This is a genomic window from Bradyrhizobium sp. USDA 241 (assembly GCF_049739505.1).
Taxonomy (GTDB): domain Bacteria; phylum Pseudomonadota; class Alphaproteobacteria; order Rhizobiales; family Xanthobacteraceae; genus Bradyrhizobium; species Bradyrhizobium liaoningense.
Genome location: NZ_JBMGPZ010000002.1, coordinates 1,417,528 through 1,526,638, shown reverse-complemented (window position 1 = coordinate 1,526,638; position 109,111 = coordinate 1,417,528). Strand labels below are relative to the sequence as shown.

Below are 109,111 nucleotides of genomic sequence, written 5' to 3'. Positions count from 1 at the left end.
CCAGGATGCCGATATCGCTGCGGCTCCCGATGTCCTGGCGCTCGCGCCACCCATGAGCGTGCTCCTCGCCGACAAAGGGTATGATGGCGACAAGCTTCGCGGCGAAATCATTCGTCGTGGCGCCAAGCCCGTAATCCCCAATAAATCTAACCGTGTCGTCATCCATCGCTTCAACAAACGCGCCTACAAAGGACGAAATGTCATCGAACGCTGCTTTTGCAGGCTCAAGGACTTCCGGCGCATCGCCACGCGATATGACAAGCTCGCCCGTAATTTTTTGGCCGCTGTTCATCTCGCCGCTCTCGTCGCATATTGGCTCAATTGAGTCTGGACCCTAGTTTGGCCCGCCATGTCTGACCAGGTCGTCCACAGCGCGGTTCAACCGTTTTCGGCACGTGCAGCGCTCCCTTGGCTGGTGGGCCTCAGCGTCTATGCGGCGCTGCTCGTCGCCGGGCCACGGTTGCTCGGCGATCCCGACACCTATTCTCATGTCGAGCTCGGGCGCTGGATCATGGCGCATGGCGCCCTGCCGACGAGCGATCCCTTTTCGTTTTCCAAGCATGGCGCGCCCTGGATCACCTTCGAATGGCTCTCGGAGGTCATCTACGCGGCCGCGTACGCAATTTCCGGCTGGCCGGGCGTCGTCGTCGTCGCCGCGGCGGCGATAGCGCTCGCCTTTGGCTTGTTGACCTTTTTCCTGCTGCGCGAGCTTTCGCCGATCCAGACGCTGCTCATGGTGATCGCCGCCGTCATCCTGTTGGCGCCGCATATGCTGGCGCGGCCGCACGTCCTCGTCCTGCCGGTCATGGTGATTTGGGCGGCCGCCCTGGTGCGCTGCATGGATCGTGGAGGGCCTCCGCCATACTGGGCCCTGCCGCTGCTGGTGCTGTGGGCCAATCTTCACGGCAGTGGAGTGCTAGCTCTCGGGCTGATCGGCCCCGCAGGGCTCGAGGCGCTGCTGCGCGAGAAGCGAAGCGAATGGCCGCGCGTGCTGCTGCGGTGGCTGCCCTTCACGGCACTCGCAGTCGCAGCCTCCTGCCTGACGCCCCACGGGCCGGAACCGCTGCTCATGCCGTTGACGACACTCGGCCTCGGCCCCGCGCTCGCCTGGATCGCGGAATGGCGACCGCAGGATTTCGGCCATGTCGGCGGTTTCGAGTTGCTGCTGCTGGCTGGAATCTTTGCGCTCTCGCGTGGCGCGACGCTGCCGGTCGTGCGCGTCCTTGTGGTGCTAGGCCTGCTCCATTTCGCGCTGGCGCAGATGCGCAATGCCGATCTGTTGGCCATGCTGGCGCCGCTCTATCTGGCGGCCCCCCTGGGGCGGCGATTCGGCGGTGCGGCCGCGGACGATGTGGCCGTCGCGTCACGCGGCCTCACTCTGGCCGGGCTCGGCGTGTTGATCGCGGCGAGCGGAGTGGCCCTGGCGCATGACGTCAGGCCGGCTCCGACCATCACGCCTCAGGCAGCCATCGCTGCAGCCGATCTCGCCAAGGCTGGGCCCGTGCTCAACGACTATTCCTTCGGCGGCTATTTGATCTTTGCCGGCATACCGACCTTCATCGATGGTCGCGCCGAACTGTACGGTGGACCGTTCATCGACCGCTACAATCGTGCACTGGCGCTGATCGATCTCGGAGATTTTCTCAACTTGCTGGAGGAATACCGCATCGGTGCGACGTTGCTCGCACCGCACACACCGGCAGTTGCGATGCTTGACCGGCTGCCCGAGTGGCAGCGCGTCTACAGCGACGACGTGGCGGTCGTGCACAAGCGGCGGGAGACGCCGCAAAGATAGGTAAAGGGCGTGTCGAATCCGACATATCGTCCTCCGGACAACACGCCCGTCCGGCGACTGGTCGCGCGTCGTCAAGTCACTCGTTGATGGCGTGGATCGCGGGTGGGGCCGCCGCCTCGTTGCGGTCGAAGCCGGCCCGCGTCTGCACCACGTAGAGCGGGCGGCGCTTCACCTCGGCGTGGATGCGCCCGACATAGAGCCCCACGATGCCCGTCATCAGCATGTTGATTCCACACAGCAGCGACATGAGGACGATAGTCGAGGACCAGCCGGTCACGAGGTGGCTGTCGTTGCTGAGCCACATCAGCACCACCCAGCCGCCGTAGAGCATTGCGAGTCCGGAGACCGACAATCCGCACCAGATTGCCAGCCGCAAGGGCAGGTCGGAAAAGCCAAGTGCGGCATTCATCGCGAGCCGTACCATCTTGAACAGCGGGTATTTTGTTTCGCCCGCGGCGCGCTCGAGGCGGTGGAAGGCGACCTCGGCCTGCCGGAAGCCGAGCCAGGCGATCATGCCGCGCACGAAGCGGTCCTGCTCCGGCATTTGCCGAAGGGCGTCGAGCACCTTGCGATCGATCAGGCGGAAGTCGCCGACGTCGGCGGGAATGCCGACTGAGGACATCCTGCCGAGAAGCCGGTAGAACAGATGCGCGGTCGCACGCTTGAAGCGGCTTTCCCCCTCGCGCGACAGGCGGCGGGCGTGGACGACGTCGTTGCCTTCCTGCCATTTTGCGATCAGTTGCTCGATCACTTCGGGCGGATCCTGCAGGTCGGCATCCATCACGATGATCGCGTCACCTTGCGCGGCGTCCATACCGGCGGTGATGGCGACCTGGTGACCGAAATTTCGCGACAGGCCGATATAGCGAAAGCGCGGGTCGCGCGTGGCGAGCGCCTGCAGCACGATCGAGCTGGAATCGCGGCTACCGTCGTCGACGAAGATCGCTTCTGCCGGCCCGTCGAGCCGCGACAATACCAGGTCGAGACGGCGCAGCAGGACCGGCAGCACGGCTTCCTCGTTGAATACGGGGATGACGAGGCTGTAGCGGATCGATCTGGGCCTGGCCGCCATGCGAAAGATTCCAACTGTGTTTCAGGAGCGGGACTCTAACGCGCCGGTGGTTAAGGTCGCCTTGTCGCAACTATTAAGGATCTATTGCTCCGGGGCCCTTGTCGCGGGTTTAAACTACCCGGAGACGAAAGGGCGGAGCAGCTGGATGGTGCCTGATTGTCCACGTTGTGCCGAGCGCGCGAGACCGATCCATCCCGATCTCATCGCGCTTCAGGACCGGCGACGGATCCTGTAGAGAACAAATCGATCCGAACTGTCCAACAGCTGGAGCAGATCCGGCAGCGGATTCGCGCCAGGCGGCCCAACCAAATAGAGATAGTCGTAGTCCCGGTACCACGTGCGGACGAGGGGCGGGGCGTTCGCCGGCGGCTGGCCTGCCGCAATCGCAACAAGCAGCCCTGACGGCACTATTCCTCCGTCGGACAGCGCAAGACGGCGCACGGCCTCGCGTGTCCGTACGGGTTGCTTGCCGGCTTCCGTGAAGAGATTGATCACGAACGCGTCGGCATAGTGCACGGCCAGCGTCGGCGCATAGTACATCGGATACGAGGTGAGGTCGGCGAAGGGCGGATCTCCATTGTCGCCGGTGCTGCCAACCAGGACGCGCGAGCCGCGATCGAGCTTGTGGAACGACTCGATGATGGCCGCATAGTCGGCACGGTAAGGCAGCCACACCGCGAGGACGACGGCGAGATTGATCAATGTGATGCAGCTGATCGCAGCGAGCGCAGTCATGTTCCACGCTCGGCCGGGCAGCGACAGCGAGCAGAAGGCCGGCAGGATCAGGGCCGCGGCGGGAATGATGCGGAGGTCGGCGAACGAGGTTCCGAACAGTCTCGAAGGAATGACCAGGTACAGCAGCGCAAGGCCGATCGCGAGCCAGATCCCGGCTGGCTCGAGCTTGAGGATGCCGCGTCTTGTGGCGAAGTACAGCACGATCGCGAGCGTCAGCCCGGTCGCCGCCGCGGCCGTCAGATTGTAGCCGTTCATGATGCGGAGCGGCCAAATCGGCTTGAACCCGAGGAACCAGCTCGAACCCTCCCCTCCGATCGAGCCGGCAGTCAGATGCATGACCACGAACAGCGCCAGCGCCGGCAGGGCCAGAGCGACGAGCCGTGCAGCGGCGACCGGGTATGCAATTCGCTGATGGCGGAGGCGCCAGAGCTCGTAGAGGCCAAGCGTCGCGCCGTAGATGCCGAGTGAAAAGAAGTGCGCCACGAACAGCGCAGCGACGAAGACCAGGTTGGCGGCGAAACGCAGCGGCCATGGGCGTTCTGCCAGCATCAGATAAACGGCGATGCCCCAGAGCGCGAGGCCCAGTCCGAACTCGAAATTCACGAAACCCCAGCTGAACGGCAGGCAGTAGAGGAAAGCGAGCGCTGCGAAGCCGGCAAGATGAATCCGTCCCTTTCGGGTCCATTCGAGCAGCAGCGCGCCCCCGACGACCAGCAATTGGCTCAGCAGAAGAAACAGCCGTGTGGCGTTCTCGACGCTCATCAGCCGCGCCATCTGCGGGACCAGCAGATCCATCCCGAGATTGGGATAGAACGCCCACACCACCTCGTAGTGCGGATTGGCGTTGGAGGTACCGTTCTGGCTCAGAATGTACATGCGGGCGAGGTGATTGGGATAATCGACCATCGCGGGGATCGGGGTCAGCAGCACCGGAAGAAACGAGACGGCCGCCAGCATTGCAAGAACGCCAATCGCCACGGATCGGTCCGAGCGGAGACGATCCGGAATGGTCAAGGTCGGCCTGTTGGAAGACACCGATGTCGTGGGATCGTTTGGTCTGAACGCGGTGGGCGAGGTCTTGTCTGCGTCACGTCTGCAAGGACCGGCCGCCGCCCGGATCCGGACGCCTGCACGGAATCCCGGCCGCGGGCCTAATCGCAAGCGGTAGATCGAATTGAAGACGGCGGCGGAATTCCCGACTCGCGAGACTTCGCCTGGCTATGCACCCTTGCGAACACGAGGCCGATGAGAGCGATGGTGAGGAGCGGTGATAGACGTCCCGCAGGTACATAAACCGCAGGGCTGAGCAGCGGGACCATCCAGATGCCGAGCCCGATCAGCCAGTCGAGAAGGCGCGGCGCATCGATCGATGCGGCGAGCCACAGCACGATGGCGACCGCCAGCAGCGTCGCATCATAGGGGCCCGAATGCGGGGCCGCCAGCACGGTTGCCGCAAGCAACACGATCAACTTGCTGTCGCTATTCAGCGGGGAGCGAAACGCCACGAACGTCGCTGCCGCGCTCGATACGATCGCGCCCAATTGCAGGATCGAGGCGATCCGCTCCGGCACGCCCAGCAGTACCGCGCAGGCCCACACGCTGTGACCCCAGATGCGGCCATAGGCCAGCCATTTCTCGTCGGGGCTGACCAGATTGTTGAACGCCTGTGGTATCCATCGAATCCACAGCTCGATGCCAAAGATCATGACGCTTGCGAACGCCAGTGCGAATGCCGAGCATGCCGCCGCACGCAGGCCGCGATATTGGCGCAGACCCAGCAGCGCAAACGGAACGAGCAGAAAGAATTGCGGCTTGAAGCTCAGGAGTCCGAGGATGGCGCCGCCAAGGAGCGGCCGCGGTCCGAGTAGTCTGACGCCCGCCACCAGCAGTGCGGCGACGAGAAACGCGCATTGTCCATCGGCCAGATTGAGCGATGCGGATGGCGAGACCAGCACGACAGCGATGATGTAGGGCGTCAGTCGTGGCTGCTCGGCGCGGTTGCGAAGCGCCCAAGCCAAAAGGCCTGCGGTCGCAGCCTGGAATGCAACATAGGAGCCGGCAAAACCGAGCGGAGCGAACGGCAGCAGCAGAACGAGAAAGCTGGGCGGATAGAACCACGGGCGGAACTCCAGGGGCACCGTGAGCCATGATGCGAACGACTGGTTGAGATGCGCGGTGAATGCCTCGGCATCGAGGACCAGCGCGAGCTTGCCGGCAAGCATCGATCTGATGGCGCCGTAGAACACCATCCAGTCAGTGCCGGGCGCGATGTGGTTCAGTCCGATCCATCCGGGATGGACGAAGGTGGAGATCAGAATGCCCCAGCCGAACAGCGCAGCGATCGACAAGGCCGGCAGGAACATCAGGGGAATTTCGATCCGGCGACGCGCCGGAGCGGATATCGGCGGTTGAAGGGACATGCTCATTTGCGAGCATCCTTAGGGATCTCCGCTCCCGGCGCCAAGCCGGCCTGCCCGTCGTCCCGCACATGGATCACCGCAATGTCGTCCGCATAGATCCGCTTCCAGCCCTTGAGCTGGTCGAGGATCTGCGGGCCCGGCGCGTCGGCGACCAGGAGCGTCGCGTCGATCCTGTACTCATCCAACAAGCGCGGCAGCAATTCGGGCTTCTTGCCCTCCGTCGCCTTGAAGAAGTCCACGACGAATTTCTCGCCATAGAGCTCGGCGCGGCCGTCGACGAAAACAGGGATGTCGCGCGAGATCAGATAGCCGCCGAACTGGTAGGCGTTGAAGATGCGCCGTACCTTGCGTTGCTCGAGCAGATCGACCGCCGCCACCGGCGTCTGCGTCATCGTGAAGGTGAAGCGGTGGTGTCCCAGATAGAGCGACGTCGAGGTCCAGCTTGCCGCCACGATCATCAGCGCGCCGAGCGCAGTGACATGGCGGGCCGGCCAGCGGTCGGCATCTGCGGCGTCGGGCGCCGGGCGCGGGAACATCTGGCCGAGCGGCTTTGCCAGCACCAGCGGCACCAGGAACGCAAATGCCTCGACGCTTCTGACATGGGTCAGCGCGCTCCAGGTCAGGAACAGGATCAGGAAGATCCGGGGCGCCGACAGCACGAGGCCCCGATAATAGCCGAACGCGATCAGGCCGAGCAGGGCGCCTTCGAACGAGGTGAACGTGGCGAAGTTTGCCGGCATCCATTCGAAGATCAGCGACAGCAGCTCGCCGAGGCTGAGGATGTTGGTCGCGCCTTGCAGCGTCCGCCAGCCGTAGGGTGTGCAGCAACTCGCGATCAACGCACCGATTCCGAACAGCACCCAGCGCATGAACAGGGCAAGCCGCCGCCCCTTCTCGGCATGCTCGACCGCCTCGAGCGAGATCGGACCGATCAGCGCGAGGCCCAGCACGAAGCCGCCGTGCAGGTTCGCCCAGAGCGCCATCAGGGGGAGCCAGGTCCAGGACGGCGCGCTCTTGCGGTCGGCGGCGGCCATCAGCAAGCCGACCCACGCCACCATGACGGGCAGCGCCAGGATATGCGGACGGGCGAGCACGTGATGCATCGACAGCAGCAGCGCCAGCATCGCGAACAGCACCGCGCGCGGTGCCTCGATCTGCGCGTTGAGGAAATGGACGAAGATGGCGGCGGTGAGCGCGACACCGATCGCGGTGATGATGACGGGGCCCGCCCAGCCCCAGTGCGCGTAGGAGAATGCGAACAAGACCTGCGACAGCCACGCTGTCGAGATCCAGGCTTCGCCGGTGCGCGTGAAAGAGTAGAAGTCGGTGTACGGCACGGCGCCGTGATCGAGGATCCATCGCCCGATCTTGATCTGCCAGAACGAGTCGGAATCCTGAAGCAGCGTGTCGCCGAGATAGAGAAAGAACAGGTAGGCGCCGGCACCGACGCACAGGGGCACCAGAGCCCGCGCGCGGCTCTGAACCGCGATGCTGTTGGCAAGGGAAAGGGACATGCCGCCTCGTCGTCCTGTTGTTCTCGTCGGGTCGGGCATGATCCGGAAAAGTACGCAGCGGTATTCCGAGGAGATCACGCTCAAACGATCACCTGGAGCGCGATGAACGGGTCATCTCATCGCGCTTCAGTCCGAGCGGGCGGCATTGGACCATGGCGGTCATAACTTCGGGTAAATCGGCCGCGCTGGGCCGTGTCCCGACAATTTAACCGGTTGTTTTGGATTTCGATTTACCATCGGCGAATACTCGCAAACCACCCGATGTTTACGTAGTCGGATTAACTGCGGCGCAATTCTTTGCCCCTACGTTCGGTTCCATGGTCGGGCGGCGCTGGGAAGCCGAAAAGACCAGATCAGTTGTAAGCCTCGTGTACCCATTTGGAGCACTCTATGAAGAACCTCGTTGCGCGTTTCGTGAAGGATGAATCCGGCGCCACCGCCATTGAATACGGCCTGATCGCTGCCGGCATCGCGCTGGCGATCATCACCGTCGTCAACAATCTCGGCACCACGCTGAACACCAAGTTCTCCTCGATCTCGACCAGCCTCAAGTAAGGCCAGGACGAGCTGCGAATTTTTGAGAGCCCCGTCCCTGGTGGGGCTCTTTTTCGTACGAGGCGCCTGGACCACCGGCCGAGGTGCATGATTCAGGACGTTCGCTTTGGCAGGCGCCTTGCGATGAGCCTCAGACATCCCGCTGCAAAAGCGACCCTGGGGCCCGCTGCAGCCGAAGGATGACTCAAGGCGAGCTCTGCCTCGGCGAAGGCCCGCGAGAGCTGGCAGTCTTTTTTTGGCTCACCGTGATGCGGAAGGCGTCGGCGCGGCGTCGCGGACGTGAACCACGGCGATATCATCCGCATAGAGCCGCTTCCATCCCGGCAGATGGTCCATGATCCTGGCGGCGGGAACGGTGGCGTTCAGCAGCGTCGCGTCGATCCGGTAGGTCTCGAGCAGGCGCAGCAGGGTGTCCACGTTCTTGCCCTCGACGGCATCGAAATAGTCGAGCACGAACTGCTCGCCATACAGCTCGGCGCGGTCATCGATGAAGCTCTTGATGTTGCGGGAGATCAGATAGCCGCCGATCGGAGCGGTGCTGAAGATCCGCTGCGCGTGCCGCTTTTCGAGCAGGTCGACCGCGGCCGCTGGCGATTGATTGCCGATGAACGCATACCGGTTCGGCGTGGCATAGGGCCGCGTGATGCTCCAGCCGGCCGCGACGATGGCCAGCGCCGCGATTGCGGTCAGAGCAAAGGAGGGGCGCGCCTCGTTTCCCTTCAGCGCGAGCGCTCTCGTCACTCCGAAATGTTCGGCGAACGGTTTTGCCAGCACGAGGGGCGTCAACAGCGCGAAGGCCTCGATGTTTCTGACATGGTTGAGTGCCGCCCAGATCAGCCCGAGCAGCAGGAATATGCGGGTCCATGACAGCACCACCCCGCTGCAATAGCCGATGGCGATCAAGCCGAGCAGGCTGGCGCCAAACAGATCGAGCGAGCTGAAGTCGGCCGGCATCCACTCCCAGATCAGCGAGAGCAGCTTGCCGAGGCTGAGGATCTTGGTCGACGCCAGCAGCGTGTTCCAGCCATAGGGCGTGCAGCAGCTTGCGGCGAGCGCGGCAAGGCCGAACAGGGCCCAGCGCGCCGCCAGGGCAAACCGGTCCTTGCGATCGGAAGACGCGATCGCATCGAGGCCGATGGCTCCGATCAGGGCCAGGCCCATGACGAAGCCGCCGTGAAGATTGGCCCACAGCGCCATCAGGGGCAGCAACAGCCAGGACGGCGCGCTACGCCGATCGGCGGCCGCCAGCAGCCCGCCGACGAAGGCCACCATGACGGGCAGCGCCAGCATGTGCGGGCGCGCGAGAAAATGACCCATCGACATGAAGAGGAGCGGGGTGACGAGCACGAAAGCGCGTGCCGGCTCCAGATAGGGCTCGAGCAGGTAAACGAAGATCGCCGCCGTCGCGCCGATCGCGAGCGACGTCAGGATGACCACGCCCGACCAGTTCGATGGCTCGTAGACCAGTGCGAACAGGACTTGCGACAGCCAGGAGCTCGAGATCCACGCCTCGCCGGCGCGCGTGAACGAATAGATGTCGGTGTAGGGCATTTCGCGGTGTTCGAGGATCCACTGCCCGATCTTGATCTGCCACAGCGTGTCCGAATCCCGCAGCATGATGTCGCCGACGCCCAGAAAGAACAGGTAGACGCCGACGCCGATGCAGACCGGCAAAAGCCAGCGCGCAACGCCGCGGACGGGAACGCTGCTGATGACGGAAATCGACATTGGAGTCTCGGGGTTGGGCGACCGCGCGCAACGGCGCATCCGAACCTGAGCATGATCGCCTTTAAGTTGGGTAAACCGCACCGGTTTTCCATGTCAGGCGGTGCAAGGATGCGTTTACCATTTGCTTACGTGCAGCTCGGAGCTGTGTCGCGCTCGCATTCGCATTTGCATCTTACCGCTGTGGGTCTCTATAAAGTTCTATCATTGTTCGAGGCGGTACTTCCTCGCGCTGCATGACGGTGCGAGGTCGCGCCGCATCGCCCTCGATGCCTTCAATCGTGATGGTCTTGCGACTTCGGCTCCATACGATGCGGCGGGGGACATCGAAATTCATCGATAGCATGACCTCATCCTGGCCCGCATCGGTGACCTCACCGCGAAAACCCTCTTGCTTCCTCGCCGCGCTCGAAGAGTGCTTGTTTGGAAGCGGCATCCATCGTGAAATACATGTACCCCGCGTCTTCGCAGCGAACGGAGATCGGATGCTGAATTGGTTCGCGAACCCGGAAGCTCAAAATGCTTCTCGGCGGTGTGACGGTGCACTGATGAGTCAATGTCGGCCGAAAGGTGGGGTCGTCGAATCCCGGCCAAGTCATTGTCTTCCTATTGCGATCAAAGATCAGGTCGATCCGTCCTGGACGGACGTGCAGTATGAATTCAATCTTTCCATCATTTGTGGAAATGATCTCTCCCGAATGCACATTGATGCCGAAATTTGTTTCGACGTCTATCGGCGGCGTTTCAAAGACGACAGCTTTTGCGTCGATGTCGAACGTTGCGAAGTAGGGGCGAACCGGAGCGCCACCTTCACACCGCACCGAAAATAAGTCGCTGGCTGCCGCGCGGTCTGACGTCGGCATCAGAAAGCAAATGAGCGCGAGGCCCAAGAGCCGATTCATGTCGCACGCTCCGTTCTTCCGTGAGACCCCCAACACCGCAGATCGACAGCGCCGATCTCGCTCGAACTTTCGAGATTGCCCGGCAGTGAGGGGCGACGCCATCAGCACACTGCGCGTGACTGAGGTCAACGTCCGGCTGTGAAACAGGATAAATGAACCTATAAGTTTATGATCGCAGCGCAATCACAGGCGGAACAGCGACCACTGAACTCAAATTGTGAACTGGCGGTCCAAGCCCTCGAAGAATACTCGTTCGGCCGCGCGATGGGTTTGTTGCACGTCGAACGGACCGGCCAAGTGTGACGCCGGGCAAACTCCCAGCGTTTGGACGGCGGTCTCGACAAAATGCCGTCGATGCAGGCTTGACGCCTCCGTCCGCTCGCGATGGCGCTTCAAGCATTTCCCATCTTGTCATTCACCCTGAATAGTTGTTCAGTCCTTGCGGGGCGATTTGCATCTTTTGACGTGACGAAGCGTTGGGCCGCAGGGCGTGCGGTCGGCGTGTGGGACAGGAAGCGCGCCATGGTTTATCGGCGGACGCATCAAGTGGTGAAGCGCCTTGCGGCGCGGCGGAGCGCTATACTGGCGGCGGCGCGGGACGCGGCCGCGGAAGGCGGGATGGCGGCGGTGCAGATCGCGCCCGTCGCGGTCCGGGCCAATGTCGCGGCCGGCACGGTCTACCGCTACTTCCCCTCCAAGGCCGACCTGATCTCCGAGCTCATTGCCGAGGTCTCCCGCGACGAGCTCGCGGCGATCCGAAGGGCCGCCGACGCCGCGCCGGGGCCGTCCTCGGCGCTGGCGGCGGCCGTGACCACCGTGGCTGTCCATACCCTGTCGCAGCGCAGGCTGGCCTGGGGCATCCTGGCCGAGCCTGTCGATGTCGATGTCAGTGCGTCGCGCCTCGCCAGCCGGCGCGAGATCGCGGGCGAAATCGCCGCGCGAATCGATGCCGCCGTGCGAGCCGGCCACCTGCCGGCTCAGGATACAGCGCTCGCTGCCACCGCATTGCTCGGTGCGCTGCACGAGGCCCTGGTCGGGCCGCTCGCGCCCGACAATCTCGATGATCCCGTCAAGATGCGCGATGCGGTGCAGACCGTGACACTGCTGGCGCTGCGTGCGGTCGGCGTCATGGACGCCCGCGCCCGCGGCCTCGTGGTGCAGCAGACGCTGCTGCCGACGACGAAGGCGCTGGTCGGGGCGTAAAGTCGGCCACGCGACGAGGTGGCGACCTGATCGCGCTCAGGCCGTTGCTCGGGCTCGCCTTTTCGAAGAACCGCAGCGCGCGCGCCGAAGTCGCCTTCTACTGTGCATGGGGTTGTTTTCGCACTTTTTGTTGGAGCGGCCGGAAATCATATGTTGGCGTCGCCTTCGGGGCCGACCGAGGCGATGCGCACCATGTTGGTGGTGCCGGGAATGCCGAGCGGGACGCCGGCGACGATGATCACGCGCTGGCCGGCGCGGACAAAACCGTCCCGGAACGCGATCTGGCCGGCGCGGCTCACCATGTCGTCCTGGTCGCGCGCGTCTTCCGCCACCACGCAATGCACGCCCCAGACGACCGCGAGCCTGCGGCCGGCGGCGATGTTCGGCGTGATCGCCACGATCGGCGGTTTCGGCCGCTCCCGCGCCACGCGCACGGCGGTCGAGCCCGAGCTGGTCCAGCAGATCAGGGCAGGCAGGTCGAGCGTCTCGGCGATCTGCCGGGCGGCGTCCGCGATGGCGTCGCCCACGGTGGATTCAGGGGCGGGGCGCTGGGCCATGATCACCGACCGGTAGGTCGGGTCGCGCTCGACCTCCTCGCCGATGCGGTTCATGGTCGAGACCGCCTCGACCGGGAATTTGCCGGCCGCCGATTCCGCCGACAGCATGATGGCGTCGGCACCCTCGTAGACGGCCGTGGCGACGTCGGAGACCTCGGCGCGGGTCGGCACCGGCGACTGGATCATCGATTCCAGCATCTGGGTCGCGATCACCACCGGCTTGCCGGCGCGGCGCGCCATCCGCGTCATCTGCTTCTGCAGGCTCGGCACGCGCTCGAGCGGCAGTTCGACGCCGAGATCGCCGCGCGCCACCATCAGCGCGTCGGAGGCCTCGATGATGTCGGCGAGGCGGTCGATCGCCTGCGGCTTCTCGATCTTGGCCATCACGGCGGCGCGGCCGCGGATCATCTTCTTGGCCTCGATGACGTCGTCGGCGCGCTGCACGAACGATAGCGCGATCCAGTCGATGCCGGTGACCAGGGCCGCCTCGAGGTCGGCGCGGTCCTTCGGCGTCATCGCCGAGACCGGCAGGTCGGTGTCGGGCAGGCTGACGCCCTTGCGGTCGCTCATCTTGCCGCCGACGACGACACGCGTCACCGCGTGCTCTTTCGAGGTCTCCTCCGCGATCAGCCGCACCTTGCCGTCGTCGAGCAGCAGCGCATGGCCCGGACGCAGCGCAGCCAGGATCTCCGGATGCGGGAGGTGGACGCGCGTGGCATCGCCCGGCGACTTGTCGGAATCCAGCGTGAAGATCTGCCCGTTCTGGAGCTGGACCGCGCCTTCGGCGAAAGCGCCGAGTCTCAGCTTCGGACCCTGGAGGTCCACCAGGATGCCGATCGGCCGGCCATAGCTGCTCTCGACGTTGCGGATCGTCGCCACCAGCTCCCGCATCTTGTCATGCGGGGTGTGGCTCATGTTGATGCGGAACAGGTCGGCGCCGGCCTCGAACAGGCGGCGGATCATCGCGAGGTCTGAAGAAGCCGGTCCCAGGGTCGCGAGAATCTTGATACGGCGAAGACGCCTCATGGCTTATTTCCAGACGGGGGCGAGGGCGCTGGCGGGAGGCCAGGCGCGGCGGGGGGCGTACCACCGGGCGGACCATTGGGCAAACCGGGAACGCCGCCCGGGCCAACCGGGCCGGGCAGGCCAGGTACGCGTTGCTGTGCCGGCTGTTCGTTGGCATCGGTCAGCTGCACCGTCCAGGCCCGCTGCTCACCGGTGTCGACCTCGAAATAGCCGGTCCGGTCATAGCCGCGCGCGAGGCAATCCTCGGTGCCGCGGATGGTGAACTCCTTGTCGCGCGAGCACATGAAGGCCTGGCCCGACCATTCGCCGCCGCGGTCATAGTCGATGGCGTAGATGTAGTAGTAGCGGGCGACCAGCGTGCCCCGGAGCAGCGTCTCACAAGAGCGCGACGAGATGTTCCACCAGCCCTCGGTGGTCCAGCCCTCGGCATCCTTGTAGCCGAGCGCAATCCCGACCCGGCTCGAAGTGTTGTTGCAAAGGCGGAAATCGGCCGAGGCCGGGCTGGCGCAAAGGCACAGCAGGGCGACGACCAGCACCGGGACCAACCGGGCGAGCAGGCGAAGCGGGAAGCGGGGAGATTCGGCAATCATTGTCGCGGAAGCTATACCAGATCATTGACGATTTGGCGTTGGGCCGGGGCGCGCCCCGAAGCCGGGCTTTGGCCCGTTTGCGCCGCGATATGGCAAAATCTGTGACAGGACCCCACCTGATCCCGTAAGGGTGACCGCCACCGGGACGGGCCCTTAAGGAATACAGCCATGGCAATCGACGACAAAACCAGAACGGAGCTCGAGGCGGCGGCTTTCCGGCGCCTGGTCGACCATTTGAAGACGCGGACGGATGTCCAGAACATCGATCTGATGAATCTGGCGGGCTTCTGCCGCAACTGCCTGTCCAACTGGCTCAAGGACGCCGCGGACGCCCAGGGCGTGCCCTTGAGCAAGGACGAGAGCCGGGAGGCCGTCTACGGCATGCCCTACGAGACCTGGAAGGCGAAGTACCAGGGCACGGCCACGCCTGAGCAGCTCGAGACGATGCAGAAGGTCCATCCCCACGGGCATTGAACGGCCCGACCTCCATCGCCCGAGTCGCACCCAGACAACAGCTTTCTTCGCCTCGGCGCAGGAAGGTGTGGGCGCGCTGTGGACGAGCGCGATGCTTGCTTGAATGCAACTGGCCCCAACCCTAAGGGTCTACCCAGCACGCGCGGTGAGGGATGCCGGCGTCACCTCGTTTTGCCAGTTCCATTGGGAGTACAAGATGGCCACCTCCGCCGCCGTCCGCGACGACGAGCCCGCGACGAAATTTGCCAAGGACCAGCTCAAGTCCATCATCGAGCGCATCGAGCGGCTGGAGGAAGAGAAGAAGGCGATCTCCGACGACATCCGCGACGTCTATGCCGAGAGCAAGGGTAACGGCTACGACGTCAAGGCGCTGCGCACCATCGTGCGCCTGCGCAAGCAGGACCCCAACGAACGCGCCGAGGCCGAGACCATTCTCGAGACCTACATGCAGGCGCTGGGGATGATCTGAGACGCATCGCCGGTGTGTTGCCGCGCAACACGCTTGGGCGGAACCTCTGCGTCTGCTAGAGTGCTCGGTGAAGGGACCGAGCGATGGATGTGCCGGGACCAGAGCGCAGGCTCGCCGCGGTCCTCGCCGCCGACATGGTCGGTTTTAGCCGGCTCATGGAGGTCGACGAGGCCGGCACTCTCGCGCGCCTCAAGACCCATCGGGTCGAACTGATCGATCCAGCCATTGCCAAGAACCGCGGCCGTATCATCAAGACGACCGGCGACGGCATGCTGGCCGAATTCCACAGCGTCGTCGATGCCGTGCTCTGTGCCGTCGAGGTTCAGCGCCGGATGGCGCGGCGCAATGCCGACGTCCCGCCGCCACGGTGGATACAATTCCGCATCGGCATCAATCTGGGCGATGTCATCGTCGATCAGAACGACATTTTCGGCGATGGCGTCAACGTCGCGGCGCGGCTGGAGGCGCTGGCCGAGCCTGGAGGAATCTGCACTTCAGGCGCCGTGCGCGATCAGGTCGGCGACCGGCTGGACGGGGTTCAGTTCGATGATCTCGGTGAACAGAGCGTCAAGAACATCGCTCGCCCGATCCGCATCTTCCGCATTCGGCTGGCCGAAGGGCCTGCAAGCCAGCCCGGCGGGTCGAACACTGCACTGACGCCGCCGGGCGTCTCGAAGAAGCCGTCCATCGCCGTGCTGCCATTCGCCAATATGAGTGGCGATCCGGAGCAGGAGTTCTTCGCGGACGGCCTCACCGAGGACATCATCACCGAGCTTTCACGCTTTCACGACCTGCTTGTCATCTCCCGCAACTCAACGTTCGTCTACAAGGGCAAGGCCGTAAAGGTTCAGGACATCGGCCGCGAGTTCGGAGTCGACTACGTCATCGAAGGCAGCGTGCGGAAGGCCGGGGGGCGCGTCCGCGTCACCGTGCAGCTGATCGATGCAGAGACCGACCGCCATGTCTGGGCCGAACGCTACGACCGCGAGCTCCAGGACATCTTCGCCATCCAGGACGAGATGACCCGCGCGATCGTGGCGACTCTGCCCGGCCGGGTAGAAGCCGCAACGCACGACCGCACCAAGCGCAAGCAGACCGACAACATGCCCGCTTACGAATGCGTGCTGGCTGCAAAACTCCTGCATCACCGGTCGAACCGGGACGACAACGCCCAGGCGCAGACGCTGCTCAACCGCGCGCTGGCGATGGATCCGAACTATGCCCACGCTCATGCCTGGATGGCATGCGTGCTCGGCCAGTGCTGGATCTATGGCTGGTGCGCCGACCGCGAGGCGACCTTCGAGCAGGTGGCTTCGGAACTCGAGATCGCGCTGGCGCTCGATGACAATGACGCGGACGTGCACCGCATACTCGCAGCACTCAATCTGACGCGCCACAATTACGAGAAGGCCACCTATCATCAGGAGCGTGCGCTCGCCCTCAACCCGAATTACGACCTGGTGGTCGTGCAACAGGGGGAGCTCTTGAGAGCTATGGCGGAATCTGGGTGATGACGGTGTGAGGAAGGCGGCGTATCGAGGCGGGTGACGAGCCTGCCAGAACCTCTCGAGGAGAGCGATACGCCATGACCGAGACTACCAATGTTCTTGCTTTCCGTCAGCCGTCCGCGGTTGATGATCCACTGACCGATATCGTTCGTGCCGGCGCGCGGGACCTGCTTGCCAGGGCGATCGAGATCGAGGTTGGCGCGTTTCTGGCCAGCACGGCCAATCTGACGCTGCCCGACGGTCGAGCGCGCCTGGTCCGACATGGGCACGGTCCGGTGCGCGAGATTGCGACCGGCATCGGTCCGGTGGAGGTCGCTCGTCCCAAGGTCCGCGACCGCGGAGCGAGCGGGCCAGGCGACCGCCTCCGCTTCAGTTCGGCAATCCTGCCGCTATGGGCGCGGCGGACGAAGAGCCTGGATGCCTTGATCCCGGTCCTCTATTTGCGCGGCATCTCGACCGGCGACTTCCAGGAGGCGCTCTCGGCGCTGCTCGGCAAGGATGCGCCGAACCTGTCGCCTTCGGTGATCGCCGGCCTGAAGGCCGATTGGCAGGTCGAGTACGAACGCTGGCAGAGACGCGATCTGTCGGCACGTCGCTATGTCTACATCTGGGCCGATGGCGTGTACCTGCAGGCCCGCATGGAAGATCACAGCGAATGCATGCTGGTGCTGATTGGCACCACGCCGGAAGGCAAGAAGGAGCTGATCGGCTTCCAGGTCGGCGTGCGCGAGAGCGCGCAGAGCTGGCGCGAACTCCTGATCGACCTGCGGCAACGCGGGTTACGGATTGCCCCGCAACTCGCCATCGGCGACGGCGCCCTCGGCTTCTGGAAGGCACTGGACGAGGCCTTTCCCGGCACGCGGCACCAACGATGCTGGTGCCATAAAGTGAGCAACGTACTCGACAAGGTCGCCAAATCCGTGCAGGGCCCCATGAAGAACGACCTGCGGAACATCTATCTGGCCCCACACCGGGCCGAAGCTGAAACCGCGATCGACGTCTTCGTCGAGAAATACCACGTCAAATACGGACGTGCGGTGGAGTGCCTGATCAAGGATCGCCATGCGCTGCTCGCCTTCTTCGACTTCCCTGCTGAGCACTGGATCCACCTACGCAGCTCGAACCCGATCGAGAGCGTCTTCGCCACGGTGCGCCACCGAACGGTGCGGACCAAGGGATCGCTGTCGCAACAAACTGCGAAGCTGATGGTGTTCAAGCTCATCGACGCCGCATCGAAGACCTGGCGGCGATTGAAGAGCACGAACCAGTTGCCGAAAGTCATCGCCGGTGTAAAGTTCATCGACGGAATCGAAGTCATTCCGAACACTGAAAGCCACGCCGCCTGATCAGGCCGCGTCACCCAAAATCAGCCATAGCTCAGCTCTTGACCTGGCTGGGCTTGCCGGAGGAAGGCATCGACTGGATCAGGAAAGCGATGCGCCTCAACCCCTATCATCCCGAGCGCTTCTGGAGCCACCTGGGCCGCGCCTATTATTGTGCGGAGAAATACGCCGAGGCTGCGGAGGCGTTTTCAAGGATCACACGCCCCGACTACACCCATCACGCGTTCCTGGCCGCGACGTTCGCGCAGATGAAGAATGCGATCGCGGCTGGCGCTCACGCCGCGGAGGTGTTGAAGCGCGAACCAGGGTTCTCGGTGGCAGTTCATCTTGCGACGCTGCACTACAAGCGCGAACTCGACCGGAAGCGCCACGAGTTAGGCCTTATCGGGGCTGGCCTGCCGGCTTGATCGATCCGGGCGAGGGAGAGCAGAAAGAGCCTTCCTGGACCCGGGACTCAGCGCAGCGAGGCGGTGCGCACGACGAAAGAGGTGGTTTCGAGCTTTGCAGTCGCGCTGCCCGAGAAGCTGTCGCAGGACAGGCCCTGCATCGGATCGTCGACAAAACCCATCGCGACGACTGCGCGCGGCTTGACGAAATAGGCACGCAGCGCGACCGTGTCGAGCTCGCCCATCAGCGTCACCGACATCGCGCGGCTGGCGCTCGGCGACAGCATCACGATCTTGAGCCAGATGCTTTCGCCCTTGGCGGCGGAGAGGCGGGTGGCGGTTGCGACCCTGCCGTCGATGCTCTTGCCGACCACCATGTTGATCTCCGTCGCCTGAGCCACGCTGCGGGAGGCCGCAGTCGGGCGGGCGGTGCGCGGGATCGGCGCTGACGCTGCGACGACGTTGGCGCGGTCGACCGGGGAGGCCGCCGGTGCGTAGGCCAGGGCCTGGAAGGCCGCGTTGGTCACGCTCGCGGTTGGTTGCGGATCGGTGGCGGCGGCCAGCGCCTGACGCGCCTTCAACGCTGCGACCTGAGCCGGCGTCGCCTGCTGCGGCGCGGCCGGGACATCATCCCAGAAGCCGCGGGCGTTGATGATGTCGGCCGGTGTCTCCAGCTTGCCATCAACAGACTTGCCTTCAACAGACTTGCCGGCCGCCGGCTTCGGCTTGGGCGGCGCAACGATCTGGGCATCGGCCGAAGCGAGCTGGAGGGTTGCGGCGATCTGCGGCTTGGCGCGGGGCGTCGGCACCGGCTCGGCGGGCTTGGCGGCGGCTGCAACCACGGTCGGCGCGGACGGCTTCGCGGCCGTTGCGGGCGCGCCCTCGTCGTCCTCGTCGCTGCTCGCGGCGGGAGCCGGCTTGCTCCTGAACAGGGCGGCGAAGAAATTCGGCTTGCTGCCGGCGTCGTCGCCGCTGCCGCGCCGCTCGATCTCGGCCTTTGCCAGCTCATAGTTCTTCAGCGGAACGCCGTCGGTCGGCAGATGCACCGTCTTGCCGTCCGGGAAGACGCGGGCGAGCTGGTCATGCGTCATGCGCGGCCAGTGCCGGACGCTGCCGGTGTCCAGATGCACGAAGGGTGAGCCGGAGGTCGGATAGAAACCGACGCCGCCGCGCTGGAGGCGCAGGCCGGCGAAACGGATCTGCTCCAGCGGCACGCCCGGGATGTAGAAGTCCATCGCATGTCCCAGCATGTGCTGGCTGGAGCGCGCCACGCCGGAGGAGCGACGTCGGAGCATGGCGTTGGTGGCGGGGGAGCGGTAGGAGGAGATGATCTGGATCGGCTGTTTGCCGTCGACGTCGCGATAGACTTCCCAGAGGATGTCGAAGAGCCGACGGTCCATGACCGTTTCATCTTGGGTGCGCCAGTCGCGCAGGAAATGGTTGAGCTGCTTCAGCGCGGCCTCGTCATAGCGGCCGTCGCGTTTGAAGGTGACGGTGAGGTCTTCGCCGGAATGGGTGTGGTGGAAGGAGAGCGTCTTGGTCTCGTTCAGCGCCGCGGCGTCGTGGACCGAGCCTGCGGCGGCAAGCAGCAACACGGAGGCGAGGCCGATCCGGGATCCGGCCTTCACCCCCGCATGGGACAACGACAGCACAACGAATTTGCGTGCGAGACCAGTCAGCACGTATGAGCCCACCCAGTCGACGAGCGTTCAAAATGGACTCTCCCGCCAACCCCGTTAGCAGCGCGAAGAGGATGAACGCTTTCTTAAAGCAAGAAGGTTAATTCGAGGTTGACCTTCCCGCCCCCAAACCAAGTCAGAGTACAATCCTAAGCGGTTGACTGTGGCCAAAAGAAGCCGCTACCCGGGCCCAGGTTGACGATGGTTAACGTTAAGCGACCCCATCCCGGCGGACGGAGTCGCTGATATTATTGTGGAATTCTCGGAAATGAGGCGGCGAGCCGGGTTCAGCGGGTAAACACCCGCTGCTGCTGCGGACGGCGGCCGACCGGAGCCGGCGGCGCGGCCTGGGTGGGCGCCCCGAACAGCCGCTCGAAGAAGTTGGGCCCGGACGAACCGAAGCCACCGCCATTGTTGGCCACCGCCACGCCGGAGGGCAACGTCGTCGCCGGGCGCGAATAGCTCGGCTGGGAGTGGGCGACGACGCTCTCCAGGTCCTTGCCGCGGCTATTCTTCAGGATGTTGATCATGGCCGCATCGCGACCGTAGATGTCCTTGCGGAATTGCAGCTTGCCGGCGTCATCCACGAACGCAGTCTGATAGGTGATGTTGACCGGGATCGGGGTCGGGAATTTCAGATCGATCTCGCTCTTGCCGTACATGCTGCGCACGCGCTCCGGCGTGTACTTCTCGTTCGGCAGGGTGATGTTGAGCAGCACGGAGGCGTATTGATCCGGATTCTGCACGCGCATGCAACCATGGCTGAAGGCGCGCTCGTCCCTGGCGAACAAATTCTTGTCCGGCGTGTCGTGCTGATAGACCAGGAACTTGTTCGGGAAGTTGAAGCGAATGCGGCCGAGCGCGTTGGCTTCGCCGGGCGGCTGCGAGATGTGCACCGAGCCGTCGCGATTCTGCTCGAGCTTGAGGCCCATGCGCTGAAGCACGGTCGGGTCCTGCTGCAGCGCCGGCAGGTATTCGTTGTAGACGATCGACGGCGGCACGTTCCAGGTCGGATTGACGGTGATGTACTTCATCGTCTCGGTGAGCAGCGGGGTGGCGTGCTGGCCGGGCTTGCCGGTGACGACGCGGGTGGTCCAGACCTGTTGGCCGCGCTGCATCACCTTCAGCGTGAAGTCGGGAATGTTGAGGATGACATAGGCATCACCCAGCGAAGGCGCGCCGAGGTCGCGCGGCAGCCAGCGCCAGCGCTCCATGTTCACCACCACCACGTCGATCTGCTTGTCGCGCTTGGGGGTGTTGAGCGCCTTGACCGTCTTGTCGTCGAGGATGCCGGTCGGCTTCATCTCGGCGCCGCTCTGGAATTTGCGCACGGCCTCGGCGACCGCCGCGTCGTAGCGGGTGTCGCCGGCGTTCTCGGCGAGGCCGAGCTTGGCGCGGAGCTGTGGCACGCGCGGATCTTCGACGACGATTTCAGCGTGCTTCTTGCCCGCCGGGGTGTATTTCAGCGCCGGGCCGTCGGCGATCTCGATCACCGGGCCGTTGCCCTGGCCGCGCAACTCGGCGAGCTTGGCCTTCAGCTCCTTGTAGAGCTTGTGCGGCGGGTTGTAGCTGTCGAGCGCTGCGGACGCATCCGCCGCGGTCGTGACCTTGGCGAGCACCTCGTTGGGGTCGACCGGATGCTCGGGATAGAGAATGTCGCCGCTGACCTGCGACCAATGCATGCGGCCGCTCTGGGCATGGCGCGCGTAGTCGAACATGCTGGCGGTGAGCTTGAGCTCGGCATCCGCCAGCGCATCGGGCGTCGTGGCGGCGGCGAAATCCGGCAACGGATAATCCGCGGGATTGAGGCCGTCGGAGGCCGCGTCCTTCAGCCGCGCGATCACGCCCTTCGCCGCAGCGGTCGGGTTGCCGCCTTGCGTCCAGACCGGCGCGAAATCGCGTGCGCCGTAAAACTTCTCGATCGCCGCGCGCTCGTTCTTGCGGTCGAAATAGCGCGAGGTCTTGGCGCCGATGATGTCCTTGAGCTTGTCCGCGACCGGCTGGTCGGCGGCGGGCACGTTGCTCGCGGCCTTCACCGGCTCGGCGGCGGGAGCCGCTGCAGCGGGAGCCGCCGGCGTGGCGGTCGCGGTGTCAGCCTTTGCAGGCTCGGTGTTCGCAGGCTCGGTCTTCGCAGTCTCGCTCTTCGGCGCTTCGGGCGCCGGCGTGGTGGCGACGTCGGACGGCCTGGTCTCGACCTTGTCCGGCGCAGGCGCGGCGTCCGCCTTGACGGACTCCTTCGCGATTTCCTTGGTGGGATCCTGCACCGTGGCGGTGGTGTCGAGCTTGATGTCGGCTGCAGTGGGGGGCGGGACGTTCGCGGGCTCGGGACGCGGGATCGCAGCTTCGATCGCGAGCTCGGCGGCGCTGCTGCGCGCCTGGTCCTGCGCCAGGGCCGAGCTGGCGGACACCGCGAGGAAGGTCGCTGCGACCGTCATCAAGACACGGTCAAAGCCCGCACGGTGGTTCAAACAGTCACGCATTGTGTCGCACCCCTCGGGTGAGCTGTCCCCTCGTGGAACAGCTTCGTTATCGCCTATTGATGAGCTTCGGCTAAACCGCGCCGGCCTCTCGAAAGTTGCACGCCTGCACGCAACGATTCCTACGCAGACGATATACAGGCCCCGATTCTGCGGCCAGCGCTACCCGGGACAACTCACGACAAACTGACTTCAAGGGAGCCTCTTGGCAACGGATTGTGCGCTTCTGCCACGCGGTTTTCCGTCTGTCTGTCACTTCCAGGTCACGGTTCAAATCACAGTCGAATTCGGTCGTCATGCGAACGGCTTACAGCTGTCGCGCACCGTCGCGCGAACCTCCGTTCGCGCCCGGCTCAGTGCGTCTCCTCATCGCTTTTGCCGCCATGTCCGGGAACCCCGGCCTCGTCGAGTTTGCGGTAGAGCGTCGACCGGCCGATCTTGAGGCGGCGAGCCACTTCAGACATCTGGCCGCGATAATGCGAGATCGCGAAGCGGATGATCTCGTTCTCCATGTCCTCCAGCGCCCGGACATCACCGGTCGCGGTGAGCATGGCGAGAGTTCCCACGGCGGGGAGTGGCGCGATCGGTATTTCGTTACCTGATACCACCGAAGGCATCGCCGCCGGCTCGAGCATCAGCGGTGCGGTCGGAATATCCGTGACGGGATGCGGCTGCGAGGCGAGCAGGGGGAAATCGGCAATGTCGAGCTGGTCGCCGTCGCTCATCACCACGGCGCGGTAGACCGCGTTTTCGAGCTGGCGGATGTTGCCGGGCCAGTCGAGCTGGGCCAGGTGCGCGACCGCCTCGCCGCTGATGCCGGAGATCGGGCGATTCTCCTCGGCGGCAAAGCGCGCCAGGAAATGCCTGAGCAGATGCGGGATGTCCTCGCGCCGGGCACGCAGCGAGGGGATCGTCAGCGGCAGCACGTGCAGGCGATAGAACAGGTCTTCCCGGAAATGTCCCTGTTTCACCCGCTCCAGCAGCTTGCGATTGGTTGCCGAGATGATGCGGACGTCGACCTTGACCGGCTTGCGGCCGCCGACGGCCTCCACGGCACCTTCCTGGAGCGCGCGCAGCAGCTTCACCTGCGCGGTCAGCGGCAGCTCGCTGACCTCGTCCAGAAACAGCGTGCCGCCATGAGCCTCGACAAACTTGCCCATATGCCGTTCGGTGGCGCCGGTGAAGGCGCCCTTCTCGTGGCCGAACAGGATGGACTCGACGAGGTTGTCGGGAATCGCGCCGCAATTGACCGCGACGAACGGCTTGGCCTTGCGCTCGCCGCTGCCATGGATGGCGCGCGCGAACATTTCCTTGCCGACGCCGGATTCGCCCTCGATCAGCACGGGGATCGCGGAATTCGCCGCCTTCTGCGCGGCGCGCATCACCGGGGTCATTGCCTCAGCGCGCGTGATGATGTCGGAGAATGTCAGCCGGCCCTCACGGCTGTGACGGATGCGCTGCAATTCACCCTTGAGCGCGGACGTGTTGAGCGCGTTGCGCAAGGAGACCTGGAGCCGCTCCACGCCGACCGGCTTGACGACGAAATCGGCCGCGCCCGCGCGCATCGCCGAGATCACGTTGTCGATGCCGCCATGGGCGGTCTGCACGATGACGGGGATGCTCAGGCCCGCTTCGCGGATCTTCGCAAGTACGCCCATGCCGTCGAGGCCGGGCATCACGAGATCGAGGATGACGGCGTCGATGGCCGGCGCGTCGGGGGCGGTGAGGGTGGCAATTGCGGCGTCCCCGGAGTCCACGACGACCGTCTCATAGCCGCATTTCTGCACCATGTTCTCGATCAGCCGGCGGGCTACTGCGTCGTCGTCGGCGATCAAAATACTGGCAGCCATGGTGTTCCCCGCACGCTACTACTATCTGTCTCGAATCGGGGCACTCTGGCCGAAGCCGATTAACACATGCTTAAGCCTTGATGCCCCCGCCCGCCGTCGCGATTGTTGAACACAGGTTTTCCACACAATGACTTCGCGCTCCAAGACCGCACTCGCAAAATCTGCACTCCGCAAGCCAGCCACCAAGAAATCCGCCGCCAAGAAAAAATCCTCCCAGCCTTCGCCCGCCAAACCTTCACTCGCCAAACCTTCACTTGCAAAGTCTGCGAGCAAGACCGGCAAGCTTCCAGAGTGGAACCTCGCCGATCTCTATTCCGGGATCGACGCGCCGGAAGTGGCGCGCGATCTCGAAAAGCTGGATATCGACTGCGTCGCCTTCGAGACGGACTACAAGGGCAAGCTGGCAACAGGGACAGCAAACGAAGATGGCGGAAAATGGCTCGCTGTAGCCGTGCGACGCTATGAGGCGATCGACGATCTCGCCGGCCGTCTCGGCTCCTATGCCGGTCTCGTCCATGCCGGCGACAGCGTTGACCCTGCGATTTCAAAGTTTTACGGCGATGTGTCCGAGCGCCTGACGGCGGCGTCGACGCATCTTCTGTTCTTCGCGCTCGAGCTCAATCGGATCGATGACGATATTTTGAACCGCGCGATGCAGGCCGCCGAGCTTGCCTACTATCGTCCCTGGATCGAAGACTTGCGCAAGGAGAAGCCGTATCAGCTCGACGACAAGCTCGAGCAGCTCTTCCTGGAGAAGGCGCAGACCGGCTATTCCGCCTTCAACCGGCTGTTCGACCAGACCATCTCCGGCCTGCGCTTCAAGGTCGGATCCAAGGAGCTCGCGATCGAGCCGACGCTCAATCTGCTGCAGGACCGCGACGGCGCCAAGCGCAAGAGCGCAGCGGAAGCCCTGGCGAAGACCTTCAAGGCCAACGAGCGCACCTTCGCGCTGATCACCAACACGCTGGCCAAGGACAAGGACATCTCCGACCGCTGGCGCGGCTTCAAGGACGTCGCGGATTCCCGCCATCTCAACAACCGGGTCGAGCGCGAGGTGGTGGATGCGCTGGTCGCCTCGGTGCGCGCGGCCTATCCGAAGCTGTCGCATCGCTATTATGCGCTGAAGGCGAAGTGGTTCGGCAAGAAGCGGCTGGCCTATTGGGACCGCAACGCGCCGCTGCCGTTTGCGGCCACCGACGTCATTGCCTGGCCGGAGGCGCGAAGCATGGTGCTGACGGCCTATCGCGGCTTCTCGCCCAGGATGGCCGATATCGCCGAGCGCTTCTTCACCGATCGCTGGATCGACGCGCCGGTGCGACCGGGCAAGGTGCCGGGGGCGTTCTCGCATCCGACCACGCCGTCGGCGCACCCCTACGTGCTGATGAACTACCAGGGCAAGCCGCGCGACGTGATGACGCTCGCGCATGAGCTCGGTCACGGTGTGCACCAGGTGCTGGCGGCCAAGAACGGCGCGTTGATGGCGCCGACGCCGCTGACGCTGGCGGAGACCGCGAGCGTGTTCGGCGAGATGCTCACGTTCAAGCGTCTGCTTGCCCAGACCAGGAATGCAAGACAGCGCCAGGCGCTGCTCGCCGGCAAGGTCGAGGACATGATCAACACCGTGGTGCGGCAGATCGCGTTCTATTCCTTCGAGCGCGCGGTCCACACCGAGCGCAAGAACGGCGAGCTCACCGCGACGCGGCTCGGCGAGATCTGGCTGTCGGTGCAGGGCGAGAGCTTAGGACCCGCGATCGAGATCAAGGCGGGCTACGAGAACTACTGGATGTACATCCCGCACTTCATCCATTCGCCGTTCTACGTCTACGCCTATGCCTTCGGCGACTGCCTCGTGAACTCGCTCTACGCCGTCTACGAGAATGCGGCCGAAGGCTTTGCCGAGCGCTATCTCGACATGCTCGCCGCAGGTGGCACCAAGCACTATTCCGAGCTGCTGCGCCCATTCGGGCTCGACGCCAAGGATCCCAAATTCTGGGACGGCGGGCTCAGCGTTATCGCCGGGATGATCGACGAGCTGGAGGCGATGGGCTGAGGTAGGGCCGTAAAACTTTTGTTGAACGATCGCTCGGGGTCATGTTATACAAGTGTATAACGAGGTGTGGCCATGAACGAGAATGCGGACCCCAAGGATCTGAAGAACGAGTCCACCGTGCTCCAGGTGCGCAAGATAGGCAATTCGATCGGCGTCATCTTGCCGAAGGAGCTCGCGGCTCGTCTGAATCTCAAAGAGGGCGACAAGCTGTTTCCGGTCGAGCAATCGGACGGTGGTGTCTTGCTGACGCCGCGTGATCCCGACTTCGAAAAAGCGATGGAAGTCGCGCGGCGAGGTATGAAGCGTTATCACAACGCCCTCGCCGAGCTTGCCAAATGAGCGAGCCGTTCTGGCTGACGCGTCGGATCATCATTGCGATCCATGACGAACAGCTGGCGACCCATGGCGGTGCAAGCGGTCTTCGAGACGAAGGCATGCTCGAATCCGCGCTCGATCGGCCCAGAAACAAATGGTCTTACGAGAGCGCCGATCTTCCTGAATTGGCGGCGGCATACGCTTTCGGCATCGCGCGCAATCATCCGTTCGTCGACGGCAATAAACGCACGTCTCTGCTGGCGCTGTACACGTTTCTCGGCGTGAACGGCATCGACTTCGTTGTGCCCGAGGCAGAAGCGGCAGCCATGATCCTGTCGCTCGCTTCCGGCGAAGTCAGCGAGGAGAGCCTCGCGCGCTGGATCCGCGACAATTGGGATTCCAAATGACCCGATTTGCCGGAAAACTCCGCCCCGGTGCCGTTGCCCTGTTCAAATCTTTAAGGTATCCCAGCCCGAGAATTCGACTTTCGACTGGGGACATCCATGGCTGACCATAGTGAAGTGGCGTACACCACCGCCGACGGCAACGACTATGTTGCCCACGAGCAGACCTATGAGGGCTTCATCAAGCTGGTGAAGTACGGCACGGCCTCGGTCGCGCTCATCGTGATCCTGATGGCGATCTTCCTCACCTGATCCATAGCCTGCCGCACCGCCAGCGTCGTCGGTGCCCATAAAATTTGCATTCAAGCCGGTCCCAAAACCGGTATCCAACGTTGCGGGAGTAACGCTAAGTTCGCGTGCGCGCTTTTTCCCGCGTCGCCGGAGGCCTCATGAAGATTGCCGTTGCCAAGGAAATCGATCCGTCGGAGCCGCGCGTCGCCGCTTCGCCTGACACGGTGAAGAAGTTCAAAGCGCTGGGCGCCGAGGTTGCCGTCGAGCCGGGTGCCGGTATCAAGTCGGGCCTGCCGGATTCCGAATTCACCGCGGCCGGCGCCACCGTCAGTGCCGACGCGCTCAAGGACGCGGACATCATCATCAAGGTGAAGCGCCCCGAGGGGGCCGAGCTCGCGCAGTACAAGCGCGGCGCGCTCGTCATCGCGATCATGGATCCCTACGGTAACGACGCGGCGCTCAAAGCAATGGCCGATGCCGGCATCTCCTCATTCGCTATGGAGCTGATGCCGCGCATCACCCGCGCGCAGGTGATGGACGTGCTGTCCTCGCAGGCGAATCTCGCCGGCTACCGCGCCGTGATCGAGGGCGCCGAGGCCTTCGGCCGCGCCTTCCCGATGATGATGACGGCCGCCGGCACCGTGCCTGCGGCCAAGGTGTTCGTGATGGGCGTCGGCGTCGCCGGCCTCCAGGCGATCGCGACCGCGCGCCGCCTCGGCGCCGTCGTCACGGCCACGGACGTGCGTCCCGCCACCAAGGAGCAGGTCGAATCGCTCGGCGCGAAATTCCTCGCGGTCGAGGACGAGGAGTTCAAGAACGCACAGACCGCCGGCGGCTACGCCAAGGAGATGTCCAGGGAGTACCAGGCCAAGCAGGCCGCGCTCACCGCCGAGCACATCAAGAAGCAGGACATCGTGATCACGACCGCGCTGATTCCGGGCCGGCCGGCCCCGAAGCTCGTCAGCGCCGACATGGTCAGGTCGATGAAGCCGGGGTCGGTGCTGGTCGATCTCGCCGTCGAGCGCGGCGGCAATGTCGAGGGTGCGAAGCCGGGCGAGGTCGTCGATGTCGATGGCATCAAGATCGTCGGCTATACCAACGTCGCCGGCCGCGTCGCGGCTTCGGCTTCCAGCCTCTATGCCCGCAATCTGTTCTCCTTCATCGAGACCATGGTCGACAAGAAAGAGAAGAAGCTCGCCGTCAACTGGGACGACGAGCTGGTCAAGGCCACTGCGCTGACGAAAGACGGCGCCGTGATCCACCCGAACTTCCAGCCCAAATCATCTTAAATCGGGTTTAAGGAGAGCCGCCATGGAGCATGCAGCACAGCTCGTCGACCCCTTCATCTTCCAGCTGTCGATCTTCGTCCTCGCCGTCTTCGTCGGCTATTTCGTCGTCTGGTCGGTGACGCCGGCGCTGCATACGCCGCTGATGAGCGTCACCAACGCGATCTCCTCGGTGATCGTGGTCGGCGCACTGCTCGCGGTGGGGGTCGGCATGATTTCGAGCGGCTCGGGCTGGGCGCGCGGCTTCGGCTTCGTCGCGCTCGTCTTCGCCTGCGTGAACATTTTCGGCGGCTTCCTTGTCACCCAGCGCATGCTGGCGATGTACAAGAAGAAGTCGAAGTGAGCGGCCACCTCGGGCTGAAGGGATCAATGGGGACCTGAGATGAGCGCCAATCTCTCTGCATTCTTGTATCTCGTGGCGGGGGTGCTGTTCATCCTGTCGCTGCGCGGGCTGTCGAGCCCGGCATCGTCGCGCCAGGGCAATCTGTTCGGCATGATCGGTATGGCGATCGCGGTCGCCACCACGCTCGCAAGCCATCCGCCGGCCGATGGCGTGGCGTGGATCCTCGTCATCCTCGCGGTCGCGATCGGCGGCGGCGTCGGCGCGGTGATCGCCCGCCGCGTGCCGATGACCTCGATGCCGGAACTGGTCGCCGCCTTCCACTCGCTGGTCGGCATGGCCGCAGTGCTGGTCGCGGCCGGCGCGTTCTACGCGCCGGAGGCCTTCGGCATCGGGACCCCCGGCAACATCCATCCGCAGAGCCTGGTCGAGATGTCGCTTGGCGTCGCCATCGGCGCGCTGACCTTCACCGGCTCGGTGATCGCGTTCCTGAAGCTGTCGGCGCGCATGAGCGGTGCGCCGATCCTCCTGCCGTTCCGCCACATCATCAACATCGCGCTGGCCCTGGCGCTGGTGTTCTTCATCGTCGGCCTCGTGCTGTCGGGCAGCGCGTTCGACTTCTGGATGATCGTCATCCTCGCGCTGGCGCTCGGCGTGCTCATGATTATCCCGATCGGCGGCGCCGACATGCCGGTCGTGATCTCGATGCTGAACTCCTATTCCGGCTGGGCCGCGGCCGGCATCGGATTCACGCTCGGCAATTCCGCGCTGATCATCACCGGCGCGCTGGTCGGCTCCTCCGGCGCGATCCTGTCCTACATCATGTGCCACGCGATGAACCGGTCCTTCATTTCGGTCATCCTCGGCGGCTTCGGCGGCGAGACCGCCGCGGCCGGTGGGGCAACCGGCGAGCAGAAGCCGGCCAAGCTCGGCTCGGCGGACGATGCAGCCTTCATCATGAAGAACGCCTCCAAGGTCATCATCGTGCCCGGCTACGGCATGGCGGTGGCGCAGGCCCAGCACGCGCTGCGCGAGATGGCGGACATGCTGAAGAAGGAAGGCGTCGAGGTGAAATACGCCATTCACCCGGTCGCCGGCCGCATGCCCGGCCACATGAACGTGCTGCTGGCCGAAGCCAACGTGCCTTATGACGAGGTGTTCGAGCTCGAGGACATCAACTCCGAATTCGCGCAGGCCGACATCGCTTTCGTGATCGGCGCCAACGACGTCACCAACCCGGCGGCGGAAGAGGACAAGACCTCGCCGATCTACGGCATGCCCGTGCTCCAGGTCTGGAAGGCCGGCACCGTGATGTTCATCAAGCGCTCGCTGGCTTCCGGTTACGCGGGCATCGACAATCCGCTGTTCTATCGCGACAACACCATGATGCTGCTCGGCGACGCCAAGAAGGTCACCGAGAACATCGTCAAGGCGATGTAGGCGGAAGGGACCGTGTCCATCAACAAGGAATGGCACCGGTCCCATCCCATGCCGTCCAAAGCCACGCGCGAGCAGCGCGTCGAATGGCACGCTGCTCATAAGGCGGCATGTGGCTGCCGCGACGTTCCGGCCAGTCTGCGCCCTGACGTCATGAAAATTGCTGCGGAGCCGTCGCAAGCCCTAGGCTCACTCGAGGGGCGCGCCGCGCAATGATGACCGTCGTCAAGTGGATCGCCATCTTGCTCGTGACCGTCTACCTCGCCGGTCTCCTCGTGCTGTATGTCCGCCAGCGCGAGTTGCTGTTTCCGATCCCGCCCGTCGGCCGCACCGCACCCGATGCCGCAGGCCTGCCCGAGGCGGAAGAGCACATTCTGACCACGTCGGACGGCGAGAAGGTGATCGTCTGGCACGTGCCGGCGAAGCCTGGTCGTTCCGTGATTCTGTACTTCCACGGCAACGGCGATTTCCTCGCCGGGCGCGTCAGCAGCTTCAAGGCAATGACGGCCGACGGCACCGGCCTCGTCGCACTGTCCTATCGCGGCTATGCCGGCTCGAGCGGGACACCGAGCGAAGAGGGGCTGCTGCGCGATGCCGCAGCCGTGTACGCCTTCACGACCGCGCGATATGCCGCGGAACGAATCGTCGTCTGGGGCTTTTCGCTGGGGACGGGTGTCGCGGTTGCCATTGCTTCCGAACACCCCGTCGCCAAATTGATCCTGGCGGCGCCATACACCTCGACGGTGGACGTCGCTGCCTCGCAGTTCCGCTTCATTCCCGTGCGCCTGCTGATGCGCGATCAGTTTCGCTCCGACGAGCGGATCGCGCGCGTCACGGTGCCGCTGTTGGTGATGCACGGCACCAATGACCTTGCCATTTCGATCATGTTCGGAGAGCGTCTGTTCGCGCTCGCGCGCGAACCGAAGCAGTTCGTTCGCTTTGCGGGTGGCGGACACGACAATCTCGACGCCTTCGGTGCGGTCGAAAAGGCAAGGCAATTCATTGGACCCTAAACGGCTCGTCACGCGGCTCTGGAGCCAGGCCCTCGCCGCCATCCTGACATTTTTGCCGCATCAGGCGTGGGCCGCGACCGGGCTCGACGGCGCGGCGATGCGCTGGCCCTATGCGCTGCCCTTTGCCGGCCTGTTGCTGTCGATCGCTCTGGGGCCGCTGCTGTTCGCAAAATTCTGGCACCACCATTACGGCAAGATCGCCGCGGCCTGGTCGCTGCTGGCGCTCGCCTCGCTCGTCATCTTTGCCGGCGGCATGGCGACGCTGGCGGCGCTCGTTCACGCCGTGCTCGTCGAATATCTCGGCTTCATCGTGCTGTTGTTCTCGCTCTATGTCGTGGCCGGCGGCGTCCTCATCACCGGGGACATCAAGGCGACGCCGGCGACCAATGCCGGCATCCTCGCGCTTGGCACGTTGGGGGCGAGCGTCGTCGGCACCACGGGTGCCGCGATGATCCTGATCCGCCCCTTGATCCGCGCCAACCGCCCGCGGCGCCACAACACCCATGTCGTCATCTTCTTCATCATCCTGGTGGCCAATGTCGGCGGCGCGCTGAGCCCGCTCGGCGATCCCCCGCTCTTCGTCGGCTTCCTGCACGGCGTCGACTTCTTCTGGACCACGCGGGCCCTCTGGTTGCAGACCGCGATCGTGGCCGGACTGCTGCTCGCGATTTTCGTCGCCGTCGACGTCTGGCATTTCCGGAGCGAGCCGCTCGGTGACACCGGCCCGGCGCAGCCGGTCCGCATCCGCGGCCTCGTCAATCTGGTTCTGATCGCGGCCATCGTCGCGAGCCTGCTGGCCTCGGCGATGTGGAAGCCCGGCGTAGCCTTCGACATTCTCGGCACCAAGCTGGACCTCGAGGACGTCGTCCGCAATCTGGCTCTGCTGGCCATTGCGGCGCTGTCGGTGTGGCTGACGCCTGACGAGCACAGGCAGGCCAACGGCTTCACCTGGGAGCCGATCCGCGAGGTCGCAAAGCTGTTCGCCGGCATCTTCGTCGCCATCATCCCGGTCATTGCCATGCTCAATGCAGGCCATCACGGTGCGTTCGCATGGCTGCTCTCCGCCGTGACGGGGCCGGACGGCGCACCGCGCGAGGTCGCCTATTTCTGGTTCACCGGCCTGATGTCCGCGTTCCTCGACAATGCTCCGACCTATCTGTTGTTCTTCGAGCTCGCCGGCGGCGACCCGCAGGTGCTGATGCACGAGCTCTCGGGTACGCTTGGCTCGATCTCGATGGGGGCCGTCTACATGGGAGCGCTCACCTATATCGGCAACGCGCCGAACTTCATGGTGAGCAGCATTGCCAGCGAGAAAGGCATCAAAATGCCGAGCTTCTTCGGCTATTTCTTGCGCGCCGGCGCCGTGCTGATCCCGCTGTTCCTGCTGCTGACGCTGCTGCCGGTGGCGCCGATCCTGCACTGGAGAGCTGGCCCCGGTTGTTTGGACAGCGCCCCGCTGGATTTAAGTGGATTCCTGCCGGGTTATGCTGAACGCGGGGCTTTACGGTTTTGTCGTTGCGTCGGGAGGGCGTAGCCCGACCAGAGCGACGACAAAACCGTCGGCGACGGTCATGCGGCCATCACCATAGCTTGCGTGCCGAAGTAAGCCTCGTCGGGCGTGCGCCCGTCAAGGCTCGAGTGAGGGCGTCCCTGATTGTAGAAGGCCAGATACTTGGCAATTGACGCTCGCGCCTCGGACACGCTGTCGTAGGCGCGGAGATATACTTCTTCGTATTTGACCGTGCGCCAGAGCCGCTCGACAAACACGTTGTCGCGCCAGGCGCCCTTGCCGTCCATGCTGATGGCGATCTTCGCGTCCAGCAGCACATCGGTGAACTCGAGGCTGGTGAACTGGCTGCCCTGATCCGTGTTGAAAATCTCGGGCCTGCCGTGCTTCGCCAACGCCTCCTGGACCGCTTCGACGCAGAAGGCCGCCTCCATTGTGATCGAGACGCGATGGGCCAGGACCCGTCGGCTGAACACATCGACGACCGCCGCGAGATAGACGAAGCCACGCCGCATCGGAATTTAGGTGATGTCCATTGCCCACGCATGGTCGGGCCGCTCGATCTTCAATCCGCGCAACAGGTACGGGTAGATCTTGTGCCCCGGAGCCGGCTTGCTCGTGTTCGGGCGACGATAGACCGCCTCGATCCCCATGCGCTTCATCAGCGTCGCGATGTGGCGGCGACCGGCGTATACGCCCTCCCGCCGCAGCAACGATCGCAGCATACGCGCTCCCGCGAAGGGATAATCGAGATGCAGCTCATCGAGCCGACGCATCAAGGCAAGGTCCTCGGCCGAAACTGGCCGAGGTTCATAGTAGACCGTGCTGCGAGCCAGCTTCAGGACCTTCGCCTGGCGCACGATAGAAAGATCATGATCGCGGTCGATCATCGCTTTGCGCTCAGCAGGCCCGCCTTGGTGAGCGCGCCGGACACAAAATCGTTTTCCAACGCCAGCTCGCCGATCTTGGCATGTAACGCCTTCAAATCGACCGGCGTCTCGGCCGATGTCTTGTCATGCCCAAACACGCCGGCGGCGCCTTCCAGGAGCTGGTTTTTCCAGATCGTGATCTGGTTCGGATGAACATCAAACAGTTGCGCCAGCTCCGCCAGTGTCTTGTCGCCTTTGACCGCAGCCAAAGCAACCTTCGCCTTGAATGCCGGAGAATGCGTCCGGCGGCTCTTCTTCGTCATCTTCGCTCCTGATTCGCAGCAAGAATCCTCGCCGCTGTCAGGCAGAAAATCCACTCAAGCTACTGTCCGAATTTGCGGGGCCAGAGAGCTGGCCCCGGTTGTTTGGACAGCGCCCCGCTGGATTTAAGTGGATTCCTGCCGGGTTATGCTGAACGCGGGGCTTTACGGTTTTGTCGTTGCGTCGGGAGGGCGTAGCCCGACCAGAGCGACGACAAAACCGTCGGCGACGGTCATGCGGCCATCACCATAGCTTGCGTGCCGAAGTAAGCCTCGTCGGGCGTGCGCCCGTCAAGGCTCGAGTGAGGGCGTCCCTGATTGTAGAAGGCCAGATACTTGGCAATTGACGCTCGCGCCTCGGACACGCTGTCGTAGGCGCGGAGATATACTTCTTCGTATTTGACCGTGCGCCAGAGCCGCTCGACAAACACGTTGTCGCGCCAGGCGCCCTTGCCGTCCATGCTGATGGCGATCTTCGCGTCCAGCAGCACATCGGTGAACTCGAGGCTGGTGAACTGGCTGCCCTGATCCGTGTTGAAAATCTCGGGCCTGCCGTGCTTCGCCAACGCCTCCTGGACCGCTTCGACGCAGAAGGCCGCCTCCATTGTGATCGAGACGCGATGGGCCAGGACCCGTCGGCTGAACACATCGACGACCGCCGCGAGATAGACGAAGCCACGCCGCATCGGAATGTAGGTGATGTCCATTGCCCACGCATGGTCGGGCCGCTCGATCTTCAATCCGCGCAACAGGTACGGGTAGATCTTGTGACCCGGAGCCGGCTTGCTCGTGTTCGGGCGACGATAGACCGCCTCGATCCCCATGCGCTTCATCAGCGTCGCGATGTGGCGGCGACCGGCGTATACGCCCTCCCGCCGCAGCAACGATCGCAGCATACGCGCTCCCGCGAAGGGATAATCGAGATGCAGCTCATCGAGCCGACGCATCAAGGCAAGGTCCTCGGCCGAAACTGGCCGAGGTTCATAGTAGACCGTGCTGCGAGCCAGCTTCAGGACCTTCGCCTGGCGCACGATAGAAAGATCATGATCGCGGTCGATCATCGCTTTGCGCTCAGCAGGCCCGCCTTGGTGAGCGCGCCGGACAAAAAATCGTTTTCCAACGCCAGCTCGCCGATCTTGGCATGTAACGCCTTCAAATCGACCGGCGTCTCGGCCGATGTCTTGTCATGCCCAAACACGCCGGCGGCGCCTTCCAGGAGCTGGTTTTTCCAGATCGTGATCTGGTTCGGATGAACATCAAACAGTTGCGCCAGCTCCGCCAGTGTCTTGTCGCCTTTGACCGCAGCCAAAGCAACCTTCGCCTTGAATGCCGGAGAATGCGTCCGGCGGCTCTTCTTCGTCATCTTCGCTCCTGATTCGCAGCAAGAATCCTCGCCGCTGTCAGGCAGAAAATCCACTCAAGCTACTGTCCGAATTTGCGGGGCCAGCTCTCCCAGCCTCTCGTTCCAGCCGCCGGCTCGACTGCACTCGGTTTAGATAGCCGTAAATGTAAAGCTTCAGGAGAACCGAGGGATGGTACGACGGCCGACCGGTGGCCGCCGGCTCCGCACCCTCAAAGCCCACCTCAGCCAAACTGAGCGCATCGACAAATACGTCGATCACGCGAACTGGGTTACTCTCGTCAATGAAATCATCGAGGCATTCGGGCAACAGCGTCCGCTGCCCACGATCCGCCTCTTCAACGAAGCGCCTCATCGATTCCCCCAAAAGAATCACGGGAGAATCATAACAGCCGCTCGCCGTTTTCACACAGCCAGGGTCAATCGCGACGGTTTGGCCCGTCTCGTCGTGGTCCGCTCTTACCCCTGCTCCGGAAGCGACGCCGTTTATGGCCAATAGACCCGATGGGCCAACGGGCGACATAGCAGTAGGCATGCCATTGCCCGGGGATCGGCTCCATGCCAAAATCACTGAATGCAAATACGAGATGCTATACTAGAAGATGCGCCCGCTGCCTGCATCGTGTTGAAGCGGTCGATAGCGGAGCTTTGCGAAGTTGACCACCGAAACGACCCATCCATTCTGGCGCGATGGTTAGGCAATAAGACACACGAGAATTTCTGTGCTTGGGTCAAGCAAACTGACAACTCGGTGCTCGTGGCTGTCGAAGATCAGGATATCCTAGCGGTCGGATCAGTAACCGATGCGGGAACGATTGGCCTCAACTACGTATCGCCCGACGCGCGATTTCGGGGAGTTAGCCGCACCCTGCTGCAGGCACTGGAAATACGAGCCGCGGAAAGAGGCAATAACCGGTGCAACTTGACGAGCACTGAAACCGCTCGCCGATTTTACTTGTCCAACGGCTATGTTGAAAATGGACCGCCGATCGGCGGATTTGGGACGAGTTCCGGCTATCCAATGACCAAGGCTCTGGCGACGCTTGGGCCGATAGAATGCACGATCCGGCCAGCGCGTGAAGATGACGCCGAAGAAATAAGCGCTGTCATTTTACGTACATTGCGCGAAACCAGAGCTATGCGGGAAACTGGGTGATGACGGAATGAGATAGGCGGCGTATCGAGGCGGGTGTCGAGCCTGCCAGAACCTCAAGGAGAGCGATACGCCATGAACGAGCATAGCAACATTGTCCCACTGCGTCAGCCCGATGAGATCGACGATCCACTGACGAATATTTTGCGATCTGGAGCTCGGCAGCTGCTTGCGCAGGCTGTCGAGATGGAAGCCGAGGCGTTTCTCGCCGCGATGAAGGGCTTGAAGCTTCCCGATGGCCGCGACCGCCTCGTGCGACACGGCCATGGTCCAGTGCGGACGATCCAGACGGGGATCGGCGCCGTCGAAGTCGCCCGGGTAAAGATTCGCGATCGCGCGGTGACCAGCGATGGCGAGCGGATCCGCTTCACCTCGGCGATCCTGCCGTTGTGGGCACGGCGCACGAAGAGCTTGGATGCACTTTTGCCGGTTCTGTACCTGCGAGGCATCTCGACGGGCGACTTCCAGGAGGCGCTGGCGGCGCTCTTGGGCAAGGATGCGCCGAATCTTTCTCCGGCGGTGGTTTCCAGACTGACGACGGAGTGGCAGCTCGAGTACGAGCGTTGGCAGAAGCGCGATCTGTCGGCGCGCCGGTACGTATACGTGTGGGCGGACGGCGTCTTCCTGCAGGCTCGCATGGAAGACCACAGCGAATGCATGCTGGTGCTGATCGGCGCGACGCCGGAAGGCAAGAAGGAACTCATCGGCTTCCAGGTCGGCGTGCGCGAGAGCACGCAGAGCTGGCACGAACTGCTCGTCGAGGCGAAAACCCGAGGGCTGAAGATCGCCCCGGAAATCGCCGTCGGTGACGGCGCGCTCGGCTTCTGGAAGGCGCTCGACGAGGTCTTTCCCGCCACGCGACATCAGCGGTGCTGGGTGCACAAAACCGCGAATATCTTGAACAAAGTCGCAGTGTCGGTACAGGCCAGCATGAAGAAGGATCTGCGCGAGGTCTATTTGGCGTCCAACCGAGCTTCGGCCGAAGTGGCGATCGATGTCTTTGCCGAGAAATACGGAGCGAAGTACGACAAGGCGGTCGAGTGCCTGACGAAAGATCGCGACGCAATGCTTGCGTTCTACGAATTCCCCGCCGAGCATTGGGACCACTTGCGGACGACGAATCCCATCGAAAGCGTGTTCGCGACGGTCCGGCACAGAACGGTGCGCACGAAAGGTTCGTTATCGTCAACGACTGCCAAGTTGATGGTGTTCAAGCTGCTCTGCGCCGCATCAAAGACCTGGCGGCGGCTGAAAGGCACAAATCAGTTGCCGAAGGTCAGCGCAGGTGTCAGATTCGAAAACGGCATCGAGGTCATCCAAGTGCCGGAAAACCACGCCGCCTGATCGCCTCGTCACCCAAAATCCCGCATAGCTCGCGAAACCAATGCAAAGGACTATGCAGGAGAGATCATCGATAGGATCGAGCACAGCTTTACTCCGAGCGCCGTGCTAGCCCGTCCTATTCGTGAGAGTGCGGCTTTTGGGCCCGATTGATGCGGCCGCACATCTTGTCTGACGAGGCGCACAGGATTGCCTTCGGCTTTTCGCCGCCTGACGACCGGTACTTTGCAACGCGCTTGAGGGATGGGTTGGGCGAACGGGGGCGGACGCCCCGCCGGTCAAGGACCGAGCGGCAGCAGCGCGCCGGGCAAGCCGCAGATCAGGTCGGCTTCGGGACATGCCGCGGCAAACGCAAGGCGAATGCGGCTCGTGGTCTCGACGACACGGGCGGCGATTTTCAAGAGCCGAAGACGCAGCGTCGCGAACTCGGCAGCGGCCAATTCCCGGGCTTTGGGAATGGCGTCGCGCACGGTCAGCATCAGCCAATAAGCGGCCGTATGGAGCACGAGACGGACCTGGTTGGCGAGCGCCGAACGGCAGCTGGTGCGATCGGAGGCGAGCTGCGTCTTATGCAGCTTGATCAGATTCTCGGCTTGGCCGCGCGCGCAATACAGGCTGTCGTAGATCCACTCGGCCGAGCCGACATCGAGGCTGGTGACGACGAAGCGGATGTCGAGGCCGAGCATCGTCGCCTCAATACGGGCGACAGTGCGCCGTTCGCGATCCCAGGACTTTGCCTTGTGGCGCGTCTCGGTATAGCCACGCAGAACCGGCAGGTTCTCGATGGCGCGTCGCGTGCGGATGTCGTCGGCGACCTCGTCGACTTTTCTGGCGAGAGGCTTGGTGCCGGACAGACCGAAGATGTAGTCGATGCCGTTGGTCTCGCACCACGCCATTGCCTCCGGCCGGGCATAGTGCCCGTCGCCACGGAACGTAATTTGCGTGTTGTGCCATCGCGTCCGGATATGCCGTATCAGGCGGCGCAGATGGGCACGCACCTCGACGCCGCCCGGCGTCTTGCCGGGCCGCAGCACGACGGCCACGGGCCGGCTCTTCTCCGTGTCGTAGACGTGGATCGGCAGGAAGCAGCGTTCGTCATAATGAGCGTTGAACAGCGAGAGCTGCTGATGGCCGTGGACGACGTCGCAGGTATCATCGATGTCGAGCGTGACGGATGCCGGCTCGCGCGGGTAGCTATCCATCCATGCGTCGACCAAAGTGTAGGTCAGCCGGATCACGTCGCGCAGGCGCGGAGCATTCTCCAGCCGCGACAGCGTCGGCTGGGAACACAAATCCCGGCCCGTGTCCGGTAGGCGACCGCAGGCCAGTTTGAATGCCGGATCGGACCTCAGATGATCGAGGTCGTCGGCGTCCTCGTAGCCGCAGCAGATCGCGAACATGCGAGCGCGGAACATATCGACCAGGCTGTGCACGACCCGCGTCGGATCGCGCCGATCCGGGAACACCCGGGCCAGATTGTTGGCCAAGCCGAGACGCCGCTCGGCCATCGCCAGAAGCATCACGCCCCCGTTCGAGGTTAGGCGCCCACCATCGAAGGCAGCTGTGACTTTCTTGGCGTGAACGGCTGGAAACGAGAAGGGCGGAATCGTATCGTCGGTCATGGCGGGCGTGGCGTTCGCGGTTGGAGGTGATGGGGTTGGCTTCGCAACCGAATCCTACGCCGCATCAGCGCTTTACCCCTCAGGCGCACTCTTACGAATAAGACGGGTTAAGTTGAAGAAAGATTGAGTGACTCCCGATCATTTCTGTGCCGAAACGTGGAGTCGCGGTCGTGCCGCGTCCAAAGAAACCGGCGCGAGCGGCCTATTAGACGCGGTAGGTGCTCAGCCTCCGAAACGAGACTATCAAGCATGAAGAGATCGAGCGCGAGGCAGAGGTTTTATTTGTGTTGAATTCTTGCTTCTCGATAGTGGTCTGAAATCGTATCATCGGTCATGGCGGGCGTGGCGTTCGCGGTTGAAGGTGATGGGGTGGCTTCGCAACCGAATCCTACGCCGCATCAGCGCTTTACACCACGCTCGCCAGCCTCTCAGGCGCCCTCTCGCGAATAAGACGGGCTAGAGCTGATCGGCAAACGCACCGTCTTCGTTGCCGCGATTGGTAGTCGCGTCGTTGGAACAGCAAGCCTCGATGGAAGCGTAGTCCGTACCGTCTTCGTGTCTCCAGACTTTCAGACCCGGGGCATAGGCAAGCTGCTCATGGCCGAGGTTGAGCGCACGGCGCGCCAGAGAAACATCGGTAGGTTGGCTGTCCCTTCTTCGATCAGCGCCGAAACATTCTACGCGCAGCTCGGATTTGAAGCCGTGCGCGATAGTTACTTTGGTGAAGAGCGCACGATCATCATGGAGCGATCACTGGAGGACCGTCCGTAAACCTGATTATGGTCATGAGGAAGGTCGGCCGGTTGTCTTCCCGGTCTACCTCGATGAGCCGACAACTGAGGATGAACTTCGCATTCGGGTCAGAAGCGGAATCAGGTGTTTAGCTTCATCGCGTACTTCACGCCGCTATCGCCAACCACCGAAAACCCCAATCTTTCGTAAAGTCGCCTGGCGGGATTGTTTTTCAGAACGGTCAAAACAACCGGCTTTGCCGTCGCTCTCCAAGCCGCTAATAGGCCTCGCAGGACTTCTGTGCCGATGCCATTGCCCTGCTGATCCGGCGCGATGAAGAATTGAAGCAGATGGACCTCTCTAGGGCTCTCTTGAACTTGAAGCCAGCCGACCTCTCTTCCATTGACCGCCACGATCCTGACCTCCGGCAACTTCCATAGTGCGGCAAAACTAGCCCGTTGCTTGGCTTCATCCCACACCATAAGTTCTTGGGTGTAAGGGCGCATAGTCGACAGATACAGCTCGAGTGCAAACTGGTAGTGCGCCGCGGTCGCAGCATTTAGATAGAGCTGGCCCCGGTTGTTTGGACAGCGCCCCGCTGGATTTAAGTGGATTCCTGCCGGGTTATGCTGAACGCGGGGCTTTACGGTTTTGTCGTTGCGTCGGGAGGGCGTAGCCCGACCAGAGCGACGACAAAACCGTCGGCGACGGTCATGCGGCCATCACCATAGCTTGCGTGCCGAAGTAAGCCTCGTCGGGCGTGCGCCCGTCAAGGCTCGAGTGAGGGCGTCCCTGATTGTAGAAGGCCAGATACTTGGCAATTGACGCTCGCGCCTCGGACACGCTGTCGTAGGCGCGGAGATATACTTCTTCGTATTTGACCGTGCGCCAGAGCCGCTCGACAAACACGTTGTCGCGCCAGGCGCCCTTGCCGTCCATGCTGATGGCGATCTTCGCGTCCAGCAGCACATCGGTGAACTCGAGGCTGGTGAACTGGCTGCCCTGATCCGTGTTGAAAATCTCGGGCCTGCCGTGCTTCGCCAACGCCTCCTGGACCGCTTCGACGCAGAAGGCCGCCTCCATTGTGATCGAGACGCGATGGGCCAGGACCCGTCGGCTGAACACATCGACGACCGCCGCGAGATAGACGAAGCCACGCCGCATCGGAATGTAGGTGATGTCCATTGCCCACGCATGGTCGGGCCGCTCGATCTTCAATCCGCGCAACAGGTACGGGTAGATCTTGTGACCCGGAGCCGGCTTGCTCGTGTTCGGGCGACGATAGACCGCCTCGATCCCCATGCGCTTCATCAGCGTCGCGATGTGGCGGCGACCGGCGTATACGCCCTCCCGCCGCAGCAACGATCGCAGCATACGCGCTCCCGCGAAGGGATAATCGAGATGCAGCTCATCGAGCCGACGCATCAAGGCAAGGTCCTCGGCCGAAACTGGCCGAGGTTCATAGTAGACCGTGCTGCGAGCCAGCTTCAGGACCTTCGCCTGGCGCACGATAGAAAGATCATGATCGCGGTCGATCATCGCTTTGCGCTCAGCAGGCCCGCCTTGGTGAGCGCGCCGGACAAAAAATCGTTTTCCAACGCCAGCTCGCCGATCTTGGCATGTAACGCCTTCAAATCGACCGGCGTCTCGGCCGATGTCTTGTCATGCCCAAACACGCCGGCGGCGCCTTCCAGGAGCTGGTTTTTCCAGATCGTGATCTGGTTCGGATGAACATCAAACAGTTGCGCCAGCTCCGCCAGTGTCTTGTCGCCTTTGACCGCAGCCAAAGCAACCTTCGCCTTGAATGCCGGAGAATGCGTCCGGCGGCTCTTCTTCGTCATCTTCGCTCCTGATTCGCAGCAAGAATCCTCGCCGCTGTCAGGCAGAAAATCCACTCAAGCTACTGTCCGAATTTGCGGGGCCAGCTCTGATGGATGCTTCTTTCCATGTTCGGCAGCGTAGCACTTGCTTGTCGCCAATGTCAGCTTTGAGTCAAAATGCGACTTGCGTTTTACGTCGGCTCTTGGGGCGGGACCGGACGTTCGGGGAGCTATGGCGGAATCTGGGTGATGACGGTGTGAGGAAGGCGGCGTATCGAGGCGGGTGGACGAGCCTGCCAGAACCTCTCGAGGAGAGCGATACGCCATGACCGAGACTACCAATGTTCTTGCTTTCCGTCAGCCGTCCGCGGTTGATGATCCACTGACCGATATCGTTCGTGCCGGCGCGCGGGACCTGCTTGCCAGGGCGATCGAGATCGAGGTTGGCGCGTTTCTGGCCAGCACGGCCAATCTGACGCTGCCCGACGGTCGAGCGCGCCTGGTCCGACATGGGCACGGTCCGGTGCGCGAGATTGCGACCGGCATCGGTCCGGTGGAGGTCGCTCGTCCCAAGGTCCGCGACCGCGGAGCGAGCGGGCCAGGCGACCGCCTCCGCTTCAGTTCGGCAATCCTGCCGCTATGGGCGCGGCGGACGAAGAGCCTGGATGCCTTGATCCCGGTCCTCTATTTGCGCGGCATCTCGACCGGCGACTTCCAGGAGGCGCTCTCGGCGCTGCTCGGCAAGGATGCGCCGAACCTGTCGCCTTCGGTGATCGCCGGCCTGAAGGCCGATTGGCAGGTCGAGTACGAACGCTGGCAGAGACGCGATCTGTCGGCGCGTCGCTATGTCTACATCTGGGCCGATGGCGTGTACCTGCAGGCCCGCATGGAAGATCACAGCGAATGCATGCTGGTGCTGATTGGCACCACGCCGGAAGGCAAGAAGGAGCTGATCGGCTTCCAGGTCGGCGTGCGCGAGAGCGCGCAGAGCTGGCGCGAACTCCTGATCGACCTGCGGCAACGCGGGTTACGGATTGCCCCGCAACTCGCCATCGGCGACGGCGCCCTCGGCTTCTGGAAGGCACTGGACGAGGCCTTTCCCGGCACGCGGCACCAACGATGCTGGTGCCATAAAGTGAGCAACGTACTCGACAAGGTCGCCAAATCCGTGCAGGGCCCCATGAAGAACGACCTGCGGAACATCTATCTGGCCCCACACCGGGCCGAAGCTGAAACCGCGATCGACGTCTTCGTCGAGAAATACCACGTCAAATACGGACGTGCGGTGGAGTGCCTGATCAAGGATCGCCATGCGCTGCTCGCCTTCTTCGACTTCCCTGCTGAGCACTGGATCCACCTACGCAGCTCGAACCCGATCGAGAGCGTCTTCGCCACGGTGCGCCACCGAACGGTGCGGACCAAGGGATCGCTGTCGCAACAAACTGCGAAGCTGATGGTGTTCAAGCTCATCGACGCCGCATCGAAGACCTGGCGGCGATTGAAGAGCACGAACCAGTTGCCGAAAGTCATCGCCGGTGTAAAGTTCATCGACGGAATCGAAGTCATTCCGAACACTGAAAGCCACGCCGCCTGATCAGGCCGCGTCACCCAAAATCAGCCATAGCTCACGTTCGGGGCAAGCGACCGCCGGCACGACAATCCGGCAGACTCATTATTGGCTAAAACCGACTCGTTTCTGCTCTCAGGGCACAGCAACGGGCGTGTAGACAGCCAAGCTCAACGAGGAGTAGCCTCGCCGTTTACAATCGATATTCCAGTCGCAACCATCTTCCGAAACTGGAATTGTATCCCCGCTTCCTCCAATGTTTTCCGCAGACGACCCGACGTCTCCGAGTTGAGGATCGTCAGACCCTGCTCGAAGCGATTCAAAGTCGTCTTCGACAGGCCTGCCTTTCTCGCCAGAAAATCTTGATTCCAATTGAGCCACGCTCGGGCGGCTCTCACCTGGGCAGGAGATATGCTCGGCGCCGACGCGTTAACCATGATCCTGGACTTTTCTTCCCTTCGGCATGCGGATTTGCTATTATTAAGAGGTTGTTAAGCGTGGCGTCCGGGCGGGCGGACAAGAGGCGCCATCAAAACAGCAATCGAATCCTACAATGTAATCCTTGCTAGGTCATTTGCCTGGACGGAATGACGTTGGCTCGACCTATCTCGCCGGGAGGAACTTAGGCAAATGAGTCCTTGGCGATAGGCGACGCGGGGGCGAAGTTCGGCGCCGCGTCCAAAATTCGGAATGTCATAAATATGGATCGAGGCCACCACCTTGCGATTGGGGGAACGTATGCGCACGACCAATGGAAGCGTCGTTCACGGCAATCAGCTGCCGAACACCAACGCCCGGGAGCAATTAGCTCGCCGTATGGCGGCCCCACCAACCCATTGGTGGCGGCTTCGAAGCCCTCACGACTTGAGTATGCGCGATGTAAGAGCGATCCGTGAGGCACTCCTAAAGACGGATTTGGTGAGGGACTGCGATTGTGTTTCGGCATGGAATAAGGACCCCGTTTTCGGGGTGATCGGCATCCAATCGGGACCCCGGGATAAGGGTCCACAGTGGCTTCCATCGAGTCATGGAAGCCGAGGTTGGGATGCTGGTGGTGGAGACGATTGGTAAGATCCGTCGCGCCTACTTTGTTGATGGTCGTCCGATCAAGGCGATCTGCCGAGAACTTGGCGTATCGCGGAAGGTGGTTCGCAAGGTCATTCGTTCTCAAGCGACGGAGTTCCGGTACGAGCGCGAGACGCAGCCGCTCCCGAAGATGGGTGCCTGGAGTGCCGAGCTTGATCGGTTGCTGGCAGGGAATGAGAGCAAGGCGGCGCGGGAACGGCTGACGCTGATCCGGCTATTCGAGGAGCTTCGCGGCCTGGGTTATGCCGGCGGCTATGATGCGGTTCGTCGATACGCACGACGGTGGAGCAAGGAACGCGGCACCTCGACAGCGTCGGCTTATGTGCCGCTGAGCTTTGCACCCGGCGAAGCTTACCAGTTCGACTGGAGCCACGAGGTCGTCCTGCTGAGCGGCACCACGGTGATGGTGAAGGCTGCTCATGTCCGGCTCTGTCACAGCCGCATGCTGTTCGTGCGGGCCTATCCGCGGGAGACGCAGGAGATGGTGTTCGACGCCCACGACCGGGCATTCGCCTTGTTCAAAGGCACCTGCACCCGCGGCATCTACGACAACATGAAGACCGCGGTGGAGACGATCTTTGTCGGTAAAGGCCGTCTCTACAATCGCCGCTTCCTGCAGATGTGCAGCCACTATCTGGTCGATCCGGTCGCCTGTACGCCAGCGTCGGGCTGGGAGAAGGGGCAAGTCGAGAACCAGGTCGGGCTGGTCCGGGAACGCTTCTTCACGCCGCGGCTGCGGTTCAAAACCCTCGACGAGTTAAACGCCTGGCTGCTCGACAAATGCATCGCCTACGCCAAGGCTCATCGCCATCCGGAGCTGACCGATCAGACGATCTGGGACGTGTTCGAAGCCGAACGCCCCAAACTCGTTCCCTATGCCGGCCGCTTCGACGGCTTCCATGCGGTGACGGCATCGGTCTCGAAGACCTGCCTGGTGCGCTTCGACAACAACAAGTACTCGGTCGCAGCCAGCGCAGTCGGACGACCGGTCGAGGTTCAAGCCTATGCCGATCGCATCGTGATCCGTCAGGATGGACGTATCGTTGCCGAGCACCCGCGATCATTCGGTCGCGGCGAGACGGTCTACGACCCTTGGCACTATGTGCCCGTGCTGGTGCGCAAGCCCGGTGCCTTGCGTAATGGCGCTCCCTTCAAGGACTGGGTGCTGCCCGCAGCGATTGAGCGTGTACGGCGCAAACTCGCCGGTGCCGACGATGGCAATCGACAGATGGTCGACATCCTCAATGCGGTGCTGACAGACGGATTGCCCGCGGTGGAAGCCGCCTGCGCCGAGGCGGTCGCTCATGGCGTTCATTCCGCCGATGTCGTTCTCAATATCCTGGCCCGTCAACGTGAACCCGCCCCACCGGCCAACATCATGACGCCGGCCGCACTGACGCTCCGTCATGCACCGATCGCCGATTGTGCCCGCTACGACAACCTCCGGAGGACCATCTGATGGAACGAACCCAAATCTTCGACCTCATGGGCGAACTCAAGCTCTACGGCATGAAGGCTGCCTTCGACGAGATCATGGCAACTGCCGTTAAGCGCCAGCACGAACCTCAGCGCATTGTCGGCGACCTGCTCAACGCCGAGATCAACGAGAAGCAAGCCAGGTCGATCAAATACCAGCTCACCATTGCCAAGCTGCCGCTCGCCAAGGACATCGCCGACTTCCAGTTCGACGGCACGCCGATCAATCAGACTCTCGTCAATGATCTCGCTGACGGCGGCTTCATCGCCCAACAACGCAACGTCGTGCTGGTTGGCGGCACCGGTACAGGCAAAACACACCTGGCCATTGCCGTCGCCAGAAGTTGCATCCGCAATGGCGCTAGAGGACGCTTCTACAACGTCGTCGACCTCGTCAACCGGCTCGAGACCGAAACCCGCAACGGTCGGCAGGGACGGCTCGCCGAGCATCTGACCCGCATGGACTTCATCGTCCTCGACGAGCTGGGCTATCTGCCGTTCGCGCAATCCGGCGGTCAGCTCTTGTTCCATCTCATCAGTCGGCTCTACGAGCGCACCTCAGTCATTGTCACCACAAATCTTGCGTTCGGCGAATGGCCGAGCGTGTTCGGCGATGCCAAAATGACCACCGCGCTACTCGACCGATTGACCCATCACTGCGACATCGTCGAGACCGGCAACGACAGCTGGCGATTCAAAAGCCGCGACGATGTTCAAACAACCCGCGCTCGCGCCGTCTCCGCAACCCCGACCAGCTCCGACGACCCGAGCGCTACCAGCAGAGCACGCCGATCAAAGGGGTCCCTTTTGGAGGCCGATAGGGGGTCCCAGTCAAACGCCGATTGACAGACACCCGAAATAAGAAAGGTGAGAAAGTGAACACAGCGGGCGGCCTGCACATCGACAATGAGCATGTGGCAGACGCCATCGCCATCGTCCACGCCGGAATCCGTTTGCCGGAGTTCAAACAGTCGTTAGCATTTCTCAGGCTGGGCGCTGCAAATCCGGGATGATATCCCTTGATTCTATTTGGCTTTTTGTACATTTCGGAACAAATCAAGAACAAAAAATCGCTTGCATTCGCTGGGGACCCGCTGTAGGGACGCGCATTAGCACTTCCGCAAAAAGCAAATGGAGGTCGATGTGCAAATGTTCAGAACCATTGGATTCTCCTAGGAAATTGTTGTGAGGAGCCCCGAACCCCGGGGGCTACCTGATTTTTTGTTAGGCAAATCGTGTTACAGGAGGAGAGCTATCGTGAATGTGGCCCTCGAAAAGATGAAAAAGACGCAGACCCCGAAACAGGTGGTGATCGAGTGGATCACCTACATCCTGGATCGTAGGCGGATCAATGCGACCGAGCTGGCCCGCAAGGCGGAGCTGGCTCCCTCGACGCTGCTCCGGCTACTGAATAATCCAGAACATCCGTTCGTCCCGACCCTGAAGACCCTTCAGAAGGTCGCCAACGCAGCTGGCATCCCCATTACCAAGAAGGTGATGGGGGCCCTCAATGTCGACGACGGCGAGAACGTCATCGAGCTGGGCACCACCGAGAAGGCGATGCGCCGGGCTGGCTATAGCGGTGGTGCTCGCCCGGCTCAGGTGGAGTTCAAGCACGTGTCGGCGCTGCCGGCATCGCTACAGGCTGCCGCAGGCTCGAAGAAGGATGGCTACGTGTCGGCACCGCCCCAACTTGAGGACGATGAGACCGCGTTTGCTTTCCACATGCCGGATGACACGTTCGGCGACTGGCTGAAGGCCGGCTCGCTGATGTTTGGCACCAAGCGGCGCGACCCGATCGCGGGCGACATGGTCCTGGTCACAGGCAAGGACGGCAAGAGCCGCGTGCGCTTGCTGACCAGCATCGACGAGAAGGGCTTGAAGCTTACGAAAGAGATGCCGGCGAAGAACGAAGAGACGTTCAAATTCGACGACATCCAGGACATCGCCATCGTCGCTGTTATTGTTCGGGTGTAAGTCAGTCCTGACTTACACCGCCGAACAGATCCTTGGTCCGAGCGAATAGGGACCTGATCAACGTTGCGGGCGCGGTCATCGCGTCGATGTTGAAGTCGGTTCGCAGGGCCTCGAGCTTTGCGAGCCATTCCTTGTCGGCATCGAGCTTGGCCCGATCCGCACGATCCTTCCACTCCTCCTTCTGAATTGCGAGCCTGACCTTCTCGATCTCGAAATCCAGGTACTCCTGAAACTCCTTCAGGTGTACGGCTAGGTCCTGGATCTCCGGCTCGATCTTGACGAGGATGTCGCACACCCTCCGCATGAGCTGCGGCAGCCGGTTGCGGAAGCGAGGGTTGATCTCCCGCGTCCCCGGATTCTGCAGCACTCCAACTTCACTCGACTTCATCCGTCTCACCTTTCGTCGCCTTTTCCCGCTCTTCCCAAGCCTTGTAGTCTTCCGGACCAGGCTTCATCGGCGGCAGGCCGCGGTCTATCGCCGCAAGTGCGAGAGCCATGACTCTCGATACGCCACGTCGCTCCATTTTGCTGATTGCTTGTGGGCTAAGGCCCAACCATCCAGCCAATTCCGGCTGTGTCAGTCCCCGCGCGATCCGCCAAACTCGCGTTTCCTCGCCAGTCAAGAACTTTCCATTCGCATCTTTTCTTCTACGCTGAACCATGCCACCTCGGGGCAGCATTCGCGCTGTCCGTTTATTGGGTGCTATCGACCACCGTCGATATGTGGGTTGCCCCGGAGGTCACCGAAATGCAACCTCCGTTGCGCCGCCGCAACCCTCCTATGTTGTTATTGTCGTTGCCGAATCAGGCTGCTGCCTCAGCTCTTTGCACGCTCCGCATTCGCGCCATATTTCCAGCCTTCCACGCCTCCTGTATCAGGCGCACGGCGGCCGGCCGCAGCACGGGCTGGTCGGTCAGCCTCACCCATTTGCGGCCTCGCCAGGCGATGACGAAGTATGTGGGCGGTTGATTGAACTTCTTCTTCACGTAGCCTCCAGGAAGTTGGTGATGGAACCGTCAAGCTGAGGCTCAGCGGAAGTTGCGTCAGTCATGGTTCCTCCTATGCAAAGTCCAGTTCGTCGTAGCTGTCGTCGCCCTTGCGGCGGCGGCGATAGTCATTGCTCCGATGCGGAGCAGCTCGGCCTGACCCGCGAGAGGTGCGCATCAGGCTTCCGAGATCGACGCTGCCATCGAGGTCGTCGTCGAGCAGCGAAACGTTCTTCCATTCGAAGACGCCAGGCTGTGCCATCACGCCGCCTCCAGGGCGAAGTGCTTGGCGCCAGCGCCGTGCGCCTCGATCGTGATGTCGGCTTTGCCACCCGAGCGATGACCGCCGCAGAGCAGGCAGTAGGCGCACTGCACGGCCTTGCCCATCTCGGCAGCAGCAGGGCAGTGGCCTTCGCCGGCAGCCTTGGGCTCACCCTTGGGGCGGACCCGGTAGGTGCGGAAGCCGAGCGCCTTCGCCATGATGCGATCGGCCTCGCTGTCGCAGGACGCCATGCTGAAGTCCGCGAGCCCCGGATACTCACGCCACAGGTGCGTGTAACCGGTCAGCTCGTCGACCTGGGCCAGGGCCGTCTGCCACACCTTGAGCGGCACGGCGCCAGGATCGCCATAGGCACCGATGCGACAGCGCTTGCGGGCCAGCAGCTTGCGAGCCTTGGCCAGCGTCACGTCCGGATAGACGCCGCGAGTGAACGCATCCCAGACCACGCGAGGACCGTGCATCAGGGTGACGTAGCAGGACCGGCCGACGTTCTTGCGGTTGCCGGTCTTGGGATCGATCTCGATGCGACCACGGTGGACGCAGCTGCCGCAGATCGACACGTCATCGCCGGTCTGCACAGCTTCCAGCGGGTTCTGGTCGCCACGGATGATGTAGATCTGGACCATCGGGCCAGTCTTCGAGTTGCTGCCGCCGTCCTCCAGGCCGGTGGCGATCACAACAATGGGCTGGCCATCGATCATCGACGGCCCGCGGTACAGAACGAAACCGTTCACGGGTCTCTCCTTCATAGATACAGCTCGATGTGATTGGGGTCGGTGAGGGCCAGCTCGCGCTCGGCGAGCCGGAGATTTCCTTGGAGGATGGCGATCTGCCTCCTCTTGCGGGCCTTGAAGGACTCGAGCGCCTCGTCCTCGGTCTCGCAGGCCCACCTCTTCTTGGCGGTCAGCAGCACGAACTTTTCGCAGACCCATGCGCCCTTCGGCGTGCGGCGATCGACTCGCCACCAGGTCATCTCCAGGCGAGGCGGGGAGACGCTGTAGAGGTCGGCATCTGCATCGACGACGACCGAGTAGCGCTTCGCCTCGCAGCGCCAGAGGACATCGACACCCTCTGGCGCTGGTCCGAACGGATAGTGCAGCTTCACGCTGCTTTCTCCGCCGGCCGCTGGTTGTCGTTGACCGGCTTGACCTTGGGCAGCGGCGGGAACAGGTCGATCAGCTCGCTCATGGCGCGGGTCGCCGCGACATATTGCAGGTTGATCTCCTGCTCCCTCTCCCAGGGCATGCTGGCGTACTTCGACGGGCATGTGTTGAGCCTGTCGAGCCAGAACACCCGCTTCCATTCGCGTCCCTTCGCTCGGTGGATGGTCGAGAGCGTCAGGATGCCAGTCACGTTGTCGGAGAAGATGCGGTCGATGTAGGTCACTACGTGGATGATGAGGTCGCGCTCGTCCTCCATGCAGGCGTCCATGATGACCTTCAGGGTTTCGAACTTGTCCTCGGCCTCCTGGACCTTCGACATCTTCTTCTTCGGCAGCCAGCGCTGCTTCTCTTTCTCCAGCCAGTCCTCCAGTTTTTCCTCCAGCTCCGGGATCGTGCTGATGGACTTCCAGCGGGTGGCCAGCTTCTTCAGAGCCTCGCCGATGTCCCGGCCTTCGATGCGGCACGGAATCTTTTCGCGGATCAGGGCGAACGCTGAGGTGACCAGCGGTCGGGTGTTGCGGCACAGGATCGCCGCGTCACCATCGAGCCGGTCTCGCGTCTGCACCATCTGCTCGAAGGTCTCCATCGAGATGGAGCCCTGCGGAACCGAGGGATGCGCCTGGATGTGGTTGACCCAGGTCTGGGCGAACTCCACCACCTTCTTGGGGCAGCGGTAGGTCACCGTCAGCGGCATCTCCTTGCAGCCGAACTCCTGCTTGATGATCTCCAGGCTGTCGTTGTCGGCGCCCGTGAAGCCGAAGATGGCTTGGTGGGGATCGCCGACCGCAAAGAGCCGACCGTTCGGCTTCATGATGGCACGGGCCAGCAGCCGGCGGACCGTGTTGGTGTCCTGCGCCTCGTCGATGATCACGTTGTCGTACTGCCAGAACCGGATCTGGTACAGCAGCGGCAGGTAGATCATGTCGTTGAAGTCGATGACCTCGGGGTTCTTGTTGGACTCCTTTAGAACCTCGATCGCCAATTCGATCAGGTCGTCAGCCTTCTTCTGGATGGCGTCCTCGTCGAGCAGGTCGAAGTGCTCGGCGATATCCTCCCAGATCGAGGTATCCTCGATGTGGCCCTGGCCGGCGATGCCGAGGCCGCTCTGCTTGGCGAGGGCGACCAGCTGGCACACGACTGATACGTGCGGAGCCAGAGAGGCGTCGATCTTGTTGATATCGACCCAGTCCGCGGTGATCCGGCCGACCTTCTCGTCGTCGATGCGGACGCCGGGGAAGGCTTTGCGGTAGTTGCGCAGGGCGATGGCGTGACAGGTCGAGGCCTCAGCCTTCTTCCAGTCGATGCCGAGCTTCTTCAGCTTGCCCTTCATTTCCTCGGCAATCTTCTTGCCGAAGGCCAGGATGATGGAGCTGCCGCGCATCCCGCTGACCGAATGCACGATGGTCGTCGACTTGCCGGCGCCGGCAACCGCGATAAGGACGACGGAACTGACACCGTTCCTGGCTTCGTCCATGAAGGCCGCCTGCTGCGGCGAGGGAACAAACATTGTGGTCCTCGATCTCGTTGTGTCGGGGTTGGTTAGCATTGATTTGCATTCAAGCAAACAAGAAAGCAAATCTAGGCCGCGACTTTTTCGTCCTGCTCCTGCTCGCGAAGCAGTTTCAGCGCCTTTACGATGCGGTTGGCTGCCTCCTCGGTCCGAGGCTTGGCCATGATCGTGCGGCCATCGAAGATGATCCAGCAGTTGTCGTAGATGCCCTCGATCGCGAACACCTCGTCGTTCTCCTGGAAGAAGATCGACTTCACCTCGGGGGTGAGGTGGCCATACTGCAACATCGTGTAGCATTGCTTGTCGATCAGGCCCTTCTCGATCAGGTTGCGGGTCGAGTGGACGTGGCCCTCGCGCAGATACAGCGTCTGGGCCGGCGCCGCGAGCACGCGGGCAATGATCCGCTCCTGGAGCTTGGTCAGTGTCTTGGGCATGTGAACCTCAGAATTTGATCAGTTCGAGTTCCTCGCCGAGATCATTGATGACGGCTGCCGGGTCATCGCCATCCTCGAAGGCGCGCTCGATCACGTCGTCATGGTCGAAGACCAGATCGCGGTACTTCCACTGCTTCTCGGCTTCTCGCTCGCAGTCCCAGACGTAATGCTTGAAGAGCACCTCGCGGGCGACCAGCTGGGCGATAGCGCTCGGATCGGGCAGGCTCTCCTTGTAGATGGCCGGCACGCCAGCGGGATCGTTGGCGTAGCGCATCATCATCGGGATGACCTCCCAGTCGTAGGACATGGAGTCGAAGAAGTCCCGGTCCTGCTTGGTCAGGGCGTCGTAGATCTTCAGACACCACTTGCCGAGCACGATGGACTGGTGCCGCAGCTCGACCGAGCCGACGCCCTCGCGCAGCTCGACCCATTCCTTGAGGTTCTGCGGCGTGTCGTCCAGCGTCACGTCGTTGATCCACTCCCAAACGCAGAGAGCTGCCTCCATTTCGAGGTGGGTGTATTGCTTCCGGGACGCGGGCATCAGAACGTCCCTCCGACAAAGGGGTCGCGCCGGTCGTGATCGAACAGCGAACCGAAGGTGGTGAATGAGAGGTAGAGGTCCAGCCGCTTGAGTTGGAGGCAGAAGGTGAAGTCGCAGGCCTCGGGATAGAGGCGCTTGTTCGGGATCAGGTGGCGGGCGTCGAACGCATCGCCCGTCTCCTTCACGGTGAACTCCCGATTGGTCCCTAGATAGACAGCCTTGTGGAGCTGGCCGTCCTTCTGGAAGATGTGCCAGGTGTACCGATCGCAGTCATAGCCATAGAGGAGCGTGCGATCAGGGCCAGGAACCACGCCGATGCTGAAGTCAGTGCCTGGGGCCGCCCGCAGGATTTCGAGTTGCTCGGGTGTCATGTTCTTTCTTTCGGAAATATGCGGCGATGCCCCGGAGCGCTTCGCGGATCGGCTTCGCGGTGCATTCGATCTTCATGGGTTTGCGGTGCATCCAGCCATCGAGCCGCCAGGCAAGCCGGCAGCCCTCGCACTGACGCTCCGCCTCGGCGATCAGGACATCAACGAACGGGGAAGCATCGGACATGATCTCGGCGAGGCGGGTCAGCCACTCGTCCATGAACCGTTGATGGTTCTCCAGGGCGCGCTCCATCGTGGAGGCTGCGCTCTGCATCCGGTCCGCGGCGGAGGCCATGATGTGGGCGGCCGACCTGACATCATCGGCGCCGATCAGGTGCATGTATCGCTCACTCATCCTTCAGTATCTCCTTGATGGAGGTGTTGGCGACGAAGCCGAAGTAGTCCTCGTCGCTCTCGACATAGACGCGCTTGTCCACGTCGTTGTTGTCGACCTCGCCTACGGTGTAGATGCCGTCCGGTGCATCCTCGTCGCCCTGAACGCGAACCCGGTCACCCGGGCTCACGAGCAGGACCTTCATGGAGTCCGGAGCCGCCACGGCCTTCGCTTCCCATTCCTCCGACAGCTTCTCGCCGTGGAGGAACAGGCCGTCATCGGACAGAAGGGCTGCGCCTTCCGTTGCAGCGTCGATCGCCACCCGAACGTCAGCGAGCTGGCAGAGGCGCTCTGCGTCGTCCGTGCCGGACTGCAGCAGTTCCTTGATGTCGCCGAACTTCGGGTGATCGGCCGCGAGGACCCACGGACGGGCCTTGGCGATGAACGTGATCGATGTGTCTGTGATGATGCTCGGGATCATGACGGTCTCCGGATTGGTGCTTAGGCCGCCTCGTCGAGGTGGTCCTCGTCTTCCTCTTCCTCGGCCTCCACGACGCCGACCACTTCCACGGACGGTTGAGCCGTGGTGAGCAGGCCGAAGTAGTGCCGAAGCTGAGTGAGGGCTTCCGACTCGAGACGGTAGTAGCTGCTCTGCTTCAGGATGAGGTTGAGCAGCGGGTACTTGGTGCAGAGCGCATTGAACTTCGCGTTGATCGCCTCGATCGGGCAGGCAATCGCCGGCCGGTCGACATGCACGCCGAGCTTCTTCAAAGCCGTGTAGGCCTTGTCGCTCGTCGTCGAGGTCCCATCGGAATTGTTGCGCCTGAGCTGGCGAGCCAGTTCAGCCAATTCCAACCGGAACTCGAGGATGTCAGTCGGTACCGCCCGATAGTTCGGTGACTCGTTCCAATGCTTCAGCTTGGTATCGAGGTGATTGATGTTCTTCTGGTAGAGACCAGTGAACTGCGTCACATCGATCTTGGCTTGCAGCTCCGAGATCAGCTCGTCGCCGAGCAGGGTCCAGTTCTCCGGGACGTCCTTGTCGGCGTCCTTGAGCAGGATGACCTGACCAACTTCGAGGATGCCCAGTTCCACGCAGGTGGAGATGAACGAGTCGAAGTCGTAGGACGACATCGAGCTGCGGTTGTGGGCGAAGTAGTACCTGTCACGACCACGACGGCCCCAGCCGCGAGAGCTGGAGGTCTCGCAGTAGAAGCCGCCATCAGCCAGGTCGATCTCCTGGGTCATCTTGGTGACCCCGTTGTGACCGACGACGATCGTGCGGCGCTTGCGGATCGTCTTGCTGCCGGTACGCTTCTCGACCGGGACCTTGAAGGTGTCCAGATCGATGACCTCGGGATTGCCGAGGCGGGCGAGGGCGCGCTCGCGGTCGATGCGCTTGCACCGGATCCACAGCACCTTCTCGCCGACCAGCCCGGCCATCGTGAACCGACCGAACGAGTAGCTCGGGTTGTGCTCGATGACCACAGTCGCATCGGCAGCGTTGACCGTGCGGATGTCGCGATCCTCGAACTTGTCGAAGGTCTGCCACCCCTCGCGCAGCATGCAGGTCTTGAAGCCGTCGCGGTAGATCACGCAGCTGAGACGATGATCGTTCCACTTCACGACCTTGCGAAGCTGCTCCTGCCGGTAGTTGCCGAGTGCAGACGTCTCGTCTTCGAACGCCTTGCAGGCGCCGAACAGCGTCGTCGCCTCGTCCACCTTCGCCTGAAGCTGGGTGATGAAGCTCTGCTCGTAAGTCGAGACCAGGTTCTTCAGCGTGGTCTTGGTGACCTCGTCATAGGCCAGCTCTTCACGCGAAAGGGTGACCTTGAGCGATCCGATCGGCGCCTCGAACAGAACCACGTCATCCGGAGCCAGGAAGTCGATGGTCTGGACCTGGTTCAGATCGAACGGATACATGACGCAGCCCATCCGAACCTGCGGACGGGAGAACGGAACGGTGCCGGCCTTGTAGCGGGTCCAGCCCTCGCCCTGCGCCTCGATCACCGGCTCCTTCCACTCGATCGCCGGGAAGATCTTCGGGCGCGGATTGAACGACCAGAGGATCGTGCGGGCGCGGTCATGGAAGGTCTGAATGTCTTCCCGGCGGACCGGGTATGAGACCTCAAGACCGGACGGCTGATCCGTCGCGATTTCACAGAGGCGGCGGATCTTGATCTTGCCCTCCTCCGAGAGCGAGACCGTGTAGGTCCGCATCATGCCCTCATAATAGGACGTAACGGTGAACGAGCCCGCACCGTCCGGACCGAGCAGGTACGCGAACGGGCTCTTGGAGCCCAGACCCCAGCCGCCGACCTTGTTGTCGTCCTTGCGCTTGTCCGAGGCGTAGAGCTTGCCGTAGACGCCCCGCATGTTCTCGGGCGAGATGCCCGTGCCATAGTCGCGGACACGGAACATCGGGCTCAGCCTGGTCGGAAGATGGACCTCGAAGTTGCCGCGGGACGCATCCCAGGCGTTCGACGGGATCTCACGCACGCCGTAGCCGACCTTGTCCTTGGCCAGGCCGGAGATCTGGGCGTAAATGGCGACCGCATTGGCCTCGATCTCGCCGTCGAACTCCTCCTCGACGGCGGTGGCGATGTCGACGTGCTTCTGCATTCCAATCTGCATTGGTCAATCTCTCTGTTCAGCGATGTTGATGAATGGGGTGATCAGGCGACCATCGGGTCGTAGTCGCCGTAATCGAAGGCCGGCGTGCCGCTGGCCTCGATGTGATCCTTGAGGTCTTCGTAGGAGACGCCGGCATCCTGGAGCAGCTCGGCGACGACCTTCGGGTGCCAGTAGACGAGGTCGTACATCGTCTCCTCGCGTCGATCCCGCAGCATGCTGAGCTGCTGCACGATCTTGCTGGTCTTGCCGTGAGCCTTCGGCTTCGGTTCGACGAACTTTGGGTCGCGCTCGATGACGAAGCTGGTCGGATCGATGGAGACCATGAAGTCGCGCAGCTCGATCAGGTGCTCGACGTCGAGGATCTCGCCCGGACTGTGCTCGCGGTAATAGCCGACCGAGATGTTCGTGCATTCCGGCACAAGCTTCATGTACATCTTGGTGTCGGTCAGTACGCCGGTCGGGTCCAGCTTGAACCGCGGAGGGAGCTGATCCTTCAGCGACCTGCCGAACGAATCGGAGCAGCAGCGGGAGCCCTGATGGGTGATCACCGAGTCGGTGCCGCGCCGATCGAAGGCGATGGCTGCCTTGATGTTGGCGAGGAAGTCCGGCTGCTTCTTCGCGATGTTCCGTGATCCGACGCAACCGATCTCTTCGGCAGCGTGGAACACGTAGAGGCCGGGCACCTTCGCCTTGATCATCTCGATCATGATCCAGACGCCGGCCGCGTCGTCGGCGCCGAGGCAGTTCGACTTGGAGTTCTGCGGCAGCCGCAGGAACTTGCCGTCGAAGTCCACGTGCTGCTTGCCGTGCTTGGTGTGGACGCTGTCGGTGTGACAGGACCACAGGATCGACGGATTGTCCTGACCCACCGCAAGGACGTGGTTGCCGAACGCATCGCGCTTCACCCCGAGCGGTTTGATGAACTCGTGGATGAAGGCCGCTTCTGCCTTCGAGCCGGCCGGGCGCTTGAAGGACAGCATTTTCTTGATGGTATCGATGTCAGACATAGTTCTGCTTTCTCTTAGGCAACGCGACGACGATGGGTGCGACCGTCAACCGTGTGGATGGTTTCGTAGCGATGACCGCGGTGATCCACGGTCTGCTCGGCCGACCTGACGCGGTCGGGAGCAATGGGGTTGCCGTCCAGGTCGACCTGGATGGTGTGGAGTTCCGCGTTGCGGTACTCGTAGGGATCGATGGTGGCCAAGCGCCGGTCCATCATGACGAGGTCCCGCATCGACATCTCCTGCCGACGAGTCATCTCGCGGTAGTAGCGCTCACGACGCAGTTGATCCGCGTCCCCGTAGAAGGAGTCACGGACTGAGGAGTCGAGCATGGGCTGGACGGCGTCATAGAAGCGCATCGTGCGCTCGCGGTTTGCAGCCCGCTCAGCACGCCACTTCTCTTCTTGCCGATCGGTCTCGATCTTCCGCTTGTAGCGGGATGAGACCTTCTTCCCCTCGAACTCCACGACCTCGGACTTCCGGATCTTGCCTCCGGTCGCCTCGCAGATCGTGCCGTTCGCCTCGAACCACTCCTTGCAGACGTAGGTGCCGCAAGCGAGCATGACCTTGTGCTCGTTGGTCCAGTACTCCCGGGTCTCCTCGCAGTGGAATGCGTAGGAGTACATGGCAGACTCGGACCATTCTGCTTCGGCGCCACGGACCCTCTTGAAGGAGGCTTTGTCGTAGTAGCCCGTCAACTTCGGGCACCACCGCTTGACGCGGGTGTAGCCTTCGGTGCTGCCGGAGAAGCACATGTCCGGCTGCGTGGGGCTGTCCCCATCGGGCTGCTCGTCAGCGGTGATCCAGAAGTCCCCGCCGTCGACGCAGCAGGCGATGTCGTCGAGGTACGGCATAACGGTGTTCTTGCCGTCATCGAACAGCACCTTCAGCAGGCGGGCGCCGACGAGGTAGCCGCCATTGCCGTCGACGCTGTGGTCATCACCGCGCTCGGTCTCGTAACCGTCCGCTTCGAGGGCGCGGGCCATGCGCTGCACGTCACCGTAGATCCGGCCGTACAGCTTCTTCTCCGGCCAGACGAGGCAGCGAGACTGGATGCGGCCCTTGGCATTGAGCTGATAGGCGAGAGCCAGATCGCCGGCACCGTAGACCGAGGTCGGCCAAACCGGAGTGGAGAACCGGTGCGTGCCATCCATGCAGGATGACGGGCCTTCCTTGTAGACGCGCTCAATCTCTTCAGGCGTCCAGGCGAATTGAAGCTCGCCGCTCGGATCGATCGCCGCAATCAGCTTGCGCCGCCGATCGTCCGCCATCTTCTCCTCGGTCTCGTAGAACCGGGTGATGTAGCGGCCGGGGGTCACTGCGGTGACGCGGTCGATGATTCCGAGCTGATCGTTCTCGGTGAAGCAGATCATGCCCGGATGCCGGTCCGGGTCGAGGTGGGCGAAATGATCCTTGATCGGGGGAAGATCCCACTTCGCCGGCAGCGCCTTCAGCGTCCCATCAGCGAGACGCTTGGCTTGCCGTTCGCGCCAGTCAGCGGCCTGGCTCATGCGGCGCGGTTGCACCTTGTAGCCGTAGATGTCGGTCAGGGCCTTGGCCGCCTTCGCCGCATCACTCCCCTTCTCGTAGGGATCGTGATCGGGGAGGGGGACCTCGACCATGTTGCCGGCAGCATCCGGCTGAAGACGCACAAGGTAGAAGGACATGCAGTTCTCCGTTTGCAGTCTGATTGCATTCAAGCAAACGTGCGGACGCACGTGTGCCTTTGAGGCGTAGAGAGAAAGGCCTACTTTATCGGCCCTTTTCCTTACGCCCTTGCGCCTAATGTTTGCATTCAAGCAAACAAAAGGGCAAGAGAAAAGATAGTCACCAGCGGTGCATCGCCGATGGTCTATCTCGTGGCCAATAGAGTGGACCGGTGCTCATGGATGACTCCTGTTGGTGTCGATCTCATCGGCAGCGTTCCGCAGTGGTCTGTCTCGGGGGTAGTACCAAACGTTGCTCATGCCTGACGCCCTTTGTTGTTATGAGGTGCAGAAGCAGCGATGGCGTGGTCTGTCCCGAGGAAAAAATTGGCGGACACGAAGCACGTGCCCGCCTTGAACTATTATGATTTTCATGAAGATGACGCCTTACTTTGTACTCTTCACCATCCGGAAAATTCGGAAGAGTGTGGTGTCTCAAGCTGTTGATGCCTTTCGTTAGTCGCGTTTTGGTGATGCAGTCACCGGCTGCTGCCGCCCGCAGCCGGCTTGTAGTTTCAGTCCTCCTTGTCCACGTAGTCGATGACGAATGATGCCAGCCCGTCAGCGTGGGCTGCATCGCAAACCTCATAGATGTCGGCGTACCTGCCGTGCCACCGCTTGCCGGGCCATTTAGCCCGCAGCGTCCCGCCGTTCAGCCTGGCTTGCAGCACAGGCTTGTCGGCCTGATCAGAGTCGCCGGACACGGTCGATACCGAACATCCTGATCTCCTCGCGGAGATTGGCGACGACGCAAGACGCCTCGACGCCGGCCGATTGCAGCTCGTCCAGGAGCGGCAGTTCGGTGAAGCGGGCTGGGACCCTGCGGTTGTGGCGTTTCGTTTGACCCATTTTACTCATCCTTCCAGTCGATGGTGATGGTCCCGTCAGGACCGGTTACAAGCTCGGCCTCGAAGAACGCGATGGCCTTGCGAATTGCTGGCATGTACGGCGCAGATCCTCGCCTGGCGCGCTGGGCTGCGACGTTGGTGAAATAGCCGGACGTTCCCAGCTCGCAGTCGAGACCGCGCATGGAGAGGCCGTCCTCTCTGGCGCGCTGGCGAATTGCGTCCGCGAGCGGCTCGCCGACGATGGCGAGTGGCTTCTCGTGGTAGTTAAACAGCTTGATGCCCAGCGCCTTGGCGCGCAGGTTGATCTCCCAGACCGTGCGGTGCGGAAGGACATGGTGGATGGCGGTTGCGCCTTTCGTCGGCGCAGCGCGTCTCAACTCTTCGTCCTCGCCCTTGCGCCAGGGCAGGCAGCGATAACCAAGGCCTGGCGTCTTGTCGCGCTTGGCTTGGATCGACGCCCTCGACCGGTGAGGCGGCAATAACTCCTGGAGCTGGGCCGTTCTCAGGTGACGATTGCGGCGCAGGATGTCTAGTTCGCCCACGGTCCAGACGCTGCCAAATTTGACGAGGGAGGCGCTATCGAACTTCTCGGCACCAGAAGCGGGTCTGGCAGGCGGGACACTCGATCGCCTCGCTCGATCGGTCTCCCTCCTCGTCGAAGTCGAAGTTGCAGTCGGGGCAATTGAAGTGGGTACGGATAAAGCCAAGGACATGTTCGAGGCTGTCACGGTCTTTCTCGCTCATACGAAGGCCCTCTTGGATGCGATGACGAAGCGCTGTTCCGCTCGTCGATCCCGGCCTCGCTTGGTCTTATTGAAGGGGGCGGGGTGGCGCTTCCAGGTGTGGGTCTCCAGGAGGAAGCGGAAGGCAGCGCCGATCTTGCGCTGTGCGGGCTCGCCCTTATCGCAAGGGTGACGCCTCCGGCGGTGTCGAAAGAACATTGCAGTTCTCCGGGGGGGAGCCCGTCCCCCGAAGGGAACGGGCTTCCTTGCATCAGCCGATGCGGTACTTGACGTTGACGTTGCGGGCCCAGTAGGGCTCCTCACCGCCGTTGTCGGCTTGGACGTAGAGCGACTTCCACTGGTCATCGCGGGTCTTGATGACCGTGCAGGTGCGCTGGCCGCGGTTCTTGCGGTAGACGCTGACCTTGTCGCCCGGCTGGACGTAGAAGCCGTTGACGCGGACCGAACCCTCCGGCTGAACCTCGATGGTCGAGGTGACCGTGTCGTCGTGGTGATCCTCGTCGTGGTCCTCGTCGCTCTCCTCCTCGATCTCGGCCGCCTGTTTGGTCGCCGGGATGGTGATCGGGAGGACGGCGAAGAAGTCGCCGTCGTTGGAGTGGTCGTTGAAGGCATCGCCTTCGGTGCCGAACAGCTCGTCGAGGACGCCGAACTCGCGGCCCTCACGGGTGATGACGATGAACATCGTGCGCTCACCGACCGTCACGTTCTCGACCTTGAGGTCGCCATCGACCGAGTCGCCGTCCGTATCGAACTGGGCGACGACCTGATCGCCGGACTCGTTGGTCGAAACGACCACGACCGGGTAGCTGTTGCCGGCCAGTACGGCGAGGACGCGCGGCTCCGAATGAACGACGCTGTCGTCATAGGAGCTGAACACCTCGAACGGCTGGTTGAAGTCGACCTTGCCGACCGGATAGTTGGTCGCGGGAGTCTCGAGCGCAGTGGCCGGAGCATCCACGACCGCCGCGGTCACGGCCGGCTCTTCGCTGCCGAACGCGGCCTGACCCGTCACAGCGGGAGCGGGCAGTGCGAGGATGTTGGTCTGACCCATCGTCGGATCCATGTAGTTCTCCTTTGGTTGGTTGCGTGCCGTGTTGATCCCACCCCCGTTCAGGGGCGACGCGCTGGTTGAAACGGGGGGGTTGGTTGCTGGCGTTTGCAGTCAGGCAAACGGCCAGACGTGGTAAAGCCCGGCCGGACCGAGGAAATCGATCCTGCAGCGCTTGCCGTGTTCGTCCTCGATCGCCTCGTCCTCGAAGCCCTCGATGTCGTAGTCCATCACCTTCACGACCGTGCCGTCAGGGACTTGGGTGACATCGACGCAGCCCTGCTTGACAGTGACGATGACCATCGCCTGCGGCGTCGGGGCGTTGATGACGTCCCAGTCGGACGAGTACTCGCCCTTCAGGTGCTCCGGCACCGAGGACTGCGCGCGGGGATACCGGCCTTCGGCATCACGGTAGCCGAGCTTCTCGACGCCTTCCGGGTGGAGGATGGCGAACACCAGCGGACCATAGGCGTGCCGGTGCTTGTCGAAGATCAGACGGGCAGGGTAGCCGTGCCGGGTCTGCATCGGCTTGCTGAGGTCAAGCATGGTCGATCTCGCCCATGTCCGCGCCGACTGCCGCAGCCCAGTCGAGCCGACCAGCGAGGAAGCTGTCGATTGCCGCGAGCGCTGCGCCTGGGGTGATGTCGTCGTAGTTGATCTCGCCGATCTCTTCCTGCGGTGGGAAGAACAGATCCCTCAGCGCATAGCTGCGCTCGTTGTTCACATATTGCGCAGCGTTGGGGGCGAAGGTGGTGCGGTCACGGTTCATTGCCAACCACATCCAGCCGCCGATGCAGCAGGTCGTGCCGCACTTGGTCTCGTCGATGGCGAAGTTCATGTTGAAGCCGTTGGGCTTGTCGACGAGCGCCTCGGGATCGTGATGGAAGGTGCCGGCGGCGAACAGCTCGCGGATCTCAAGCGCGGCTTTGTGCTCGCCCTCGGTGATGCCGAGCGCTTTGTAGGACAGGACAGTTCTCTGGTCAGGCATTGTGCTCTCCGTTTCGGGTGATCTAATTTGCATTTTGTCGTCCTGCAAGCAGAATTTGCATTTAAGCAAATCTTTTGCTATGGGGCAGCATGGCTGAGAACGTGTGTGGGTTGCCCTGGCTTTCATCGAAGCCGGAACGCGCCATCTTTTCGAATTTCCAGTTCGCCTGCGTCTACGTGGTTGGCCCGACAGGTGGCCGGCCGCTGCGCATCGGATGGTCGCGGCAGCTCAAGGATCGCATGGGCGAACTCCAGCTCGGTTGCTGGAAGCAGTTGCAGATCCACGACATCACGTGGACCCAGGGTGACATGCTCGCCATCCGCATCCTCCACGAGGTGCATGGCGTGCTCGACAAGGCGAAGCGCAGGCTCACGGGCGACTGGTTTGACCTAACCCCGGAATACGCCACGCAAGCGCTGCGCTTCGCCGTCGACAAACTGGCCATCGAAACCTTCTCCCATGGGGAAATGCTCGAGAAGGTCCGAGCGGCCAGGCGGGCTAAGATCGACGCCGCAGTCCGGGCTTCCGGACTGGAACGCTGATCTTAACTTCCGTTTCGGGGTCGGGTTTGGTCCTGACCTCGATTGATGTTGGTCGGATGCCGAAGCTCTCCTCCCGCCGCACACCACGCCCGGGGGCACGATCGTAGCGGGGCCGCTAATGTTCTGAATTTACTTCCGCTATCGCGGAATAACGGACATAGCCGGACTTGCTGCTGGCTCGACCCGGTCGCGAATAACCCAAACCGGTCTTCTAGCCGGATTGCGTTTTCATTGCTATCCTTCCCGGGCGGGCGATGATCTGACTGCTTATGAGCAGTTGGCGAAATCTATTTTTCGTGTTCCATAATTGAATAATTGGTGCATCGGCCCGCGAGCGCGGCGACCACAAAGGGTGGATTGCCATGGCCAGGATAGTGGAGCTTCCGTCGATCAAACCCTCCTCGACGAGTCACCGTCAAGGTCTTCGCAAGCTCTCACCTGATCTGATCAGCAAGGCAAGGGATGAGACCGCCTCGCAGGTCACTCGCATTGGTCTGACATTCGTCGGTACGACTGCGTTTTGCCTTCTGGTTCTGCTCACTCCGGACAGCGCCCTTTTGGGCGGCAGCGACAGGATAAACGTGCCACTTGCTGGGCCAGTGTCGTTCTTCGGGTTCATGCTGCTAGGTCCGGCAATCCTGATCGCGCTTAGGGTCTATCTGCAGATTTATGTCGAGCACGGCGACCGGCTGGATCGACTTGCAAGGTCAGTGTCGGTAGTGCGGGCGCCAAACTTGGTTGCGCTCGATAACTCGCTCATCCGACTGTTCAGTGGCTTTGTGTTCTATATCTTGCTGCCAGTGGCCATGCTGCGCTTTGCATGGAAGGCGGCTGTATTTCCCGTCTGGGGTTTGGGTCTGTTCAGTGTTGCGGTGGCGGTCATCGTTAGTCATGTCATGTTGCCATTCGGCAAGTTCTCGTGGCGATCTAGAAAAGTGTTACTTCCCGTAAGCGCGGCCATAATCGTCGGTGTGATGATGCATAGTTTCGGGGCTCCGCGTCGTCCGTTTGACTTGTTCCGCGCAAACTTGGCACATCAGTGGCTTCCTGAAGTGGATCTCCGCAAGAGCGACCTTGCGCAAGCCAATCTGAGCGGCGCCGACCTGACGGTTGCCAATCTGAGCGGCGCCAGCCTTGAGCGAGCCAATCTGAGCGACGCCAAACTGAGCGGCGCCAACCTGCGCGGCGCCAACCTGCGCGGCGCCAACCTGCGTGGCGCCAGCCTGGAGCGCGCGCAAGACCTGCAGAGCGCCGACCTGAGCGGCGCCACCCTAAGCTTCGCCAACCTGCGCGACGCCACCCTGAGCGGCGCCACCCTGAGCGGCGCCGACCTGAGCGGCGTGATCCTGTTCAACGCCGACCTGAGTCGCGCCAACCTGAGCGGTGCCAGCCTGCTCGGCGCCACCCTACTCGACGCCGACCTGAGCGGCGCCAGAAATTTAACCCAGGCGCAACTGGACAAGGCGTGCGGCAACGCGAATACAAAGTTGCCCGAGGGCCTCACAATAAAGCGCTGCCCGACAGATTGAACGCGCACTTTGTTTTGCGACAAGGTGATCGAGTAGATTCTTGCTCGTTTTGCGGCATTGCATGAGTCCGGAAGTGGCCCATCGCGTCATTTCGCTGGGCTGCGCCATCGGTGTAAAGCGGACATGAGCAGGACGCACCGCTCCCCGCAACTGCAACCATCGATTTTCTAGCAGCAGATATCCTCGACATGTGGGGTCGCGCGGGCCCCGCATCAGTTCACGCTCTCGGAAGGACCCTGCCGACCGATTGCGGAGGGACCGCGACGGCCTGCACCAGCGCGTCATCACCTCGACAGTCACGACCACGATGTCCGCTCACCGGGGCAAAGCAGACATCCCGCCACAAGTCCGCGACTTCCGTTGATGACCCATACCGGAAGTCGGCATCTGCGCCACGAGGCGGCTGGTCGTGTCCAATTCCGACCGCTGCCAGATATCGACATCATCCGGCGGATCGGATGCCTCGCGGGTCGGTATCTCGGTTCGAGGCGACGTAGTCGATCTCGCCACGCGTAATCCCGATATCCATTAGCTCCCGATCACTTAGGTTGAAGATCGACTCGCAGCCGCTCCCATTTGCGCCATTCTTGAAACGCACCCCAAAAAGTTTTGAAGGCGCTGGAGACGCACGGCGTCGATGCGGTCGTCTGGGCTAAACTCGTTGTACTGTAGGTCGTGCTCATTGCAGCACCTCCAGGGTACGTTTTTCCCACCCAGACAAGGTGCCTGGGCCTGAGCGAGCGCGCTTAACAAGCGGCTTACATTTTCCTCACCGGCGGCTTATTCTTGGCCCTCCAAGCGGTGCTAGAGCGCCTCCGAACGATAATCGAAGGCACACCCTGGGGATTCGCAGCTTGCGCTATCTCTTCGAGGAGTACGCATTCGACACTGACCGGCGCGAGTTGCATCGCGGGGCAGACGTGGTCTCCGTCACGCCACAGGTGTTCGATCTGCTCGATTATCTGATCCGCAACAGGGCGCGCGTTGTCAGCAAAGACGACCTCATCAACGCCATTTGGAATGGGCGCATCGTGTCCGATGCAGCGCTGACGACCCGCCTGAATGCCGCTCGGAACGCGATTGGCGATTCGGGCGACGAACAGCGCCTCATCAAAACCCTGCCGCGCAAAGGCTTCCGTTTCGTCGGACAAGTGCGGGAAGCGCAAGAGCCCGCAGGCGTGGCAGGCGACGATAACCCGATAGAATCGCCGAAGCCCGCTCTCCCGCTTCCCGATAAACCCTCGGTCGCCGTTCTCCCCTTCACCAACCTGAGCTCCGATCCGGAGCAGGACTACTTCGCTGATGGAATGGTGGAGGAGATCATTACCGCGCTGTCGCATTTCCGACAGCTGTTCGTGATCGCCCGCAACTCGAGCTTCACCTACAAGGGGCGCGCCGTCGACGTGAAGCAGGTCGGACGTGAACTCGGTGTGCGCTATGTGCTCGAAGGCGGCGTGCGCAAGGCCGCGAACCGGGTGCGCATCACGGCGCAGCTCGTCGATACCGCCACTGGGGCACATCTTTGGGCAGAACGGTTTGATGGTGGTCTCGGCGACATCTTCGATCTGCAGGATCAGGTGACTGAGAGCGTTGTCGGGGCGATCGCGCCGGTGGTGGAAAAAGCCGAGATCGAGCGTGCCAAGCGCAAGCCGACCGAGAGTCTCGACGCCTATGCCCTCTATTTACGCGGGTTGGCCAGGCTTTATCAGTTTGGTAACCGGCAAGCGAACGACGAGGCATTGCGCCTGTTCAACAGCGCGATCGAGCTCGACCCGGATTTTGCCTCCGCCTACGGTCGTGCAACCTATTGCTACGTCCATGCCAAGGCCAGTGGCTGGATTTCAGTCACACCGAGCGAGATTGCCGAAGTGAAGAGGCTCGCCCAACGGGCGGTTGAGTTGGGCAAGGATGACGCGATGGCGCTCGCCGCCAGCGGGTATGCGTTAGCGTTTGTTGTTCGCGATCTCGAGGTAGGCGCCGCCTTAATCGATCGCGCGCTGGGGCTCAATTCTAACTTGGCCGAGGCGTGGTTTTGCGGCGGCTGGGTGAAAAACTGGCTGGGCGAGCCGGAACCGGCGATCGAGCGCTTCGCGCGTGCCATGCGCCTGAGCCCACTCGATCCGTGGGTAACAAGAATGCGAGCCGGGACCGCGCATGCCCATTTCCTCCTGGGCCGGTATGACGAAGCGGCATCCTGGGCGGCAATGGCATTGCAGGACAGGCCGGACCATCAAGCTGCATTACGCGTCGCCGCCGCAAGCAACGCAATGGCCGGACGACCGGAGCAAGCACACAAGGCAATGGCTCGGCTGCGGCAACTGAATCCCACGCTACGTGTTTCCAATCTCAAAGACGTGCTGGGCCCTTGGCAGCGCGAAGACCTTTTGCGATACGAAGAAGGATTGCGGCAAGCCGGGCTGCCCGAATGACCATCGCAGCTAAGTGTTCGCCCGTGGCGACGAGGCGATCGAATCAGTGCGACTTCCCCTTTTGGCCCGTCGCTTCAGTTGGCGCAGTGCAGCAGTATGTCTGAAGTTAGGGGTAGATCGGACGTGTCTGGCCAATTGCAAGAATGTCGAGATTGACCCTTAGCGCACGTCACCGTTGTCGTGATGAATGTCTGCTTTTGGCGTGTTAAAGCAGACGTAGGAATTGAGCGAGCGGACCTCCTATGATCGTTTGTTCCTGCAACGTCCTAAGCGACACCGAGGTGCGAACTGTCGCCAACACTGCGACGCGCCGAACCACCAGCTATGTCTTTAGCTGCCTTGGCACCAGAGCTCGGTGCGGTCGCTGCGCCCGCACCATCCGAGAAATCATGGACGAGGTATTTGACGGAGCGAAAGTCGGTCGTGCGGATGGCGGCGCCGTACTTGCTGCGCCGACGGACAAGCAGCCCTAGGCTTCATGGTGCCGCCATCCAGGTGATCGAATAGCGATGCTATTTGCTGCGGTGCATGAGTCCGGTTGTGGCCCATCGCGTCAATTCGCTGCGCTGCGGAATTTGGTCGCTATCGGGGCATACCGGACTCTCGGCAAACCGTCCGCCCGGCAGGTTTATGAAATCACGGCCTAGATCTATGTCCATGATCAGGCGGCCTTCTCGTTGTCGTTGTTGGCGGGTCGAATGGCTTCGACGTTCATCGCCAGCAGGTGGATGTTGAGCGTGATCGGCTCCTGCCAGGTGAAGCCGGCGCGGTCCCGATGTGTGTGGTTGAAGGTGACCTGATCGACCACCACCGTCGTGAACGGCAGGCGATAATCAGGCCGGGTTCCGATTGCGAACATGAGCGCCTCTATTTGAGCAGCATGTGCATCAGCGCCAGAAAGAGCGGCGATGAAGCGATGAGGAAAACCCTGGCCCGGATGAACTCGCGAGGATCGGTCATGCGAACCCCACGGGGCGACCGCCGCGCATCAGCACAGCGACGAAGCCGAAGTCCCAGGAGCGATCATCGTTGCGCTTGCGGCTGGGCTTCACGTGGAAGCTGTCCGCCTTGTGCTCGGTGATGGCCTTGTTGGCAGCCTTGGTGGCCGCAGTCGGAGACACGTAGAGACGATCAGCGTCCATGGCTGTTCTCTCAGGTCAGGGGTTGCAGGGTTGGTTAGCTGGCTATTTCCACTGCCAGGATGGTTCGTCCTCGGGATCGATCCCGAGGGCCTTCTGGATCATCTGACGCACCGCACCGCGGTGATTGCTCATCGCGAGGGAGAAGTGCAGGGCGGTGTCGGCCAGGATCGCAAGTCGATCGAGCTGAACGACAGCCCACCACAGGCGGCGCATGCCTTCAGCGTATTCGTCCGCGTCGTCCTTCACGGCCTCGGCGCGGGCAAACATCTTGCCAATGATCATCGCGGCGAATGGCTCGCATTCTTCGCTGATGATCGGGAATTTCGTTCGGGCGGTTTCGAGGTGCATCACTGCACCTCGCCGCAGCCGTTGCAGACGTAGGCGCCCTGATCGGGCATCCACTCCCACTCCGACTCCATGCCGGCATCGTTGCATTCGCAGCCGATGTCCTCGGCTTCGTAGAACGGCTCGGCCGGTTCCTCAGTTTCGGGCATTGCTGCCTCCAAATTGGCGCTCCCAGCTGGACTCGAACCAACGTTTCCGGCCTGAGAAGCCGGCGTCCTGGGCCACTAGACGATGGGAGCTATGGGGTTAGATTGGATCGCGGCTGCACGAAAGCAAAGCAAATGCAAGAGCAAATTTTCGCCATGGTTCTGTGAGAGAAGGGGAGGGTCGGAGGGGCCAATTTTCCGGTCGGGAAAATCGCCAAATAATTCCTCCGAAAACCCATCAGAAATTCCCGGACGGGAATTTCGGCCTCAATTTTCGAAAGCCGCCCGGAGCGTATCGATCGCCGCCCGGACCATGTGAGCCGGACGATGCCGAGCCCCCAAGAGGAAGGCAGCATTGGCCAGGGCATAGCACTGGTTCAGGTTCTTGCCGGGGCGATGACGACCCTCCCGGTAGAGGGTATTGAGCAGATCCAGCATCGGTTCCTCCGTTGCGCTGACGACACCAAATCCCAAGAAAGCAGCAGGTATCGAGGGCGCCGCCGATCGCGGGCCGCCGGACATGCACATCCTCAAGGGGACTAAGAGACAGGGGGAGGACAGGGGACGGAGATAGCCGGACCATGGCAGTTACCCCGGGGACGGCAGAAGCCTCCAGCCGGTCATGCCAGTCCATTTGCACGCTATTCCCTGACAAACCCGGCAAAGACGCTCAGGTCCGTCGAACGGTCCCTTCTGACCCCATAAAAAGCAAATTTGCCAATTTCCACTCCGTTTGCACTGCTCAGGCACAAGATCTAGTGCAAATGGGGTGCAAAATGGTCTCCAAACCGGGGTCGAGACCCCATTTTCAGGGGTCCAGACACCAGATATTGTGTTTCACCATTTCAGCGGTGTGTTCTGCTCGATCAGGTCATCGACGAACCGGACACATTGCCGGCCGCAATCCTCCTTTTCGAGCGCGATGTCCCAGAGCTGACGGAAGGCCTCGACGTCCTTCTTGGTCAGGGGCAGCTTGATGTAGCGGCGGATGCGCTGGAGCCTCGAACGAGCGCTCTCATAGCCGGGGTGCATCATGACGCTCATGCGATTTGCTTCCCGATGTGGTCGATGACCTTCTCGGTGTCGACGAAGAGCTGATCGATCGCCACCCGCCGGCCCCGATCGGAGCGGGCAGAGGTGATGCGGTTCATGTCGATCTTGAGCCAGGTCTGGGCCCAGTGCGTCTTGAGGGTAAGGGAGGCGACTTCGGCCGCCATCATGATCAATTCCATGCCGCGCCTCCCGTCATCCAGCCAGCGATGGCGCAGGCGCACAGGATCGCAGCCGCCCAGTGGGGCGGTATCGTCGCGTTGAGCAGTCTCATGGGGCTATGCCTTCGTGGTCAGTCCAAAGCCACCGATGCGGATGCGCTTGGAGTAGGGGTTGATCTCGATCGCTCCACGGGCACGCCCGGAGGCGTCCTCGATCGTGAAGGTTTGCTTGCGCCGGTAGTCCGGGATCTCGCAGTCCCGTTCGTTGCGCTCGGCAGCCTTGCGCTTGGCCGGACGTTCGAAGCGGATGCGGGAGGCGGGTACGGGCGAGTAGATCGACTTGGGCTCGTGCTCGCCGGTCTTGCCGAGCTTGTCGGGGATGTCGTTGGTGTCCCACTCGTCGTAGAACCGATTGAACGTGGCGTACTCGGCCGCCGCCTTCATGTCCGCCTTGGACACGGCAGGGGCAGGGGATGCGACGGGGGCGAAGTTGGCCGCCAGCCAGTCCGCGTTCACGTTCTTTGCCCGTTCGTATCGGGCCTCACGCTCCGCCTTGTCGACGATTTGGCGCGCAGTGGGGCGTTCGATGAAGCGCTTGCCCATCGTTTGGTCTCCAAAATAGGGGTGGGGGTCTCGCCTCAAGGGCGAGGGAAAATTTCCAAACGCCGTCGCGCCGTTCAGAGCCGCAAAAGTGTGGCCCCTGCGATCGGGCAAAAAAAATGCAAGCTAAAGCCCCCGGGGGAGTGACCCCGGGGGTTAGCGGTGGGTTGGATCAGGCCGCGGCCTTTTCCTCCGCCTTGATCAGCACGGGGGTTTCGGGCGCATCGCCGAACACCGACTCGATGCTTTCATCGGCCGCCGCCCGCTTGGCGGTAATCTCGCCGAGTCGACGGATAAGGATTGCCAGCTCGGAGTCGGTCATATTCTCCGCCCGCTTCACAATCGAGTCGATTGCGTCACGGTCCTGTTTCGGCTTATCGACCGAAAGGCGGGCGGTAAGCTTGGCGAAGGAGTCGCCATACTGGCCCTTAACGAAACGGGTAAAGACTTGCTGCAAAGCATCGCCCGTTGCGCCTGCCGCTTTCTTGGCGACGATATCGCGGATAACGTCCGCATGGTTGGCGCAAACGTCCGCCATAAGCCGGAAGGACCATGTCCGCAGTTTCGCCAGCCCTTCCACAAGCCGCGCGCCTTCCGGCTTGGCGAATTGCGTTTTGGCGTGCTTGCCGCCGTCGATATAGTCGGAAACCGCGGTTTCGCGTTCCTTCCGGTCCTTGATCGCCATAAAGCCGGTGACCAAATGGTCAGTGTCGCGCCACACAAGATTGCCTTTGCTGGCGTAGTATTTCAGGAAGGCGCGGAATGTCCGCTTGTTTTCCTTGTCCGTAATGTCCTTGTCCGTTTCCGCCCGCTGCGCTTGCTTGTCAGCCATGACAAGGGCGAGTGCAACGGTAGCAGTGAACGCGGCGGAGTCGTCAGCCTTCACAGCCTTGACCGCTGCATCAAGTGCAATCTGGCCAAGGGATTTGGCGGGGGTGGTATTGGTCGCTTGTGTCATTTGCTCTAGTCCTTTCCAGTTTTCCGGGGGTGCGGAGAAATTTCAGCGATCAGGCAAAGCTCTCCCGTGCCTTGCGAAGGTCCTTCGCAAGGTGTTGGAATGCGCGAGTCATAAGACTCGCTATGAAAGCCCAAACCTAAACCGTTCAAATCACTCCGTTTGCATTTCCCATATGCACAATACAGGAAAGCAAACGATTTGAAAGAGAATTATTTGCATGGATGCAAATTTTTTTCTTGAACTAGGGCCATGCTGGGCCGACTCGCGCCTAGTTTCCACGCCTAAAAGAGCCTTTTTCGACGTCGAGGGGGAGGATCACGCCCAAATGGGCATCAGGCAATGCAAATCCTGGGCAGGATGCGTTTGCATTCCTCAAGCGCTGCCTTTGTACCCCTGACTGGGACGGCCTCCCAGCGGCCCGCGCTGCGGCTCCCGACGGCCCTTCCTCCGTTCGCCGTCTGATCTCTGCAAATCTACGGAGTTGGCAGCAGGTGTTCGCGGTCTGATCTGCAGGGACGTTGAGGACAAGGCATCAACAATAACGCACTGGATGCCGCTGCCTGATTTGCCACCGCTGCCGTAGGCAACCACTGCGCGGTAGCCTGAAAAACCTTCGCGCCTCGTGAAAAACCTTGACTCCCTCTCAGATTGTGGTGGTACGCTAACCCTTTTCAGAGTGGGGGTTTCTATGAAAAGATTGGTTTTCGCCGCGCTTTTTGCCTGCTTAGCCACGTCAGGCGCATTCGCGCAACCGGAGGAGATCGGGCCAGAGGAAGTCGTTAGCCTTGTGGTGGGCAACGAAAAGGTACTCAGCTTCCCCAAAGACATTACCGACGTCATTGTGGTTAACGACGGTATTGTCAGGGCGCGAGCTCATACCCAGCGCACTATATCGCTAACGGCCATAGGGCCAGGCGCGACGAACATCATGTTTTTGGGAAGCGGCGGACAGCGCGTCTACCACGCGCAAATAGTCGTAGGCCCGGCCATGTATCCAGATAAGGAGCCTGGTCACGTCGTCAGGATCTACGGCTGGACGCCCAGCGGCAAACAACAGGGCAACGGCGGCGGCCAGACAATCAATATCAACAATGGTGGCAATCTTAATGCTGGTGGTGGCTCAGATCAGCCCGATTTCGTCGCCCGCTATTGTTCACCAACCGGATGCAGCGCACCGATGCCTCAAACAAAGTCGGAGGGCAAAGAAGAATCTAGCGGAACCCCCGTCCGCTAGGGTCAATCATTTGGCCAGGATTAAGAGTCAGATATGCGAGAAGGCATGGCCAGCGAACGCTATGCCCATTCCCGGCTTACCATTCCAGAACTGCTCGGCCGAGATATAGGCGGGTGTTCACTTGGGTGATACACCCCGCCCCGAAAAAAAACCCACCCTGCTCGGGAGGTTCACGCGGCCGATATCGGCTATGGCCGGCGAGCGCTACGCGCTGATCTAAGAGAACAGCCGCGGTCCGCGAGCAACAAGACCTTCAGTTCAGATCCTTGCCGGTCATGATCTTGTAGCATTGGCGCTCTGCCTTGTCCGCCAGCTCCAAGTAACGCGGCGTCACGTGCAGCCCGCCAGCCATCATCTCGTCGAGGTCCCGTTGAGTGATGAAAGTGGCTACCCCAGTGGCCTTGCACTCGCAGTACACGTGCATGACCTCAGACGTGCTGCCCTCATCACGCAAGCATTTTCGGACCGCGCTATCGATGAAGACCGTCCGATAGTAGCTCGGCTCTCGATAGGGATATTCCTCGGCGAGAGCATCGCCGGCTCTGATTGCAATGGCGCTGATGCAGAGGGCAAGACGTTTCATGCTCGGCACCATAACCCGGAACCATTACCAGCGGATGAGTGAGACCCGCAAAATGCCTCCTACTATCCCACGTGGGCGGCGGTGCCGGGCGGCCCGCCACGCCCCAAAACAAAAGAACCCCCCTATTCGGGAAGTTCTCCTGGAAAGGACGCATTGGACTTTGGGAAATGCAACGGTCCCGAGGTGGACCTGCTACCACATCAGCGCAAAAATGCAAATTACGTGCGCTGGGCTTCGCCCAGACCAATACCGAGCTGGTGCGCCTTCGCCCGCAGCGCCGGCACGGTCCGCTTCATCTGCTTCGAGATCTTGGCGATCGGCGTCCTGGCTTTCGAGTGCGCCTTCAGCGCCTTCACGTCTTCCTTGGTGTATTCCCGCCGCGCGATCTTCTTCGCCTTCGCCATATCAGTCCCTGTTTGCTGAGGATGTGCCGCGCGGCAGCGCAAACGAGGAGCAAATCGTTCCCCGGCGGCCAGCGCTTCGCGCTGTGTACAGCAACACTTTGAAAACAGCAATCCGCCACACAAACGTTCTATGCCGAGCTCCGAGCGAGGCTATAGGGTGGGTCACCTTCATCCCCCACGCATCGCCGTAGCCGCATTCTCGATGATGCGGAGCTGATGGGAGCTGAATATGACCTTCAATCGAGAAGTCTTCCGAGAAGAGCGCTTCGACAGCTGATCGACCGGCACATCGGCCCATCAAGCAGCTTCAAGGACTACATCGAGATATTCGAGGAGCTGGAGCGCGAGCAGGAGCGGCTTGGAGCTGCGGGTGACAAGGCCGGCGGTTTCTCGCCAGAGGATATGGATGAGGTCGAACGAGGAGATGATTGAGGACTAGCCCCACCGCTTCCGCGTCAATGTGACGGTTGCTGTGGCGATTGCGCCACTACTTGCGGATGCCGCCGTGATCTGGTTGGCTTAGGGTCGACGAGGTAGCGTGATGGAAGTTCTCGGGTTCACCATCGAGGAGCTGCGCCGGCTGATGGCCGTGCGATCGGTCCTGCTCAAGATCCTGCGTAGCACGAATGCAAATCAGGAGATCGTCGCCTGGATCGAGCGCGGCGGATCCGCCGAGGTGGTCAGCCTCGATGACTTCAGAACTGATCCTGGACGCGAGAGAACGCGGGGTGCTGTCGGTTCTTCACCTTGATCCACTCGCAGGTCCGCGGCCGGTAGCGCCGCTCGCGGTGCTTGCTGACCAAACCCTCGAGCCCCATGCGGCAGGCCGCGTCGAACAGGCTCGGCCCGATCTCGCCTTGCTCAAAGCGCGCGACGAAGATGCCCTCCGGACGCCAATGCAGGATCTTGGCCAGCCGGCTCTTGCGCTCGAACAGCGGCAGGTCTCGCAGGTCATCGCCGTCGAGCACTACCAGGTCGAAGGCGTAGAGCTGGGCGTCGTCGTTGTAGCGGCCGGAGTGTAGCCAGTCGAACTGCGAGATGCCGCGCACGTCGAGCACGCAGATCTCGCCGTCGATGACGAAGCGCTGCTGCTTCATCTTCAGTGCCGCCTCGACGATCATCGGGTAGCGCCAGGTCCAGTCGAGCCCCGCCTTCGAGAGCACCTTCACGTCCTTGCCCTCGCGGACCACGCGCCCGCGGTAGCCGTCGTACTTCACCTCATGGATCCAATCGGGGCCGGCCGGGACCACCTTCTTGGCCGCCGGCCTGCAAAATTCGAACTTGGTTGGCATGGCCGCCATCTATGCACGGGCGGCCAGAATGCGAGTCCTCAGCGCAGCGGCAGCGGGAGCTGCACGCCGATCTTCCGCCCGAGGTGGCTCTCGATGAAGTCCTGGAGCGCGTCGGAAATCTCCCGACCCTCGGCGCTGATCCGGTGCTCCAGCTCGCGGGCCACGTCCTCCGAGGCGTCTCGCGACCATCCCTCGGCCGGGTTGAAGGCGACGACCCGCCGCACCTGGTCGTACTGGCCGCCGAGCAGGTCGGTGATCAGAGTCTGGTAGTCGATGCCCTCGTCGGTCTCGCGGAACGCCGCGCCGCTCCTGAAGTCCTCCAGGACCAGGTAGAAATGATCATCAAGGGCATGGGCGACAAGTGCCAATTTCAATGGCATGCCGGTCGGCCGGCTGATCTCGGGCGTCATCGCTGTGGCCTGGGGGCATGCTGGGCCGCGGCGTCATCAGCCAGACGCGGGCGTTGGTGGCTTACAGCAATTGCGCCAATCGGCGACTCATACGAGTTCGGCCAGCCAAATTAGCATGGTAAAAGGTGTCGAGGACTTCATCTTCGCGAAGGAAGAAATCAGATGAATCCCCAAGCACCGGCACGCCTAGCCCTTTGAAAGTGTCCCGGATGGCAGAAAACAGCACCAGGTAGCGCATCTCCGAGTAAGCCGCGCGATCGATCATAGGAGGCCAAACGTATTTTACATTGACCCCATTTGCTCTCGCCCAATTGACGAAGTCAACGATCGCCTGAATTGGGTTGTGGCTCTCTGGAGCTGACACTGAGATTGGCGGATAGGACCTCGCCAGAGCTCGCATTCTTGGAGTTATATCCGCGTCTGCCCCAGCCGTTTCGTCGCCCGAAGCAGTTACGGTCTCGGCCCGGTAAAGGGGAAGAGTCCAAGGGATGAGCCTTTGAAAATATGTCGAGATTAAATGCTTGGGAGAAAAGCCATAAACAAATTGCGGGATGTCCTTCGGCGGACACTCAGCCATATAGCCTGAATCAAACATCGCAACGAAACTGCCGGCAACGTCGCTCGGTCGCGCCCGCTTGAAAAGATGATATTCCAAGGAAAGAACGGCCGTATCGCCGCGCTTCAGAGAACGCTTAGCTCGATCGAGAATATAGTCGGCGCCCAGGCCGGCGTGGACACCTAGATTTACGACCGGAACACCGATCAACCGCGAGATCGTCTCACCCGAGAAGCCAAAATGCGTAGAAGATCCTCCGATGAGGACAATCTTAGGCCCTTCAATCTCCGCTGCTGCCGTTTCCTTGCGCTCATAGGTACTGGCAATCCATGCCGCGTCATACGGCGGTGTGATGAGACGAATGAATCCGTTCCAGCCCAATGCAAGAAGTAAGATCACAGCCAAAGTGAGGAGAAGGCGGCGCATGCTAGAACTGGAAATAGAGAAATTCAGATGGTGCCGAGCCGAATATTCCAAAGCAAGAAAGCCACAGCAGCACCCCCGAAACGATTGCCGTTCTGAATGAGAGATGCAAACTCCGCTCCGTTAGCGGCGCGCCCTTTCCGTCTAGCGCAAATATCTCGGCCGTATTTGGGGCGCACCATATGATCGCAAACGCGATCACCAGCATGAGCCAGAGTACGCTGAAATCTGTAAACGGCAAAGTCTGCCCCCAAGCGATGCCGGCCAATCGATCAACGCCGAGAAGGTAGGCAACCTCGCCGGGCAACGAGACGACCGAACCTCCAAACATGGCCTGAACAACATTCCATGCCGTCACGAAGTCAGGGGCACGAAAAAAAACCCAAGCGACCACGACCATAAAAAACGTCATAGGCGCATAGACCGGGCGCAGCAATGTATCCACCAGTGGAAGCCGCGACGATACGTTGTCCCTCCACAAGTGATTTGCCGCGAGAAGGGCTCCATGGAATGCGCCCCACGCGACGAAGGTCCACGCCGCGCCGTGCCACAAACCACCGAGAAGCATCACGGTCATAAGATTTGCATATCGCCTGACGGGTCCTGACCGCCCACCTCCCATGGGGATATACAGGTAGTCTCGCAAGAACCCAGATAGTGTTATATGCCATCGGCGCCAGAATTCGATGATGGACGTTGCTTTGTAGGGCGAGAAGAAGTTTAGCGGGAGCACTATTCCGAACATCAGGCCGAGGCCGATCGCCATATCTGAGTAGCCGGAAAAGTCGAAATATAGCTGCGCAGTATAGCCGAGCGCCGCGCCCCATGCCGAAAAGAAATCAGGGAGTGCCACCGAGCTTTTTGCAAAAATAGGCGCGATAGAACTGGCGATCGAATCCGCAATCAGGGTTTTCTTTGCAAGGCCCACCGCGAATACGGGCAAGCCAAGCCAAAACGTCTCCCAAGAAACCGCAAACCTATTTTTGAATTGAGTTATGATATCCTGATAGTGCAGCAGTGGGCCGGCGATCAAATGCGGGAAGAACACAACAGACAGTAAATATTCCTTTAGAGGAACAGTCTCCATCTCCCTATTGTAAGTGTCGACGATAAAGGCGACCTGTTGAAAGCTGTAAAACGAGATCGCCAATGGGAGTGCTATTGCCATGGTGCTTTGATGGATGCCTAAGAGGCCACCTAAATTTCCCAAGAAAAAATTGGCGTACTTGAAATATGCCAATGCACCTATATTTCCCGCAACGCCCAACCACATTAGCGCGAGGCGCTTCCTTCGCCGCTTCGAGTCAGCGATCAATCGCGCAACAGTAAAGTTGAAGGCAATCGATGTTCCGATTATAGGAAGCGCCCGCCAGTCCCAATAACCATAGAAAAACAATGAGCATGCGGCCAAGCAAATCATTCCGAACCGCCGATCGCCAAGTCTGGACGAAAGAGCGGTTGCGATGAGAGCGACGGGGAGGAACGCGAACAGGAACTCTGGCGAATTGAAAAGCATAAAGACAGACAACCCCAGCGGGCGATCTGCCTAACATAGTCTGGGGCAACTTGGAACAGGACTCGGGCCGCGGGTGCTTACCAGGAGGCCGCCTCCACAGCGCAGGCTACTGCTCTATCCTGAATATGAAGGAAGGATCGTCTTGTCGAAATAAAACGTCTTGTAATCGCCGGCTGTAATGTAGCTCCTTGTCGAGCCGGTCGTTCGGGATGATGGAAGGGGACGCCATACGCGGAACTCCACTGACGGAGTCCAAGGTAGGTCATCGATCGCTCGAATGCGAATCATTCGCCCCGATGCCGCGGTGCGCCGCCTGGATGTGCGCCGGCACGCCGGCATTGGTAATCTCCTCGCCGCAGAAGCAGCGCGCCCGGCCGCTCTCTCGCTGCGTCGGCATCGGCAGCCGCTCGTCATGCATCCGGTCCTTCCAGGCATGGAAGTCACGGGACTGGCGCCACAGCTCGAAGTGCGCCTCGGTGCGGGTGACGAGCAGCTTCCTCCACGCCTCCTCGAAGCCGGCCCGCGCCTGCTCGAAGGTCTCGGCCGTCCCGTTGGTCGACTGACCTGGGTCACAGCCGGGATAGAAGCCGCAGTTCCATACCCACTGCGGAGCATGGGTGGGGACGCCGGCACGCTTACCGATGTGCCCCACCCGGACGTCGCCGTAGTAGACGAACCATCCGCCGGCTCGGTGAGGCTCCTTGTCCGGGCGTCGGGTCAGCTGGGTCAATTGTGTCAACCAGAGCTGGCCCCGCAAATTCGGACAGTAGCTTGAGTGGATTTTCTGCCTGACAGCGGCGAGGATTCTTGCTGCGAATCAGGAGCGAAGATGACGAAGAAGAGCCGCCGGACGCATTCTCCGGCATTCAAGGCGAAGGTTGCTTTGGCTGCGGTCAAAGGCGACAAGACACTGGCGGAGCTGGCGCAACTGTTTGATGTTCATCCGAACCAGATCACGATCTGGAAAAACCAGCTCCTGGAAGGCGCCGCCGGCGTGTTTGGGCATGACAAGACATCGGCCGAGACGCCGGTCGATTTGAAGGCGTTACATGCCAAGATCGGCGAGCTGGCGTTGGAAAACGATTTTTTGTCCGGCGCGCTCACCAAGGCGGGCCTGCTGAGCGCAAAGCGATGATCGACCGCGATCATGATCTTTCTATCGTGCGCCAGGCGAAGGTCCTGAAGCTGGCTCGCAGCACGGTCTACTATGAACCTCGGCCAGTTTCGGCCGAGGACCTTGCCTTGATGCGTCGGCTCGATGAGCTGCATCTCGATTATCCCTTCGCGGGAGCGCGTATGCTGCGATCGTTGCTGCGGCGGGAGGGCGTATACGCCGGTCGCCGCCACATCGCGACGCTGATGAAGCGCATGGGGATCGAGGCGGTCTATCGTCGCCCGAACACGAGCAAGCCGGCTCCGGGTCACAAGATCTACCCGTACCTGTTGCGCGGATTGAAGATCGAGCGGCCCGACCATGCGTGGGCAATGGACATCACCTACATTCCGATGCGGCGTGGCTTCGTCTATCTCGCGGCGGTCGTCGATGTGTTCAGCCGACGGGTCCTGGCCCATCGCGTCTCGATCACAATGGAGGCGGCCTTCTGCGTCGAAGCGGTCCAGGAGGCGTTGGCGAAGCACGGCAGGCCCGAGATTTTCAACACGGATCAGGGCAGCCAGTTCACCAGCCTCGAGTTCACCGATGTGCTGCTGGACGCGAAGATCGCCATCAGCATGGACGGCAAGGGCGCCTGGCGCGACAACGTGTTTGTCGAGCGGCTCTGGCGCACGGTCAAATACGAAGAAGTTTATCTCCGCGCCTACGACAGCGTGTCCGAGGCGCGAGCGTCAATTGCCAAGTATCTGGCCTTCTACAATCAGGGACGCCCTCACTCGAGCCTTGACGGGCGCACGCCCGACGAGGCTTACTTCGGCACGCAAGCTATGGTGATGGCCGCATGACCGTCGCCGACGGTTTTGTCGTCGCTCTGGTCGGGCTACGCCCTCCCGACGCAACGACAAAACCGTAAAGCCCCGCGTTCAGCATAACCCGGCAGGAATCCACTTAAATCCAGCGGGGCGCTGTCCAAACAACCGGGGCCAGCTCTACCTGTGGTTTCTGACAGGCCCCGCACCTGGGGGGCGGGGCGCTGACGCGCCCAGATCTAACCCCACGCGCGCGCCGCCGCGAGGGGATGGACCACCGGCAGGAGCTGCCGGTGTGGCAAATATGGCGCGGCGAGAGTTGCCGGTACCCACCGGCAGGAGCTGCCGCTACCACCGGCAGGAGCTGCCGGTAAACCATCATATAACCATCAGTGAACCATCATCATAACCTTGGACCCCGCCTGGCGGCTGGTCGACCGGTTTCAACACCTGGGACGGATTTCGGGCCTGACTTGTTGAAACGCAACCCGGCCGGGGTCCCCCGTTTGCATTCCATTTGCATTCCCCTTGACGAAACCGGGGGGGGGCGGTGTATTGGTCGGCGTAGATTAGCATTCGTGCAAATCATTCAACCCTCTGTTCGCCCCGACCTCGGAACAGCCGGCTCCAACCTGGCTGAACCGGGGAAGGAGGCCTTTTGCCAATTTCAACCCGGGAGCTGCGACATGATGGACGACCTCGTCTTCGTCGTCGCGCTCGGCCAGCTCACGATCCAGCTGATGGCCCTGACTTTCGTGGCTCTGGCGACCGGAGCTGTGACCTTGATCGTCATGAACCTGCTGGCCCCGGACCAAACCGACAAGGCTCGCAAATGAGTTCCGATCCCATCCTCAATTCCGTCATCGGCTTCGAAGTCGCCTGTTTCCTGGCGCTCGCCCTGACGCAGCTTTCGTACCTGCACTGATTACCCAGAGCCCGGTCTCGTCTGAACGGCGAGCCGGGGCACCATTCAAAAAAGCGAAGGACATCATGGGCGTGATGGAAAAGCTGACGAATGCGGCACTCGACGCATTCGAAACCGAACTGAAGTGCTGGCAGCGGCGCGGCACCTGGCGACCAGGCACCACGATGCTGGTCCGCTATCCGATGTCGCGGTCCATCGACATGGACATCAAGGTCGCTGCCGAGGAGCGCATCGAGCAGATCGAGATGGAGGACGAGCACGTCCACATGTTCATCGTCCGCGCAGCCATGGAAAAGGCGGTCACCGCCGTCCGTGAGGAGCTTGGCCGATGATCCCGCCCGAGTTCACCCAGCTCCTGATCGGCGCCGCCATCGCGATCGCCTTTGGCATCCTCGTTGCGGACATCGCCGCGTGAACGAGATCCTGAGCCGGCACACCGAGAACATGATGCTGTTCGGCTGGACATCGAGCTGAGCATCGACGGCAAGCGCATCCCGCTCGACGACTTCAGCTTCGGTCCGACGCGGGAGATCGACACCGAGATGCTCTCGACCTTCGCGACCACGAACCTCCAGATCGAGGGCGAGATCGTGATGACGGCGGAGCAGGAGGCCGAGATGGCCAAGTGGTGGGAAGACCTCTGGCACCGCGAGTTCATGCGCCAGTGCATGGGGTATCCAAGCGAATACGCCGAGAGCCTCCGCGCCGCCAAAGCGCAGGTCTGACGTGGTCCACGACCCGATCTCGACGTCGCCGATGGCGATGCAGGCCTACCAGATCATCAAGCAGCTCGAACCGCTGGTCGGCAACGTCAAGGCGCAAGCCTGGATGCTGCGCGGCAACGAGCTGCTCGGCGGGATCACGCCGGTCACAGCAATCAAGGAGCAGCGGCTTCCGGACGTCCAGAGGGCGGCCCGCGTCGTCGCCATCGATAGGGGACGTTTCAATGAGCCGGCTGACACTGGCGCGAGGCGATGACTGGAGCGGCATCTACGTCGACGGCCAGCTCATCACCGAAGGACATTCATTCCGCGAGCTGGAGATCGTCGAGATCTGCATCGAGCACAAAGTCACCGTCGCAGAAGGCAAAGAGGTCGACACCATCTGGCTGAACGGCCAGGGCAGCCTGCCTGAGCGCGAAGAAGAGGTAATCTGGGCATGACCGGCCACTATCCCCCCGCCTACTTGGTTTCGCGACCCTGATCGCTTACGTCCTGGCCATCGCCGCCTGGGTCACCCACGTCGTCACCTGCATCAAGGCGGCGTCCTGGGCGCTGCTCTTCATCGGCGCCATCATCTTCCCGGTCGGGGTCATCCACGGCTGGGGCGTCTGGCTGGGGATCTGGTGATGAACTACTGGCTCATCACTCTGGCGCTTCTGATCGGCGCCAACTGGATCGCCTCCGCCATCATCGACTCCACCGACGAGCTGAACAACACCATCGAGCGCCTGGTTCAGGAGCTGATCGGCGATGAAGAGGAGGAGTGATGCCATTCCCCCTGTCCGTCTTCATGTTCAGCTACGCCATCTGGCAGGCCTCGATCGAGCGCGCATTCACCTTCAACCCGTTCGAGGTGATCGATGCGCGGCTCAAGAACCTTTGATCGCATCATCATCCTGGTGCCCCTCATCGTTGTGATCGTCGCGCTGCTGTTGATGCACGCCGTGGTCATCGTCTTCGGCTGAGCGGCCAGCTCCTCGAGTCCACCATGAACTCCCTCGTTCGCCTGGCGCTCGCCGGGCTGCTGGCGCTTGCCTCGGTGCCGGCATCCGCGACCGTGTTCGTCGCAAACGACCCCGGCGGCAAGATCGTCGACTACATCCAGAAGTACTCGGCCCTGCGCGACACAGGCGAGAAGGTCGTCGTGGCCGGCGAATGCGTCTCGGCCTGCACCTACTTCCTCGGCCTGCTGCCGAAAAGCCAGTTCTGCACGACGCCGGAAGCCATGCTCGGCTTCCACAGCGCCTCGGTCAAGACGGTCTATGACGACGGCCGGGTCGAGTACACGCACGCCGTCGAGATGAGCGCGCTGATCTGGCGACTCTATCCGAAGAACGTGCAGCGCATCCTCAAGAGGCTGGGCTGGAACGGCGACCGCGCCGAGATCCCGCACCCGGCTGTGGTCTGGGTCAAGGGCACCACGCTGCGCGCCATGGCGCCACCCTGCACCGCGGACGATCTGACATGAGACGCCGCAAACTCGCCGACAGGACCAAGCTCCCGTCGACCATCAAGATTGGCATCTTCGAGTACAGGCTGATCCACTGGGATCCAGAGGAGGCTGAAGCCGAGGCTGCAAGGGCGTCTGCCAGATATTCGCCTTCGAGATCAAGGGTAAACGGTACGAGAGGCCCACGGAGCCACGGACTTGGTGCGGACGGCCTACGCACCGCGCTTGAAGCGTATAGGCATCCAGAACTGCCGGAGGGCCTCGACGGTTGCTGGAATGTTGCGCCAGGCGTTTTGGATGATGGGCTGCGTTCCCAGCGTGCGCCGGGCCGGGGGTAGCAAGGGTCGACCGGCGTCGTCGATGCAATGGACCAAGATCGGCCGCAGCATAAGGTGTTCGGTTCCATTCGGGGGGAGAAGCCGCGACCAGACGAGAAGCCGAAGCTTCATGACGGCGTAGAAGCCCATGCACCAGGGCTGCGGGTCGACTTCGCCGTCCGGTGATCGCACGAACAGCGGCTCGAAGCTCTCCGGTCTCGTCGACAGCGTCTCGCTGATAGCGTTGTGGCGCATCAGCGTGGCGGCGATTGCCGAGAACTCCTCGGTGTCGTGATTGAAGGCGTCGGGATCTACGCCGAGGAGCGGGCACACCCATTCCTCGGACGCCATCGAGACCGGCCCGGCGACGACCGCGGCCACCGCGCCATCGAGCATGGAGAGCGACGTCGCCCGCGGATGCCGAAGCGTCGGCGACCTGGCGCGCTTGCTGATCCATTGCCCGAGCCGTTCGAACGACATGGCATAGTCCGCCATCGTCGTCTTGCGTGCTTTTCGCGTTCCCCGCCCTTGCTTCGGCTTCGTCATGCCACGGCCCGCTTTTCGGCTTCGCGTGCGGCCTTCCAGTTCCAGGCCAGAAGTTCGTGAAGCTGGTTGGTCTTCGTGGCGCCGCTCACCATGCGATCGAGAACGTCGACGAGATACGCCTCGGGGTCGAGGCCATTCAATTTCGCTGTGTTAAGAAGCGAAGCGAGTATCGCCCAGGTCTCGCCCCCGCCTTCGTCACCACTGAACAACGAGTTCTTTTTTCCGATCGCAATTGGCCTGATCGATCGTTCGACCGTGTTGGTGTCCGGCTCGAGCCGCCCGTCATCCAGGAACGTCGTCAGGCCCTGCCAGCGTTCGAGCATGTAGTCGATCGCCTTGATGAGCGTCGAGCGGCGGGAGATCCCGTCCTTCACCGCGATCAGACGGGCCCTCAACGCCTCCATCAGCGGCTTCGTCTCGGCCTGTCGCGTCGCGCGGCGTTCCCCAGCATCGAGACCGCGGATCCTCTCCTCGATCGCGTAGACGGCCGCAATGCGCTCGATGACCTCCGCGGCGAAGGGTGAGTTCGTCGTCTTGTGCACCCTCACGAAGTTGCGGCGCGCGTGAACGAGACAATACGCCAGCTGGATCTGGCCCGACATCATCGCATCGCCCGCCAGCGAGGCGTAGGCGGCATAGCCGTCGACTTGCAGCACGCCTTCGAAGCCGGCTAACTGCGCCACGATCTCCTTTTTGCCGCGACCACCTGCGAACACGTAGGCGACCGCCGGCGGCGCCGGCCCCTTCCACGCCCGATCGTCCGTCGCGTGCGCCCAGAACTGGCAGATCCTCGTGCGGCCGCGTCCCGGATCGAGCACTGGCATCGGCGTCTCGTCGCAGAACAGAGCTGGCCCCGCAAATTCGGACAGTAGCTTGAGTGGATTTTCTGCCTGACAGCGGCGAGGATTCTTGCTGCGAATCAGGAGCGAAGATGACGAAGAAGAGCCGCCGGACGCATTCTCCGGCATTCAAGGCGAAGGTTGCTTTGGCTGCGGTCAAAGGCGACAAGACACTGGCGGAGCTGGCGCAACTGTTTGATGTTCATCCGAACCAGATCACGATCTGGAAAAACCAGCTCCTGGAAGGCGCCGCCGGCGTGTTTGGGCATGACAAGACATCGGCCGAGACGCCGGTCGATTTGAAGGCGTTACATGCCAAGATCGGCGAGCTGGCGTTGGAAAACGATTTTTTGTCCGGCGCGCTCACCAAGGCGGGCCTGCTGAGCGCAAAGCGATGATCGACCGCGATCATGATCTTTCTATCGTGCGCCAGGCGAAGGTCCTGAAGCTGGCTCGCAGCACGGTCTACTATGAACCTCGGCCAGTTTCGGCCGAGGACCTTGCCTTGATGCGTCGGCTCGATGAGCTGCATCTCGATTATCCCTTCGCGGGAGCGCGTATGCTGCGATCGTTGCTGCGGCGGGAGGGCGTATACGCCGGTCGCCGCCACATCGCGACGCTGATGAAGCGCATGGGGATCGAGGCGGTCTATCGTCGCCCGAACACGAGCAAGCCGGCTCCGGGTCACAAGATCTACCCGTACCTGTTGCGCGGATTGAAGATCGAGCGGCCCGACCATGCGTGGGCAATGGACATCACCTACATTCCGATGCGGCGTGGCTTCGTCTATCTCGCGGCGGTCGTCGATGTGTTCAGCCGACGGGTCCTGGCCCATCGCGTCTCGATCACAATGGAGGCGGCCTTCTGCGTCGAAGCGGTCCAGGAGGCGTTGGCGAAGCACGGCAGGCCCGAGATTTTCAACACGGATCAGGGCAGCCAGTTCACCAGCCTCGAGTTCACCGATGTGCTGCTGGACGCGAAGATCGCCATCAGCATGGACGGCAAGGGCGCCTGGCGCGACAACGTGTTTGTCGAGCGGCTCTGGCGCACGGTCAAATACGAAGAAGTATATCTCCGCGCCTACGACAGCGTGTCCGAGGCGCGAGCGTCAATTGCCAAGTATCTGGCCTTCTACAATCAGGGACGCCCTCACTCGAGCCTTGACGGGCGCACGCCCGACGAGGCTTACTTCGGCACGCAAGCTATGGTGATGGCCGCATGACCGTCGCCGACGGTTTTGTCGTCGCTCTGGTCGGGCTACGCCCTCCCGACGCAACGACAAAACCGTAAAGCCCCGCGTTCAGCATAACCCGGCAGGAATCCACTTAAATCCAGCGGGGCGCTGTCCAAACAACCGGGGCCAGCTCTGAACAGCCGCTCGAAGCCGTGCATAGTCTTCAGTTGCAGATCGTAGAGGCCCCTGACCAGCCACGCCGCGCTCCCCATCCAGCGCGCCAGCGTCTGACGGTCGACGACGACACCCTGACCCGCCAGGATCTGCGTCTGGCGATAGAGCGTCGATTGCCAGGCATATTTGGCCGCGGCGATATGCGCGATCAGCGCCGTCGTTGCCATGCCGCCCTCGACGAGCCGCGCCGGTGCCGGGGCCTGGACAATCGGGCCCTCACAGGAGCGGCAGGCGTATTTTGGACGGATCGTGCGGAGCACGCGCAGCCACGCGGGAACCCGATCGAGCGCTTCGCTGCTCTCCTCGCCGATCCGATGCATCTGACCCGTGCAGCACGGGCACAGCGTGGACGCCGGCTCGATCACCCGCTCGACCCGAGGCAGATGCGCCGGCAGCGCGCCGATGTTGCGCTTCGCTTTGCGCCGCTCCGGCCGCGGCGCGTCCGGTTTGTCGTCATTGGCCGGGAGCTGTGAGCCGGCGGTCCGTTCCAGATCAAACGCGATCTGTTCGGCGCAGACGATCGCCGCGCGCTCCGATCGTGCGCCGAAGATCAGGCTCTTCAACGTGGCGATCTCTGCGCGCAGATCATCGTTCTCGCCTTCGAAAGCCAGCACCATCTCGGCAAGAGCCGCAGGGTCAGAGGGGAGATCTTCGGGGCGAAGCGCCATATCGCAGAGCTACACGAACGCACTCGCAATCGCCAGCAAAACAAGACGCTTCAGGCAACCTTCGTCGGCCGCTTCGTCACCTTCGGGACCACACGCGACCACTCCGCAAGACCTTCAATCAGCATCGCCAGTTGCGCCCCCGTCACCGGCATCGTACCCTCGCGAACAGGTGGCCAGGCAAAGCCCCCATTCTCCAGCCACTTCGTCGCTAGAACCATTCCCGAGCCGTCAAAAACCAGTAGCTTCAAACGATCCGATCGCTTCGATCGGAAGACATAAACGTCACCGCTGTAGGGCTTGCCGCCTAATCCCTCCGCTACCAGCGCGACAAGGCCATGAACGCCTTTACGAAAGTCAATCGGCTGCGTCGCGACGAACACACGGACCATTGGACCGAAAGAGATCATCGCGTCGATCTCACCGCCGCCAGCACGCGCTCCAGCGTCGCGGCGTCGACGCCGACGGGCACGCGCACCGTCGCGCCCGCGATCATCACCTCGATCCGCTCGGCCGGATCCGTCAGAACATGCGCCTTATCGATCGCGTTCGGCTGCGCCTCGACGGCGGCCTGGAGCCTGACTTGCACGAACTGCGGCGCTTCGCTCGACGCGAGCCGCGCCTGGCGCCGCCACACACTGAGCAGTCCCCGGTTCACCCCGTTGCGTCGAGCCACCTCGGAAATGCTCGTCTCCGGATCGGCACTCTCGGCCACGATCCGCGCCTTCTCCGCATCGCTCCAACTGCGCCGTCGCCTCTCCCCTGTGATCACCTCGATCCGCTGATAGGAGGCGGCATCATGCCCGTCTTGATGTCTGTCTTGATGCATGGAACGAGCGTCCCTCGCGTTGTCAAATCCACGCGCGAGTCTCGCTCATCCCGTCCACCTAAACGAGGTGGGGTCGTCGTACCGCTATCGATCAAGGTCCGCACCGACCTGCCTGACTTAGGCTTCGCCGAGACGCTCGAACACGAAATCAACCACGCCTGCTGGGACGCCGCAAAGCTGAAGAGCAGGGCAAGTGAAGAGACCGTCGTCAACCGACTGACGCCGGTCATGATGATGGCCCGGCGCGACAACCCGGAAATCTACGCCTGGATCGACCAGGCTATCGCCCAGAAAGAATGACCATGCTGAACGCAATGGTTGCTTCATCCAAGAAGCATGCCGAGGCGATGATCGCCTGGCTGCGCCTCAACCCGAAGGAATGGGAGCCGCTCGCATACGGCGACCCTGTCACGAAGCTCTATTCGAACGCAAAGCTCGTTCGACCGGGCGAGGGTATCGAGCAGGCGCACGCGGACTGGGTGCTCGAAAAGCTCGTCCCCAACCTGTGCCTTGCGATTTCGACGGTGCCGCCGAACTGGCGCATCCCGCAGGAGCACGTTGCCTGAAGAAAGCACGATGGCCAAGAAAAAGAAACGCATCAGCAAGGAGAAAGCTCTTGCTGAACTGAAGCTTGAGCGCAAGCGACGTCGCAAGCGCCTGGCTGCAAAAGGCTAACCCGGAGCTGTTTGTGTAACAGGGAGGCGCGCACCGAAGGGTTGTCGCGCACCGTCTGACCCAGCCCGGCCGCACGGCTGCGGGGTTTCCCCTCCTTTACCCGCCCCGTGCGCCAGAGAACAAATCAGCCGGCGCCCACCGGCTGCAAAACCTCTGGCCCCAACCCTTTCAACCAGGAAAAGACAATGGACAAAGTCAAAGCCGTTCACGAATACGCAGTGAACTGGGTTGCGGCGCATCCGGCCGCGACCGTGAATGCGATCATCGCAGTGGTCGTGCTCAAAGCCGTTCTGGTCATCTTCTGACCAACGAAATAGGTGGCCCACAGGACCGGTAGCCCATGCTGGTCCTGCTATTAGCCGTGCTATTGAAATTGAAACGTTTGAATCTGTTCCATTTGCACGCCTTTTTGTAAGCCTAACCCATCTACGACGTTGTAATGAATTATCTCACCTACCAGTGTCGCGCTGCAGTGATGGTCGCCACTGGGGTTTGGCACCATGCGGGAATTGAAACATAGAAAAGTTGGCGTGTTGGGTTTGATTTCTCCCGAGCAACGCCCTGCGCCGGATGGCCCATCGTAATGTGATTGTTTCGCCTCCATTGTCGCGGCGATAAAAGACCAGTCCTTTTTGGGGGCCAAACAGACCGACTTACTCCGTGTATCTTCCGAGAAGGCGTAAAGTCCGACCGTTTTTTCCTCTCCAGGTTGAGGCTGCCAAATCTCTTGCTCAGGCTTGAGAACGAGACGTTGCGGAAGATAGGCGTCAGCCGTGCCATGGATTGCATTTGCAATGAGCAGCAGGTCTATCGCTCCAGAGCTAAATTCGAGATTAACAGTGCAGGGGACTTTATCTCTCAACGCGTTTTTAGCGGAAAGACATTCCTTTCCGGCTACGACCTGGACGTCTTTCTCTTTGTCCTTCGGAATAAGAATATCGTCCTTTAGTTTGGTATCGGTCGAAACACCTGGAGCGACGGGGTAAGCGTACCACTCAAGAATCAATGTGACCGCTTTTGCCGACGAAGCCTCGAACCTCATCGATAGTCCCCTCCTGTCCTGCATGCACTTGGACCAAGCCTCCAAAATCTTAGGGTCGCCCGACGCCAACAAAACGGATGATTCATGGTTCAATACGGTGCTTACATCCAGCTTCGTTCGAAGCTCCTGAATATAACGCTTCACATCGTCCTTATTGAATTTACCGCCAAAAACTATGCCGGCCCAACTCATTGAGCCGTCGTGAGATAGTTTCTCGTCGGTTTGCTCATCGGTCTTCTGCGCAAATTCGGCAGCAAGTATTTGAAGAAAGAAGGTGTGGGATCTCAGTTGGGTGGTCGTCATCGTGCCATTGACCAAGACGTCTTTGCACCCATTGTCCGCAGAAGCTGGAGAGGCGAACCCGCTAATGATCAAAGCCGACAGAACAGCAAATAGCGATTTCATGAATACACCTCTCAAGGAGAAAGAGAATCCGATTTGAAATACTCCTTAAAATAGTGCTCCGAAACGGTGTTGGAGTCAAAGCGAAAACAAAAACGGCATTAGGTTGCGAATTCGTGGGGAAGGCCTTGATCTCGAGCCCGCCCCAAATTGAAGCGCCTAAACGCCGGGCGCTTTTCGCGGCGATGTCAGCTCGTGGCACTTAGCGTCGTTTCGCTGCGATGCGAAATTTGGTCGCTTTCGGGGCATAGCGGACTCTGGCAAACCGTCAGCCTGGCAGATTTATGTGTTCACGGCCTAAATTTCTCGGTGCCAGCCGAAACGTCAAATAATGAGCTGAGCGCAGGATATCTCGGAGCCGTTGGGCCTGCGCCCGCTAACGGCTCTGCCTAATTCGCCAAGGTAGCTCAACGGTAGAGCAGCGGACTCATGACCTGCAGGTCGTTGGTTCAACTCCTCCCGCTGGCACCAACCCAAACCCGCCTCACGAACCCGAGTGCCAGACAACCCATCGCGCGGCCTGGTCCGGAAGTAAGAGGCGGGCATCCAATTCACGCCATTGAAAATTCATGCATCGGAGTCCTCCGGCGTAGGCGCGCGGTCTCCAAAACTGTCGTGCGAGGTTTCGAGTACCTCCTCCGGTGCCAGCTTTCAAACAAGGAGAACGTCATGACCATCAAGCAAGCAGCCAAGAAGGGCGCAGTCCAGCTGCTCGAAGCCGGCGCCAAGAAGAAGACCTGGACGCCCGCCGAGAACCGGCAGTGGACCAAAGCCTTCAACGCGCTGATGCGCCTAGCCGGCGAGTAATGTGGGTCTTCAAGCTGCTCAGCTTCGTCCCTGGACTGGCGTCCGGGTTTCTGGAGTGGCTCAACAAGAAGACCGACGCGGATCTGGGGAAGTGGAAGACCGCAGTCGGCGGTGACGTCACGCTGAACGTGGCGGAGCTGCGCTACAAGGTCGAGGTCGCCCGCATGGCGGCCGAGATGCGCAAGGACGACCGCGAGCATTGGTTCACGGCCTGGATGGTCCCCACCGCCTTCGCCGTCCTGTTCACCCATGTCGCGGCTGTCGTGTTCGACAGCATGCCGCTGTTCGGCCACGAGGTCGGAAGCTGGCAGATCGCGGCGTTGCCGGCCCCCTACAACACCATGCAGGAGCAGATCGTGCTCACGATCTGTGGCGTGGCCGGCATTTCGTCCCTCAAAAAGATCTTCTCGAAATGAAACCGCTAACCGACACCACCTTCATCGAAGCAATCGAAGGTGCCACCAAGCCGATCGTCATCAAGTTCGAGGCCAAGTGGTGTCAGCCCTGCAAGGCAATGACACCGCTGCTCGTCGATATCGAGAAGCAGCTCGGCGACCGCGTCGACTTCTACTCGGCAAACGTCGAGCACTGCATGCTCGTGGCGCAGCGCTACAAGGTCAACCAGATCCCAGCCCTGTTGGCGATCGACAAGGGCGTCGTGACCGCAATGCGGACCGGCGCCGCTTCCAAGGCTGAGATACTGCAATGGATCAAGACCGCGCTGCCGGCCCCGGAAGGACCGTAGGCTTCACCATCGACTTCGTGTCGATGACCATCGTCTACGAGGGCGGCTTCTCCATCCCGATCATCGCCATGTACGACCGCTTCGACATGGAGACCGACGACCCTGAGGAAGCGGAAGTCCTCGACGTTGCGATGCCGCCAGACGGCATCATCGTGACGATGGTCATGGATGACCTGTTCGACATGGACTGCGTCATACCCGACATCAAACATTAGCCCGGGCCGGCCTCTGCCGAAAGGCATGCTCCCGGGCTCAGTCAAAGAAGAAGAAAAAGAATGGCTGATCTACCCAAACGTCGCCGCGGCCGGCCGACGAAAGAGGAAGCGGCTGCCCGCGAGGCCGCAGCCAAAGCCGCCGCCGAGAAGGATGCCAAAGAGACCGCTTTTCTCGATGAGCTTCTTTCTCGTCCCGTCGGACCTCGCAAGACGAAGCTCCAACCTGATGAGGATACGCTACGTGCTCTGGCTGAGATCGCCCGCCTTTTCGGCACACAAGAAGAGGCCGCCGCAATCCTCGGTGTAAGCCCTCGGACCCTGACCAACTTCTTCAACGCCTATCCCGAAGCGCGTGAGGTCTGGGACGACGGACTGATGCACGCCAAGGTCTCGCTGCGAAGAAAGCAGATGGCGCTGGCCGACAAGAACGCGCCAGCGTCCATCTTCCTCGGCAAGAACTACCTCGGCCAGAAGGACGAGAACCACACCAACCTGAACGTCCGCAAGGAAGCGGCTGAGATGTCGGAGGACGAGCTGCTTGAGCTTGCCAGCCGCGCCCGGAAGCCGAAGGCGGAGGAGAAGAAAGAAAGCGTCCACTGATGAAGGGCCGACGTACCTCAGAGGATGTGCGTCGGCAACGCATCGCGGCGCTTATGAACCCTCACCGGCCGGTCGTCGCACCGGCCCCCAGCGAACCACGGTGGGAAAGTCAGAGACCGGCTGACCTTCCACGGCCCGTAGTCATCGCTCCACCCGAGCAGATCGAACCGCCCAAGGAGCCCGAACCCGTTCGGGAGCCGGACCCTGCTCCAATCATCGACACCGGTCCAAAGGAGACTACCATGCCATTCGTACCCAACATGCCCACCGTCGTGATCGTGGGCGCAGACAAAGGCGGCGTCGGCAAGACCACGCTGTCCCGCGTCATCCTCGACTATTTCGGCGCTCAGGGCCTTCAGACCCGCGCTTTCGACACCGAGAGCCCGAAGGGCAGCCTGAAGCGCTTCCACCCCTCGATCACCGAAGTCGTGAACCTGCGCGACTCCGATGACCAGGTGAAGGTGTTCGACACCATCAGCACCTCTTCGATCACCCTGATCGACATCCGCGCCGGCCTGTTGACCGACACGCTGACGCTGCTGACCGAGATCGGCTTCCTCGACATGGTCAAGGACGGCAAGATCAACGTCGCTGTCATGCACGTCATCGGCTCGACGATGGACTCCTTCGGCGAGATCGAGGCGACCTCGAAGCTTCTCGCCGGCTCCAAGCACTGCGTCGTGCTCAACCGGAACAACAGCGCGGAGTTTTTCAAGGGCATCGACGACACGGCCCGCCAGGCGCTCGGCCTCGGCAGCGCGGTCATCGACGTTCCGATGCTCGATCCGCGCGCCATGGAGCACGTTGACGCGGCCTCCGTGCCGTTCGCCGAGTTCGAGAAGGACCCGAAGTACTCCTTCGTGATGCGCGGCAAGGTCCGCCACTGGGAGAAGCAGGTCTTCGCTCAGCTCGACGCCGCCGACTTCAACATCCACTAAGGGCTGTTCTCAGTCCGTTCGATTTCGGAAAGAAGTTGCCCGTGTTTGGAAAAGTTTTTCCGGACACGGGACGTTCCGCGAACCCAACTAGTCCCCTGACGGGATCGCGTCACCGCGCGACCGCAATACTAAGTCCTGAACTGACAGGACGATCCGCTTGGCCAGCGGGCGTGGGGACCTCCTTTTTTCACTCTGACCGAGTCGCCGCTTCGGGGGCGTTCGCCGCACGCGGCCTCGGTCGGAGTTTAAACTCCAACCAGAAAAATGAACCCGTACACCGATGTCTCCCCCGAGGAGGCAGCGGCCGAAATCCTGCGTCGTAGGAGGGGCCGCGAGCACCTCATCGATTTCACGCAGTACACGCTCCCCAAATATTACGCCGACCCGTTTCACTTCAAGGTCGCCGACGCGCTGGAGCGAGTGGAGCAGGGGCTGTGCAAACGCCTGATGATCTTCGCGCCTCCGCGGCACGGCAAGTCCGAGCTGTCGACCCGGCGCTTTCCGGCCTACTTCATGGCCAGGAACCCCAGCAAGAACATCATCTCGGCGTCGTACAACTCCGACTTCGCGACGACCTTCGGCCGTAACGTCCGCGACATCATCAAGGGTCGCGAGTTCGAAAGGCTCTTTCCGAGCGTCAAGATCAGGTCCGACCTGCGCGCTGCCGACGAATGGCAGCTCGATTACGATTGCGGTGGCGGTCAGTATTACGCGGTCGGTGTCGGCTCCGGTACCACCGGTAAGGGCGCCCATCTCTTCCTGATCGACGACCCGATCAAGGACCGCAAGGAAGTCAAGTCGGCCTCGTTCCGCGATGACCAATGGGATTGGTACCGCGACGTCGTTTACACCCGTCTCGAAGAAGACGCCGCAATCGTCCTCACGCTGACGCGGTGGCACTACGACGACATCGCCGGCCGCCTCATCGAGCTAATGAACGACGGCAAAGGTATCCCGTGGGAGATCCTGTATCTGCCCGCGCTGCCTTACGTGAAGAAGACGCCTGACGGCGAAGTGATCCTCAATGAGGATGGCACCGTCCCTGGTGATCCGCTCGGCCGCAAGCACAACGAGCCGCTCGCGCCGCACCGCTTCTCGTACAACGCACTGATGGACCGTCTCGACGTTTTGGGCGAGCGGTCGTTCGCCGCGCTGTACCAGCAGCAGCCGATGTCCGACGACGGCGGCATGTTCCGCGGTGACTGGTTCGTTCCAGTTTCCGTTGCTGATCTGCCGGCTCGCCGCGTCCGCGTGCGTGCCTGGGATTTGGCCGCATCTGCTGACGGCGACTACACGGTCGGCGTCCTGATGTCGAAGGACGCAAGCGGCATCTTCTACATCGAGAACATCATCCGCTTCCGCGGCTCACCGCTCGAAGTCGAAAAGAAGATCTTCGAGACGGCCAAGAACGATGGCCGCTCCGTCCAGATCTTCCTCCCTCAAGACCCAGGCCAGGCCGGCAAGAGCCAGGTCCAGGGCTTCATCCGCCGGCTCGCCGGCTACATCGTCAAGACTGCACGCCCCACCGGATCGAAAGAAGTCCGCGCTGCTGCATTCGCCGCGCAGGCGGAGGCCGGCAACGTGAGAATGGTGCCAGGTCACTGGAATACCTGCTTCACGGATGAGTTGGAGACCTTCCCGCTTGGTACCTATGACGACCAAGTGGACGCGGCTTCCGACGCATTCAACACGCTCCTCGGTCCAAAGAAGGCGGCGGTCCTTGACTGGTAACGTCAGGACACCCCACCACAATGGCTGCTAACGCCACCGACCAAAATGTCTATACGCCGTCGCCACAGACCGGCAACCCGGGCCAGCTTTCGTCCGCCGCGACGACGATGCAGGCCCGCACGGCGATGCTCCGCGCCGTCTATGGCGGCACCGAGACGATGCGCGCCCAGGCGCAGACCTTCCTGCCGCAGTACGACAAGGAGTCGGACACGCGGTACCAGTCTCGCCTTGCATCGACCTTCGCGCTCAACAAGCTGCGTGAGGCGGTTGACGCCGCATCGGCGAAGCCCTTCCGCACACTCTTGAAGGTGCTCAACGGCGATCCAGACCTCGACATGTGGGTGCAGGACATCGACCTGCTCGGCACACACCTGCACGTCTTCGCCCACCAGTTCTTCAACAATGCCATGCTGGACGGCATGTGCCACATCCTGGTGGATCACCCGGACACCTACAATCTGCCGAACCTCGCCGCCCAGAAGGCGGCTGGTCCCCGGCCGTTCATGAAGCTGTTCAAGGTCGACGACGTGGCTGCCGCCTACGACCAGTATGTCGGCGGCGACACCAAGACGGTCCATGTCCGCATCCGCAGCCAGCGCGCTGCCCGCGACGGCTTCAAGGAAGTCCTCTACAACCAGATGCGGGTGATCGAGATCGATCCGACCAAGACGTCCGGTATCGTGCAGCTCTGGGAGCAGAAGGCGACCTCGGGTGGCTCGAACTGGGACTTCATCGGCGAGACGCCGCTGACCAACATGGCAGAGGTGCCCTTCGTCACGCTCTATGCCGGCGAAAAGGAAGCAGACTATACCGTGCGTCCTGTGTTCATCGATCTCGCCTACAAGCAGATCGAGCATTGGATCTCGTCCTCGGATCAGCGCTCCATCCTCTCGGCGGCCCGCTTCCCGATGCTGGCCTGCTCCGGCGTCCAGATCGACCCGGACGACGAGGCACAATTCGCGATCGGCCCGTACAAGGTTCTGTACGCTCCGGAGGCCAACGGTCGCTGGTACTACGTCGAGCCCAAGGGCACGGCGATCGACTCCGGCATGAAGGATCTCGAAAAACTTGAGATGCAGATGGACATGATGGCGCTGAACCCGGTCACGGGCACACACCGTCAGTACGTCCCGCAGAACGAGCGCGACATCCAGGAGACCCGGGTCCACTCGGTCGTCCACGACATGGCGATCAACTGCCAGGATGCGCTGGAGAAGGCGATCCGCTTCATGGGGCAGTGGACCAGCAAGGACTACAGCCAGGTCACCGCCGTCCTGAACACCGAGTTCTCGAACACGAAGGACCGGCTCGCTGAAGTCGCGCAGCTCGCCAGCCTGTGGGCTCAGCGCGGTCTGTCTCGCGAGGTCTTGCTGCAGGAGATCCGAGCCCGCAACCTCTTGGGCGATGACTTCGACATCAAGGCGGAACTTGCGCTCTGGGCCCAGGTTGATCAGCTCATGCAGGCGAACCCTGATAACATGTTTCCTGGTCGATGGACTCAGGCAGACCCGGCCAAGGCTGGCGGTGCCGGCGGCGCGGCGCCGGCAGGGGGTTCAAGCTCCTCGTCGACCGCACCGGCTGCTAACCAAAACCAGCCAAAGCCCGACTTCCCGCCCGGTCAGCTGCGCCCGAAAAAGCAAATCTGATTGACTTGCAGGAATGCAAGTGCTACTTGCCGCGGTCCCATGGCTGAGATCGAACTGACATTCAAGGCTGAACCGTATTACTGCGAGCCCTGCTCTCTGAAGCAGGGCACGCTGGTGCAGGAGCTTGTCAGGATGATCCCGAAGTCCGTGGTCATGTTCGGTAAGCTGGTCGGCGACGAGTACTACTGCTGCCCGATTTGCTTTGACCCGAAGTTCAACGTCAAAGGCAAGACGAAGGTCAAAGATGGAGCCCGCATCAAGCAAAAGCCTGTGGCAGAAGACCCTGGCGCTGTTCGAGCTGGACGAAGCGACCCTGGCCCAGCGCCGTCTCCAGTCCGGCTCGTCTCAGATCGAGATAGTTCCGACTGAGCCTGTCTCGCCACAGGTCATCGAGCTGCGCCGGGCGAATCGACTCCGGAAGCTGCTGATCCTGATGCTCTTCGCGGTGACCATGCCGTACTGGCTGCCGGGGTTCCTCTCGGCAATTTTCGTCATCTGGGTCCTCCTGGTTTCGAAGTAGCCCCGTTTGCAGGGGGCTTGACAAAACCGGGGTACTGTGCTTTTTCATTTGCTTGAATGCAAATGGAGTGCCCGTGCAGCTCTTCCACCGCAACATCTTGGTCGAAGCCTTCAAATCGCCCCTGTGGGGCCAGGTTGCCGACGAAGTCCCGCCCCCGTGGCTGGTCCGTGGCCTTCAGTCCGGAGAGCTGGTGATCAATCGCCTCGGAGGTCTCACGATGAACACCCCGCACGGCGTGCAGTCCTGCACTGCGGGCGACATCATCGTCCTCTTCGCTGATGGATCGCTCGGGTTCGAAACACCCGAAACGCTCGAACGAGACTTCGAGCCCGTCATCGCGGAGGAGCTGCAGCAGGCAGCCTAACTACCCCTCTCATCAGAGAGCCTCTTCAAGCCGCTCAGGGACGACCTGGGCGGCTTTTCAGTTTCCTCACTCCACCACTTCCCCCGCTCGTGCCAACGCATGGGCGTGGCTCTTTTCGGCGGCCTTCGCCGGGCCAGTAAGTCGGCGACATGTTTCTTATCGCGCTCCCCGGTCGGGTTGAGCGCGGTTTCAGCGGTCTCAGCTCGCATCCCGCACAAGACGAGCAGAGATACCCAAGAGCGTGTCGCACGCCCACGCCACCGCTGAACAAAACCAATTCGCCAGCGCTGATCAATCGAGAGCCGGGACGGCCTCGAAGCGACCAGTGCCGGCAAAATCGATTCCCCGGTCCTCGGGGATATCGCCGGCTCAGTGGCGGGATGCCCTGGGCCTTTTATCACGAGGGGCGGGATGCCCCGCATTTCCGGGATGGATATGCTTAAAGCAGTCGTAACTGATCTCAACACCGTCGAAGAAGGTCATCGCGGGTTTTATGTCGAGAAGGACGGGAAGTTCTTCCTCAACGTGACGCCGATCGATGGTTTCCAACTCGACAACGTCCAGGGCCTCAAGAGCGCCCTCGGCGCGGAGCGCAACAACGTTGCCGTTCTGACCGAGCAGCTCAAGCCCTACCAAGGCCTCGACGCCGCCGCGGCTCGCACTGCGATCGAGCGTATCGGTGCCTTCGGTGAAATCACGCCGGAAGCCGCCAAGACGGCTATCGAAACGGCGCAACGACTGGCTGCACTCGATCCCGAGAAGCAGGCCGAGCAGATCGCCACCACCAAGCTGGAGACCTTCAAGGGTCAGCTCACCGCGCAGTTCAACCTGCGTGAGACCGAGCTGGTCACCCAGGTCAACGGCCAGAAGGCGACGATCGAAAGCCTGACGGGGCAGCTTCAGTCCGTGATGGCCGATGGCCAGATCAAGGCTGAAGTCGCAAAAGCCAACCCACTGGACGACGCGCGGGATGCCGTCGAACTTCTGGTGAGCAAGTACGTCCGGTCGTCCATGAAGGACGGGAAGGTCGTCGTCGATGTCATCGACACCAACGGCAACCCCCGCATCAAGGACCATAACGGAACCCCCTTCACCGTCGCCGATCTCGTCGCTGAGATCCGCGAAAAGAGCGCGTCTCTCTTCAAAGCCGAGGAGAAGCGCGGCATGGGGCTCACCCCCGGCCACAACGGGACTCCCCCGGGCGGCGCCAAGCAGCCGAACCCCTGGGTCAAGGAGACCTACAACCTGACGCAGCAGATGCTGCTCGAAAACACCAAACCTGAACTGGCCAAGCAGCTGAAGGCTGTAGCCGGCGTCACGGACTAACACCCCAAAACGTCTCATTCACTGCAGCGCCGGGACGCATTGCGCCCCGGCGTTTGCACGAATGCAAAAAGCTGCCATCAGAAGCAAAGGCCAGTCAAACCTCAAGAGTGAGAAATGACTGAGACTCGTCTCGCGGACATGATTGTCCCGACCAAGTTCAACAAGTACGTCCAGGTCCTGTCGACCCAGAAGTCCGAGCTGTTCCAGTCGGGCATCATCACCGACCTGACCAGCGTCATCGACGCCGAGATCGAAGGCAAGACGGTCAACATGCCGTTCTTCAACGATCTCGATGCGTCTGACGCCGAGCAGGTGCTCGACGACACGACCGACCTGACCGTCAGCAAGATGACGTCGGGCCAGGACGTGGCCGTGAAGCTCCTGCGCGGTAAGGCGTTCGGCTCGACCGACCTCGCCGCCGACCTGTCCGGCGCCGACCCGATCGACGCAATCGCCAACCGTTTCGCCGACTGGTGGAACAAGCGCATGCAGACCGCTCTGCTCGCGACCCTCGCTGGTGCGATGGGCTCGGCCGACATGGCGGCCAACGTGAACGACATCTCCGGCCTGACCGGCGGTGCCGAAAACTTCGATGCCGACTCGTTCATCGACTCCGCCTTCTTGCTCGGCGACGAGCAGGGTGGTCTCTCCGCCGTTGCGGTCCACTCGCTGACCCTGAAGGCGATGGTGAAGGCCGACTTGATCGACTTCGTGCCCGACAGCCAGGGCAAGCTGACGATCCCGACCTACCTCGGCAAGACCGTCATCGTCGACGACAGCATGCCGGTCTCCGGTGCGGGCGCGAACCGCGTGTTCACGACCTACATCTTCGGCCCCGGCGCGGTCGGCTTCGGTGAGAAGTCGCCGAAGGTGCCGGTGGAAGTCGAGCGCCAGGCTCTGAAGGGCATGGGCCAGGAGTACATCGTGAACCGCCGCCAGTGGGTCATGCATCCCCGCGGCATCAAGTGGCTCGGCACCAACCAGGCCGGCGTCACCCCCGCGAACTCCGAGCTGGCCGACGTCGCCAACTGGAAGCGCGTGTACGATCCGAAGATCGTCCGCATCGTCGCCTTCAAGCACAAGCTGGCGGCCTAATCGTCTGACCCCAGACGGTTAACACCTGAAACACAAGACCCTCCTCGGTGAAAGCCGGGGAGGGCTCTTTGTGACACTGGAGACAATCATGATTGGAGCGAAGGGCTTTCGAGCCCGTGAGGCGGCTGCGAACTACAAGCGCCGCGATCGTCGGCTCGTTTCTGACGAAGTCCGTGCTGTTCGTGCAGCTCAGCTTCCCGGCGTGTCCTACCACGCGAGCGAGGAAGTGACGGATGACGTGGCTGCAAAAGCTGCTGCGGAAGCCGCCGTCAAGGAAGCCGCCGAGAAGGAGGCTGCCGAAAAGGCTGCTGCCGAAGCCGCTGAAAAGGAAGCTGCCGAGAAGGCCGCCGCCGAAACCACCGAGCAGGCTGGCGATGACGGCGGCGAGCAGGCCGGCGAAGAGACCGCCGCCGATAAGCCCGCCAAGAGCAAGAAGAAGAAGTAATCATGCCCTACGCGACCAAAGAGGACATCGACGAGCTTTACGGCACTGACCTCCTTGTTCGCGTAGCCGATTACAACAAGGACGGCACGCCCGACCCGGAAGTCGTGGCGCGCGGCCTTCAGTCCGCCGACGAGGTCTGTAACGCCTACCTGTCGGCGCAGTATACCGTCCCGGTCGTTCCAACGCCGGGCGTCGTCCGGACCTGTGCCATCGACATCGCCATCTACAAGATGGCGCTCGGGCGCGGCGTCCGCACCGACGAAATGCGGGTGCGCTTCGAAGATGCGCTCGCCATGTTGGAAAAGATTTCGACGGGCAAGGTCGGTCTCGGCCTGCCGCCGGTCACCGGCACCGACGAGAACGGCAACCCGGTCACGACTGATCCGAACGTCAAGCGGAGCGGGCGCAGCTTCGATACCTGGAGGGCCTGATGTCAGGCCTTCAGCTCAAGATCGACGCCAGCGACTTCAGCCGGCTGACCAAGCGACTCGAGCGACTGCTCCACCAGGCCGATCACATGCGGCCGGTCATGCAGCAAGCCGCCGAGTACATGGTCAATTCGACCAAGAACCGCATCCTGCGCACCAAGCGCGGGTCTGACGGTGAGAAGTGGGCGGCGATCAGCGCGCTGACGGCAGAGCTGAAGGGCTCCACCGCCATCCTGCTCGAGCACGGCGATCTCGCCGGCAGCGTCCAGGTCGGAGACGTGAGCGATCACGGCTTCATGATCTTCACCGACGCCGAGCAGGCCAGCTGGCTGCAGAACGGCGTTCGGCGCGTGAAGGGCAAATACCGGCCGAAGAAGCCGTCGCCGCAAATTCCGCCGCGCCCGTTCATGGGCTTCTCGCAGTCCAACATCAAGCGGATCTCCAAGATGATCCGCGACTACCTCGATGAGTAGCAGCAGATGGGAAAGATCACTGAGTTCCGTCAGAACGTCATCGACGGGCTGAAGGGCCTCATCCCGCAGCTGGACGTCGACTGGTACGACGGTTTGTTCGACGAGCACGACATCGCTGACTGGGTCCTCAAGACCCCCTGCGCGCGTGTCGCCGTCATGAATGTGCCGACCGAGCACCACAGCACGGGCGAGCTGAACGCTTGCCTCCGCGTCGTGTGCGTCTTGATCGATGAGAACAAGTTCGCCTCGCTCGATGGCGATGGCCGCGCCTGGGACATGGTCGAGCAGGTCGCGATCTGGGCCAACCAGAACCAGTTCGGCAACAAGGACGCAGGTCCCGCCGACAAGGTCAAATTCCAGCGACTGAGCCAGCCGGTGCTGCGCCGTGAGGGCGTGACCGTTGGCGTGGTCGAGTGGGTCAGCGACCTCATGATCGGCACCAACAAGGTGCTGGGCCGCGACTTCGTCTGGTTCAACGGCAAGATGGTCACGCAGACGCCGAGCACCACGGTCACCGCTCGCGGGAACGTCCACACGCAGCGCTACGGCGACACCGAAGAGTTGGATGTAACACCAGAGGTTCCATAATGGTTCGCGCAATCCATGCCATGGAGCGCCGGCTCCAGGACTTGGAGCGCAAATTTCAGAACAAAGAGCGTCTCGGAAAGATCGTTCAGGTCAAGTACGAGAAGGATCGCTGGTACGTCAAAATGAACGATGGCGATGACCAAACGCCGTCCGGAGGCGAGACGTTCTCCAAGCAGGACACCTTCAAGAGCGGCTGGATGCCTTGGCAGGCCCACTCGCACTCCACCATCAAGTATTCGACGCCACCGAAAGTCGGCCAGCACGCTTTGCTGCGGTCGGTCGGTGGCCACGCCGAGCTGGCGACCGTCGAGCCCTATCACTATGGGCCGGACACGCCGTCGCCGCACGGCAAGCAGGATGAAACGGTTGGCCTGATCCACGAGAAAGAGGATCAGCAGCACTGGGTCCACCAGACCAAAGACACCAACCACCTGATCATCAAGTCCAAGAAGCAGGGCGGCGGTCTCCCCGGACTCGGGGACATCGGCGGCCTCGGCGACCTTGCAGGTCTCGGTCAGCTGGCCGGCCTGAGCGGCATGGATTTCTCCAGCATGCTCGGCGGTCTCGGCAACCTGGGCAATCTCGGCAACCTCGCCAACCTCGACATCTCGAACCTGACCAACCTGACTCAGCTCACGCAGCTGGGCGGCCTCACCAACATCTCGCAGCTCGCTGACATCGGCAACCTGGCCAAGATGGCCGGCCTGCCCGATCTGGCGCAGCTCGGCAACGTCGTGAACATCGCACAGCAGGTCAAATCCGCTGGGCTGATGGGCGTCGTCGGCAAGATGATCGGCGGCGGCGCCGGCGGTGCAGCCGGCGTCCCGGCATCACTCGGCGGCTCTGGCGGCGGTGGCTACGGTGGCGGTGGTTCGGGCAGCGGTGACGCTGCTGGCAGCCAGTCGCAACAGACTGAGGCCCCGAAGCTTCCCGAAATCCCGGAAGATGGCGAGGACGGCGTCACGCAGGTGAAATCCACGAAGGAGTCCGTTCTCAAGACGGTCGGCAAATTCAAGTCGTACTACCGCCAGGACGAGAAGCTGGTCCACATCCGCTACGGCGAAAAGGACGCCAAAGGCGACGTCCTGATGGACGAGAACCAGGTCAAGATCCAGTTCAAGGACAAGAAAGCGCTCGTCAAGTGGACCGAGGAAGACCTGACGGTCCAGTTCGGCGAGGACGAAAACGCCAAGATGGTGATGACCGAAGAGGACATCACGATAACTCAAGGCGGCGAAGACGCCTCCAAGATCTACATCACCGACCACGAGATCGTCGTCTCGCAAGGCGAGGACGCCTCGCGCGTCACGATCCAGGAAGACTACGTCGAAGTGAAGGGCGCTGCAGAGTGCTCGTGCGGCGTCGATGGTCGCTGGGTCTACATCAACCAAGGCCGGGTCAATCTCGGCGTTGGCGGGCCGAAGGAAATGGCTCAAGTGCGAGTCATGACCGAGGCGGGCCCTTCAAACAGGGTCTGGGCCAACATCGCTTAAGAAAGAGAACAATGAAAGCCTACACCGTTATCCGATCCTTCTTCCGCAACGGCATCGAGCAGGAAGTCGGCGCCGTGATCTACGCGGTCGAGAAGGAAGTGAAGTACCTCAAGCACGCGGTCGCCGAGAAGGTCGCCGAGGTGGCACAGAAGGTCGAAGCAGCTGTCGCCCCCGTCGAGCCCGCCCCCGCGCTGGGTGCGGAAGTGACGGAGACGCCGGCCGATGGCGACGTCAACTGAGCACCTGGTCGACATCGACCGTGAGACGGGCGAGCTGATCCAAGGCTGGCCCCGCATCAAGCAGAGCATCTACGTCATCCTCACCACCCGGCTGCGCAGTCGTCTGATGCGGCTGTGGTGGGGATCGAACTTCATCGACATGCAGGACAAGCCCGGCAACGAAGAGGTCATCTTCGGGGGCATCATGGCGGCCATCGCCGCCATCAACGCCTACGAGCCGGAGTTCAAGGTGACCAAGGTCGCGATCGACGCATTCGACTCGACCGGAGACATCACCTTCACGGTCGATGGAGTCGACCTGATCGATGCTCAGCTGAAGAGGATTAAAGCAACGATCTAAGGGAGCCTCCCAATGCCCAGTTTCGAGTCTCCCGCGCTTTACATCGATTTCGCGAGACTTCCTCCTCCTCAGGTCATTGAGGAGATCGACTACGAGGTGCTGCTCAAGCGGTACCAGGACGACGTGGTCTCCAAGAATGACAAGCTCGCGGCGGCTATCGCCCTGGAGCAGTCACCCACCAACATCATCCTCGAGGCTGAGGCCTACGGCGAGATGATCGTCCGCAAACGGATCAACGCCGCGGCGCGTGCCAGCATGCTGCCGTTCGCGACCGGTTCTGACCTCGAAGTCATCGGCGCCCGCTTCAACGTGGCGCGCATGACTGATGAGAAGAACGATCGGCTCCGCAGGCGCATCCAGCTCTCGATGGAGAGCTTCACGACCGCCGGCAGCCCTGGCGCCTACATGTTCCACGCGCTTAGCGTCTCGACGTCAATTCGGGATGTGACCGCGGTAGCGGAGCGGGGGACGGGCAGGGTCACCGTGACGATCATGGCCGATGGCACCAACCCGGTGCCTTCTTCGTCCCTGGTCGACGCGGTCTATGACCGGCTCATGGAAGACGGCATCAAGCCGTTGACAGACGACATCTCCGTTCTGCCGGTCGTCAAGGTGCCGGCTGATCTCGAAGCAAAAATCACGCTCTACCCTGGCCCTGACGCCTCAATCGTCGTCGCCGACATCAACAAGTCGCTGAACGCGCTGCGCAACCGTGTCTCCATGATCGGTCGCGATCTGAAGCGCTCGGCGGTCCTTGCGGCCCTCACTCAGGAGGGCGTGCAGAACGTCGAGATCGACTTCCAGGACATCAACGTCGGAACTGACAAGGTCGTCTGGATCGAGTCGGCCAGCGTGAGCGTGGCAACCACCCGCGAGGAGTAATCATGGCCGAGCGCCTGATGGACAACATCCTGGCGCCGAACGCGACCGTCTACGAGCGCACTCTGGCCTCGGAAGTGGAGCGACTGCTGGCGCTGGACACCGATCGCCTGCGCCGGCTGTGGGATCCATTCCGATGCCACATCGACGACCTGCCGTATCTGGCCTGGTCCCTTTCGGTTGACCTCTGGGATCCAGACTGGCCAGAGGCGAAGAAGCGCAAGGTCGTCGCCGACGCCGTCTCGCATCACCGGATCAAGGGCACCAAGGCCGGTGTTGCCACCTACCTCGACATCGTGGACTGCGCGCTGAACGATCTGATCGTTCCGCCTGCGCGCGGCTACCGCATCCCGGCGATGACGAACGGAGAGTTCATGTCGTGGCTGGTGAAGCTGCCGCAGATCCGCATGTATCCCTACGTGATCCGCGACCCGGCCGGTCCCCGAGAATTTCGGATGCCGGTCCACTACTTCCGGAACGACAATTTCCGTGAGCCCAGCCTTGGGCCGCAGCTCTACGGGCGCAAGGCATCGATATTCAGGAACGGCGTTGAGACCTTCGTCAAACTGGAGGCGATGACCGAGCTAGGCGGCCAAGCCGTCGAGCGCATCTCCTTCGGCAGCAACTCGACTCGTGACTATCACACCGATGGCTTTCGCGGGCACAAGTTCTATGCGCCTACCGACGCAACCGACAACATCGTCACGGTGCGCCTCAACCAGGCGGCTTCCGACCTTGTATCGGTGACGTCGGGGCTCACGCCCCAGGACGTCAAGCCGGTCCAGATCGCAGAGCGTCACGACGCCTATCCGGCGCAGCACTTCCACGATTACAACGGATCGTGGCGCGGCAAGAACTTCCGCTGCGAGACCGATGCTGCCTACTGGATCTATGACCGAGTGGCGCTCCACAACAAGGACGATCTGCCTGCAGGTCTGTCCACCAAGTCTTATCGCGGTCACATGCGGTACGGCATCCCAGCCTACACGGCACAGGCAAGAGTCAGCGTTCCGCTGAAGCGCTCGCCGGCTCAAGGCTTTGGTGGCCGCTTCCGCAATGGCTTCCGCCTTCCCACCGACATGTCGAAGCTCGACGACGCCTGCGGGGCGATCGTCTCCGCCAAGCCCCTCCGCGACACCGTCCTCGTCGACACGGTCAATTACCGCGTCGTTCGTCTGAAGGACCGGAGAAAGCTGGGGTCTTTCAAGCTCGGCGAAATCAAGAAGGTCGCTTGACGGCGGCCCCCAGGAGAAAACAGTGGAAAACAAAATCATCTTCCATGCGAACATCGACGATGATCCGACCGACTTCACTCGGTTGCAGGACTTCGCCGAAGCTTCGCTTGACCATGTCGTGCTCGACGGCATCAGCAGCCTGACCAAGTACACCGGCTTCGGCGTGACCAAGTCGGCCGTGACCCAGATCTCGGTTGCGACGGGTCGCCTTTATTCGGCGGGCAAGGTCTATGCGTCGGCTGACACCGGCTGGTCGAAGGACTTCATCACCCAGCTGCCGGTCGCCGGCAAGCGCATCGCTTCGGTCGTGACCTGGGGCCAGGAGTCGGACACCGACGTCCGCCCGCGCCAGTTCCTGATCAACGCCGAGACCCGCCAAGCCGAGCCGCAGGCTGTGCCGCTGGTCCATGCCCGCGTTGCCAACCTGAACGTCGTCCTCGGTACTGAGGCTCCGGACCCGACCGCTCCGCTGGTTGATGCCGGTTACACTGTAATCGCCAACGTCGTTCTGACGCCGACCGGTGTCGATACGATCACGATGGTCGTCGACAATCAGCTCCCGAGCGTTCAGGGTCACGAGCAGCGCATCGGCGACCTCGAAGACTTCGAGGAGACCGCTGGTCTCCAGATCAAGACGCTCGCCTCCGACATCGCGGCGCTCAAGGCCTCCGGCTCGAAGGGTGACGTCGACCAAGCCACCATGGGTCGCACGCTGGTTCGTCTGGCCGTGCTCGAGTCCAAGAACGGCGTGGTCTACAACGCGATCGACTCGGACGCGAACTTCTTCCTCGACACCACGAAGTCGTTGCTCGCCGACCCGCTGTCGCATGTGAAGGTCGAAGAGGGCATCCGCATGCCGCACGCCGCCGAAGGCGCGGCTGCACTCCAGATCTTCAACCCGCTCGATCCGAGCGCGACGATCAAGAATGGCGTCATGTTCCCGGCCTACACCCGGGAAGCTTGGCTCCAGTCGGGCAGCATCACGGGCGAGCTGCAGGTTGCGGCCTATTCGGTCCAGTCGTTCGACATGGTCCAGAAGATGATGGCCAAGCAGCGCATCCGCTACGGCGACGAGTTCTACGTCTGTACGAACAGCCTGTTCTGGCAGACCGGTACCTACAACGGCGCCGGCCTGTTCTTCCGCGACGGCCAGACCTACGAGGTGGAGAACCCGCAGGATACGCCGTATCACGCATTCATCCGCCTGCGTCAGATCTGGATCGACACCTGGGAAGAGCCTTACTGGGAGAAGGTGACGATCACGACCACGGTACAGGGCACCCAGATCGCCGAGACCTGGCTCCAGGGCCAGAACATGTGGCTCGACGCCGTTGGCGTCTGGTTCACCCGTCTGGCAGCGTCCGGTTCGTGCCACTTCGCGATCTGCGAGGTCTCAGACTACGGTCTGCCGAACCTCAAGGCGGTCATCGCTCAGACCACGATGCTGCGCGAGCAACTGGTGCTTCAGGGCGAAACGAAGGTTTCGTTCCAGCCGACCTTCCTCCAGGCCGGTAAGCGCTACGCGGTCGTCGTGACCACGGCTGCCGACCACTGGGTCGCCACGGTTCCGGGCCAGCAGTTCACCTCCGGCACGTTCTTCTACGTGCTCGATGGCGCTTACGCCCAGGGCGATGCGTTCAAGGATCTCTGGATGCGGCTCTACCGCTGCAAGTTCAACCAGGCCCGCGCGGTCATCACGTTGAACCCGTTGCAGTTGGCCGGCGGCATCCTCGCGATCGACCTGCTCACCGGCACGGTCATCCCGGATGGCACCACGCTCACCTATGAGATTCAGGTCGGCTCTCAGTGGTACAACTTCCTGGATGTCGACAAGTACATGCTGGGCCAGGGCGGTACGGTTCCCCCGCTGCTGCCACTGCGAGCCGTCTTCATGGGCTCGGTTGACTGCATGCCGGCGATCAACCTCGCTGATAGTTCGGTCTTCGTGTCCCGCCCGGACGTCTATGCGCAGCACGTCACCACGACGCGAACGCTGCCGGCGCCGTCCACGCAGATCCGCGTCATGGAGCGCTACGAGTACTTCGATCCGGTCTATCACACCGCCAGCTGCAAGCTGCTGACGGGTGCGGGTTTCGGAACGCAGGTGGCTCCGTCCAGCGTCTCCACCTGGATCGACCCGACCGATGGCGCCTATGAGCGAACCTACGTGTTCAACCTCGGCGCCTCGATCACGCAGTTCCGCAAACTGACCCGGCTCGACACGTCGAGCAACCAGCGCGTCTTCCACGTCGCCTGGCAGAGGGACTACGCCGTCTAAGACGGCAGAAGGACAACACCATATGACCGATGCACCGAACGCGGCCACCCCCGAGGTGGTCGCGGTTGAGCCCGCTGCTGCGCCGGCTGCTCCCCTCTATTACGATGTGAAGCTGAACGCGCGGTTCAACTGGCTCGACTTCAATTACCTGCCGAGAGATCATCACATCGTGGATAAGACCATCTACGACGCGATGGATGCTGCGGGGGTGGTTGCCGATGTCAAGCAACTTTCCTGAGCTTGTGTTCGACGAAGACGAAGACTTCACGGCTGATCGACTGAACGCGGCGATGGAGGTGCTGGATCAGCGCCTCCGCGCTCTCGAACCCTTCACCCCCTCGTGGCAGCAGGCGGTCAACGATCTGCGTGACGTCGGACTCTCTCGTCTGAACGACGCCATTCTGCCGGCGTACAATCGCATCCAGCTGTTGTCCACGCTCGGCTTCCTATTCGCTGGCTCGTCCAGCGAAGTCACTCTCACCGATGAGATGACCGCGACCTTCGTCATCGACGACGAAACGGAAAAGTCTCTCTTCACCCCGACGCCGTTCCTGGCGCTGACCCGATCCTCGACTGTTGATGACTGGGCCATCGCCCAGCTGATCTCGTATGAGGCGGCTACCGGCACCCTGATGGTGAAGGTCAAATCTATCAGCGGCAATCCCGGTCCTCACACGGACTGGCAGATTGGCGCTTGCGCGGCGAGCACTATCGCTGCCATGGCCTACTTCGCTGAGATCGATGCGGCTCGCAACCAAGCGAATACGGCCAAGGCTGCGACCGCGGCCGATCGTGTGCAGACCGGTCTCGATCGCATCCAGACTGGCACGGATCGCAACGCGGCGGCTCAATCCGCTATCGCCGCGGCAAACTCGGCAGCCAACGCCGG

At 61.9% G+C, this 109,111-nt stretch carries 125 protein-coding genes, 2 tRNA genes and 4 pseudogenes (2 of these 131 running past the window's edge); 67 read left to right on the top strand and 64 right to left on the bottom strand.

Annotated elements, in window-relative coordinates:
• The gene (locus ABIF91_RS08515) for an IS5 family transposase (protein WP_110115998.1) occupies positions 1–325 on the top strand; it begins 436 nt to the left of the window's first position. Within the gene, positions 1–325 belong to an annotated coding region that runs on past the window's edge; the region does not span the whole gene.
• A gap of 24 nt (positions 326–349) precedes the next feature.
• Positions 350–1,795, top strand: coding sequence for a hypothetical protein (locus ABIF91_RS08510; RefSeq protein WP_028180625.1), 1,446 nt, complete (start codon positions 350–352; stop codon positions 1,793–1,795).
• A gap of 76 nt (positions 1,796–1,871) precedes the next feature.
• Here ABIF91_RS08510 and ABIF91_RS08505 read toward each other — a convergent pair whose 3' ends face one another.
• The 4 genes from ABIF91_RS08505 to ABIF91_RS08490 all read right to left on the bottom strand — a co-directional run bounded on the left by ABIF91_RS08505 (position 1,872) and on the right by ABIF91_RS08490 (position 7,536).
• Positions 1,872–2,867, bottom strand: a complete 996-nt coding sequence (locus tag ABIF91_RS08505; protein ID WP_028180626.1) for a glycosyltransferase family 2 protein — start codon at positions 2,865–2,867, stop codon at positions 1,872–1,874.
• 210 nt (positions 2,868–3,077) lie between these two features.
• Complete coding sequence (locus ABIF91_RS08500; RefSeq protein WP_424579050.1) at positions 3,078–4,580, bottom strand: hypothetical protein; 1,503 nt, start codon at positions 4,578–4,580, stop codon at positions 3,078–3,080.
• A 173-nt stretch (positions 4,581–4,753) separates the two neighbouring features.
• Positions 4,754–6,028, bottom strand: coding sequence for a glycosyltransferase family 87 protein (locus ABIF91_RS08495; RefSeq protein ID WP_244429964.1), 1,275 nt, complete (start codon positions 6,026–6,028; stop codon positions 4,754–4,756).
• Complete coding sequence (locus tag ABIF91_RS08490) at positions 6,025–7,536, bottom strand: hypothetical protein (protein WP_028180629.1); 1,512 nt, start codon at positions 7,534–7,536, stop codon at positions 6,025–6,027. The genes ABIF91_RS08495 and ABIF91_RS08490 overlap by 4 nt, the downstream gene beginning before the upstream one ends.
• Before the next feature lie 390 nt (positions 7,537–7,926).
• Here ABIF91_RS08490 and ABIF91_RS08485 point away from each other — a divergent pair, with 390 nt between their 5' ends.
• Positions 7,927–8,091 carry a Flp family type IVb pilin gene (locus ABIF91_RS08485; protein ID WP_028180630.1) on the top strand — a complete coding sequence of 55 codons (165 nt, stop codon included), beginning with the start codon at positions 7,927–7,929 and terminating at the stop codon, positions 8,089–8,091.
• 240 nt (positions 8,092–8,331) lie between these two features.
• Here ABIF91_RS08485 and ABIF91_RS08480 read toward each other — a convergent pair whose 3' ends face one another.
• Entirely contained in the window at positions 8,332–9,819 is a 1,488-nt protein-coding gene (locus ABIF91_RS08480; RefSeq protein WP_424579049.1) for a hypothetical protein, read from the bottom strand.
• 371 nt (positions 9,820–10,190) lie between these two features.
• Entirely contained in the window at positions 10,191–10,718 is a 528-nt protein-coding gene (locus ABIF91_RS08475) for a hypothetical protein (RefSeq protein ID WP_035694256.1), read from the bottom strand.
• A 522-nt stretch (positions 10,719–11,240) separates the two neighbouring features.
• Between ABIF91_RS08475 and ABIF91_RS08470 the strand changes: the two genes are divergently transcribed.
• A complete protein-coding gene (locus ABIF91_RS08470; protein WP_028180633.1) occupies positions 11,241–11,921 on the top strand; it encodes a TetR/AcrR family transcriptional regulator in 681 nt (226 codons plus the stop codon).
• Positions 11,922–12,067: 146 nt separating this feature from the next.
• Here ABIF91_RS08470 and pyk read toward each other — a convergent pair whose 3' ends face one another.
• Together pyk and ABIF91_RS08460 are read right to left on the bottom strand one after the other, a co-directional pair.
• Entirely contained in the window at positions 12,068–13,504 is a 1,437-nt protein-coding gene (pyk, locus tag ABIF91_RS08465; protein WP_028180634.1) for a pyruvate kinase, read from the bottom strand.
• Entirely contained in the window at positions 13,501–14,094 is a 594-nt protein-coding gene (locus ABIF91_RS08460) for a DUF1036 domain-containing protein (protein WP_028180635.1), read from the bottom strand. Before ABIF91_RS08460 ends, pyk begins: the two co-directional genes overlap by 4 nt.
• 168 nt (positions 14,095–14,262) lie before the next feature.
• On the opposite strand from ABIF91_RS08460, the gene ABIF91_RS08455 reads away from it, so the two are divergent.
• From ABIF91_RS08455 to ABIF91_RS08435, 5 genes and pseudogenes are all read left to right on the top strand, one after another.
• Positions 14,263–14,568 (top strand): DUF1244 domain-containing protein, encoded by a 306-nt coding sequence (locus ABIF91_RS08455; protein ID WP_028180636.1) that lies wholly within the window; start codon positions 14,263–14,265, stop codon positions 14,566–14,568.
• A gap of 196 nt (positions 14,569–14,764) precedes the next feature.
• A complete protein-coding gene (locus ABIF91_RS08450; protein WP_008546273.1) occupies positions 14,765–15,037 on the top strand; it encodes a DUF2312 domain-containing protein in 273 nt (90 codons plus the stop codon).
• A gap of 83 nt (positions 15,038–15,120) precedes the next feature.
• A pseudogene (locus ABIF91_RS08445) lies at positions 15,121–16,524 on the top strand (adenylate/guanylate cyclase domain-containing protein); the annotation flags it as partial.
• Positions 16,525–16,622: 98 nt separating this feature from the next.
• Entirely contained in the window at positions 16,623–17,891 is a 1,269-nt protein-coding gene (locus tag ABIF91_RS08440; protein WP_038952271.1) for an IS256 family transposase, read from the top strand.
• 38 nt (positions 17,892–17,929) lie between these two features.
• Positions 17,930–18,295 (top strand): hypothetical protein, encoded by a 366-nt coding sequence (locus ABIF91_RS08435; RefSeq protein WP_028180793.1) that lies wholly within the window; start codon positions 17,930–17,932, stop codon positions 18,293–18,295.
• A gap of 47 nt (positions 18,296–18,342) precedes the next feature.
• Here ABIF91_RS08435 and ABIF91_RS08430 read toward each other — a convergent pair whose 3' ends face one another.
• From ABIF91_RS08430 to ABIF91_RS08420, 3 genes are all read right to left on the bottom strand, one after another.
• Positions 18,343–19,956: a DUF882 domain-containing protein gene (locus ABIF91_RS08430; RefSeq protein ID WP_245285503.1), complete on the bottom strand. Its 1,614-nt coding sequence runs from the start codon at positions 19,954–19,956 to the stop codon at positions 18,343–18,345.
• A 284-nt stretch (positions 19,957–20,240) separates the two neighbouring features.
• On the bottom strand, positions 20,241–22,433 hold the full coding sequence (locus tag ABIF91_RS08425; protein ID WP_424579048.1) for a L,D-transpeptidase family protein: 2,193 nt from the start codon (positions 22,431–22,433) through the stop codon (positions 20,241–20,243).
• A 350-nt stretch (positions 22,434–22,783) separates the two neighbouring features.
• Positions 22,784–24,280 carry a sigma-54-dependent transcriptional regulator gene (locus ABIF91_RS08420; protein WP_035670813.1) on the bottom strand — a complete coding sequence of 499 codons (1,497 nt, stop codon included), beginning with the start codon at positions 24,278–24,280 and terminating at the stop codon, positions 22,784–22,786.
• Between the two features lie 127 nt (positions 24,281–24,407).
• Here ABIF91_RS08420 and ABIF91_RS08415 point away from each other — a divergent pair, with 127 nt between their 5' ends.
• The 9 genes from ABIF91_RS08415 (at position 24,408) to ABIF91_RS08375 (ending at position 32,890) form a co-directional block, all read left to right on the top strand.
• A complete protein-coding gene (locus tag ABIF91_RS08415; protein WP_028180797.1) occupies positions 24,408–26,330 on the top strand; it encodes a M3 family oligoendopeptidase in 1,923 nt (640 codons plus the stop codon).
• Positions 26,331–26,402: 72 nt separating this feature from the next.
• A complete protein-coding gene (locus ABIF91_RS08410; RefSeq protein ID WP_050994984.1) occupies positions 26,403–26,669 on the top strand; it encodes an AbrB/MazE/SpoVT family DNA-binding domain-containing protein in 267 nt (88 codons plus the stop codon).
• Positions 26,666–27,052, top strand: coding sequence for a type II toxin-antitoxin system death-on-curing family toxin (locus ABIF91_RS08405; RefSeq protein ID WP_028180799.1), 387 nt, complete (start codon positions 26,666–26,668; stop codon positions 27,050–27,052). Before ABIF91_RS08410 ends, ABIF91_RS08405 begins: the two co-directional genes overlap by 4 nt.
• 96 nt (positions 27,053–27,148) lie before the next feature.
• Positions 27,149–27,301 carry an aa3-type cytochrome c oxidase subunit IV gene (locus tag ABIF91_RS08400; protein WP_008136857.1) on the top strand — a complete coding sequence of 51 codons (153 nt, stop codon included), beginning with the start codon at positions 27,149–27,151 and terminating at the stop codon, positions 27,299–27,301.
• A gap of 137 nt (positions 27,302–27,438) precedes the next feature.
• Positions 27,439–28,569: a Re/Si-specific NAD(P)(+) transhydrogenase subunit alpha gene (locus ABIF91_RS08395; RefSeq protein WP_028180800.1), complete on the top strand. Its 1,131-nt coding sequence runs from the start codon at positions 27,439–27,441 to the stop codon at positions 28,567–28,569.
• Between the two features lie 22 nt (positions 28,570–28,591).
• The gene (locus tag ABIF91_RS08390) at positions 28,592–28,909 is read left to right on the top strand and encodes a proton-translocating transhydrogenase family protein (RefSeq protein ID WP_028180801.1); all 318 of its coding nucleotides are present in this window, start codon (positions 28,592–28,594) and stop codon (positions 28,907–28,909) included.
• Between the two features lie 39 nt (positions 28,910–28,948).
• Positions 28,949–30,346: an NAD(P)(+) transhydrogenase (Re/Si-specific) subunit beta gene (locus tag ABIF91_RS08385; protein ID WP_028180802.1), complete on the top strand. Its 1,398-nt coding sequence runs from the start codon at positions 28,949–28,951 to the stop codon at positions 30,344–30,346.
• A 212-nt stretch (positions 30,347–30,558) separates the two neighbouring features.
• A complete protein-coding gene (locus ABIF91_RS08380) occupies positions 30,559–31,356 on the top strand; it encodes an alpha/beta hydrolase (protein WP_028180803.1) in 798 nt (265 codons plus the stop codon).
• Between the two features lie 97 nt (positions 31,357–31,453).
• Complete coding sequence (locus ABIF91_RS08375) at positions 31,454–32,890, top strand: sodium:proton antiporter (RefSeq protein WP_424579096.1); 1,437 nt, start codon at positions 31,454–31,456, stop codon at positions 32,888–32,890.
• A gap of 35 nt (positions 32,891–32,925) precedes the next feature.
• Here the strand turns inward: ABIF91_RS08375 and ABIF91_RS08370 are convergent.
• From ABIF91_RS08370 to ABIF91_RS08360, 3 genes and pseudogenes are all read right to left on the bottom strand, one after another.
• A pseudogene (locus ABIF91_RS08370) lies at positions 32,926–34,055 on the bottom strand (IS3-like element ISRj2 family transposase).
• A 230-nt stretch (positions 34,056–34,285) separates the two neighbouring features.
• Positions 34,286–35,415 (bottom strand): IS3-like element ISRj2 family transposase gene (locus ABIF91_RS08365; RefSeq protein ID WP_129557670.1). Its coding sequence is split into 2 segments (ribosomal slippage): positions 34,286–35,163 and positions 35,163–35,415, totalling 1,131 coding nucleotides; the frame shifts between segments, so codons are not numbered across the junction.
• Between the two features lie 85 nt (positions 35,416–35,500).
• A pseudogene (locus ABIF91_RS08360) lies at positions 35,501–35,767 on the bottom strand (transposase); the annotation flags it as partial.
• Positions 35,768–35,986: 219 nt separating this feature from the next.
• Here ABIF91_RS08360 and ABIF91_RS08355 point away from each other — a divergent pair.
• Together ABIF91_RS08355 and ABIF91_RS08350 are read left to right on the top strand one after the other, a co-directional pair.
• Positions 35,987–36,568: a GNAT family N-acetyltransferase gene (locus tag ABIF91_RS08355; protein ID WP_424579047.1), complete on the top strand. Its 582-nt coding sequence runs from the start codon at positions 35,987–35,989 to the stop codon at positions 36,566–36,568.
• A 72-nt stretch (positions 36,569–36,640) separates the two neighbouring features.
• Positions 36,641–37,909, top strand: a complete 1,269-nt coding sequence (locus tag ABIF91_RS08350; RefSeq protein WP_014497957.1) for an IS256 family transposase — start codon at positions 36,641–36,643, stop codon at positions 37,907–37,909.
• Positions 37,910–38,184: 275 nt separating this feature from the next.
• Here the strand turns inward: ABIF91_RS08350 and ABIF91_RS08345 are convergent, their stop codons facing one another.
• Entirely contained in the window at positions 38,185–39,528 is a 1,344-nt protein-coding gene (locus tag ABIF91_RS08345) for an IS1380 family transposase (protein WP_424579046.1), read from the bottom strand.
• A 462-nt stretch (positions 39,529–39,990) separates the two neighbouring features.
• Between ABIF91_RS08345 and ABIF91_RS08340 the strand changes: the two genes are divergently transcribed.
• Positions 39,991–40,299 carry a GNAT family N-acetyltransferase gene (locus tag ABIF91_RS08340; protein WP_424579095.1) on the top strand — a complete coding sequence of 103 codons (309 nt, stop codon included), beginning with the start codon at positions 39,991–39,993 and terminating at the stop codon, positions 40,297–40,299.
• A 101-nt stretch (positions 40,300–40,400) separates the two neighbouring features.
• Here the strand turns inward: ABIF91_RS08340 and ABIF91_RS08335 are convergent, their stop codons facing one another.
• Complete coding sequence (locus ABIF91_RS08335) at positions 40,401–40,874, bottom strand: GNAT family N-acetyltransferase (protein ID WP_424579094.1); 474 nt, start codon at positions 40,872–40,874, stop codon at positions 40,401–40,403.
• A 97-nt stretch (positions 40,875–40,971) separates the two neighbouring features.
• Positions 40,972–42,101 (bottom strand): IS3-like element ISRj2 family transposase gene (locus tag ABIF91_RS08330; RefSeq protein ID WP_129557670.1). Its coding sequence is split into 2 segments (ribosomal slippage): positions 40,972–41,849 and positions 41,849–42,101, totalling 1,131 coding nucleotides; the frame shifts between segments, so codons are not numbered across the junction.
• Between the two features lie 304 nt (positions 42,102–42,405).
• Between ABIF91_RS08330 and ABIF91_RS08325 the strand changes: the two genes are divergently transcribed.
• Positions 42,406–43,674 (top strand): IS256 family transposase, encoded by a 1,269-nt coding sequence (locus tag ABIF91_RS08325; protein ID WP_038952271.1) that lies wholly within the window; start codon positions 42,406–42,408, stop codon positions 43,672–43,674.
• A gap of 143 nt (positions 43,675–43,817) precedes the next feature.
• On the opposite strand, the gene ABIF91_RS08320 is transcribed toward ABIF91_RS08325, so the two are convergent.
• Positions 43,818–44,084, bottom strand: a complete 267-nt coding sequence (locus tag ABIF91_RS08320) for a helix-turn-helix domain-containing protein (protein WP_284282898.1) — start codon at positions 44,082–44,084, stop codon at positions 43,818–43,820.
• A 608-nt stretch (positions 44,085–44,692) separates the two neighbouring features.
• Here ABIF91_RS08320 and istA point away from each other — a divergent pair.
• From istA to ABIF91_RS08305, 3 genes and pseudogenes are all read left to right on the top strand, one after another.
• Positions 44,693–46,283: pseudogene (gene istA, locus ABIF91_RS08315) on the top strand (IS21 family transposase).
• A complete protein-coding gene (gene istB, locus ABIF91_RS08310; protein WP_038952122.1) occupies positions 46,192–47,055 on the top strand; it encodes an IS21-like element helper ATPase IstB in 864 nt (287 codons plus the stop codon). The pseudogene istA and the gene istB overlap by 92 nt, the downstream one beginning before the upstream one ends.
• Positions 47,056–47,466: 411 nt before the next feature.
• The gene (locus ABIF91_RS08305; RefSeq protein ID WP_424579045.1) at positions 47,467–48,186 is read left to right on the top strand and encodes a helix-turn-helix domain-containing protein; all 720 of its coding nucleotides are present in this window, start codon (positions 47,467–47,469) and stop codon (positions 48,184–48,186) included.
• A gap of 1 nt (position 48,187) precedes the next feature.
• Here the strand turns inward: ABIF91_RS08305 and ABIF91_RS08300 are convergent, their stop codons facing one another.
• From ABIF91_RS08300 to ABIF91_RS08195, 22 genes are all read right to left on the bottom strand, one after another.
• Positions 48,188–48,574, bottom strand: coding sequence for a hypothetical protein (locus ABIF91_RS08300; protein WP_424579044.1), 387 nt, complete (start codon positions 48,572–48,574; stop codon positions 48,188–48,190).
• Entirely contained in the window at positions 48,561–48,848 is a 288-nt protein-coding gene (locus ABIF91_RS08295) for a helix-turn-helix transcriptional regulator (protein ID WP_424579043.1), read from the bottom strand. Before ABIF91_RS08295 ends, ABIF91_RS08300 begins: the two co-directional genes overlap by 14 nt.
• A gap of 142 nt (positions 48,849–48,990) precedes the next feature.
• Positions 48,991–49,173, bottom strand: coding sequence for a hypothetical protein (locus tag ABIF91_RS08290; RefSeq protein WP_424579042.1), 183 nt, complete (start codon positions 49,171–49,173; stop codon positions 48,991–48,993).
• Positions 49,174–49,246: 73 nt separating this feature from the next.
• Positions 49,247–49,438: a hypothetical protein gene (locus tag ABIF91_RS08285; protein WP_424579041.1), complete on the bottom strand. Its 192-nt coding sequence runs from the start codon at positions 49,436–49,438 to the stop codon at positions 49,247–49,249.
• Positions 49,435–50,187: a hypothetical protein gene (locus ABIF91_RS08280; protein ID WP_424579040.1), complete on the bottom strand. Its 753-nt coding sequence runs from the start codon at positions 50,185–50,187 to the stop codon at positions 49,435–49,437. Before ABIF91_RS08280 ends, ABIF91_RS08285 begins: the two co-directional genes overlap by 4 nt.
• A gap of 11 nt (positions 50,188–50,198) precedes the next feature.
• The gene (locus tag ABIF91_RS08275) at positions 50,199–50,558 is read right to left on the bottom strand and encodes a hypothetical protein (RefSeq protein ID WP_424579039.1); all 360 of its coding nucleotides are present in this window, start codon (positions 50,556–50,558) and stop codon (positions 50,199–50,201) included.
• Positions 50,555–52,123: a UvrD-helicase domain-containing protein gene (locus ABIF91_RS08270; protein ID WP_424579038.1), complete on the bottom strand. Its 1,569-nt coding sequence runs from the start codon at positions 52,121–52,123 to the stop codon at positions 50,555–50,557. The genes ABIF91_RS08275 and ABIF91_RS08270 overlap by 4 nt, the downstream gene beginning before the upstream one ends.
• A 71-nt stretch (positions 52,124–52,194) precedes the next feature.
• Positions 52,195–52,560, bottom strand: a complete 366-nt coding sequence (locus ABIF91_RS08265; protein WP_424579037.1) for a hypothetical protein — start codon at positions 52,558–52,560, stop codon at positions 52,195–52,197.
• 7 nt (positions 52,561–52,567) lie between these two features.
• On the bottom strand, positions 52,568–53,101 hold the full coding sequence (locus ABIF91_RS08260; protein WP_424579036.1) for a hypothetical protein: 534 nt from the start codon (positions 53,099–53,101) through the stop codon (positions 52,568–52,570).
• Complete coding sequence (locus ABIF91_RS08255; RefSeq protein WP_424579035.1) at positions 53,101–53,472, bottom strand: hypothetical protein; 372 nt, start codon at positions 53,470–53,472, stop codon at positions 53,101–53,103. The genes ABIF91_RS08260 and ABIF91_RS08255 overlap by 1 nt, the downstream gene beginning before the upstream one ends.
• On the bottom strand, positions 53,426–53,824 hold the full coding sequence (locus ABIF91_RS08250; RefSeq protein WP_424579034.1) for a hypothetical protein: 399 nt from the start codon (positions 53,822–53,824) through the stop codon (positions 53,426–53,428). The genes ABIF91_RS08255 and ABIF91_RS08250 overlap by 47 nt, the downstream gene beginning before the upstream one ends.
• Positions 53,817–54,284 carry a hypothetical protein gene (locus ABIF91_RS08245; RefSeq protein WP_424579033.1) on the bottom strand — a complete coding sequence of 156 codons (468 nt, stop codon included), beginning with the start codon at positions 54,282–54,284 and terminating at the stop codon, positions 53,817–53,819. The genes ABIF91_RS08250 and ABIF91_RS08245 overlap by 8 nt, the downstream gene beginning before the upstream one ends.
• Before the next feature lie 20 nt (positions 54,285–54,304).
• Positions 54,305–56,425, bottom strand: coding sequence for an ATP-binding protein (locus ABIF91_RS08240; RefSeq protein WP_424579032.1), 2,121 nt, complete (start codon positions 56,423–56,425; stop codon positions 54,305–54,307).
• A 53-nt stretch (positions 56,426–56,478) separates the two neighbouring features.
• On the bottom strand, positions 56,479–57,444 hold the full coding sequence (locus ABIF91_RS08235) for a M28 family peptidase (RefSeq protein WP_424579031.1): 966 nt from the start codon (positions 57,442–57,444) through the stop codon (positions 56,479–56,481).
• A gap of 14 nt (positions 57,445–57,458) precedes the next feature.
• Positions 57,459–59,108: a hypothetical protein gene (locus ABIF91_RS08230; protein ID WP_424579030.1), complete on the bottom strand. Its 1,650-nt coding sequence runs from the start codon at positions 59,106–59,108 to the stop codon at positions 57,459–57,461.
• 554 nt (positions 59,109–59,662) lie between these two features.
• Positions 59,663–59,851: a hypothetical protein gene (locus tag ABIF91_RS08225; RefSeq protein ID WP_424579029.1), complete on the bottom strand. Its 189-nt coding sequence runs from the start codon at positions 59,849–59,851 to the stop codon at positions 59,663–59,665.
• Positions 59,835–59,996 (bottom strand): hypothetical protein, encoded by a 162-nt coding sequence (locus tag ABIF91_RS08220; RefSeq protein WP_424579028.1) that lies wholly within the window; start codon positions 59,994–59,996, stop codon positions 59,835–59,837. The genes ABIF91_RS08225 and ABIF91_RS08220 overlap by 17 nt, the downstream gene beginning before the upstream one ends.
• A 1-nt stretch (position 59,997) precedes the next feature.
• Positions 59,998–60,537, bottom strand: a complete 540-nt coding sequence (locus ABIF91_RS08215; RefSeq protein WP_424579027.1) for a hypothetical protein — start codon at positions 60,535–60,537, stop codon at positions 59,998–60,000.
• A gap of 34 nt (positions 60,538–60,571) precedes the next feature.
• Entirely contained in the window at positions 60,572–60,739 is a 168-nt protein-coding gene (locus ABIF91_RS08210) for a hypothetical protein (RefSeq protein WP_424579026.1), read from the bottom strand.
• A 249-nt stretch (positions 60,740–60,988) separates the two neighbouring features.
• Positions 60,989–61,801, bottom strand: coding sequence for a hypothetical protein (locus ABIF91_RS08205; RefSeq protein WP_424579025.1), 813 nt, complete (start codon positions 61,799–61,801; stop codon positions 60,989–60,991).
• A gap of 99 nt (positions 61,802–61,900) precedes the next feature.
• On the bottom strand, positions 61,901–62,332 hold the full coding sequence (locus tag ABIF91_RS08200) for a hypothetical protein (protein WP_424579024.1): 432 nt from the start codon (positions 62,330–62,332) through the stop codon (positions 61,901–61,903).
• Positions 62,325–62,774, bottom strand: coding sequence for a hypothetical protein (locus ABIF91_RS08195; RefSeq protein ID WP_424579023.1), 450 nt, complete (start codon positions 62,772–62,774; stop codon positions 62,325–62,327). Before ABIF91_RS08195 ends, ABIF91_RS08200 begins: the two co-directional genes overlap by 8 nt.
• Positions 62,775–62,863: 89 nt before the next feature.
• On the opposite strand from ABIF91_RS08195, the gene ABIF91_RS08190 reads away from it, so the two are divergent.
• Both ABIF91_RS08190 and ABIF91_RS08185 read left to right on the top strand, forming a co-directional pair.
• A complete protein-coding gene (locus tag ABIF91_RS08190; RefSeq protein ID WP_424579022.1) occupies positions 62,864–63,316 on the top strand; it encodes a GIY-YIG nuclease family protein in 453 nt (150 codons plus the stop codon).
• A 362-nt stretch (positions 63,317–63,678) separates the two neighbouring features.
• On the top strand, positions 63,679–64,845 hold the full coding sequence (locus ABIF91_RS08185; protein ID WP_424579021.1) for a pentapeptide repeat-containing protein: 1,167 nt from the start codon (positions 63,679–63,681) through the stop codon (positions 64,843–64,845).
• A 442-nt stretch (positions 64,846–65,287) separates the two neighbouring features.
• On the opposite strand, the gene ABIF91_RS08180 is transcribed toward ABIF91_RS08185, so the two are convergent.
• Positions 65,288–65,374, bottom strand: a complete 87-nt coding sequence (locus ABIF91_RS08180; RefSeq protein WP_424579093.1) for a hypothetical protein — start codon at positions 65,372–65,374, stop codon at positions 65,288–65,290.
• 325 nt (positions 65,375–65,699) lie between these two features.
• On the opposite strand from ABIF91_RS08180, the gene ABIF91_RS08175 reads away from it, so the two are divergent.
• The gene (locus ABIF91_RS08175; protein ID WP_424579020.1) at positions 65,700–67,274 is read left to right on the top strand and encodes a winged helix-turn-helix domain-containing tetratricopeptide repeat protein; all 1,575 of its coding nucleotides are present in this window, start codon (positions 65,700–65,702) and stop codon (positions 67,272–67,274) included.
• 242 nt (positions 67,275–67,516) lie between these two features.
• Positions 67,517–67,747: a (2Fe-2S)-binding protein gene (locus ABIF91_RS08170; protein ID WP_258768175.1), complete on the top strand. Its 231-nt coding sequence runs from the start codon at positions 67,517–67,519 to the stop codon at positions 67,745–67,747.
• A 188-nt stretch (positions 67,748–67,935) separates the two neighbouring features.
• On the opposite strand, the gene ABIF91_RS08165 is transcribed toward ABIF91_RS08170, so the two are convergent.
• The 10 genes from ABIF91_RS08165 to ABIF91_RS08120 all read right to left on the bottom strand — a co-directional run bounded on the left by ABIF91_RS08165 (position 67,936) and on the right by ABIF91_RS08120 (position 71,676).
• Positions 67,936–68,133: a hypothetical protein gene (locus ABIF91_RS08165; protein WP_424579019.1), complete on the bottom strand. Its 198-nt coding sequence runs from the start codon at positions 68,131–68,133 to the stop codon at positions 67,936–67,938.
• Between the two features lie 97 nt (positions 68,134–68,230).
• Complete coding sequence (locus ABIF91_RS08160) at positions 68,231–68,416, bottom strand: hypothetical protein (protein WP_424579018.1); 186 nt, start codon at positions 68,414–68,416, stop codon at positions 68,231–68,233.
• A gap of 42 nt (positions 68,417–68,458) precedes the next feature.
• Positions 68,459–68,764 carry a hypothetical protein gene (locus ABIF91_RS08155; RefSeq protein ID WP_424579017.1) on the bottom strand — a complete coding sequence of 102 codons (306 nt, stop codon included), beginning with the start codon at positions 68,762–68,764 and terminating at the stop codon, positions 68,459–68,461.
• On the bottom strand, positions 68,764–68,910 hold the full coding sequence (locus tag ABIF91_RS08150; protein ID WP_424579016.1) for a hypothetical protein: 147 nt from the start codon (positions 68,908–68,910) through the stop codon (positions 68,764–68,766). The genes ABIF91_RS08155 and ABIF91_RS08150 overlap by 1 nt, the downstream gene beginning before the upstream one ends.
• A gap of 14 nt (positions 68,911–68,924) precedes the next feature.
• Positions 68,925–69,000 (bottom strand) — tRNA-Glu (locus ABIF91_RS08145).
• Positions 69,001–69,174: 174 nt separating this feature from the next.
• Positions 69,175–69,345, bottom strand: coding sequence for a hypothetical protein (locus ABIF91_RS08140; RefSeq protein ID WP_424579015.1), 171 nt, complete (start codon positions 69,343–69,345; stop codon positions 69,175–69,177).
• Positions 69,346–69,744: 399 nt separating this feature from the next.
• Entirely contained in the window at positions 69,745–69,951 is a 207-nt protein-coding gene (locus tag ABIF91_RS08135) for a hypothetical protein (protein ID WP_424579014.1), read from the bottom strand.
• Positions 69,948–70,181: a hypothetical protein gene (locus ABIF91_RS08130; RefSeq protein ID WP_424579013.1), complete on the bottom strand. Its 234-nt coding sequence runs from the start codon at positions 70,179–70,181 to the stop codon at positions 69,948–69,950. Before ABIF91_RS08130 ends, ABIF91_RS08135 begins: the two co-directional genes overlap by 4 nt.
• A 54-nt stretch (positions 70,182–70,235) precedes the next feature.
• A complete protein-coding gene (locus ABIF91_RS08125; RefSeq protein ID WP_424579012.1) occupies positions 70,236–70,721 on the bottom strand; it encodes a hypothetical protein in 486 nt (161 codons plus the stop codon).
• 169 nt (positions 70,722–70,890) lie between these two features.
• Positions 70,891–71,676 carry a hypothetical protein gene (locus ABIF91_RS08120; protein WP_424579011.1) on the bottom strand — a complete coding sequence of 262 codons (786 nt, stop codon included), beginning with the start codon at positions 71,674–71,676 and terminating at the stop codon, positions 70,891–70,893.
• A 688-nt stretch (positions 71,677–72,364) separates the two neighbouring features.
• On the opposite strand from ABIF91_RS08120, the gene ABIF91_RS08115 reads away from it, so the two are divergent.
• Positions 72,365–72,910, top strand: a complete 546-nt coding sequence (locus tag ABIF91_RS08115) for a pilus assembly protein N-terminal domain-containing protein (RefSeq protein ID WP_424579010.1) — start codon at positions 72,365–72,367, stop codon at positions 72,908–72,910.
• A 253-nt stretch (positions 72,911–73,163) separates the two neighbouring features.
• Here the strand turns inward: ABIF91_RS08115 and ABIF91_RS08110 are convergent, their stop codons facing one another.
• Positions 73,164–73,493, bottom strand: a complete 330-nt coding sequence (locus ABIF91_RS08110) for a hypothetical protein (RefSeq protein ID WP_424579009.1) — start codon at positions 73,491–73,493, stop codon at positions 73,164–73,166.
• A gap of 218 nt (positions 73,494–73,711) precedes the next feature.
• On the bottom strand, positions 73,712–73,897 hold the full coding sequence (locus ABIF91_RS08105; protein WP_424579008.1) for a hypothetical protein: 186 nt from the start codon (positions 73,895–73,897) through the stop codon (positions 73,712–73,714).
• Positions 73,898–74,113: 216 nt separating this feature from the next.
• Between ABIF91_RS08105 and ABIF91_RS08100 the strand changes: the two genes are divergently transcribed.
• Entirely contained in the window at positions 74,114–74,329 is a 216-nt protein-coding gene (locus tag ABIF91_RS08100) for a hypothetical protein (RefSeq protein WP_424579007.1), read from the top strand.
• Positions 74,330–74,592: 263 nt separating this feature from the next.
• Here the strand turns inward: ABIF91_RS08100 and ABIF91_RS08095 are convergent, their stop codons facing one another.
• The 5 genes from ABIF91_RS08095 to ABIF91_RS08075 all read right to left on the bottom strand — a co-directional run bounded on the left by ABIF91_RS08095 (position 74,593) and on the right by ABIF91_RS08075 (position 78,824).
• On the bottom strand, positions 74,593–75,189 hold the full coding sequence (locus ABIF91_RS08095; RefSeq protein WP_424579006.1) for an RNA ligase family protein: 597 nt from the start codon (positions 75,187–75,189) through the stop codon (positions 74,593–74,595).
• Positions 75,190–75,227: 38 nt separating this feature from the next.
• Positions 75,228–75,599, bottom strand: coding sequence for a hypothetical protein (locus tag ABIF91_RS08090; protein WP_424579005.1), 372 nt, complete (start codon positions 75,597–75,599; stop codon positions 75,228–75,230).
• Positions 75,600–75,660: 61 nt separating this feature from the next.
• Entirely contained in the window at positions 75,661–76,581 is a 921-nt protein-coding gene (locus ABIF91_RS08085; RefSeq protein WP_424579004.1) for a hypothetical protein, read from the bottom strand.
• 1 nt (position 76,582) lies between these two features.
• Entirely contained in the window at positions 76,583–77,851 is a 1,269-nt protein-coding gene (locus ABIF91_RS08080; protein ID WP_424579092.1) for an MBOAT family O-acyltransferase, read from the bottom strand.
• Between the two features lie 505 nt (positions 77,852–78,356).
• Complete coding sequence (locus tag ABIF91_RS08075; RefSeq protein ID WP_424579003.1) at positions 78,357–78,824, bottom strand: hypothetical protein; 468 nt, start codon at positions 78,822–78,824, stop codon at positions 78,357–78,359.
• 99 nt (positions 78,825–78,923) lie between these two features.
• Between ABIF91_RS08075 and ABIF91_RS08070 the strand changes: the two genes are divergently transcribed.
• From ABIF91_RS08070 to ABIF91_RS08035, 8 genes are all read left to right on the top strand, one after another.
• Positions 78,924–80,053, top strand: a protein-coding gene (locus ABIF91_RS08070; protein ID WP_129557670.1) for an IS3-like element ISRj2 family transposase whose coding sequence is annotated in 2 segments (ribosomal slippage) — positions 78,924–79,176 and positions 79,176–80,053 — 1,131 coding nt in all. Because the reading frame shifts where the segments join, the coding sequence is not laid out codon by codon here.
• A 650-nt stretch (positions 80,054–80,703) separates the two neighbouring features.
• Positions 80,704–80,853, top strand: coding sequence for a hypothetical protein (locus ABIF91_RS08065; RefSeq protein WP_424579002.1), 150 nt, complete (start codon positions 80,704–80,706; stop codon positions 80,851–80,853).
• A gap of 154 nt (positions 80,854–81,007) precedes the next feature.
• Complete coding sequence (locus ABIF91_RS08060) at positions 81,008–81,274, top strand: hypothetical protein (protein WP_424579001.1); 267 nt, start codon at positions 81,008–81,010, stop codon at positions 81,272–81,274.
• A gap of 63 nt (positions 81,275–81,337) precedes the next feature.
• Positions 81,338–81,667: a hypothetical protein gene (locus ABIF91_RS08055; protein ID WP_424579000.1), complete on the top strand. Its 330-nt coding sequence runs from the start codon at positions 81,338–81,340 to the stop codon at positions 81,665–81,667.
• A 31-nt stretch (positions 81,668–81,698) separates the two neighbouring features.
• Positions 81,699–81,920, top strand: a complete 222-nt coding sequence (locus tag ABIF91_RS08050) for a hypothetical protein (protein WP_424578999.1) — start codon at positions 81,699–81,701, stop codon at positions 81,918–81,920.
• The gene (locus tag ABIF91_RS08045) at positions 81,889–82,104 is read left to right on the top strand and encodes a hypothetical protein (RefSeq protein WP_424578998.1); all 216 of its coding nucleotides are present in this window, start codon (positions 81,889–81,891) and stop codon (positions 82,102–82,104) included. The genes ABIF91_RS08050 and ABIF91_RS08045 overlap by 32 nt, the downstream gene beginning before the upstream one ends.
• 186 nt (positions 82,105–82,290) lie before the next feature.
• On the top strand, positions 82,291–82,431 hold the full coding sequence (locus tag ABIF91_RS08040) for a hypothetical protein (RefSeq protein WP_424578997.1): 141 nt from the start codon (positions 82,291–82,293) through the stop codon (positions 82,429–82,431).
• 221 nt (positions 82,432–82,652) lie between these two features.
• Complete coding sequence (locus tag ABIF91_RS08035) at positions 82,653–83,132, top strand: hypothetical protein (protein ID WP_424578996.1); 480 nt, start codon at positions 82,653–82,655, stop codon at positions 83,130–83,132.
• Between the two features lie 194 nt (positions 83,133–83,326).
• On the opposite strand, the gene ABIF91_RS08030 is transcribed toward ABIF91_RS08035, so the two are convergent.
• Both ABIF91_RS08030 and tnpC read right to left on the bottom strand, forming a co-directional pair.
• Positions 83,327–83,977, bottom strand: a complete 651-nt coding sequence (locus ABIF91_RS08030; protein WP_063712394.1) for a UPF0149 family protein — start codon at positions 83,975–83,977, stop codon at positions 83,327–83,329.
• Positions 83,974–84,945 (bottom strand): IS66 family transposase, encoded by a 972-nt coding sequence (gene tnpC, locus ABIF91_RS08025; RefSeq protein WP_424578995.1) that lies wholly within the window; start codon positions 84,943–84,945, stop codon positions 83,974–83,976. The genes ABIF91_RS08030 and tnpC overlap by 4 nt, the downstream gene beginning before the upstream one ends.
• Between tnpC and ABIF91_RS08020 the strand changes: the two genes are divergently transcribed.
• Positions 84,909–86,038 (top strand): IS3-like element ISRj2 family transposase gene (locus ABIF91_RS08020; protein WP_129557670.1). Its coding sequence is split into 2 segments (ribosomal slippage): positions 84,909–85,161 and positions 85,161–86,038, totalling 1,131 coding nucleotides; the frame shifts between segments, so codons are not numbered across the junction. The two genes, tnpC and ABIF91_RS08020, sit on opposite strands and share 37 nt — an antisense overlap.
• A gap of 35 nt (positions 86,039–86,073) precedes the next feature.
• Here ABIF91_RS08020 and ABIF91_RS08015 read toward each other — a convergent pair.
• Genes ABIF91_RS08015 through tnpA form a run of 3 tightly spaced genes read right to left on the bottom strand, consistent with a single transcriptional unit; the run spans position 86,074 to position 87,718 of the window.
• On the bottom strand, positions 86,074–86,892 hold the full coding sequence (locus tag ABIF91_RS08015) for an IS66 family transposase zinc-finger binding domain-containing protein (protein WP_424578994.1): 819 nt from the start codon (positions 86,890–86,892) through the stop codon (positions 86,074–86,076).
• 50 nt (positions 86,893–86,942) lie between these two features.
• Positions 86,943–87,299, bottom strand: coding sequence for an IS66 family insertion sequence element accessory protein TnpB (gene tnpB / locus ABIF91_RS08010; protein WP_018273742.1), 357 nt, complete (start codon positions 87,297–87,299; stop codon positions 86,943–86,945).
• Complete coding sequence (tnpA, locus tag ABIF91_RS08005; RefSeq protein ID WP_424578819.1) at positions 87,296–87,718, bottom strand: IS66-like element accessory protein TnpA; 423 nt, start codon at positions 87,716–87,718, stop codon at positions 87,296–87,298. The genes tnpB and tnpA overlap by 4 nt, the downstream gene beginning before the upstream one ends.
• On the opposite strand from tnpA, the gene ABIF91_RS08000 reads away from it, so the two are divergent.
• Positions 87,689–88,018, top strand: a complete 330-nt coding sequence (locus ABIF91_RS08000) for a hypothetical protein (RefSeq protein WP_424578993.1) — start codon at positions 87,689–87,691, stop codon at positions 88,016–88,018. The two genes, tnpA and ABIF91_RS08000, sit on opposite strands and share 30 nt — an antisense overlap.
• Positions 88,015–88,284: a hypothetical protein gene (locus ABIF91_RS07995; protein ID WP_424578992.1), complete on the top strand. Its 270-nt coding sequence runs from the start codon at positions 88,015–88,017 to the stop codon at positions 88,282–88,284. The genes ABIF91_RS08000 and ABIF91_RS07995 overlap by 4 nt, the downstream gene beginning before the upstream one ends.
• A 473-nt stretch (positions 88,285–88,757) precedes the next feature.
• Here ABIF91_RS07995 and ABIF91_RS07990 read toward each other — a convergent pair whose 3' ends face one another.
• A complete protein-coding gene (locus ABIF91_RS07990; RefSeq protein ID WP_424578991.1) occupies positions 88,758–89,840 on the bottom strand; it encodes a hypothetical protein in 1,083 nt (360 codons plus the stop codon).
• A 570-nt stretch (positions 89,841–90,410) separates the two neighbouring features.
• On the opposite strand from ABIF91_RS07990, the gene ABIF91_RS07985 reads away from it, so the two are divergent.
• The 25 genes from ABIF91_RS07985 to ABIF91_RS07865 form a co-directional block, all read left to right on the top strand.
• Positions 90,411–90,484: transfer RNA gene (locus ABIF91_RS07985), tRNA-Trp, on the top strand.
• 22 nt (positions 90,485–90,506) lie between these two features.
• Complete coding sequence (locus ABIF91_RS07980; protein WP_424578990.1) at positions 90,507–90,644, top strand: hypothetical protein; 138 nt, start codon at positions 90,507–90,509, stop codon at positions 90,642–90,644.
• Positions 90,644–91,060, top strand: a complete 417-nt coding sequence (locus ABIF91_RS07975) for a hypothetical protein (protein ID WP_424578989.1) — start codon at positions 90,644–90,646, stop codon at positions 91,058–91,060. The genes ABIF91_RS07980 and ABIF91_RS07975 overlap by 1 nt, the downstream gene beginning before the upstream one ends.
• A complete protein-coding gene (locus ABIF91_RS07970; protein ID WP_424578988.1) occupies positions 91,057–91,389 on the top strand; it encodes a thioredoxin family protein in 333 nt (110 codons plus the stop codon). The genes ABIF91_RS07975 and ABIF91_RS07970 overlap by 4 nt, the downstream gene beginning before the upstream one ends.
• A gap of 23 nt (positions 91,390–91,412) precedes the next feature.
• Positions 91,413–91,604, top strand: coding sequence for a hypothetical protein (locus ABIF91_RS07965; RefSeq protein WP_424578987.1), 192 nt, complete (start codon positions 91,413–91,415; stop codon positions 91,602–91,604).
• 60 nt (positions 91,605–91,664) lie between these two features.
• Positions 91,665–92,204 (top strand): hypothetical protein, encoded by a 540-nt coding sequence (locus tag ABIF91_RS07960; RefSeq protein WP_424578986.1) that lies wholly within the window; start codon positions 91,665–91,667, stop codon positions 92,202–92,204.
• 242 nt (positions 92,205–92,446) lie between these two features.
• Positions 92,447–93,142 (top strand): hypothetical protein, encoded by a 696-nt coding sequence (locus ABIF91_RS07955; RefSeq protein WP_424578985.1) that lies wholly within the window; start codon positions 92,447–92,449, stop codon positions 93,140–93,142.
• Between the two features lie 264 nt (positions 93,143–93,406).
• Positions 93,407–94,873 (top strand): phage terminase large subunit, encoded by a 1,467-nt coding sequence (gene terL, locus ABIF91_RS07950; protein ID WP_424578984.1) that lies wholly within the window; start codon positions 93,407–93,409, stop codon positions 94,871–94,873.
• A 20-nt stretch (positions 94,874–94,893) separates the two neighbouring features.
• Positions 94,894–96,519, top strand: coding sequence for a DUF4055 domain-containing protein (locus ABIF91_RS07945; RefSeq protein WP_424578983.1), 1,626 nt, complete (start codon positions 94,894–94,896; stop codon positions 96,517–96,519).
• A 244-nt stretch (positions 96,520–96,763) separates the two neighbouring features.
• Positions 96,764–97,039: a hypothetical protein gene (locus ABIF91_RS07940; protein ID WP_424578982.1), complete on the top strand. Its 276-nt coding sequence runs from the start codon at positions 96,764–96,766 to the stop codon at positions 97,037–97,039.
• A 73-nt stretch (positions 97,040–97,112) separates the two neighbouring features.
• Complete coding sequence (locus tag ABIF91_RS07935) at positions 97,113–97,403, top strand: hypothetical protein (protein WP_424578981.1); 291 nt, start codon at positions 97,113–97,115, stop codon at positions 97,401–97,403.
• Positions 97,404–97,814: 411 nt separating this feature from the next.
• The gene (locus tag ABIF91_RS07930) at positions 97,815–98,729 is read left to right on the top strand and encodes a hypothetical protein (RefSeq protein WP_424578980.1); all 915 of its coding nucleotides are present in this window, start codon (positions 97,815–97,817) and stop codon (positions 98,727–98,729) included.
• A 114-nt stretch (positions 98,730–98,843) separates the two neighbouring features.
• Complete coding sequence (locus ABIF91_RS07925) at positions 98,844–99,824, top strand: major capsid protein (protein WP_424578979.1); 981 nt, start codon at positions 98,844–98,846, stop codon at positions 99,822–99,824.
• Positions 99,825–99,912: 88 nt separating this feature from the next.
• Positions 99,913–100,269 carry a hypothetical protein gene (locus tag ABIF91_RS07920; RefSeq protein ID WP_424578978.1) on the top strand — a complete coding sequence of 119 codons (357 nt, stop codon included), beginning with the start codon at positions 99,913–99,915 and terminating at the stop codon, positions 100,267–100,269.
• A gap of 2 nt (positions 100,270–100,271) precedes the next feature.
• Positions 100,272–100,700, top strand: a complete 429-nt coding sequence (locus ABIF91_RS07915) for a phage protein Gp36 family protein (protein WP_424578977.1) — start codon at positions 100,272–100,274, stop codon at positions 100,698–100,700.
• A complete protein-coding gene (locus ABIF91_RS07910; protein ID WP_424578976.1) occupies positions 100,700–101,170 on the top strand; it encodes a phage virion morphogenesis protein in 471 nt (156 codons plus the stop codon). Before ABIF91_RS07915 ends, ABIF91_RS07910 begins: the two co-directional genes overlap by 1 nt.
• Before the next feature lie 6 nt (positions 101,171–101,176).
• Positions 101,177–101,758, top strand: a complete 582-nt coding sequence (locus tag ABIF91_RS07905) for a hypothetical protein (RefSeq protein WP_424578975.1) — start codon at positions 101,177–101,179, stop codon at positions 101,756–101,758.
• Positions 101,758–103,251, top strand: a complete 1,494-nt coding sequence (locus ABIF91_RS07900) for a hypothetical protein (RefSeq protein WP_424578974.1) — start codon at positions 101,758–101,760, stop codon at positions 103,249–103,251. The genes ABIF91_RS07905 and ABIF91_RS07900 overlap by 1 nt, the downstream gene beginning before the upstream one ends.
• Positions 103,252–103,262: 11 nt before the next feature.
• Positions 103,263–103,490, top strand: coding sequence for a hypothetical protein (locus tag ABIF91_RS07895; RefSeq protein ID WP_424578973.1), 228 nt, complete (start codon positions 103,263–103,265; stop codon positions 103,488–103,490).
• Complete coding sequence (locus ABIF91_RS07890) at positions 103,474–103,830, top strand: GPW/gp25 family protein (RefSeq protein ID WP_424578972.1); 357 nt, start codon at positions 103,474–103,476, stop codon at positions 103,828–103,830. Before ABIF91_RS07895 ends, ABIF91_RS07890 begins: the two co-directional genes overlap by 17 nt.
• 12 nt (positions 103,831–103,842) lie before the next feature.
• A complete protein-coding gene (locus tag ABIF91_RS07885) occupies positions 103,843–104,712 on the top strand; it encodes a baseplate assembly protein (protein ID WP_424578971.1) in 870 nt (289 codons plus the stop codon).
• A 2-nt stretch (positions 104,713–104,714) separates the two neighbouring features.
• Complete coding sequence (locus ABIF91_RS07880; protein WP_424578970.1) at positions 104,715–105,944, top strand: phage tail protein I; 1,230 nt, start codon at positions 104,715–104,717, stop codon at positions 105,942–105,944.
• A gap of 22 nt (positions 105,945–105,966) precedes the next feature.
• Positions 105,967–108,222: a hypothetical protein gene (locus ABIF91_RS07875; RefSeq protein ID WP_424578969.1), complete on the top strand. Its 2,256-nt coding sequence runs from the start codon at positions 105,967–105,969 to the stop codon at positions 108,220–108,222.
• A 22-nt stretch (positions 108,223–108,244) separates the two neighbouring features.
• The gene (locus ABIF91_RS07870; RefSeq protein ID WP_424578968.1) at positions 108,245–108,460 is read left to right on the top strand and encodes a hypothetical protein; all 216 of its coding nucleotides are present in this window, start codon (positions 108,245–108,247) and stop codon (positions 108,458–108,460) included.
• A 4-nt stretch (positions 108,461–108,464) separates the two neighbouring features.
• A protein-coding gene (locus ABIF91_RS07865) for a tail fiber domain-containing protein (protein WP_424578967.1) crosses the window boundary here: on the top strand, positions 108,465–109,111 show its start. 1,015 nt of this gene lie beyond the right edge of the window; 647 of the gene's 1,662 nt are visible here — the first part of the coding sequence; its start codon is at positions 108,465–108,467; its stop codon lies off the right edge, out of view.

Coding starts and splice junctions, on each gene's coding strand:
- ABIF91_RS08510 (WP_028180625.1), top strand. CDS start 350: ATGTCTGACCAGGTCGTCCACAGCGCGGTTCAACCGTTTTCGGCACGT.
- ABIF91_RS08505 (WP_028180626.1), bottom strand. CDS start 2,867: ATGGCGGCCAGGCCCAGATCGATCCGCTACAGCCTCGTCATCCCCGTA.
- ABIF91_RS08495 (WP_244429964.1), bottom strand. CDS start 6,028: ATGAGCATGTCCCTTCAACCGCCGATATCCGCTCCGGCGCGTCGCCGG.
- ABIF91_RS08490 (WP_028180629.1), bottom strand. CDS start 7,536: ATGTCCCTTTCCCTTGCCAACAGCATCGCGGTTCAGAGCCGCGCGCGG.
- ABIF91_RS08485 (WP_028180630.1), top strand. CDS start 7,927: ATGAAGAACCTCGTTGCGCGTTTCGTGAAGGATGAATCCGGCGCCACC.
- ABIF91_RS08480 (WP_424579049.1), bottom strand. CDS start 9,819: ATGTCGATTTCCGTCATCAGCAGCGTTCCCGTCCGCGGCGTTGCGCGC.
- ABIF91_RS08475 (WP_035694256.1), bottom strand. CDS start 10,718: ATGAATCGGCTCTTGGGCCTCGCGCTCATTTGCTTTCTGATGCCGACG.
- ABIF91_RS08470 (WP_028180633.1), top strand. CDS start 11,241: ATGGTTTATCGGCGGACGCATCAAGTGGTGAAGCGCCTTGCGGCGCGG.
- pyk (WP_028180634.1), bottom strand. CDS start 13,504: ATGAGGCGTCTTCGCCGTATCAAGATTCTCGCGACCCTGGGACCGGCT.
- ABIF91_RS08460 (WP_028180635.1), bottom strand. CDS start 14,094: ATGATTGCCGAATCTCCCCGCTTCCCGCTTCGCCTGCTCGCCCGGTTG.
- ABIF91_RS08455 (WP_028180636.1), top strand. CDS start 14,263: ATGGCAATCGACGACAAAACCAGAACGGAGCTCGAGGCGGCGGCTTTC.
- ABIF91_RS08450 (WP_008546273.1), top strand. CDS start 14,765: ATGGCCACCTCCGCCGCCGTCCGCGACGACGAGCCCGCGACGAAATTT.
- ABIF91_RS08440 (WP_038952271.1), top strand. CDS start 16,623: ATGACCGAGACTACCAATGTTCTTGCTTTCCGTCAGCCGTCCGCGGTT.
- ABIF91_RS08425 (WP_424579048.1), bottom strand. CDS start 22,433: ATGCGTGACTGTTTGAACCACCGTGCGGGCTTTGACCGTGTCTTGATG.
- ABIF91_RS08420 (WP_035670813.1), bottom strand. CDS start 24,280: ATGGCTGCCAGTATTTTGATCGCCGACGACGACGCAGTAGCCCGCCGG.
- ABIF91_RS08415 (WP_028180797.1), top strand. CDS start 24,408: ATGACTTCGCGCTCCAAGACCGCACTCGCAAAATCTGCACTCCGCAAG.
- ABIF91_RS08410 (WP_050994984.1), top strand. CDS start 26,403: ATGAACGAGAATGCGGACCCCAAGGATCTGAAGAACGAGTCCACCGTG.
- ABIF91_RS08405 (WP_028180799.1), top strand. CDS start 26,666: ATGAGCGAGCCGTTCTGGCTGACGCGTCGGATCATCATTGCGATCCAT.
- ABIF91_RS08400 (WP_008136857.1), top strand. CDS start 27,149: ATGGCTGACCATAGTGAAGTGGCGTACACCACCGCCGACGGCAACGAC.
- ABIF91_RS08395 (WP_028180800.1), top strand. CDS start 27,439: ATGAAGATTGCCGTTGCCAAGGAAATCGATCCGTCGGAGCCGCGCGTC.
- ABIF91_RS08390 (WP_028180801.1), top strand. CDS start 28,592: ATGGAGCATGCAGCACAGCTCGTCGACCCCTTCATCTTCCAGCTGTCG.
- ABIF91_RS08385 (WP_028180802.1), top strand. CDS start 28,949: ATGAGCGCCAATCTCTCTGCATTCTTGTATCTCGTGGCGGGGGTGCTG.
- ABIF91_RS08380 (WP_028180803.1), top strand. CDS start 30,559: ATGACCGTCGTCAAGTGGATCGCCATCTTGCTCGTGACCGTCTACCTC.
- ABIF91_RS08375 (WP_424579096.1), top strand. CDS start 31,454: ATGCGCTGGCCCTATGCGCTGCCCTTTGCCGGCCTGTTGCTGTCGATC.
- ABIF91_RS08355 (WP_424579047.1), top strand. CDS start 35,987: ATGCAAATACGAGATGCTATACTAGAAGATGCGCCCGCTGCCTGCATC.
- ABIF91_RS08350 (WP_014497957.1), top strand. CDS start 36,641: ATGAACGAGCATAGCAACATTGTCCCACTGCGTCAGCCCGATGAGATC.
- ABIF91_RS08345 (WP_424579046.1), bottom strand. CDS start 39,528: ATGACCGACGATACGATTCCGCCCTTCTCGTTTCCAGCCGTTCACGCC.
- ABIF91_RS08325 (WP_038952271.1), top strand. CDS start 42,406: ATGACCGAGACTACCAATGTTCTTGCTTTCCGTCAGCCGTCCGCGGTT.
- ABIF91_RS08320 (WP_284282898.1), bottom strand. CDS start 44,084: ATGGTTAACGCGTCGGCGCCGAGCATATCTCCTGCCCAGGTGAGAGCC.
- istB (WP_038952122.1), top strand. CDS start 46,192: ATGGAACGAACCCAAATCTTCGACCTCATGGGCGAACTCAAGCTCTAC.
- ABIF91_RS08300 (WP_424579044.1), bottom strand. CDS start 48,574: ATGAAGTCGAGTGAAGTTGGAGTGCTGCAGAATCCGGGGACGCGGGAG.
- ABIF91_RS08295 (WP_424579043.1), bottom strand. CDS start 48,848: ATGGTTCAGCGTAGAAGAAAAGATGCGAATGGAAAGTTCTTGACTGGC.
- ABIF91_RS08270 (WP_424579038.1), bottom strand. CDS start 52,123: ATGTTTGTTCCCTCGCCGCAGCAGGCGGCCTTCATGGACGAAGCCAGG.
- ABIF91_RS08265 (WP_424579037.1), bottom strand. CDS start 52,560: ATGCCCAAGACACTGACCAAGCTCCAGGAGCGGATCATTGCCCGCGTG.
- ABIF91_RS08260 (WP_424579036.1), bottom strand. CDS start 53,101: ATGCCCGCGTCCCGGAAGCAATACACCCACCTCGAAATGGAGGCAGCT.
- ABIF91_RS08255 (WP_424579035.1), bottom strand. CDS start 53,472: ATGACACCCGAGCAACTCGAAATCCTGCGGGCGGCCCCAGGCACTGAC.
- ABIF91_RS08250 (WP_424579034.1), bottom strand. CDS start 53,824: ATGAGTGAGCGATACATGCACCTGATCGGCGCCGATGATGTCAGGTCG.
- ABIF91_RS08245 (WP_424579033.1), bottom strand. CDS start 54,284: ATGATCCCGAGCATCATCACAGACACATCGATCACGTTCATCGCCAAG.
- ABIF91_RS08240 (WP_424579032.1), bottom strand. CDS start 56,425: ATGCAGAAGCACGTCGACATCGCCACCGCCGTCGAGGAGGAGTTCGAC.
- ABIF91_RS08235 (WP_424579031.1), bottom strand. CDS start 57,444: ATGTCTGACATCGATACCATCAAGAAAATGCTGTCCTTCAAGCGCCCG.
- ABIF91_RS08230 (WP_424579030.1), bottom strand. CDS start 59,108: ATGTCCTTCTACCTTGTGCGTCTTCAGCCGGATGCTGCCGGCAACATG.
- ABIF91_RS08220 (WP_424579028.1), bottom strand. CDS start 59,996: ATGGGTCAAACGAAACGCCACAACCGCAGGGTCCCAGCCCGCTTCACC.
- ABIF91_RS08210 (WP_424579026.1), bottom strand. CDS start 60,739: ATGAGCGAGAAAGACCGTGACAGCCTCGAACATGTCCTTGGCTTTATC.
- ABIF91_RS08205 (WP_424579025.1), bottom strand. CDS start 61,801: ATGGATCCGACGATGGGTCAGACCAACATCCTCGCACTGCCCGCTCCC.
- ABIF91_RS08200 (WP_424579024.1), bottom strand. CDS start 62,332: ATGCTTGACCTCAGCAAGCCGATGCAGACCCGGCACGGCTACCCTGCC.
- ABIF91_RS08195 (WP_424579023.1), bottom strand. CDS start 62,774: ATGCCTGACCAGAGAACTGTCCTGTCCTACAAAGCGCTCGGCATCACC.
- ABIF91_RS08190 (WP_424579022.1), top strand. CDS start 62,864: ATGGCTGAGAACGTGTGTGGGTTGCCCTGGCTTTCATCGAAGCCGGAA.
- ABIF91_RS08185 (WP_424579021.1), top strand. CDS start 63,679: ATGGCCAGGATAGTGGAGCTTCCGTCGATCAAACCCTCCTCGACGAGT.
- ABIF91_RS08180 (WP_424579093.1), bottom strand. CDS start 65,374: ATGGATATCGGGATTACGCGTGGCGAGATCGACTACGTCGCCTCGAAC.
- ABIF91_RS08170 (WP_258768175.1), top strand. CDS start 67,517: ATGATCGTTTGTTCCTGCAACGTCCTAAGCGACACCGAGGTGCGAACT.
- ABIF91_RS08165 (WP_424579019.1), bottom strand. CDS start 68,133: ATGTTCGCAATCGGAACCCGGCCTGATTATCGCCTGCCGTTCACGACG.
- ABIF91_RS08160 (WP_424579018.1), bottom strand. CDS start 68,416: ATGGACGCTGATCGTCTCTACGTGTCTCCGACTGCGGCCACCAAGGCT.
- ABIF91_RS08155 (WP_424579017.1), bottom strand. CDS start 68,764: ATGCACCTCGAAACCGCCCGAACGAAATTCCCGATCATCAGCGAAGAA.
- ABIF91_RS08150 (WP_424579016.1), bottom strand. CDS start 68,910: ATGCCCGAAACTGAGGAACCGGCCGAGCCGTTCTACGAAGCCGAGGAC.
- ABIF91_RS08140 (WP_424579015.1), bottom strand. CDS start 69,345: ATGCTGGATCTGCTCAATACCCTCTACCGGGAGGGTCGTCATCGCCCC.
- ABIF91_RS08135 (WP_424579014.1), bottom strand. CDS start 69,951: ATGAGCGTCATGATGCACCCCGGCTATGAGAGCGCTCGTTCGAGGCTC.
- ABIF91_RS08125 (WP_424579012.1), bottom strand. CDS start 70,721: ATGGGCAAGCGCTTCATCGAACGCCCCACTGCGCGCCAAATCGTCGAC.
- ABIF91_RS08120 (WP_424579011.1), bottom strand. CDS start 71,676: ATGACACAAGCGACCAATACCACCCCCGCCAAATCCCTTGGCCAGATT.
- ABIF91_RS08115 (WP_424579010.1), top strand. CDS start 72,365: ATGAAAAGATTGGTTTTCGCCGCGCTTTTTGCCTGCTTAGCCACGTCA.
- ABIF91_RS08110 (WP_424579009.1), bottom strand. CDS start 73,493: ATGAAACGTCTTGCCCTCTGCATCAGCGCCATTGCAATCAGAGCCGGC.
- ABIF91_RS08105 (WP_424579008.1), bottom strand. CDS start 73,897: ATGGCGAAGGCGAAGAAGATCGCGCGGCGGGAATACACCAAGGAAGAC.
- ABIF91_RS08100 (WP_424579007.1), top strand. CDS start 74,114: ATGGGAGCTGAATATGACCTTCAATCGAGAAGTCTTCCGAGAAGAGCG.
- ABIF91_RS08095 (WP_424579006.1), bottom strand. CDS start 75,189: ATGCCAACCAAGTTCGAATTTTGCAGGCCGGCGGCCAAGAAGGTGGTC.
- ABIF91_RS08090 (WP_424579005.1), bottom strand. CDS start 75,599: ATGACGCCCGAGATCAGCCGGCCGACCGGCATGCCATTGAAATTGGCA.
- ABIF91_RS08085 (WP_424579004.1), bottom strand. CDS start 76,581: ATGCGCCGCCTTCTCCTCACTTTGGCTGTGATCTTACTTCTTGCATTG.
- ABIF91_RS08080 (WP_424579092.1), bottom strand. CDS start 77,851: ATGTGGTTGGGCGTTGCGGGAAATATAGGTGCATTGGCATATTTCAAG.
- ABIF91_RS08065 (WP_424579002.1), top strand. CDS start 80,704: ATGATGGACGACCTCGTCTTCGTCGTCGCGCTCGGCCAGCTCACGATC.
- ABIF91_RS08060 (WP_424579001.1), top strand. CDS start 81,008: ATGGGCGTGATGGAAAAGCTGACGAATGCGGCACTCGACGCATTCGAA.
- ABIF91_RS08050 (WP_424578999.1), top strand. CDS start 81,699: ATGGCGATGCAGGCCTACCAGATCATCAAGCAGCTCGAACCGCTGGTC.
- ABIF91_RS08045 (WP_424578998.1), top strand. CDS start 81,889: ATGAGCCGGCTGACACTGGCGCGAGGCGATGACTGGAGCGGCATCTAC.
- ABIF91_RS08040 (WP_424578997.1), top strand. CDS start 82,291: ATGAACTACTGGCTCATCACTCTGGCGCTTCTGATCGGCGCCAACTGG.
- ABIF91_RS08035 (WP_424578996.1), top strand. CDS start 82,653: ATGAACTCCCTCGTTCGCCTGGCGCTCGCCGGGCTGCTGGCGCTTGCC.
- ABIF91_RS08030 (WP_063712394.1), bottom strand. CDS start 83,977: ATGACGAAGCCGAAGCAAGGGCGGGGAACGCGAAAAGCACGCAAGACG.
- tnpC (WP_424578995.1), bottom strand. CDS start 84,945: ATGCCGGAGAATGCGTCCGGCGGCTCTTCTTCGTCATCTTCGCTCCTG.
- ABIF91_RS08015 (WP_424578994.1), bottom strand. CDS start 86,892: ATGGCGCTTCGCCCCGAAGATCTCCCCTCTGACCCTGCGGCTCTTGCC.
- tnpB (WP_018273742.1), bottom strand. CDS start 87,299: ATGATCTCTTTCGGTCCAATGGTCCGTGTGTTCGTCGCGACGCAGCCG.
- ABIF91_RS08000 (WP_424578993.1), top strand. CDS start 87,689: ATGCCCGTCTTGATGTCTGTCTTGATGCATGGAACGAGCGTCCCTCGC.
- tnpA (WP_424578819.1), bottom strand. CDS start 87,718: ATGCATCAAGACAGACATCAAGACGGGCATGATGCCGCCTCCTATCAG.
- ABIF91_RS07995 (WP_424578992.1), top strand. CDS start 88,015: ATGACCATGCTGAACGCAATGGTTGCTTCATCCAAGAAGCATGCCGAG.
- ABIF91_RS07990 (WP_424578991.1), bottom strand. CDS start 89,840: ATGAAATCGCTATTTGCTGTTCTGTCGGCTTTGATCATTAGCGGGTTC.
- ABIF91_RS07980 (WP_424578990.1), top strand. CDS start 90,507: ATGACCATCAAGCAAGCAGCCAAGAAGGGCGCAGTCCAGCTGCTCGAA.
- ABIF91_RS07975 (WP_424578989.1), top strand. CDS start 90,644: ATGTGGGTCTTCAAGCTGCTCAGCTTCGTCCCTGGACTGGCGTCCGGG.
- ABIF91_RS07970 (WP_424578988.1), top strand. CDS start 91,057: ATGAAACCGCTAACCGACACCACCTTCATCGAAGCAATCGAAGGTGCC.
- ABIF91_RS07965 (WP_424578987.1), top strand. CDS start 91,413: ATGACCATCGTCTACGAGGGCGGCTTCTCCATCCCGATCATCGCCATG.
- ABIF91_RS07960 (WP_424578986.1), top strand. CDS start 91,665: ATGGCTGATCTACCCAAACGTCGCCGCGGCCGGCCGACGAAAGAGGAA.
- ABIF91_RS07955 (WP_424578985.1), top strand. CDS start 92,447: ATGCCATTCGTACCCAACATGCCCACCGTCGTGATCGTGGGCGCAGAC.
- terL (WP_424578984.1), top strand. CDS start 93,407: ATGAACCCGTACACCGATGTCTCCCCCGAGGAGGCAGCGGCCGAAATC.
- ABIF91_RS07945 (WP_424578983.1), top strand. CDS start 94,894: ATGGCTGCTAACGCCACCGACCAAAATGTCTATACGCCGTCGCCACAG.
- ABIF91_RS07940 (WP_424578982.1), top strand. CDS start 96,764: ATGGAGCCCGCATCAAGCAAAAGCCTGTGGCAGAAGACCCTGGCGCTG.
- ABIF91_RS07930 (WP_424578980.1), top strand. CDS start 97,815: ATGCCCCGCATTTCCGGGATGGATATGCTTAAAGCAGTCGTAACTGAT.
- ABIF91_RS07925 (WP_424578979.1), top strand. CDS start 98,844: ATGACTGAGACTCGTCTCGCGGACATGATTGTCCCGACCAAGTTCAAC.
- ABIF91_RS07920 (WP_424578978.1), top strand. CDS start 99,913: ATGATTGGAGCGAAGGGCTTTCGAGCCCGTGAGGCGGCTGCGAACTAC.
- ABIF91_RS07915 (WP_424578977.1), top strand. CDS start 100,272: ATGCCCTACGCGACCAAAGAGGACATCGACGAGCTTTACGGCACTGAC.
- ABIF91_RS07910 (WP_424578976.1), top strand. CDS start 100,700: ATGTCAGGCCTTCAGCTCAAGATCGACGCCAGCGACTTCAGCCGGCTG.
- ABIF91_RS07905 (WP_424578975.1), top strand. CDS start 101,177: ATGGGAAAGATCACTGAGTTCCGTCAGAACGTCATCGACGGGCTGAAG.
- ABIF91_RS07900 (WP_424578974.1), top strand. CDS start 101,758: ATGGTTCGCGCAATCCATGCCATGGAGCGCCGGCTCCAGGACTTGGAG.
- ABIF91_RS07895 (WP_424578973.1), top strand. CDS start 103,263: ATGAAAGCCTACACCGTTATCCGATCCTTCTTCCGCAACGGCATCGAG.
- ABIF91_RS07890 (WP_424578972.1), top strand. CDS start 103,474: ATGGCGACGTCAACTGAGCACCTGGTCGACATCGACCGTGAGACGGGC.
- ABIF91_RS07885 (WP_424578971.1), top strand. CDS start 103,843: ATGCCCAGTTTCGAGTCTCCCGCGCTTTACATCGATTTCGCGAGACTT.
- ABIF91_RS07880 (WP_424578970.1), top strand. CDS start 104,715: ATGGCCGAGCGCCTGATGGACAACATCCTGGCGCCGAACGCGACCGTC.
- ABIF91_RS07870 (WP_424578968.1), top strand. CDS start 108,245: ATGACCGATGCACCGAACGCGGCCACCCCCGAGGTGGTCGCGGTTGAG.